Source organism: Paraburkholderia madseniana, assembly GCF_009690905.1.
Classification (GTDB): Bacteria; Pseudomonadota; Gammaproteobacteria; order Burkholderiales; family Burkholderiaceae; genus Paraburkholderia; species Paraburkholderia madseniana.
Genome location: NZ_VOSW01000011.1, coordinates 1 through 112,302 on the forward strand (window position 1 = coordinate 1; position 112,302 = coordinate 112,302).

Consider the following 112,302-nt stretch of genomic DNA (forward strand, 5'->3'; position numbering starts at 1 on the left):
CCCTGTGCGGGGCGGCACCTACTTTTCTTTGCATGCCGCAAAGAAAAGTAGGCAAAAGAAAGCGGCTCAAACCGCTAATGCTAAGTGGGCACCGTGGTCTGCTGCGGGTAGTGGTGCATCTGGAATCTGTGTTCGTGCCCCTGCATACGCCAGTGACAAGGGCGTCATACTTCCGGCGGCGCTGCGCGCGCCGAAGCGTTGTTCTTAACCCCGTTGGCGTACTCTATCGCCGCTTCGCGGCTGCGTAGTTCGCAGGGGTCATGCCCATCAATCGCACGAATGCTCGGGTCATGTGGCTCTGATCCGCAAAGCCCGCTGAGGCTGCGGCGTCTGCCAAGGTCGCGCCACGCGCGATCAGTTGTCTCGCAAGCATTACCCTGCGCTGCATCCTGTATGCGTGCGGTGGTAACCCCATCTCGTGCGCGAAACCCCGTAGCAACTGGAAGCGACTCATGCCGGCGTCAGCAGCAAGGTCAGTTAGCGTGAGCGGTGACGAAGGGTCGTCGTCAATACGCGCCCTCGCTCGTGCAATCGGATTCAAGGTCTGTGACAACCGTGGACGTGCGTGCGCCGTCGCGTGAGTTCGAAGTAGATACCCAAGCAACTCGAGCATCGTCTCCTCTCGGATCAGGTCGTCCGGCACGGATTGCGCCTCCACCGATGCTGTGAACAGGCGCTCGAATAGCACCTTCAGTAACGGGTCGTGTACCACCGGTTGTGTCAGTTCGATCTCGTGTGTGGCGATTCCACTTAATTCGATTGCGGCGTCGCTTAGCATCGATGGCTCGAAATACAGCATGCGCCATGCGCGTCCGCGCTCGTCGAGCGGGCTGCCGTCGTGTACCTCCCCCGGGTTCACCATGATCGCGTCGTTCGCTCGTGCTTCTACTACGCCGCGGCCGCTTGATGATCGATGTCCGCCCGTAACGATCACGCCTACCCCGAAGCGGTCGTGCGAATGGCGCGGAAACGAATGCGTCGTTTCGGCCACCGTCGCTTCGACGCCGGCGATCGCGCAGCGAGGCATGTGAACGCGGCCGCGTGACATGGTGCGCCTCAGAAGTTAACTAGCGTTCCGCGCGGCACAACACGCGGCGGTCTGCACGCTGAATCGCGCAGCGAGCCGTATGCAGATCGCCAGAGCACCCCGCGCGCCAGTCCACGCGGCAAAGTGCGAGATGACGCGTGAGCCAACCCGCTCATCTACCGCCCCCCTCTTCCGTTCCCGTGCGCTCACCCTCGCGGATCTTGCCTTGCGATACGCTGCTGCCCGGCGGCACGCTATGCGTCAGCCACACATTGCCGCCGATCACCGAGCCGCGCCCGATCGTCACGCGGCCGAGAATCGTCGCGCCTGCATAAATCACGACGTCGTCTTCAACGATCGGATGGCGCGCGTTGCCCTTGACCAGCGTGCCGTCAACATCCGCAGCGAAGCTCTTCGCGCCGAGCGTCACGGCCTGGTAGACACGCACGCGCTCGCCGATGATCGCGGTCTCGCCAATCACAACGCCCGTGCCGTGATCGATAAAGAAACTCGGGCCGATGGTCGCGCCCGGGTGAATGTCGATGCCGGTCGCCGAGTGCGCGATCTCGTTGATGAAGCGCGCGAGCAAGGGCACGCCGAGGCGGTGCAGCGCGTGCGCAAGACGATGGTGCGTCATTGCCCACACGCCCGGATAACACAGCAGAATTTCAGTGATGTGCTGCGCGGCCGGGTCGCCGGTGAAAGCGGCCTGAATATCGCTGACCAGCAACGCGCGAATACCGGGCAACTGCGTGCCGAACTCGCGCGCGACATTGAACGCGCGCTCCTTCAGATCCGCATCGGGCGTTTCGCCAAACTCGGGCAGAAAGCGCAAGGCGCGGCGAATCTGTTCGGCAAGCAATCGCAACGTGCTTTCGAGCGTGTGGCCGACGTAGTAGTCGACGGTTTCGTCAGTTAGATCGGGGGCGCCGTAGTGCGTGGGAAACAACGCCGCGCGCAAGCCGGTGACAATGGCGATCACCGCATCGCGCGACGGCAACTCGCGAATGCCGAGCGGATGCCGCGTGCGATGCAATTCTTCACGCGACGCGCGCAGGTCCGCGACGATCTGTTCGAGACCCCAGTTGTGGGCAGGCACATTAGGCATAAAAGGACAGCGCCGCGCGATAGGCGCGGTTCAGAGTGATTGTCCCAAGAGATTACCGCGTTTTGCGGCGGTTCGCGCAACGTCGCGCGGCTGCCCGGTATGCCGGTTCGCGCGTGGCGGACGCGCTTCAGATCGTCACGCTGCTCGCATCGATCCAGCGCACGGCCCAGTCGCGTGCGTGCGCGATGGCGGTGGCTTCGTCAGGAAAACGCAAGTCAGTGGGGAAAAAACGGTTGGCGACCAGTTCGCCGTCGCTGGAGCGGGAGATGACCACATACGGTTGCCAAGTGCCATCGCACGCGCGCGCCGGCGCGCAATTCAGCAAGTAGCCGCGATGTGTGAATGCAGCATCGAAATGCATGTGTCACCCGCCCTGACGGCCCCGTAAGATGTTTTGAGTAGCGCGCGTCTGTTCGTTGTCGGCCATGTAAAAAAAAGCCGGACGCATGTCGTCGATTTAACCGCGCTTCGCTCGTCGGAGTAAGATCATACTCTGTAGAAAATAGGCGTCCATTAAAAAAAACGAAAAGAATCGCTGACGCAATCGCCACGTGAAATGCCCGCATATGTCACTGCACATAAGCTGCACATAAGCTGCGAGGCAACCGCGGTACAACTCACACGCACAAAGAGGTTGTGCGAGGCGGAACGGGTTTTGCTGCACTTCAACCATGTCCTCTTCAGTGGAGAATGCATGATGAACAGCGACATCAACAAGCCGGCAGACGCCGGCAAACTACCGCGCACCACCGGCCCGAGCACAACGGAACTGCATAACGACCGCACGCACGACAGCACGGTCGACACCGACGGCAAGAATCTCGAGGCCGCCCGCATCGCCGGCCACAGCCCGATCTCGCCGGACGAGATCACGACGAGCAACGCGAGCCTGATCAACAGCGTGCCCGAGGCACAGGACGGCATGGCCGGCTTCGACAGCCGGGTTGGCGGCAATCATCTGCTGCTGGCGCTCGAACCGGGCTACACGGTCATCGATAAAGGCATGGTCGAGCCGCAAGGCGTCGATTCAGAAGATGAACTGTTCGACGACCCGCGCCCAATCCGCAGCCGTCGCGAACGTGGCCGCATCCATTTCGCCCTCAATCACCTGCGCCCTACCCGCGTGATTGAATTACATCGGGCGAAATAAGTATTCGCGCGGCGCATATTTGTTTGAATTGCGCCGCTCGCACCAATTAATCAGTCCATTCCAAAGTGCGCACCGTTTGAATGACGGTGCGCGTTTCGTTACGGATTAGAAACTCAGGGTTGCAGGACCTGCAAGCCGAACGGGCTTTTTCCGCCCGTCGAACGCCGACACAATCGACTGCATGTCCAATACCAAACGGAGCAGCAGATGAAAAAAATTGTCGTAATAGGCGCAACCGGCACGGTCGGCCAGGCAGTGAGCACGGCATTGAAAGCACGCCATGAAGTCATCGAAGTGGGCGCGACGCGCGGCCAGTATCGCGTGGACAGCACCGACCCGGCCAGCATCGAGCGGCTCTTTAGCGAGATTGGTAAAGTCGACGGCATCGTCACCGCCACCGGCAAGCTGCATTTCGGCCCGCTGCCGGAGATGAGCGTCGAGCAGTTCTGGGTCGGTCTGCGCGACAAGCTGATGGGTCAGATCAATGTGGTGCTGGGCGCGCAGCGGTACGTGAACGACGGCGGTTCGTTCACGCTGACGAGCGGCATTGTCGGCGACGAACCGATTCGCGAAGGCGCGAACGCAACCACGGTCAATCTGGCCCTGGAAGGTTTCGTGCGCGGCGCCGCGATCGAATTGCCGCGCGGCATCCGCATCAACGTGGTGAGCCCGACCGTACTCACCGAAGCGATGGCTGCTTATGCGCCCTACTTCCGCGGCTTCGAGCCGGTCACCGCCGAACGTGCCGCGCAGGCCTATCTGCGCAGCGTTGAAGGCGCGCAAACGGGCCGCGTGTATCGCGTGGGGTATTGAGCCTTCAGAACGCTCAGTGAATCTCCGGCTCGCCGCTTGCATCCGTCTGCGCGCCGCCGCGCTGCAGGAAATCGAAGTCGCAGCCTTTATTCGCCTGCAGCACGTGCACCTGATGCAAGGCGCCAAAGCCGCGCGTAAACCGCGGCTCGGGTCTGACCCAGGCGGCCTTGCGGCGCGCCAGTTCTTCCTCCGCTACGAGCATGTTGAGCTTGCGCCGCGGCACGTCCAGCTCGATCAGATCGCCGCTCTGCACCAGTGCAAGCGGGCCGCCGATAAACGACTCCGGCGCGACGTGCAATACGCACGCACCGTAGCTCGTCCCGCTCATCCGCGCATCCGAGATACGCACCATATCGCGCACGCCCTTTTGCAGCAGTTTCCGCGGGATCGGTAATTGCCCCCACTCGGGCATGCCTGGCGCCCCCACCGGTCCCGCGTGCTGCAGCACGATCACACAGGTCTCGTCGATGTCGAGCGCTTCGTCGTCGATGCGCGCGGCCATGTCGTTGTAGTCCTTGAACACCACGGCGCGGCCGGTGTGCACGAGCAAGCGCGGCTCGGCGGCACCGGGTTTGATCACGGCGCCGTCGGGCGCGAGATTGCCGCGCAGCACCGCGAGACCGTTATTGGGCAGGAGCGGCGCGCTGCGGCGGCGGATCACCTCGTCGTTGAAAATCGTCGCGCCTTCGAGGTTTTCGCCGAGCGTGCGGCCATTCACCGTTTTCTGCGAACGGTCGATCAGGTCGCCCAGTTCAGCAAGCATGGCCGGCAATCCGCCCGCGTAGAAAAAGTCCTCCATCAGATACGCGCCGGTCGGACGAACGTTCGCCAGCACCGGCGTGCGGCGCGAGATGTCGTCATAGCGATCAAGCGTCAGTTCGACGCCGGCGCGGCGTGCGAGCGCGATCATATGCACGATCGCGTTGGTCGAACCAGAGAGCGCGAGGCAGGTGGTCACGGCGTTATCGATTGAGCCGGCGGTGATCAGATCGGATGGTTTCAGGTCCTCCCACACCATCTCGACGATACGCATGCCGGTTTTCGCCGCCATCTGCGCGTGCCGCGAATCCACTGCGGGAATGGAGGCAAATCCGGGCAACGTGAAGCCGAGCGCTTCGGCAGCGCTCGTCATGGTCGACGCGGTGCCCATTGTCATGCAGTGACCCGGCGAGCGGGCAATGCCGCCTTCCACACCTTGCCAGTCCCCTTCCGTGATGGTCCCCGCGCGCAACTCGGCCCAGTATTTCCAGACGTCAGAACCGGAGCCAAGCGTGACACCGTTCCAGTTGCCGCGCAGCATCGGACCGGCCGGCAGAAAGATCGCCGGCAGATCCATCGAGATCGCGCCCATCAGCAAGGCGGGCGTGGTCTTGTCGCAACCACCCATCAGCACGACGCCATCGGCGGGATACGAGCGCAGCGTCTCCTCGGCTTCCATCGCGAGGAAGTTGCGATAGAGCATCGTGGTGGGCTTCTGGAACGGCTCGGCGAGCGTCTGCACGGGCAGCTCGACCGGAAAGCCGCCTGCCTGCCAGATGCCGCGTTTCACTTCCTCGACACGTTGCTTGAAATGCGTGTGGCAGGTATTGATCTCGCTCCATGTGTTGAGGATCGCGATGACCGGCTTGCCAGCGTATTCCTCGCGGCTATAGCCCATTTGCGCGGTACGCGAGCGGTGGCCGAACGAGCGCAGATCGTTTAAGCCGTACCAGCGGTGGCTGCGCAGTTCTTCGGGTTTCTTTCGCTTCGTCAACGTCTTTGCTCCTTCACGCGCGACACGATCTGCGTCGGGCTGACGAATTGCAGCGCGATCAGCACCCAGATCAACGTGATCGCCATGTAGATCATCGCCATCGCGTCGATCGATTGCGGTGCGCGCACGCCGGTTGAAAATACAGCGTAGTACAAGGCGACCACGAGCGTTTGCGTCGCGGGGCCCGCTGTAAAGAATGTCAGCTCGAACATGCCGATCGTGCGCACCAGCACGAGCAGCCCGGCGGCCAACATGCCGGGCACCAGCAGGGGCAGCAGCACGTAGCGGAAATAGCGAAACGTGTTCGCCCCGAAAATGCGCGCCGCCGCTTCGAGATTGGGATCGATCTGCTCGATGAACGGCGTCATCACCAGAATCACGAACGGCAGCGCCGGCACGAGATTCGCAAGGATCACGCCGCTCAAGGTGCCCGCAAGGCCGACTTTGTACATCACGGTTGCCATCGGAATGCCGTAGGTCACGGGCGGCACCATCAGGGGCAACAGGAAAATCAGCATCGCCATGCGCTTGCCGCGAAACTGCACGCGGGCGAGCGCATACGCCGCGGGCACGCCGAGTACAACCGACAACACCACCACGGCGCCGACCACTTCGACGGTGACCCACAACACGCTCGCGAGCTGAAAATCGCTCCACGCCTGCGCGTACCAATGCAGCGTGAAGCCTTGCGGCAACAAGGTGCCGAACCAGCGGGTCGCCAGCGAATTCACCGCGACGGTCGCAATCAGCAACACCACGTTGACGAGAAAGAACACCATCGCGCCCCACACCAGCACCTGCCAGATGCGGCCCGGCACGCTGGCGCGCTGCTTCACGCGCTTGCTGGGTTGCTGGGCGCCGTCGTTGTTTTCCTTCGACGCGGACCACGAAGGATGCGCGGCGCGGTGATCGCTAGCCATCAGCCTTTGCCTCCCGTCACCGGACCGCTGTAGAAGAAGCGGCGCGCGCCGAGCATCGCGGCGACCACCAGCAGTTGCACGAAACCCATCACCATTGCGATCGCCGAAGCAAGCGAATAATCGTAGCTTTCGAACGCGGCTTCGGCTGCGGCGATCGACATCACACGCGTCGGGCCGGCGGGCGCACCCAGCAGCACCGCCGATGGAAAGACCGAGAACGCCTGCACGAACGACAAACAGGCGGCCATCGTTAATCCAGGGACCAGCAGCGGCAAATAGATCCGGCGGAACTGCTGCCACGGGCTCGCGCCGAGCGTGGCGGCAGCGCTCGCGAGCGTCGGATCGATGCCGGTCACGTAGGACAGCGTCAGCAGAAACGCAAACGGAAAACCCGACACGATCAGCGAAATCAGCACGCCCCAGAAGTTATGCGTCAGACGCACTTCATTGGTGTAGAGATGCAATCCTTGCAATGCCTGGGGAAACCAGCCATTCGGGCCGAAATACGTGAGCATGCCGTCGGCGATCAGCACGGTGCCGAGCGTGACAGGAATCACCAGCAGCGTCGTGGCGAGTTTCTGATAGGGCGAATTGCGGCGCAGCGCAAACGCCACCGGAACCGACACGCCTACATTGATCAGCGTCGCGGGCACGGCGAGCTTGAGCGTGACGAGAATGGTCGGCCACATCGACGAGTCGGTGAAGAACGTCAGGTAGTTGGCCCACAGGCCGCCGCCGTTCATCGGCCGGAACGACAGCACCAAACCATACGCAAAGGGATAGATGAACAACGCCACGATGAAAATCAAAGCTGGCGCGACCAGCCACGCCTTGGCGTCGCGCGGTGCGAGCGGCGGCGACAGCGTGGGCGTGTTCAAGCAGCCTCTCCGTCATAGACGAGCGTACGTGAGGGCGGCACGCGCAGACTGATGCGTTCGCCCTCTTCGAATTCGCCCGCGATGCGCGCCCACAAATCGCCGAACGCGGTCTTCACCCGCAGCAGTGAATCGTGCCCGCCGTATTCCACGGTGTTCACCAACGCGTCAAAGGCGTTTTCCATGCCAGGTGCCGCGTGCTCCATATCCTCGGGGCGCAGCGCGACGCTCACGCGCTTGCTGTTGAAACCGGCCATCGGCGTGCCGATCAGACGCACACCATTCGCGCTCACCGCAACCCCATCGCCTTGCGTGCCTTCGAGCGTGAATTCGGCTACGTTTCGATAGCCCATGAAACGCGCCACGTGCAAGTTTTGCGGCCGCGTGTAGACCTCTTTCGGCGTGCCGATCTGCTGCACCACACCCTCTTTCATCACGACGATGCGATCGGCCATGGAAAGCGCTTCGTCCTGATCGTGCGTCACGTAGAGCGTCGCGCGTTCGAGCTTACTGTGGATGCGACGAATCTCAGCACGCATTTCGATGCGCAGCTTCGTATCGAGATTCGACAGCGGTTCGTCCATCAGAATCAGTGGCGGTTCGATCACGATCGCACGCGCAATCGCCACCCGCTGCTGCTGACCGCCCGACAGTTGTCCGGGCAGCTTACGCTCATGACCGACCAGTTGTACGAGCTGCAATGCTTCGCGCACCCGGCGCACTGCCTCGCTCCTGCCGACGCCACGCATCTTCAATCCGAAGCCGACGTTATCCAGCACGCTCATATGCGGAAAGAGGGCGTAGTTCTGGAACACCATGCCGAAGCCGCGCTTTTCCGGCGGCAGCACGTCGATGCGTTTATCGTCGAGCCAGATGCCGCCGCCGCTCAAGGGCTGCAAGCCGGCGATGCAATTGAGCGCCGTCGATTTTCCGCAACCCGAAGGTCCGAGCAACGCAATGAACTCGCCACGCTGGATATTCAGATCGAGCCCTTGCAGCGCCGCGACCGCCTGGCCCTCCGCATTCGTGAAACTGCGGCTCACCGAATCGAGCCGCAACTGCTCAAAGTGATGCTTCATGGCGGTTTCCTGATGCGCGTGACGCTCGAATCGCGAAGGCTCAATCGAACAGAGGCGCGTGATGCTTCGTGCCGGCTTCCTGTGTGCATGGCAGGCGAACCTCTGCGGACCGAATGAACGCGCGCACGGACTCACTCAGTGGCTACTTGGTCTTCTGCGCGCCTACGTCGCTGTCCCACTTCTTGAAAGCCGCGACCATTGCAGCCGCATTCAGCGGCAAGACATGCGGACGCTCGGCCAGCAGCTTCGCGTACTCGGGCCGACCATATTTCGTCAGCACATCCTGGCTGTGCGCGGGCGCCTGCTCGACACTCACGCCCTTGATCGCCGGCCCGGGATAGAAATAACCGTCGTCATAGGTCATGGCCTGCTGCGCCGGTTCGAGCATGAAGTTCATCAGCTTGTAGATTACGTCGAGCTTTTCCTTCGGCACACCCTTCGGAATCACCATGAAGTGCGCGTCGTTCACCCACGTCATGTTGTCGAATGCCTGCACGCGGAATTCCGCCGGCACGATGCCGAGCGCGCGCGGGTTGATGTCCCAGCCGGTCACCGTCACGGTCATGTCGCGCGTACCCTCGCCGAGTTCTTTCATCACCGCCGATGTGCCGCCGGGATAGTAAGGAATGCAATCGTTCAATTGCTTGAGGAAAGCCCACGTCTTGTCCCAGCCGTGAATCGGATCTTGCGGATCCTTGTCGCCGAGCACGTAAGGCAGGCCCATCAGGAACGTGCGGCCCGGACCGGAGTTCGCCGGCCGCGCGTAGATCAGCTTGTCCGGATGCGCCTTGCACCATTGCAGAAGTTGCTCAGGCGTTCTGGGCGGATCAGTCACTTTGGCCGGGTTGTATTCAAGCAACGGACCGGCCGGCATATAGGCGACCTCGAGACCGAAGCCTTGTGCCAGGTCCTGCATCTTGCGCGGACCGGGCGCGTATTTGTCGAGCACGCCGGGGAATGCCGCCGCATTGTCCGGCAACAGCTTCATCCAGAGATTCTGTTCGATGCCGGCGGCCAGTGCGTCAGTGCCCGTCAGGACGAGATCGATGTCGGAGCGGCCAGCGGCCTGCATCGCCTTGATCTTGCCGGGCAACTGCGGCGCGGGCGCGTTGGTGAACGTGAGATTGGCGACGAGATTCGGATACTTCGCCTTGAAGGCTTCGAAACCCTTCTGCGTGAGTTGAAGGTCGCCGGCTACGTCGACGATATTTAGCGTTACCGGATCGGCCGCATGCGCGGTGGTTCCCAATGCGGCGCTTGCCACGAGACTTACGGACACCAGCCTGAGCGCCAACCTGCCTGAAACAGTCATTGCGTCTCCTCGCTTCTTGGTATGGAAGTCCGCCGGCCAGATGCGCTGCTGGCGGTGTCTCTCTACCAATGGAACATAGCGAAGCGGAACTGCCGATGTCAAGCAAATACTCGCCACCGGGTTTTGCCCAGAAAATTGGCTTTTTTTGCGGGGAATCCTTGTGGTTCAACGGTTTGCGCGCGTTATCCAAGGGCAAACCCGGAGTCGACAAGCAAGTCGGGCAGCTAGTTGTCAAGCAACCTGCACTTGCACTGCGCACTCAGGCTGCCCGCACGCCTTGCGCGCTCACCCGCCCTGGACGCCCTGCGTATTCACATACACCGAATACAAGCCGTGGCTCGCCGCCATGAACAACCGGTTGCGATGGCGTCCGCCGAAGCACACATTCGCGCAGCGCTCCGGTAACGCGATATGGCCGATCGGCTCGCCTTGCGGCGTGAAGACGCGCACGCCGTCGAGTTCGTCGGTGCCCATGCCCCAGCCGCACCAGAGATTGCCGTGTGTGTCGACGCGAAAGCCGTCCGGCGTGCCCGGCCCGGCGTCGATCAGCACGCGGTTGTTCGACAGTACTGCCCGCTCGCCGCTGGCGTCGACATCAAACGCGCGAATCTTGCGCGGCACGCCACGCGATTCGACGATGTACAGCACAGACTCGTCCGGCGAAAACGCGAGGCCGTTCGGGCCCAGCACGTCGTCGGCGACCATGGTCACCTCGCCCGATTGGCCGTCGATGCGGTATACACACGCGGGCAGTTCCGACTCCTGCCGCTCGCCCTCATAAAAACTGTCGATGCCGAAGGTCGGATCGCTAAACCAGATCGAACCGTCCGACTTCACGATCACGTCATTCGGCGAGTTGAAACGCTTGCCAAGGTAACGGTCGGCGAGCACGGTAATCGAACCGTCGTACTCGGTCCGCGTGACGCGCCGCGTCAGGTGCTCGCAGGTCACAAGGCGGCCCTGGCGGTCGCGCGTGTGGCCGTTCGCATTGTTCGACGACTGGCGAAACGTGGTCACCGCGCCGCTAGTTTCATCCCAGCGCAGGATACGGTCATTGGGGATGTCGCTCCACAGCAGATAGCGGCCGTCGCCGAACCAGACCGGCCCTTCTGACCAGCGCGCGCCCTGATATAGACACTCGACGGAAGCAGACGCCAGGATCAGCGACCTGAAGCGTGGATCGAGAACGCGAATGGAGGGATCGGGATAGCGTCGGCTGGTGTCGATCATGCGTAGGCTTTGAACGATGGAAGTTGAGGGGGAAAGCGAGTCGAAGCGCGTTGTGTCCTGCACGCCGGCGCGCCGCGCACGCACCTGTAATCGGGGCCGCTGCGAGGTCAATGCGACGCCGGCTTCTGCGCGAACTGACGCTCCAACGCGAGCAGGACCTGCGTCGCATGATCGATCTTCGCATGATGTTCGGGCGGCGTCGAACTGAGTAGCGGCAGGATCGGCCCCATGTCGGCAATCTTCGAGAACGTGACAGCATCGTGCAGCACGCGGATCAGCGAGATTTCGTCACGCAGGGTTTCGAGTGGCAGGAACGCGTCATAGAGACGCTGCGCCTTGTCGGTATCACCGGTTCCGACGGCTTGCAGCAGGGCCATGACCATGCGCGGCGCAATGCATCCCGAACCCGTCGTCCATGCGACCAGACCGAACTCGCGCAGATGGACGAGCGCAGGCCGCTCGCCCATGCCCGACACCACCTTGACCACAGGCACGGCTTGCACAAGTCGGCGCAGATACGGATCATCCGCAGGATTGTCGCGCACGATCGCGTATTTGACGGCCAGCAGCGTGCCGCGCTCGATCAATCGCGCGAGCGTGTCGAGCTCCACGTAGTTTTCGCTCTTGATGTACAGGGTGAGCGGCATGCCCGCCGCGTCGGCGACGCGCGTGAGCCCCGCCTCCACGCCTTCGGACGTCGTAAAACCGCTCAGCGGCAACACCATTGCCGTACGGTAGCGGGTTTGCGCAAGGATACGGGCCTGATCGACCATTTTCCCGTAGTCGGGACCGATTGACGGGATCACGCGCGTGCCTGCACTCGCTGCGTCGGCCAGTAGATCCAGCAAGTCCCGATACTCGCTGACGGCCACGTGATAGAGGTTCGCATTGCCGCCGTACAGCAAGGTGCGCACGCCGCCAGCCTCGATGTGGCGGATCAGCGCGCGATTTTCGGCGGCGTCCAGCGTGTAGTCGGCGCGGCGTGCAAGCGGTGGCACAGCTATCACCGACGCGACGAACTCACTGTCGAGAATCGGGGATTCGTTCATGACGCCTCAAACGCACGGGGACTGGGCGTTCAAGTTAGCACCGGGTTCGCAATGTTGTCAAACAACCTGAGTAAGATGTCATCGCGCCATCTTGAGTCGAAGTCGATGCGAAGAAGCCAAAGCCGGCAAAGTCCGGTACGTCGCTTTCGTATGACAATAGACGGCGACAGGCGGGTGTTAGAGAATGGCAAAGGGCCAGGTGGAAATCGTCAATTGGGTAATTAGCGTGGTTTTGTCCGGAATTTCGACACGCACGGTCATTCAAAGTGGTTTGACAATAATGTTGCAAATCAAATGCATCAAAAAGGCCACTACGAGAAAATTACCCACTTTATCGACCCGTGAATGTTAATCAGGTCGAAGAAATCCGATATAAGGAGTAATTCGTTCGCCTGGTTGCAGAACTAGCGCTGGTGGCGTTTCTTTAGAAATCACCCTTGGCTTGCGAAATAATTTTTAGTGATAGATTGTGAAGATAAAAACAGCCGGACGGATCGCCGTACCGCAATTAACCGCAACGGGACGTTTGCGAGTCTGAGAGAACCAAATTGTCGCTACATTTTATCGAGGAAATGGCGCCGCTACTGAACGCCGCAGATGAAGCGGAATGGTTCGGCGCGATCGCGGGCCTGGCCGACACATGGGGCTTCGACAGGCTTTTGATTGCCATGCTGCCGCGCCCGACCATTCGCCTTGAAGACGCCTATGTGCGGAGCACCTACGCACCGGCCTGGCGGCGCACCTACGACGAGCAGGGGCTCGTCCATATCGACCCGACTGTCTCGCATTGCGCGACACGCGCCGCGCCGCTGATCTGGTCGCCGGACATTTTTACGACCGCACCGCAGCAGTCGATGTATGAGGAAGCCCGCGCGCACGGCCTGCGCTCAGGTGTGACGTTGCCGATTCATGGGCCGAACCAGGAAGCCGGCATGATGTGCTTCGTCAATGACAGCAATCCGACCGACGCGTTCTGGCGTCACATCAACGTCGCGTTGCCGAATCTGGTGTTATTGCGCGATCTGGTGATCGATACCAGTCAGCGCCATTTGAATACGCACACTCAGACTTTATTGCCCAAGCTGACGCCGCGCGAACGCGAATGTCTGAAATGGACCGCGCGCGGCAAATCCACCTGGGAAATCTCCCATATCCTGAGCTGCTCGGAAGCCGTTGTGAACTTCCACATGAAGAACATCAGGACGAAATTCGGTGTGAATTCGCGGCGCGCGGCGGCCGTGATCGCCACGCAGTTGGGGCTTATTGACCCGGGTTGAGCAAGGCGACGGCGTCGCGGCTGTACAGCACCCGCTCAGCCCGTCCCAGATCGGCGTCGGAAACGGTTTTGGTGAAGTAGAGGCCCAGCAGGATCGACACCGGCGCCGGAATTTCGGCACCCGATTCGAACCGGCTGCCACGCGACTGCGTCACGCCAAAGCGTGCCCAGAAGCGGCGCTGGCTCTCCTTCTTCTTCTTGCGGTAGGCAATGATCAGAACACGATCCACCGCCGATGACGGCTCTGCCGGGCGGGTTTGGACCGAGGGTTGCGCTTGCCAGTGGTTTTCGAGAAGTTCCATTTTTGTGTCCCGTCGGTTGAGGGCTGAGGCTTATCTCGAATTCTGCGTTATCCGATAAGCATGCACACCTATCCAGGTAGGTAGGTGGCGGAAAGATTCAAAATGCATAAGTTTTCTTGCGTATTGGGTACCCCAACACGTTCAGGAGAACGTCATGCAAACAGCAATCCGGATTGGAATGCGGCAGGAATTCGACAACGCGGACATCAACGAGATGTACCGCCTGCGGGCCCGGGTGTTTCACGGGCGGCTCGGGTGGGACATCCCGACCATCGCGGGCATGGAAATCGACGGCTACGACGCGCTCGGGCCGCACTACATGCTGATTCAGGGCGACGATCGGCACGTGCGGGGCTGCTGGCGCCTGATGCCGACGGAAGGGCCGAACATGCTGAAGGACACCTTCCCGCAATTGCTCCACGGCGCGGATGCACCGGTCGGGCGGCATATCTGGGAACTGAGCCGGTTTGCGATCGAAACCAGCGGCGAGGAACAGTCGTTCGGCTTTGCCGACCTGACGATGCAGGCGATTCACGAACTCGTGACGTTCGCCGACCGGATGGGCATCACCCGCTATGTCACGGTGACCACCACGCCGATCGAACGGCTCCTGCGCAAGACCGGGATCGACATCAGCCGGCTCGGGTCACCCCTGCAGATCGGCGTGGAACGGGCCGTGGCGCTGGATATCGCGGTCAGTCCGAAGACCCGCACCGCCCTGTTCGGGCCGATGGCTGCCGCCGCCTGACGGCAGGGCACCACTGGGGCCGCGGTTGCGGTGACCCGTTTGCGGGCAGTCCGGATGCAATGGGCTAGTTGCAGTGGACTGGTCACGGCGGGCTGGTCGCGGTTGCCCGGCTAAAGCAGACCGGCAGCCCGGTTACCTGGTTACCTGGTATTTGCGACCCGCGGCGGAGACACGCGGGATATCAGGAACCGAACATCCGCTCGAGCGCATTCTCGAGATGCGCGCGCATCGCCTTCCCCGCTGCAGGGCCGTCCTTACGGCGGATCGCCTCGAGCACGGCCATATGTTCGGCCTGCACGAGCCGCTGCCGCTCCACCGTTTTCACGAGCGAAAGATTGCGCGACAGATTCATGCTGAACAGAATCTGTTCTTCGATGAACGACATGACCGTGATGAAAAACGGGTTCTTCGAGGCGCGCGCCACCGCCAGGTGGAACATGAAATCGTCCTGCGCGCCGATGCCCCGGGTCTCGATGATGCGTTCCAGTTGGTCCCACGCATGCTGGATCGCGGCGATGTCGTCCGCATCGGCCTTGAGCGCGGCCTGTTCGGCCGCGCCCGCTTCGGTCACGATGCGAAATTCATAACAGCGGCGGATGTCGGACAGCGTTTCGAGCGGCGCGAACCGCCGCACATCCGGGTCCGGCCGCCGCGCGACCGTGGTGCCCGAACCGTGCCGCGTCATGATGATCCCGTCCGCCCGCAAGCGCGCCAAAGCCTCGCGTACAGTGGGCCGCGACGTCGCAAAGCGTTCGGCCAGCGCATGCTCGGTAGGCAGCCGCTCGCCTTCCTTGTACTCGCCTTCAAGAATGCGATTGAGGATGTCGCCGTAGATCTTGTCGGGCAAGCCCGTCGTTTTGCGCTCGTTCATCAGCGGTGCTGAAGCAGCTTGTCTGAGTAGGTCCTGATTGTAAGGCAAACCTGACCCTATCTTGATTTAACATAGGCACCCCGGCTTGACAGGCATGCCGCAAACGCCTGCTGCACGGTGATTGCCGGGTGACGCGCCGCTATCGCAAAATTTGACAAGTGTTTGATTTACATCCTGACAGGATGCACCTTTTTCAGCGATCATTTACGCTGGTATCGGAGATAAATCGTCAATGAGCCCGGCCGTGCGCAATGGCCGCGGCATCCCAATCCTTCAGACGCGGAGTCGATATGTACACACGCATCCTCGTAGCGGTCGACGGCAGCCACACCTCGCGCCGCGCATTCGAAGCAGCGCTCGCGCTGGCGAAATCCACCGGCGCTGTCATGCAGCCGCTCTACGTCGTCGAAAACACGCCGATGTATTTCGAAGCGCCCGGTTATGACCCGTCCATTCTGCGCAACCGCCTCGTCGAAGAGGGCAAGGAACTCTGCGCGGAATTCGCCCAGGCCATGGCAGCGAAAGGCGTCAAGGGGGAGCTCATCGTGGGCGAAGCCTCCTCGCTCGACGACGTGTCGGTGGTCGTGCTAAAAGCGGCCGCCGATTTCAACGCCGATCTGCTGGTAATGGGCACGCATGGCCGGCGCGGTTTTCAGCGCCTGATTCTCGGCAGCGTCGCAGAGCGCTGCGTGCGCCAGGCGACCTTGCCGGTACTGCTGATCCCCTCTGCGGCCGGCAAGGTTAGTGAAGACGCTTGAACGCGTGGCAACGCACATTGCAAAGCGTGTGCTTGCCGAATCAAGCGGCACACGCAGCGCTATATCTTCGAAATCAGTGCAGAGCATGCTCGCCACGATACATAGCAGTCCATAACCACAAGCAGCAATGCGAGCGTGACATCGCTCAAGATGCCTAACCGCGCGAACGCGTCATTTTGTCGCTAAACGGGGGGCATGGGCGGTGGGACAATCAGTTGTTACTCTGACAAATGGTTGCAGAACATGCCTACTCCTAACGCTGTGACTCGCTCCGCCGGCGCTGCCGATTCCATTCCGATCCCGTCGCCGGCGCGTGGCGGCCGTCGTGCCGCGCCGGTGAGGGCAACTGCGCGCACCGCCGCTCGTTGTTCGAGTTGTTCGATGCGGGCGCTCTGCATGCCGCAAGGCTTGTCGCCCAAAGAACTAACGAAACTCGAAGCGCTCATTTGCAGCGCGCGCTCCGTGCAGCGCGGCGAAGCGCTGTACCGCAGCGGCGACCGCTTCGACAATATTTACGCCGTGCGTTCCGGCTCCATGAAAACCGTCATGGCCCACCGTGACGGCCGCGAACAGGTCACAGGGTTGCGCCTTGCCGGCGAAGCGCTCGGCCTCGACGGTATCAGCGAAGACGTACATGCATGCAGCGCCGTCGCGCTTGAAGACAGCACCGTGTGTATCGTTCCCTACCCCGCCCTCAAATCCTTGTGCCGTGAAATCAGTTCGATGCAGGACCGCCTGCACAAACTGCTGGGCGAACAGATCGTCCGCGAAGCCGGCCAGATGATGGTGCTCGGCTCCCTTTCGGCGGACGAACGCGTGGCGGCATTTCTGCTCGACGTGTCGGAGCGCAACGCGCAACGCGGCTATTCATCGGCGGAATTCAATTTGCGCATGACACGGGAGGACATGGGCAGCTACCTCGGCATGACGCTCGAAACCGTGAGCCGCACCCTGTCAAGATTTCAAAAGCGCGGCCTGATCGACACACAAGGCAAACACATCCGGATCGTCGATCTGGAGGGCTTGCAGAAGGTGTAAGCCGTACGCGCAGGACCTGGCCCGCGCCGCCACGTCCCCGGCTATCCGTTTTTTAGCGCGCATTCGTCTTGGCATGGCTCCTGCGAGCGGGTACAGTCTTTAGTCCGTCCCCCGCAAGGAGACCTGGCGAAATGAATCGCGACCCCGCCCCGCATCACCCGCTCGTCCAGCGTCTAATCGACGCGCGTCAGATTACCGACGCATTGTTTTCTATCGTCAAACCCGAATTTCTGTACGAACGGCCGATCCGTGAGCGCCACCGGATCGTGTTTTACGTCGGCCATCTGGAAGCTTTCGATCGTAATCTTTTCGATCAGCGCCTGTGCGATCTGCCGGCATTCGATCCGCACCTCGACGAGCTCTTCGCTTTCGGCATCGATCCTGTCGACGGCGGCTTTCCGACCGATCAACCCAGCGACTGGCCCTCGCTCGACGCCGTGCGTGCCTACGGGTTGCGCGCCCGCGAGCAGATCGACCGCGAACTCGACGCGCTGAGCGACTCCGCACGCGTCGGTCGCAAGGGCGCCCATGCTGACGCGTCCGAGCAGTTGCTGAACGTCGCGATCGAGCATCGGCTGATGCATGCCGAAACGCTCGCGTACATGCTGCATCAGTTGCCGCTTGCGCAGAAGGTCACCGGGTTGCGGGAACCGGTGCTCACGCGTCCTGAGCCGCGGCCGGCGTTGTCGTCGATGGTCAGCGTGCCGGCTGGCGCAACGGTGCTCGGCATGTCGCGCGAAAGTGGCCATTTCGGCTGGGACAACGAGTTCGGCGAAAAGCGCGTCGACGTGCCCGCGTTCGAGATCGACCGTCACATGGTGACGAACGGCGCGTTTCGGGTGTTTATCGAGGCGGGCGGCTATCGCGAACGGAAGTGGTGGACGGACAAGGATTGGGCCTGGAAAGAAGCCGAACATATCGAGCATCCCGCCTGCTGGTCGCAGCAAACCGGGAGCGATCAGAACGGCGCATGGATGCTGCGCACGATGTTCGACGAAGTGCCGTTACCGCTCGACTGGCCCGCGTACGTGAGCCACGCCGAAGCCAGCGCTTACGCGCGCTGGGCCGGCAAGACGCTCCCCAGCGAAGCGCAATGGCAACGCGCCACACATGGCGCACCGCACGCCGCATCGGGAAATTTCGATTTTCGTAGCTGGGACCCGCAGCCGGTCGACGCATATCCGGACAACGTCAGCGCGTTCGGTGTGGAAGGTCAATTCGGCAATGGCTGGGAGTGGACTTCCACGGTGTTCGACGCACTGCCGGGCTTTGAAGCGTTTCCGTTTTATCCGGGCTACTCCGCCAACTTTTTCGACGGGCAGCATTACGTGATCAAAGGCGGTTCGGCACGCACCGCGCAATGCATGTTGCGGCCGGCTTTCCGGAACTGGTTTCAACCGCATTACCAATATGTGTATGCGGGCTTTCGGTGTGTGAAGGCGTGACGAACAAAGCATAAGCTGATGCCCAAAATCACCTATCACTTTAATCCGACAAAGATCATCTATCGGTTAACTTCACAACCAGAATCAGCTATCGCTTTAAATTTGGCCGCGAACGTTACGCGGTCAAACCGTCGGCCGCCGTCGTACCCAATTGGAAACACGTTGCTCGGGATTCCCCTGACGGACCATAACCCAGAGCCCTTAAGCGCTTCCCTGGTACGCCGCAAGGGCTCGCTTTCTTCAGACGGTTGCTGAGCGCCCAGGCAGCAATGCTTGGGCGGAACGCTATCTTCTGGGCATCGGCTGTGAGCAAACCGCCCAGTTCGGCGAACGCTTCCGACAAAAAAAATCTTGCCGAAGCCGCGTTAAGCGTGGGCATCGGCTGTCTACGGATACGGTAAACGGCAAGCATGCTTTCTGCTTTCGCGGGACGAAATTCGGCCGAATTCCAGGCTATTTCGGACATATTCCTTTAGAAGGTCAACTCTGTTTTTCATTAATTGAAAGGATAGTTAATTATCAGGTGTCGCATATCGGACACGATCTGTATTTCAACTTTTTACATTATTGTTTTACGCGATTAGTCTCTCTGCATGAGGATTGACGTCCAACGCAGGAGATGAGATGAAACGCACCACCTTTTCGATAATTTCGCTGGCCGCGCTCACGTCCGCCGGCGCCGCGCATGCGCAAAGCAGCGTGACCTTGTACGGCACGATCGACACGTCGCTGACCTACGTGCACAACGCACAGGGCGACAAGAATCTCTGGGCTCTCGGTAACAGTAGTGCAGGCAATCTGTCGGGTTCACGTTGGGGCCTCAAGGGAACGGAAGATCTTGGCGCCGGCCTGAAGGCCATCTTCCAGCTCGAAAACGGTTTCGATCCGAGCACCGGCAAACTGGGGCAAGGCAGCCGGCTATTCGGGCGGCAGGCCTACGTCGGTTTGACGAGCGATTCGCTGGGTTCCGTGACGCTCGGCCGCCAGTACGATCCGCTGATCGATCTCGTACAGGGCATCACCGAGGACAACTATTTCGGCAGCGCATTCGCAACCGCGGGCGACGTCGACAATTACGACAACAGCTTCCGCGTGAACAACGCGGTCAAGTACACGTCGCCGGTCTGGTCGGGTCTGCAGTTTGAAGCGATGTACTCGTTCGGCGGCATCGCGGGCAGCACCGGCTCGGAGCAATCGTATTCGGCGGCGGCCGCCTATAACAATGGCCCGATCGCCCTCGCCGCCGGTTACTTCTATGCAGCGAACAGTCCAGCGTCGGCGGGCCCACGCAGTCCGACAGCGGGTTGGAACAGCACGTCGGACGGTACGTTCGATGGCCCGATCAACAGTGGATACCAGACCGCACACTCGCTCGGGATTGCCCGCGTCGCAGGCCAATATACGCTTGGGCAGTTCACGCTCGGGGCCGCCTACAGCAACTCGCAGTACCGCCGCGACAGCGCTTCGGTGTTCGCTTCGAACGAGAAGTACAACACGGGTCAGGGATTCGTGAACTATCAAGCCACCAAGGCCCTTCTGGTCGGCCTGGGCTACAGCTATACAAAATCGAGCGGCGATACCTCCGCGACGTATCACCAGGTCTCGCTCGGCGCTGACTATTCCCTTTCGAAGCGCACCGATGTGTATGTGACCGCCGCCTATCAGCATGCGAGCGGCGAAACCGGCAATGGCACAGGCGGCACAACGGCGGCGCAAGCCTCGATCGGCTCGTACGGATACGCAGGCACCAGCAGGCAGGAAATGGTCAACCTCGGCCTGCGTCACAAGTTCTAGAAGACCTGTTGCATGTGCCGGGCATGCAACGAAACGGGCCAGTTCTGGGAATGGGGGCGCGCAGGGGTGCTGCGCGCTCAGAGGACGATGCTCGGCGACCGGATGGGGCGCCAGCGGCTCGTCCCACCTGACTGTTTAATGGGTGCCGAAGTAAATCGGCTTCGTGCCATCATGGGCTGCGGGGCGGGCGGCTGCGGGGGCACCGGATGCCGACGAACCGCTGACCACTCCACCCAGTCCACCGGTGTCAGCTACGGGGACCTGTGCGGTCGCATTTTTCGCATTTTGTGCCGCCACGCGAGCCTCTGCGGCCTGGATGTCGGCCGGATAGTCGGTATCGTCGGCATTAGCCGGGTTGTAGCCTGCCTTTTCGAGCTGGACAAGCTCGGCGCGCACTTGCGCACGCGTCACAGGCGCGTTCGATTGCTGGGCAAACGATACGACCGGCGCGGCCAAAGCCGAAGCGAGAACGACGGCGGGAATGAGTGCTTTCATCATGGCGGCTCCAATTCACAGTTTACTTAGCATTCCAAAATACAATACGGCAAGTTTCCACTTTTGGAACGTCCCGTCGCACGAGTTGCATGGATCTCCTTGATCCTTGTCAACCGTCCGGCGTGTACTGGTTAAACCACGACAAAGTCCGTTTTATTCCCGATTAGCAACTCGAGGCCGCTGAAATCGGGGGCCACTCGTTTTCAGTGCAATAAACGACGGTGCGCAAAGCCCGTAAGGACACGGAGGCCGGTAGCGACGCACGCCCTCTCGCTGGGAACCAGCACTCGCTATCACCGCGACGATCGGCGGCTACGACCCGTGCGCGGTCGCCGATTGCGGCTCGAACCAATTTGTACTTCAATCCGCTGTCATGCGAAGACGACGGAGTAGTTCCGCCCCAGCTGGCGTTACCCGAAATCTGCCATCGTCGAAAGCCGTAGGTACAATTTCGACGAGCCTCGCTTCTTGAAGAGCGATCGCATCTGGATCACCAGGTGCGACCTGGTTGGGCGCATCGAGCAGTAGAAACAGAATGGCGATCTCATGGTGACTCAGCAGCGATTTCATCATCGACCTCAGGCATACACGAGTACTGGACAGGGAGCGCATCGGCGCGACGAACAACTTGGGTTTCGAATGACTTACATGTTGCGGCGAATCCGACGTGGCGCCCGTCAGAACGCTGTTCATCGACTTTACGGAGCCCGTCTAACTACGTTTATGAAGTTTGGTTTGGCATTAGCGGGCCGCGATCGATACTGATGTGTTCAGGCACTTCGCTTTGCGGAATCATGTCACCGGTATTAAATGGCGGTGGACGTGTGTTTGGCTTGAATACGGGGTCGCCTTTGCGTATCGCTGTGCGGGTGGACCTGCTCTCGAGCATCGCGGTGCTCTCCTGTCTCGAACCTCGCGCCGGATCGGCGCATTTCGTTCATGCACCGCGAATTTGCAGGCGGACCGTCTGCTCGATCGCTGGCATGCTCTCCCAGCCTATACCGAAGTCGCTCGAAATTTATTCCAGCTTCGAACTGAAGAAAATGAATGCGAATATCGCCGCTCTGGCGATGGTCCTACGGTTAGATCTACCGCGAGTTGAAGTACCCAGTGATTCTTACCGCGATCACAGTGCCGCCAGACAAAACATCGAGGGACGCATGACGAACGACGACCGAACCTGCGGCACTGCGGCGGCAGGACCGCAAGCCGAAGCGTTTGAAGGACACGGTCCACGCCTACGCACCGCCCTCACCTGCACGGCACGGGCCGACGCGGGCATGCTCGCCACCGAACGTCGACGTACCGAGCTTGCTGATGATCGGCACCGCAGCTCCGCTACGCTGCAAGCCGACGACCCGTCAATGCCGGCCGTGCAATCGCAGGCGGAAATACACACCAGCAGCCGTCATCGTGCCGAAAGAAGAAAATCGCATGCGAACCGCTTGGGGCCAAGGCCTCGACGCGCACATAGCGTCTCCTCTCGCAACCAATACGGCCGAATTGAATTACGCGGAGCCGCGTCGTCGGTGTCGGCGTAAGCCATTTTTCTACCAAGAACCGCAGGGACTTCTCGGCGATGTTCATGTTCGCCTCCTTCCATTTCTGCCGCAGCTCACGACGATCAGCTATCGGTAGCGGAACCCTGCGACCTGCAGATCGCGCTGCGTACACTGAGCTAACCACGCCAGCGTCCGCTTTATTCCCGAGCCTCGAACGTGGCGGCATGCCGCGATTTCGGGCGCGCCTGTACAACTCGCCCGAGTTTTTGCGAGTTTTCTTGATCAGAGCCAAACCGGTCCGGATGCGGCTTCCCGTTGGACGGACAGTCGAATGGCGGGAATAAAGGTGCGTCGTTTCAAGTGCAACAGTGAGATCAAGGGGAACCGAAGTGCGATCAATTGAGCCAATGCGACCAGTTCGTTGATTGGTGTGGCTTTCGGCCACCGAGGGGGTTGCATCTTTAGTTCGATTGACAGCGGTGTTCGGCAGCCTCGACTAAACCGCGGCGCGCTGTCTGGCGCGAGGAGAGGCCCGCGGCAGACAGCGTGTTTCGCCGGATCGACTAGAACATCGTGTTGTCGTTGGCCGACTGCTCGGGCACGGGTTGAATCACATCCCAGTGCTCGGCGACCTTGCCGTGCTCGACGCGGAAGATATCCACGATGGCGTTGCCGCGGTCTTGCGGGTTGCTGGTCGAGTGAACATGCAGAAAGACGAGATCGCCGTCGGTCGCACTGCGCACGATGGCCGAACGGGCATCGGGGGCATGCTTGAAGTATTCGGTAAAGAAGCTGATGAACGACGCGGACCCGGTGGGCACATGCGGATTGTGCTGAATGTAATTCGGTGCGAGCACGGTGCTAGCAGTCCTGAGATCGTGCCTGTTGAACACCGCATCGTAGAAGTTCACGACTAGCGCGCGGTTGCGCTCTTCCTGGGCAATATCGCGAGCGGCCGGATGAACCGGCGCGACGCTATCTTCGGCGCGGGCCACATGGCTTGCGATCAGCACAAAGAAAGCAGCGGTGGCTGCCGCGCGCTGGAGCAAGGAGGTTCTGTTTGGCATGACGGTCCCATTCTTTTCGTTGAAAGCCAGCGGCTGCAAGGACTTTAGCATCCGCAGGTGGCGGCGACGAGACGGATCTTGCCGGCGCATCGGCGCTCCCGCGCCGAATCGCTTGCGGCATTGCAACCGCGTCGCCATACCATCTGCGCCGGCCGCAACCATTGAGGATAGGGAATGTGTGACAACCTCTCGTCTCCAGGCTTCTCGATGCGCACATTCTTAACTACCTTGCTACATCGTGTCGATTCGGAATCCGTTCGATACGTAGAGGGCGAGTTCCTGCATTGACGGTGTCCATCGTTCACGCCGTCAGGCCGCCCCACGCTGCTGCGCCGCGAATATCCCCTTTTTCAGACCTGTTCCTCTTTTACTGTCGCCTCGTCAGCTTTCTGCATTGGCGGCTTGTAGCCAATCGACACCCGGCTACGGTCTCCCGACACCGGGAAGCCCGCAGACATTCGCGACTTCGCAAGCCTGGCGAGCTCAGGTAGTGGGAATAAATCTCCAATCGGGCAGGTACTCCCTACTGAAGGCGCCCGTTTCTTCCCAGGCGATCCGGCCGCTCAGCTTGCTGATTCGCTTGCGAGAATCTCATGTCGTCACAGAACCCATCCGATCCTTCACGTCGCAGGGCCTTGAGGTGCATGGCCTATGGCGGACTCGGAACGCTGTTCACGCTTTCCGGCGGCGTGCTCACGCCCATCGACCTGGCCATAGCGCAGGAAAAGAACGGACAGTCCGTGGACATAGGCAAACCGTTGTTCCTGCAGATCAGCGACACACACATCGGGTTCAACAATGAAGCCAACCCTGATGTGTCGGGAGCACTCAAGCAGACCATCGATCTCGTCAAGAGCATGCCCACGAAACCTGCTCTGGCCATTCATACAGGCGATATCACCCGCCTCTCGAAAGCTCAGGAGTTCGACCTCGCATCCCAACTCCTGTTCGAATTACCGGTCCCGGAACTTCATACCGTCCCGGGCGATCACGACGCAACGGATGATTCCACCGCGGAATATTTCTGCCGCTTTGGCGAGGCCTCGGATAACAGAGGCTATTACAGCTTCGATCATGACGGTGTTCATTTCATCAATCGTCAACGTCATGCATCTCTCCATGGCAGAGGCAACATCACCTTCCATACGGCTCGCTCCACTGCCTTTCCTCAACCTACCGCCGGGAATGGCCCAGGCCCGGTACCGCTGACGGTTGCGCGCGACCAGTTGCCAAGAATGCTTGGCGTGACGACCGTCTCGTTCGCCGGCCATCCCGGTGTCGCCCCGCTTCACGATTCAGCAACTGCATAAGCTTCGAGGAGATCATTGTGAAAAATCATTCGTTACCGAAATCCGTATTTGCGGTCGTGTTCTGCCTGGTAGCGTCTGGAGCTACAGTCACGGCGTCCGCACAAAGCGCGAGCGACTCTCTCGTGACGATAAAGAATTTGATGTTTTCGCCCTCGTCCGACACGATCAAGGCCGGCACGACGATCACGTGGATGAATCTCGATGCGGAGCCGCACACGATAGTCCACGACGTAGGCGCCTTTGACGTGGGCCTCTTTCATTCGTATGACCTCGATCAAGACGACACGTTTTCGTACAAGTTCGACAAGCCCGGGATCTACAAGGTCTATTGTGGGGACCACCCCGACATGAAGGAAACGATCACGGTTCAATGACTCGAACTACTGTGGTCTGAGCCGAGTAACGCCATGCATATCTGGAGCATTGACGTACAGCGCGTCGACCGCGAAATCAATCACTACGATGCCGTCGTGCCGCTTGTTGTGCGGATAATGCAGCTTCGGCCGTGGCGCTGTCACGTTAAATTTAAAGCGATTCTTCATTCTTCATCACGCGATCTAACTCGACCATCTCAGCAACGTGACAGTGCCAGCCGGCCTCCTCGTCGCGGTGAAGCGACGGGGTTAAAGTCAGTTTGCGAAACGCTCTCTGACCCGACGGAGGTCGACATGAACTATTGTGGCGTAGACCTGCATTCGAACAACTGCGTGTCGATCGCCAGGAAGCTGCGCAGGGAGCCACGCGCGACTGCCGGCTATTGCCTGTGCTGATCGGATCCTCGCGATTTGGAGACGCTCAATGGAGCTATGGTACCGAACAGTCCATTGGTCTCTTTGTTAGGACCCGCCGAGAAGTACAGCGTGTCCGAGCTCGAGTTGCGGCCGCCACCGAGTGTCAGAGACCACAGCCCGTCGATAGCCACTGGATTGCCGAACGGATTCTCCAACTGATCGACGAACGTGCCGTCATCGTTGAAGACATTGATTCGGCCGTCGCCGAAGTTGCCAATCAGGATCTTGCCGCTGAAGCGGCCGAATGCAAACGATGCGCGCGTGATGCCCCAGGGCGAATTGAGCGCCCCCCGGCTGGCGAAGCGGTGCAGCAGGTGGCCGTCTGTATCGAATACATCGACGAATCCATGACCTCTGCCTGCAACATCGTCGTGCTTCTGATCGTTCTGCTGTGCATAGGTGACAAAAAGGTCGCCATCGATGTTCGCGATACCAAACGGCGCGTAGCCGGCCGGGATGTCCGGGTCGGTGAAGCCGCCGTCCGTCGTCACGGACGTGAACAAGCCGTTCGTACCGTTCGGCCCGAATACGTCGATCCGACCCGAGCGGAAGTTCGTGGCGAACAGGAAACCTCCTTTTGCGTTTACGCCGAAGACGAGACCCTTGTAGACGGCCCCGCTGGCGGCGGACGGAAAGGACGAGTTATCGGCCGCGATCACGGCGTTGGTCGGCGGATTCAACCCACCGGCCCAAGCGGAAATCGTGCCATCCTCGGTCGCGAAGATGAATGCGGCCTGGATCGAGGTACCTGGCACGAGAAACGCCGATGAGGGATTCCACACGATTCCGGTCGGCGCCGCAGGCGTGGGATTCGGTGGATTGTTGGGAAAGACGGGATGACAGGCGCCGGCCGGTATGACATTGCCTGGCAGCGGGATGGAGACCTGCAGCGCCACCTTTGTCCCCTCGCCGTCATACAGCGTGGAGCAGCCTGTGGCATTGTCGTTGATCCAGAATGGACTTGCTGCCGGACTAAAGGCAATACCCCAGGCGTTCTGTAGTACCCCGTCGACCTTCGGGGCAGCGCCTGCCAGGTTGGACACGAGTGGTGTGACGACGTAAGCATCATCGTCAGCGGCATGCCCGATTGTGAAACCGGCGGCGAGGACGATCACGGCCGCCGCTTTGAGCCCCCAAGAAACCTGTGACATGACTACCCTCCTCAGCCTGACTGGTAAGAAATTGCTCCGCGAGTTGGCGCCTGAGGAGGCTAAACGACCGCGGTCCTTCAAATATTCCCGCTGTACTTCAAAAATAATTCCACTTGCCACCCGGTCGTATGGCGCGACTGAGTTAACAGCGGCTGGCTCAACAAGATCACGATGGGCTGCGGAAGCACGGCGCGCCAGAAAGCGGCTTCCCACGCGACATCGGGCGGAATATTTCGAAGCCCACTTACGTTCTGCTAGCGCAGGTTCGCCTGCACCGGCGAGCACGGGTCCTTCATCCGCGAAAAAGGTACTCATGGCAAATTCGTAACGATTCAGTCGGTTTCGCGTCAACTACTACCTGATATTCTTGAGGCGGTTTCCGCAATCGCATCACGACTGGGGTACATTTGTAGACCGTCCGACGTCGTGTTCTTTCCTCGCATGAGCCTAAATTTTTTCAAGCAATGGTTAAGAGGCCCTGCAACCGTAGGCGCAGTGGCTCCCTCGTCGCGTTGTCTCGCCGATGCCATGGCTGACGGCGTTGAGGCTTTCGAGGCGATCGTCGAGGTGGGGGCCGGCACCGGAGTTGTGACGGACTCTCTCGTGCGTCGGCACCCGTCAGCGCGGCTGATCGTATTCGAACTCGGAGATCAATTGGCCACCGAACTGAGAGGGCGATTTCCACAGGCGCATGTGGTCGGCGGCGCATTCCATGCGAACGCTTCGGTCCTTCAAGACCTGCCAGCGAAAACTATTATTGTGTCCGGACTGCCGTTTCGTTCGCTTTCGTCTGATGTCGTCGAACCCACGGTTGCCGCATTCGCTGAACTCCTTTACGCGGACCGGGCTCGACGTCTTGTGCAGTTCACGTATCAACCGAGAGTCCCGTTTACGGCCCCTGTAGGGTTGTGTTGGCACCGCATCAAAACAGTCTGGCTGAATGCGCCACCAGCGAACGTCTGGCATCTGAGCAGCAAGACCAACTGGCAAGGTAGCGACGCGGCGGAGCTTGGCGCGTCGGCCTGATCTCTTCAGCGTGTCCTGGCGCCGTCCGACGTCGCCGGCCGCGCCACCCCGCCCGCAGGACGGAATGCGGGCGCTGGCATGCCGCTGACGCGTCCGGGCATGGCTGGCGCCTGCATGCCAAGGCCGCGACCGGACGGTACGAAGCCTGGCGCGACGTGTAGCATCACCACAGCGGTTGGCCGCGGCATCGGGTGCGGCATCTGCGCTGGAGGCGCCCGCTGTACTTGAGGCGCCTGTACGTGGGGCACCTGCGGTGGGTGAGGTACCTGTGCGCGGGGCGCCGTCCATACCTGAGGCGTCTGCGCATGAGGACCCTGCGGCGCTGGCACCGGAGCCGCCTGCGGATGCGCGGTCCCCGGCATCCCCGCGACGGCCGGCACGGTGCGCGATGAAGGAACGGCCAACGCTGCCGGATTTCCGCGCGAGGCCGGGCGCGCATCCGGCGACGCGGCGTTCGACGCAAACCGGCTCTGCACGACCGGGTCGCGGTACGGAACGCCGCGCCGATGCCACGGATCGTGCGTCCACTCGACTCCCGACGGCCTATGGTGGCGGTCCAGGTCGGCGAAGCGGTCGCGGTCGAGGTCGATGTGGTGCCGATGCCAGTCACAATGCTCCCAACCCCACAGCGGGACGACTATGGCTACGCTCACCCAGCCGAAGCCGAACGGACCGGGCACCGCGTCGTAGAAGTCATTTGGGAAATAGTCGGGCGGATAAGCGGGATAAGGCCAGGCGCCATAGGCAACCGTCGGGTTGTAGACCGGAACGTAGACGGTGTCCGCGCGGGCGGGCTGGATCGTGATGTCCTGCCCGACCTGGTTGACCGCCTCCTCCGGTATCGACTGCAGCGTGCCTGCCGCCTGCGCACGCTGGCGAAGGCGCTGGATCGAATCCATGACCACCGGCTGGCTGGCCAGAAAGGCGTCGCCAATGCGCTCGGTCCACTCGAGGTTGTCATCGAGCATTTTCAGCACCTGCGGAAATGGCACGAGCGACTTCACACTCGGATCCCAGGGCTGCTGCTCGAGCGCGTCAGTCAACTGCCCGCCCTGGAGCGCCGAGTTGCCCGGCTGCTGAACCCAGCGATCGGCTTCGACGACTTCCAGTGGATAGGTCGCCGCCATCAGGATCTGGGCGACCAGCGGATCAGGATAGAGCGCGATCGGCGCGAGCATTTGATCGAGCTTCTCCGCCGTCAACGGCGCGACGGCCTGCGGCGCCGGCTGGACCTCGCCCTCACCATGCACGCCCGATGACGCTCCGAGGATCAGGCTTGCCAGCGTCCCGGCGAGAATCCGGAACATGGTCGACTTCATCTTACCTCCTCGCAAGGTGCGATCCACGCAGATCGGCTGCGGATCGCCCTCGAACCAGACATCGCTGGTCTGTTGCACTTTTGACTCCGTTCGAACGTGCAAATTCGCGAACGCGGGGCTGCTGGCCGATCGAAATCGTTACCGCCGTTACAGCTCCACGGAGAGAACGATCGGGACGGGTGGCAAATTCCAGCGCCGCCTCCAGCGCTGCGCGGGCGATCGGGTTCCAACGCGGGGATTGCGCCATCGTCACGGCGATTACATTGGGATGTTGGGATGCGCGGCGCGCAACGTCGAAAGCTCGAGGTCGGACCGAATCGTGAGTGACGCCCGGCCTGCGGCGCCCTGCGCGCCGGGGGTCGAAACGAGAGATGCGCGTCCAGCTACGACCAGTTGAAGGGACCAGCCAGGGTATGCGGAGGCGGTTTGCTGGGTGGCAGGCATTAATCGCCGTCCTCCTCGTGCTGACGATGTTTCCAGCCCTTGTGCCAGCCATTGTCGTGCCATTGCCGGCGGTCCCTGTACTCGGCCTCATATCCGTGGCCGTAGGCAACGGGCACTTGCGCGTACACGATGGGAGGCTCCTGATACACGACTGGGGCGCGCTCGTATACGACGGGAGCCGCTTCAAAGACGACGGTTGGCGGCGCTTCATATACTGGAACGTACTGCGCCGAACGGAGGCGATCCTGCGTGGCGAAATCGCCCGCACGACCGGGCCGCCCCGTAGCAAACTGCGGTGCAGCGAAATCCCGGGAAGGCACAGCGCCGCGATCGACCGGAGCGGAAGGTACGTGCCGGGCGATCTCAGCACGGGAAACGGCGGTTCCGCGAGAAGAAGCCGACGATGATGGCGCGCCACGACCGGTCGAAGACGTCTGTCGCCTTGGCGGTGTCGATCGGGTGATGCCGAGCGCCTGCCGCACGCTTGCCATAAAGTGCGACGCCCAATTCCCACGATTTTGGGGCACGCCGTTGCCCGCTTTGCCAGGCCGCCCTGTAGCTGGCCGCGGTGCAGCAGAAGCCCGGGAAGGTGCCGCGCGGCGTTCGAACGAAGTGGAAGGCGTAGGCGGGGCGAGTGCGGTACGGGCGATTGCGGTTGCGCGAGCAGGAGTTGCGGTTGATGGCTTGACCGGACCGGACGAAGACACTTGTTGCGTTGCCGATGCCGGTCGGGTTATCCCGAGCACCTGCTGTGTGCTCGCCTTCGATTCGACGTGGGCGCTCTGATCGTGGTTGGGCCAGACATCATAGGTGACGGCACCCACGACGCCGACGGCCAATGCGCTTGCCGACGCAACCCAAAACCCGGTGCGTCCGAAACGCGTAGGCGGTGCGGCCGGTACTGGATCAACGGCAAGATTGGCGTACACAGCCGGGCTTCCTGCACCCAGATGCAGCAACCCCGGCCGTCCGGGCACGGCGCCGGCCTTCGATTCATTTCGTCTGATCTGTCGATAGACTTTGCTCACACTTGTGTGCAGCCGAGGGAACCTCCTGAAGAGGATGATGAGCGAAACGATCACGCACATCAGCGTGTTGGCCAGATTCATCCAGAACATTCCATTCGGAATTCCCCGGCTCATTTCGAGGAGCATAAGTGCGAACGTGCCATTGCTGAGAGCCCAGCTCGCCCAACTGAGCAGACTGTGGCTGCGCACGTCTGCTTCCCTCGCGAGGAGTTTTCCGATGGTCGGAAGGTACGTCAGGATGCGCGCCCCATTCCAGAACAGGAACATCGCGCTAAGAGCCTGGATGTAGAGTTCGTGAGACATCTCGACTCCCTTGCCATGCATGGCGGACCGGCTCCGGCCACTACGATCATCCGCATCGTCTGGTCGCCAACATTGAGGTTAGGCATGAAAAGCCTGCCGACACCGCGTCGGGTCGCCCGTCCGATGGTCCGATCTGTCGACCGCGTGGGTAGCAACGTTTTCATAGCGCACTGGCTCATGATAGAAAACTTGTCGCAACATTGCTGCTCCCCGTCTTCTATCGCCTATGGATGTGCTGAACGAGCCGGTGAATCGGTAAATCTGAGACGTCCTGGTGACTTGAAGGTCGACAAGTCGTAGCACCGAGGGTGCGCCTTCTCGTTCGGGTCACTGGAGATAGACGTTTGTCGGTTGTTTCGCGATCAGGTCGCCACGGCAAGAAAGTTCCGCGATGACAAGGAATCCTTATGTGGCGTGTCGACGAAACCTATCTGAAAGTTCGCGGCAAGTGGATTTACCTTTATCGATCGGTTGATCGGGCCGGCCACACCGTCGACTTCACGATATCTCAACAATCTGATCGAGCAGGACCATCGCTACATCAAGTTCCGGACGAGCGTCATGGTCGGCTTCAAACGTTTCAGGAGCACCGCGATCACGCTCGCAGGCACCGAGTTGATGCATCGCATTCGCAAGGGGCAATTCTCGCTAACCAGCTTGTGACTCAAAGACATTGCCGCGCCCGCTGTCTGGAATTCCGTCCTTTCTACTTGATACGGTATCCTTCCCATACCAGAAATCTCGTCAAAACTGCCTACTTGCACCAGAGCCATATATTCCACCCAGGTCAATCGGTGCAAGTTGAGACATCGGGATTTTTTTACAGAAGAGGTTACAGGTTGAATGGGCCGACGCGAGCCCATAGCCGCGATAGCAGCAATCGCGCGTCTCAGAGAACAACTCAGCCGGCCACTACTAAATCGCGCTCGACGACTATTGCAACAACCGCGATCGTGTCGCCGACTTTCACCAACCCAGGAAAGTGTCGGGCTACGACAATCCCGTCTCGCCGTGCTCTGTATTCGACCACCGGCACGCCGGTGCGACTCGTGTCGTAGATGCGTGCCAGGACATCGCCGCACGTAACCGTTTCGCCCAGGTCGCGGCACATCTCCAGCAATCCGCCGTGGGCGCTGGTGGTGTAGCAGGATCCGTCCGGCATATCGAGGAGTGTTGTCCTGCGCCGCTCGGTACCCGGTTGCCCATCACCCTCCAGGACGCCGGCGTACCGCAAGAAGCCACGCACGCCCCGGTCAGCAATAGCGACGCTTTTCGCCGTTGACGCACCGCCACCGCCGAGTTCCGTCGATACGAACACCTTGCCAGCCTCCTCGACTGCCGTGTCAAACATCCCGACGCTGTCGAGTTCGAGAAGCCGCATCGAGTACGGGGCGCCGAATGCTCGCATCGCGGCCTCGCAGCGTGCCTGCTGAGCCGTGTCATCGAGCACGTGGATCGCGGCAAACGGCACGAAATCAAGCGTGCGACCGCCAGCGTGAATGTCGAGCACGTAATCCGCAAGCGGGAGCAGGTACCGCTGGAAGTAGTCAGCGATTTTCTCCGTCACGGTGCCGTCGGGCCTGCCAGGGAAGCTGCGGTTCAGGTTGCCCGCGTCGATCGGCGAAGTGCGCGTACCGGCCTGGAACGCCGGATAGTTCATGAACGGAATGATAATGACCCGTCCACGCACGTCATGTGCGCGAAGCTCGCCTGCAAGCTTCGACAACGCAACGGGGCCTTCGTATTCGTCCCCGTGGTTGCCGCCCGTAAGCAAGACAGTTGGTCCCTCACCACGTTTCACGACCGCAACCGGAATCATGACCGCACCCCACGCAGAATCGTCCCGTGAGTACGGCAGTTTCAAGAACCCATGTTGCTCGCCATCGGCGTCGAAATCGACAGTGGGGGTTATTGGTGAAGCCAGCATCGGGGCATTCCTTGATATAACTTCGTGTGGCGCCTTACGGTAGCTCAGGACAGCTTGATTGGACATCACCGGCGCCCCGGTCGTCACCGTTTCGCACAACAACTAACTCACAGTGCTCCGGAGAAGTTGAGTAGCAATGCCCTCATCCACTTCTCCCGAAACACGTGTCAACTTAGAACAAGTCAGTTTTTGACAAAGAGCTTCCGCGGAACATCGCACAGACATGACGAACCTGTCGGTGTAATTACGATGCTCTCGGTAATCTCCAGTCCCCAGTCCTCGAACCACAGGCCAGGCATGAAGTGGAACGTCATGCCCGGCTCCAGCACTGTTTTATCCCCGACGCGCAGGCTCGTAGTACGCTCGCCCCAGTCTGGGGGATAGCTCATTCCGATCGGATATCCCACGCGACCACCTTTCTGAATGCCGTGCCGATTCATGACAGAAAAGAAGGCCGTTGCAATATCCTCGCACGTGTTTCCCGGCTTGGCAGCTTCAAGCCCAGCCTCAATTCCTTCAATAACCGCTTTTTCCGCGTCCAGGAATTTCTGCGGAGGCTGACCGATATATACCGTTCTCGACAACGGACAGTGGTATCTTCTATAAACCCCTGCAATCTCGAAGAAGGTACCCGCACCGCTCTGGAACTTCGAATCGTCCCACGTCAAATGAGGAGTAGCAGCCTCAATTCCGGTCGGAACCAGAGGCACAATCGACGGATAATCCCCACCGAAATCATCCACACCCCGAATCGCGGTTGCGAAAATTTCAGCAACCAGATCGTTCTTCCGCATACCCGGCTCGATCAAATCGAGGATTCGAGCGTACATCTTCTCCAGGATGCGCCCCCCGATCCGCATATAGCGCAGTTCGGTCTCCGACTTCACGGCGCGTTGACGGTTAACGAGCCCTGTCGCATCCACCCACGAGTTCTTCGGCAAATGCTTCTGCAGTGTCGTAAGCGACGCCGCAGAAAAGTAGAAGCTGTCCATTTCCACCCCGACAGCCAAACCTTCCCAGTGACGACCCGCAATCACTTCGCGAGCAAGGTACTCCATCGGATGCAAGTCACGCTGGACATACTCCTCCGGGTACGCGAACAATGCGGAATCGGTCATGTAAGTGGTCGCTTTGGCACCGTTGAGATCGATGCCGCGTCCGAACCAGACGGGTTCGTTATCCATCGAAACAACCACACATTGATGGTTGTAAAACGAATAGCCATCGTACCCCGACATCCAACCGATATTGGCGGGGTCCGACACGATCAGCAAATCCATGCCTCTCGCGACCATCTCGGTACGTACTTTTTCTAAGCGAACCAAATATTCCGCGCGATCGAAAAACTTTCGAAGCTTTGGAAATCCGGCGTCACCTGAGATTTCGCTCATTGACAATACCTCATAACTTGAGAGACAAACATCCGGAAGCTCGACTCAATCAGTTGCTCCCGGACGGAACCGCTTACATCGTCACTTGGTCGACGAACGTCTTCTTCCCGTTTTGATAGTCAAAGATCGAGATCACACCGTTCCGAAGATCCCCTTTCTCATCAAATCTGGTTTCACCAGTAACGCCGCGATAGTCGGTGGCCGGCGTCGCAGTCAGAATCTTTGCTGGATCTGTCGAATTCACACGACGCATCGCATCTACCACGATATACACGGCGTCGTAGGTGAACGGTGCATAGATTTCCATCGCATGCCCAAAACGCTTTTGATATTTGGCCTTGAACGCGGCGCCTCCCGGCATCTTCTCCGGGGACGCTCCGGGCTGAGAGCACACTACGCGATCAACCGCGCTTCCCGCCAGCGCCTCCAATCTGTCAGAGCATACGCCATCACCCGAAAGAATCTTCGCCTGCAAGCCGAGTTGTGCGGACTGTTTGGTGAAGGGCCCCCCGGTTGCATCCAGACCGCCATACATGATTGCGTCAGGTCTTTCACTCTTGATTTTCGTCAAAATGGCGTGAAAATCGACAGCTTTATCGTTCGTGGTGTCTCGAGACAGGACTTGGATACCCAGGTTTTTTGCCGCCTTTGCGAACTCATCCGCCAAGCCCTGGCCGTATGCCGTAGCATCGTCAACGATCGCAACGGTTTTGATCTTCAGTTTCTCGCTTGCATAGTTTGCCAGCGCAGGACCTTGTTGCGCGTCAGTGGCAACCAGGCGGAAGACGTTTTTGAAACCCTGTCGCGTGAGAGTCGGGTTGGTCGCCGATGGTGTGATCATCGTAATTCCCGCGTCGCTATAAATTTTCGATGCCGGAATCGAAGTGCCCGACTCCATGTGACCAACGACCGCCACCACTTTCTCGTCAACGAGCTTCTGTGCCACCTGGGTAGCCGTCCTCGGGTCTGCGCCGTCGTCTTCACCGTCCAATTGCAGGACGATCTTCTGACCACCAATCACGAGGCCTTTTGCGTTGATCTCTTCGACCGCGAGCCTTGCACCATTCTCGTTGTCTTTACCCAACTGTGCGACAGGGCCGGTGAGCGGAGCAACATGGCCGATCACCACTGTCTCATCTGCGACCGCCGGTGCCGAGTAGACGGCCGCGAAAGCACATGAGAGCGACGAGAGTGCCGCAATATACGAAAGGGATTCAATTTTGCGCATGATCACCACCTGTTATTGAACGTGAGATAACTCAAGATGTAGCGTTATAAGCGTATGTAAAGCAAAAGGCGCAACCACGCCGTTCGTCGTGAATCTTTCGAGATTACGGGTAACTCAAGGAACCATCCGTCACACGCTCTTCACCATAGAAGGCCGTATGCCATCCAATTAAATGCGCCTCTCCTGAAGCACCAAATCGCTGTTTCCCTTCCGTTCGAGCGTACGCGTGATTACTGAAATCGGAATGGTCAGTGGACTCCGTCGTCACGTTGCGTTGCGAAGCACTGTCGGCAGCGGGATGTCCGATCTGAACGGCTTCGCGACGTGAGCCAGGTTTCATGCCTCCTCTCCTCGAGTTCATTCGGAATGAAGAGAGTTTCCGCCGGCAATAAAAGCGCAATACGGCGTTTGGTCGCTGCATCACGCAGAGAATCTGCGTTTTTTTCTTCGTCGCGCACAATTTGTGCGGACCTTCAACTGGCAGTGAATCGTCGGTTGTTTGACTACCGGAGATGTTGTGCGCCGGGCCAAGAGTCGTAGCTCGTGCGGTCGGGCGTGTAGCGGCCAGGCGCCTCGACGGGAATACGCCCTCAATGTCACGCGGCGTTGAAAAGCTGCGTAGTGAGAGGAACATCGCCGGAATTCGACGTCACAATCAATTCAAGTGCGCTTTTTCAGCGAGGCACCGACGCTACCATGTATACGTCGTTTGACGAGCTTATAAGGACACGTCGTGAAAGAGTTAGCAAGAAATGCACTGGCTTCGCTGAGCCGCGCGGACCTGTTGGAACACCGGTCCTACGTGAACGGTTCGTGGAAAGCCGGCCAGGAGAAGATAAGTGTCATCGATCCCGCAACCAGCGAGGTGATTGCCCAAGTGGACATGCTTTCCGCGCACGCCATTGATGCCGCGGTCGATGCCGCGCGAGCTGCGTTTGAAGGCTGGCGCGAACTTGTTCCGACCGCACGTGGCGCGATTCTTCGAAGGTGGGCTGCATTGCTGCGGAGCAACTCCCAAGACCTCTCCGTAATCATGACGTCGGAGCAAGGCAAGCCTATCAAGGAATCGCGCGGGGAGATCGAGTACGCCGCGAATTTTCTCGACTGGTTTGCAGCTGAAGGCGAACGTGCCTATGGTGAGACTATTCCGAGCCACCTGGCGGGTAGCCGGCTGACTGTCACCTGGCACCCAATCGGAGTGACGGCGGCGGTTACGCCCTGGAATTTTCCAATCGCGATGATTACGCGTAAGGCCGGCGCCGCGCTCGCAGCGGGTTGCCCGATGATCATCAAGCCCGCGCCGGAAACGCCGCTATGCGCGCTGGCCATCGCAAAACTGGCTGACGAAGCAGGTATGCCGGCGGGAGTGTTTCAGGTCATCAACGGCGACGCGGCCGAGATGTCCAAACGTCTTCTTGAAGCTACGGAGGTCCGCTCCTTCAGCTTCACCGGTTCGACCTCGGTGGGCCGAATCCTGCTGCGCCAGTCGGCAGAGACGGTCAAGAAGGTCTCGATGGAACTGGGCGGTCACGCACCTTTCATCGTATTTGATGACGCGTCTCTCGAGCTCGCGGTCGAGGGCTGTATCGACGCGAAGTTTTCGACGTCCGGCCAGGATTGTCTTGCGGCAAACAGAATCTACGTCCAGCGATCCATCTACGAGCAGTTCGTCGAGAAGTTTTCGACCGCTGTCAAAGACCTGAAGGTGGGACATGGTCTGGATCCCAGCTCCGACATCGGCCCGATGACGCGTCCGTCTGTGTCTGCGAAATGTCGCGACCAGATTGGCCAGGCAATAAGCGCGGGAGCTCGCGTCGTTGCAGGTGGAGGCACCTCTGCGCTGGGGCACCAGTTCGTTCTTCCGACAGTTCTGGCTGACGTCGCAGATGACATGGATATTGCGAAGGAGGAGACGTTCGGTCCGGTCGCCGCAATCCTGCCGTTTGATACCGAAGCTGAAGTACTGCAACGCGCAAACAATTCCGAATACGGTCTCGCTGCGTATGTCTACACGAGCAACCTGAATCGTGCGATGCGTATGTCCGATCGACTGGAGTACGGGATGGTGGCCGTCAATACGCCGAAGTTCACGGGTGCATCGATTCCGTTCGGGGGATGGAAGCAGTCGGGCCTTGGGCGGGAAGGATCGCGCTACGGCATGGGTGATTACATGGAGCAGAAGTACACCTGCTTCGGCAATTTGAAGGATTGAGGAGATAGACATGGATATCAAAAAGATTTCGGAAATGGATCGCAATTCGGTCCTCCACCCGTTCACGCAGCTTCACGATTTTGCTGCCGGGAAGGCCGGAGATCCCACGATCGTTGAAGGTGGCAAGGGCATTCGCATTCGCGACGCCGAAGGCCGCGAGTACATTGACGGGTTCGCCGGCCTCTACTGCGTCAACATTGGCTACGGCCGCGACGAAGTCGCCGAGGCGATTGCGCGGCAAGCCTACAAGCTCGCCTATTACCACACGTACGCCGCACACACGACGGAAGAGCTTGCCAAACTGTCTGACCGCCTCGTCAAGATGGCGCCGGGCAAGATGAGCAAGGTGTTCTACGGCCTTTCCGGCTCCGACGCCAACGAAACGCAGGCGAAGCTCGTCTGGTACTACAACAATCTTCGCGGGCTGCCGAAGAAGAAGAAGATCATCGCGCGTGAACGCGGATACCACGGGTGCTCGGTTGTGTCCGGCTCGATGACGGGCATGAGCTTCTATCACGACTACATGGACCTGCCGGTCTCGGGCATTTTGCATACGGGCGTACCCCACTATTATTGGGGTGCAAATCCGGGAGAGACGGAGCTGGAGTTCTCGGCACGTCGTGCTCGCGAGCTGGAGGAACTCATTCTTCGTGAAGGCCCGGAAACTGTCGGTGCATTCATCGCTGAACCTGTCCTCGGCACGGGCGGCATCACGCCTCCACCGGAAGGCTACTGGGCAGCGATCCAACCGGTTCTGGCGAAATACGATGTCCTGCTGATTGCAGACGAAGTGATCACAGGCTTCGGTCGTACCGGCGCGATGTTTGGTTCGCAAAAGTACGGGATCGAGCCGGACCTCATCACCGTCGCGAAGGGGCTCACGTCGGCGTACGCGCCACTGTCGGCATGTATCGTGGGTGAAAAGGTCTATGAGGTGCTCGACGCAGGTGCACAGAAGGTCGGTGCCTTCTCGCATGGCTACACGTACTCTGGCCATCCGATTGGCGTTGCAGCTGCGAATGCAGTCCTCGACATCGTCGAGCGTGAGGACCTCCCCGGAAATGCCGCCAACGTCGGCGAATATTTCCAGACGGCACTAGAGGATGCGTTCAGCGATTCGCCGATCGTCGGTGAGGTTCGTGGTGTTGGCCTCATGGCAGCGGTTGAATTCGTTGCTGACCCGGCGACCAAGCAACGCTTTGACGCGCAACTGAAGGTCGGGGCACGAGTGTCGAAAGCCGCTCGGGACCGCGGGCTGATCGCTCGCGCGATGCCGCACGGCGACATCCTGGGTTTCGCTCCTCCGCTCACGATTACCAGGGCGGAGATCGACGAAATCGTTGGCATTGCTCGTCAGGCGGTCTCACAGGTTGCGAACGAACTGGCCAAAGAGCCGACGCATTCCTAAGTTTCTCTGACCGCTCTTAAGTCCGATAGTTAGCTCCTTTACGTCGCGCGATGTTTAGGAGTTTCTTTCTTTCCAACCCAATCTAAATTGATGTACCTAAAGGCATCGGCAGAGTAAAGCCAGCTTTAACGCGATCCATAACAACCATCGTTTTGAAAGACTTAATATCCGTATTCTCGTAGAAGAAACGCCTGGTAAACTGCTCGTAGTCTTCCATATTGTTTGCAGTAACCAGTAGAACAAAGTCTGCATCACCCGTAACGTAGAAGCCGCTCATTACCTCGGTAGTATTGCAGATCGCCTGCTTGAAGCGGTCAACGATGTCCGCCCGCTCCCGCTCCAAGGTGACCAGGACCAACATCGTCACGTTCCGGCCAATCGCCTTGGGTGAAACGATTGAAATGTCTGCTTCAATCACGCCCTCTGATCGCAACCGCTTCAGTCGACGTTGGACCCCAGTTGCGGACAATCCGACCTTTTCTCCAAGCTCGTCGCTGGTCAGGCGATTGTTACGTTGCACAAGGTCAAGAATGCGAGCGTCGATTTTGTCGAGATCCATGGTCATTACGGTCTGGCTATTAAACAACTGACAGAATAGCGGAAGTCCTCTCGAGCATCTAGCACGCGACACGGTGTGGTCAATCTCGACGTTGCGCGGCGGAGATCGTGATAGGCGCAACCGTCTGTTGACTAGATGACCAACTCCTGCCCCCCAGGGTGGGGACTCGTCGAACGCAACTGCGACATGCTCCCGTTTCCTGCTGCCACTCGCCTCGTTCACGTTGAGATGTGGGTGATCATCAACGTCGTCATGAAGTAAAAGCGCGCTTGCGTGCATACACAGGGCAATGCCAATCAGAAGCGCCTTCTTGTGGTTTCGCAGGACCATACGCAACGGTGCAACGTGGCTGACGTCACGTTGCGCTTTTCGACGCTCGAACACGGGACTCTCATCAACAGTTCGACGAATGATCAAGGCTACCCAATCCTATACGCCCAACTCCTCGCCAACGAACTCGTCAAGCGTTGCCACGCTATAGCCCGGGATGCTCATCGTCTCGTCTCCTCCATTTCACCGGTCAGATAAACAGTTCACGCAGACGCTTCTTGTTCATCTTGCCGACGCTCGTTTTTTCGAGCGCCTCGACGAGCTTGACGATCTGCGGTACCGCGTACTTCGAGATCTGTCCTTTCTCGCTGAACGCGAGGACGTGCTTTTTGACATCCTCCTCCGTAAGCGTTGTAGTTAGGCCCTTCCTGGGTACAACCAGCGCCACGGGCCGTTCGCCCCACTTTTCGTCCTTGACACCGATTACGGCAACTTCCGCAACACCTGGATGCTGCGAAATCAGGCTTTCGATTTCAAGCGACGAGACCCACTCGCCGCCTGACTTGATCACGTCCTTGATGCGATCGGTGATCTGCAGATTGCCCGTAGCGTCGATGTTGGCAATATCCTGGGTATGCAGATAGCCGCCTTCCCAGAGCTGCCCGGACGCCTCCGGATTCTTCAGATAGCCCTGGGTAAGCCACGGTGCGCGCACGACGATCTCTCCATACGCCTTGCCGTCGTGCGCGACGTCTTCCATGTTCTCATTCACAATGCGCAAGTCGACGAGCGGCACTGGATAGCCGGTCTTGCAGCGCAGGCGCACCTCCTCTTCCGTGTCGATGTCCCCGCTGTCCGGCCTCAACTGCGCGAGGCTCAGCATGGGGCACGTCTCGGACATGCCGTAGCCGGTAAAGATATCGATGCCACGGTCGAGCGCGGCGCGCGCGAGGCCGTGAGGCAATGCGCCGCCGCCAATGATGACCTTCCACTTGCCCAGATCGACATCCTTTGCCTCTGGACAGTTCAACAGCATGTGCAGAATCGTGCCGACGCAGTGCGAGAACGTGACCTCTTCGTCGCGCACCAGTTGCACGAGCCGCTCCGGCACATAGCGTCCTGGATAAACCTGCTTCACACCGAGCACCGTGGCGATGTAGGGTATGCCCCAGGCGTGAACATGGAACATCGGAGTAAGCGGCATGTACACGTCGCCGCGATGAAAACGTTGCCCCGACACCGGGCTCGCCAGCGCAGCCATGGCGGTAATCGTGTGCAACACCAGTTGCCGATGTGAGAAGTAGACGCCCTTGGGCAAGCCGGTGGTGCCTGTCGTGTAGAACGTGGTGGCCCGTGTGTTCTCGTCGAAATCCGGGAACGCATAAGTGGACGCGCTCCTGGCAAGCAGGCTTTCGTATTCGTCGGAGAACGGAATCGTGTGGGCGCATGCTTCGCTGCCTTCCTCTCCGATCCAGACGAATGTGCGCACCGTTTCGAGCTTGTCCCTGATCGCTTCCACCACAGGTAGAAAATCGGTGTGAACGAGCAGGATCTCCGCGCCGGCATGATTGATGGTGTAGGCGATTTCTGAAGGCGAGAGCCGCACGTTCACAGTCTGCAAGACGGCACCCATCATCGGTATGGCGAAGTAGCATTCGAGATAGCGATGACTGTCCCAGTCCATGACCGCGACAGTACTGCCATGCTGCGCTCCGAGTCCACTCAGACCACTGGCGAGCCGCGCAATGCGTTCGCCCAGCGTCCTGTAGGTCAACCGCTTCTGCCCTCTGTACACAATCTCCTGGTTCGGCGCGTGGGCGAGTGGCGTATGCAGCAGGTGCTTGATCAGCAATGGATAAGCATAGGCTGACGGCGTCGGATTCATCGCCTGGTCGTGCATCTACATCTCCTTGGTTCCGATAGTGGGTACCCGGTTCACGAATGCATCCACCAGCGGCGTCCGCGTAGCGGCATCTCGGCGATGTTCTCGCTCCGGGTTATGCAGGCATGCTATTGGCCGATCAGGTCGATCTCGGGCAACTCATTGGCTTTGCAGTAGTCCTGATAGCGGCTCAAAGCCGTCCGCCACGTCTCGACGAACGTGACCTTGCCGTCTTCGTCGAGGAAATGGAGCTCACCGGTCGACACCACGAGCGCCATACCATTGTCGTCGTCGGAGAGATTCGTGAACGAGTGTGACGACTCCGAGGGCTCAAACACGAAATCGCCGGCTTGCGCGATCCAGTCGTGCTGGTCGTATTTCCAGCGACCGCTCAGCGTGTAGACCATCACCGTGCCGGTATGGCGATGAATATGCGCGCCTTCGCCTTTGGCCGCCTTCATGAGCAGGACCACTTCGCCCGTGACCGGGTTGATCTTGAAGTACTTGAGTAGAATCTTGTCGTTGATCGGCGCGAAGGGAATCCACGGCGTGGCGTTTCCAGCAATATGGACCGTGTCGATTGCGGAAACATCGTTGAGGGCTAGCGTCGCTTCTGCGTTCATGGAATGAGTCTCCGATTGTGTTGAGGGCTGGGCGTGCGCAGCGTGAACCGTGCGCAATCTCCAGTGCCTATTCAATCGCAAGTCGTCCGTCGGAACTTGACCTGTGCCGCCCGATTTTGTACTTTACGCGCCACTCGCCTGTTCTTTCCGATAATGTGGGAAAGGCCAGAGAACGAGGCACAAACAACGGGAATACCACGACATGCAACAAACCGAAAAGCGCGAAAATCGTCGGATCGAGATCGCTGACCACGCGATCAGGTGCTTTGCGGAACACGGGTACGCTGAAACGTCGCTGCGCGACATCGCGGAAGCTGCAGAAATCAACTTAGGGCAGCTGCACTATTATTTTGAGAGCAAGACCGACCTCATTCTCTACACAATACGTCGCTACAAGACCCGCTTCATTGGTCGTCTTGTGGAAGCGATGGAGCAGGAAGGAACCACGAAGAACCGCGTAACCTCAGTCATCGACCTGCTAATCGCAGCCGCTACCAGCGACGCGAAGACTCATCGTCTCTGGTACGACCTACGCGCTCAAGCACTGTTTAATCCAGATTTGCGCGCAGCCACCTCGGAGATCGAGCGGGATCTGGAGAACGCCACCTCTACACTTCTTCATCTGCAGCAGCCTGAGGCATCACGCGGAACGATCCATCAGACATTTCTCCTGCTTGATGCGCACTTCTTCAATGCACTGCAAATGACACTCTCTGGAGAGGACCCCGAAGGCAAGCGATTTCGGCGCACCATACGGCGCCTGCTGGTTGCAGCGATTCCTGCCACTACAAAATAGGTCAACTGTCTAAAAAATTGACAAATTAGGACGATCGTCCCAATAATTCCGAGCCTCGGGCGCTCGAGACTCGGGTTAGGGATCGGATCGATGAAGAGTTCCACGCAAGTTGCGGACGACGCACTCACCTCCAGCCTGCACCCGGTCGACTAGAAGTGACCTCCTCGCTATACCCCCTGTCAACCTGGATTTGCCATGTCTAACCTGCCCTCCTCACTGCCGCTCGCCGGCATTCGCGTTCTCGATCTCTCCCGGATACTTGCCGGACCGTGGTGTTCCATGGTGCTGGGTGACCTCGGCGCCGAAGTCATCAAGGTCGAGCACCCAAAACGCGGCGACGACACCCGCGATTGGGGCCTGCGCGTCGGTTCGACCGAGACAGCCTATTTCAACAGCGTCAACCGCAACAAGCGCTCCGTGAGCCTCGACCTGCAAACCGCCGAGGGCCAGCAGATCGCGCGGGAGCTGGCGCAGAAGTGCGACGTCGTGATCCAGAACTTCAAGTTCGGCGGCGTGGAAAAGCTGGGCCTCGGATACGAGCAACTGAAGCAGGAACATGAGGACCTGATCTACTGCTCAATCTCCGGCTATGACCGCACGGGACCGGAAGCCGCACGTCCCGGCTACGATCTGGTGGTTCAAGGCGAGGCCGGGCTGATGGCGCTCAACGGCGAAGCCGATCAGCCGCCTCTGAAATTCGGCGTTGCGGCCGTCGACCTGTTCACCGGGATGTACTCCGCCCAGGCGGTGCTCGCAGCGCTGTTCGAGCGCCAGAAGACCGGCAAGGGACGCCACATCGAAATGGCGCTGTTCGATTGCGGCCTGATGATCACGTCGTATTACGGGCTGGAAGCGCTGATCATGGGCGAAGACCCGCCGCGTTACGGCAACGCGCATCCCTCGATCGTGCCCTACGGCGTATTCGATGCGGCCGATGGACCGCTCGTCATCACGGTCGGCAACAACAGTCAGTTCACGCGCTTCTGTCGCGATGTGATTGAACGCCCGGATCTTGCCGAAGACGAGCGCTTCCAGACGAACATCGGCCGTGCGGCGAACCGCGAGGCTCTCGTGCCCGAACTCAAGCGCGAGATTGGCCGGAGAGCACGCAGGGTGTTGCTGGAGCGCCTGGCTCAGGCCGGCATTCCATGTGGCGAAGTGCTCGGTCTTCACGAGGCACTCACCTCGAAGCGCGCGACGGACGCCGGGCTCGTGACGACGCAGCCGCATCCGGAGGCCGGCAGCACGCACGTCCTCGCTCCGCCCTACCGCTTCGACGGTGCGCGCTTGCCAGTACGAAGCGCACCGCCGCAACTCGGGGAAGGCACGAAGGATGTTCTGCAGTCGCTGCTTGGTCTGTCGGACGAACGGCTCTCACGGTTGAAGGCTGACGGCGTCGTTTGACGCCGCATTGCGCCTCGCTACAGGACCACACTTTCCTTCCGGTCCAGAGAAGAAAAACCTGGCGCGTAAAGTACAAAATGGGGCGGCACAGGTCAAGTTCCGACGGGCGACTTGCGATTGAATAGGCACTGGAGATTGCGCACGGTTCACGCTGCGCACGTCCAGCCCCCAACACAATCGGAGACTCATTCCATGAACGCAGAAGCGACGCTAGCCCTCAACGATGTTTCCGCGATCGACACGGTCCATATCGCTGGAAACGCCACGCCGTGGATTCCCTTCGCGCCGATCAACGACAAGATTCTACTCAAGTACTTCAAGATCAACCCCGTCACGGGCGAAGTGGTCCTGCTCATGAAGGCGGCCAAAGGCGAAGGCGCGCATATTCATCGCCATACCGGCACGGTGATGGTCTACACCCTCAGCGGTCGCTGGAAATACGACCAGCACGACTGGATCGCGCAAGCCGGCGATTTCGTGTTTGAGCCCTCGGAGTCGTCACACTCGTTCACGAATCTCTCCGACGACGACAATGGTATGGCGCTCGTGGTGTCGACCGGTGAGCTCCACTTCCTCGACGAAGACGGCAAGGTCACATTCGTCGAGACGTGGCGGACGGCTTTGAGCCGCTATCAGGACTACTGCAAAGCCAATGAGTTGCCCGAGATCGACCTGATCGGCTGCCAGGGCGGCCGTTAAGCGACGTCGACGCACCTGATCCACGCTTCTGCCTCACGGAGATCACACCGATGACTCACCTTGCACCCTCCGCACCGCTTCTGCCCCTGGAAGAGCTGACACTGGCCTGCGGGCCGCATACCCACAAAGCTCTGGCCGCGGGGCCGCGGAGCGGGGAGTGCGTTCTCCTGCTGCATGGGTGGCCGGAATTCGCCGACTGTTGGCGCGAGATTCTGGCCGCGCTCGGCGCAGCAGGCTACCGGGCAGTCGCTGTGGATCAGCGCGGCTACGCTGAGAACGCCCGGCCGAAAGACATTGCATCCTACGCAGCCGGGCACCTCCACTCGGACGCCCTGACATTCGCCAATCAACTGGGCGCAGGACGCTTCCATCTGATTGCCCACGATTGGGGCGGACTGGTTGCGTGGGGGCTCGCCTCGACGCATGCGCACCGCGTGAGTTCGCTGTCCGTGCTGGCCACGCCACATCCGTTAGCGCTGCAAGCGGCGCTCCATCAAGAAGACCAATACAAGCGCCTGGATTATGTTCGTGCGTTTCGTCAACCAGGGGGTGTCGCAGAGCAACGCCTGCTGGCGGACGGAGCAGCGGCGCTGCGGGCCGCATACGCCGGACGCGTTCCAGCTTCGCTGGTGGACGACAACGTGCGGCGTCTCAGCGAACCAGGCGCGCTTTCCGCGACGTTGAACTGGTATCGCGCGCTCCCCGACGACCTGTCTTATCCCGCAGGCCGCATTGCCGTCCCGACACTCTACGTTTGGGGATCCGAAGACCGCGCCCTGGGCCGCGAAGCCGCACTGCTCACGGAGGGCTTTGTCGACGGGCCCTACCGTTTCGAAATACTCGAGGGGGCAAGTCACTGGCTCCCGGAAGAAGCGCCGGACCGGATCATCCCATTGCTGCTCGACCATCTCGCCGCCTCGCCATTGGCGTGAATCCTCGCACCGGCAAAAGATCCGGCCCATCCGATCTACGATACGCACCGCACCCGTCACTCATGCCTACTCATTCCCTAAACGACAATCAGCCGATCGCACGCGTCATGGTGGCCGGCACCGGCGTGCTCGGCGCGCAGATCGCCTTTCAGTGTGCGTTTTCCGGTATCGACGTCGTAGCCTACGACGTCGATACCGCCTGCCTCGATCGCGCGAACGCCCGTTTCGATGCGCTAGGGCGCGTCTACGCTGCGGACCTCGGCGCGTCTCGCGAGCAGATCGAAGCCACGCTGGCACGCATCGAGGGCAATACCGACCTCGGTTTGGCCGTCGCCGGCACGGACCTCGTCATCGAAGCGATCCCTGAAGATCTGGCAATCAAGCAGTCTTTCTACCGTTCACTGTCGGCTGTAGCGCCGGCCGGCACCATCTTTGTGAGCAACTCGTCGACACTGGTGCCGAGCCAGTTCGCAATGTTCAGCGACCGGCCCGAGCGCGTGCTGAGCCTGCATTTCGCGAACGAGATCTGGAAGCACAATATTGCGGAAATCATGGGGCATGCGGGCACCGACCCCGCCGTATTCGCGCGCGTGGTTGAGTTTGCGCATCGCATCGGCATGGTGCCTTTGCCGCTGCGCAAGGAGCAGGCCGGCTGCCTGCTGAACACAATGCTCGTGCCCATGCTGGTCGCCGCGCTGGGTCTGCTGGTCAACGAGGTCGCAGATGTTCAGACGATCGACAAGGCGTGGATGATTGCCAAGGAGGATCGCATTGGCCCTTTCGGCGTTCTCGACAGAATCGGCATGACGACCGTCTATAACGTGACCCGCGCGCTTGCGGAACGGTCGGGTGATTCGACGCATCGGCGCATGGCGGAATACGTGAAAACTCATTTCATCGATACAGGGCATCTCGGTGAACTGGCGGGACGCGGCTTCTATCAATATCCCGATCCGGAATTCCTGAATCCAGCGTTCGTCGCCGCGTGAAACGCAGGGCACGCTATTGCTACTCAGCAGAGCGTCCGGGGTCAGCCCCGTGACGCATTGCTCGAAACTGCCGGGGCGTGACGCCCCGCAGTCGCTTGAACGCACGGCTAAATGCGCTTTGCTGCGAATAACCGAGCAGTTCCGAGATCTCGGCGAGACGCAGGTTCGACTGCTGCACATACTTCAATGCGAGATCTTCACGAACTTGTTCCCGCAGTTCATCGAACGTCGTGCGGGCCTCGGAGAGGCGACGTTGCAAGGACCGCGGGGACATGGCGAGCGCTCGCGCTATGGCGTTGAGCGAACTGTCCGTGAACGGCAAAAGTGCGCGAATCATCGTTTGCGTGCGCACCACCCATAGCGCCTCCACCTGGGCTCTTTCTCGCCGCAAATGTGCCTCAAGCACACGATGCGCGTTACGGCGAAGTTGTGTCACCGGACGCGTCACCGTACCGCGATCGAGGACAATCGCGTTTCTGTCCTGATCGAACTCGAGGGATGCTCCAAACGTACGCCTGTGCATTGTGCAGTCCGCAGGCGCCGAATGACGGAATTGCACAACGGCCGGCTGCCAGGCGGTACCGCAGACGGTACGCAAATACTGCATACCGTTAGCGAGACCCAGTTCAACTGCCTGAACCTCTCCGGGACCGGAAGCGTTTTCAAGGTCGTAAGTCAAAACCATTCCCTGATCGTCCCGCACAGCCCGTACAGAAGACATCGACGTATGTAGTACGTAGAACTCGGCAAGCGTATCCATTGCCTCCCCGATGGTACGTGCACCATGCATCATGACAAGGATCGGCCCCAGGACCGCAAGGCCCTGATATTCGGCGAGCCTCAGTCCAAAGTTCCGGCATTGCGTAACTTCGGCAGCTAGCGAAAGGAATCGAAGCACTTGCGCACCCCGGATCGGCACATCCGCGGAACGGAGCGCAAGCTCCGGCAGATCGGTTCCGGCCGCAACCAACTCGGGTTGAACGCCGAGCACCTCAAGCAGAGGAGCAGCTCCGGTCAACACAACACTGGGTAGGTAGCCTTGCATTCTAGATACAGATCGTCACTTGAGATGGTTCGCTGCGAGAGGGAATTTACCCGATGGTATCGCGTTGTCGACTGAAAGAGTACGCGCATTTGGCGCGGGGTCTCATTCGCGACCATTTTGTCTTGTAGGACTTGCCGCGTGCCGCGACGCAGGTGTTGAACGGGTCGTCGACGATGATCCGGTTAGCTGGCTACGCTGTCTGGTGAGATGTGGCGCGCAAAGTACAAATTCCGGCGGCGCGAGTCAAGTTCCCACGCGTGAATTGCGCGTAAATAGGGACCAGGGATTATGCAACGGCAAATCGGCAAGTACCTGAAGAATGATTAGGTATCCAAAATTTATAACGACATATAAAACGCTTCGGCTTGGGTCGCGTCTACGTGCAACGCTCTACTCAACGCGACAACACCGAATCACACCGCCGTTCACGCCGGTATCGCGCCATTCATTTACATACTATGAACTAAAGGAGACACCCTTCATGACGACAAAGATATCCACCATTCGTGCCATTCGAGACGCCGCCGTCGGCGGCGCCTGCACACTAGCCGTCACATTCGCCAGCGCACCCGCTGCTCATGCGCAAAGTAGCATCACCCTCTACGGAATCACCGACGCCTCGATCCTCTATACCAGCAAGACGGCCAACCTCGCCACCGGCGCCAGCGAAGGACACCAGTTTTCCTTTGAATCCGCCGGCGAAAACGCGTCTCGCTTCGGCCTGCGCGGAACCGAGGATCTCGGCGGCGGACTCGCCGCCATCTTCACTCTCGAAAGCGGCATTGACATCTCCAACGGGGGATTCGGGAACTCCAACGGCAACTTCTTTGGCCGCCAGGCTTGGGTCGGCGTCACCGGCGGCTTCGGTACCCTCACCGCCGGCCTTCAGTTTTCACCTTTCCTGTTGTCCATCTTCGCGAACGATCCCCGGGACCTCAAGCAGTTTGGCAGCGGGCTCGTCAGCTACGTCGACAACGTCATCGTCACCGGCCTCTTCAATCCCAATTCCGTTATGTACACGTCGCCCGAGATTGCCGGCATCCAGGGCCGCGCGATGTACGCATTCGGTGGGTCTCCGGGTAACTTCCAGGCCGGACAACAGTATTCAGCCGGGCTCACATATCACTACAGCGGCTTGCTGATCACCGCGGCGATGTATAACGGCAACTCCGGCGGCTCCGCGGCCACCATCCCGAACCCTAGCACCATCGCCTTCTCCGGGCGCAACATCGGCGCCACCTACTACTTCGACCGCCTGACTGTCAAAGCCACTTACACGCTCTACAAGGTCGCCGGCTCCTTCGACAACCGTGTGATCTCCGGCGGCCTCGCCTACAAGCTCACACCCGCCCTCTCCCTCGACGGCGGCGCCTGGTACACCCGCGACGGCAACAACTCGAACAACCATTCGATCCTCGGCTCGCTCGGCGTCGACTACTCACTGTCCAAGCGCACCACGCTCTATAGCCAGGTCGCCTACGTCAACAATCATGGGGGCATGAACACCGGCCTCGCGATCAACGGCGCGCTCTTTGGCGTACCTGGTTCCCAGTTCGCCGCCGACCTCGGCATTCGCCACTCGTTCTGAACGTTCCCAGACGACTGCGGTCGGGGTATACCGGCCGCGACGACACCAGGCTTAAGCCCGGAAGGAGACAAGTCATGAAATCTGGCGCGATTACTAGCGCTCCGCCATCGCAATCCTCGCTGACCAAGGCGACCGATGCAGTGTTTCTAAAGATCAGTTGGCGGATCCTGCCGATACTGGTGGTCTCGTACATGATCGCTTACCTGGATCGCGTCAACATCGGCTATGCGCAGCTACAGATGAAACAGACGCTGCCGTGGAACAACGCGGTCTATGGCCTCGGCGCCGGCATCTTCTTTCTCGGCTACTTTCTTTTCGAAGTTCCAAGCAACCTGCTACTAGCGAGAATCGGTGCGCGCAAGACGTTGCTGCGGATCATGGTGTGCTGGGGCATCGTCGCTGCGGCGACAATGTTCGTCGCAACGCCGACCGAGTTCTATATCGCCCGCTTCCTGCTTGGCGTCTTCGAGGCAGGCTTCTTCCCCGGCATCATTCTGTACTTCACATGGTGGTATCCGTCGGCGCGTCGCGGCCAGGCGATCGCAATCTTCATGTCGGCGACAACCATTGTCAGCGTGATCGCGGGGCCGCTGAACGGCGCGATCCTGAAGTACCTGCATGGTGTCAACGGCTTGTCCGGCTGGCAGTGGCTGTTTCTGCTTCAGGGACTTCCCGCGGTAGTACTCGGTATTCTTGTTTTCCAGTTTCTGGAGGACAAGCCAGCGGACGCGAAATGGCTTTTGCCTGCCGAGAAGGACCTCGTGTATTACAGTCTCGAACACGATAGGAACGATGCTCAGAGCGAGATCCACGCGAAGTTGGGGGACATCCTGCGCAACCCCAAGGTCTGGCTGCTGTCGCTGGTGTATTTTCTGCTGCTCGGGGCGACCTACACAATAGTGTTCTGGGCTCCGACCTTGATCCAGAGCTGGGGGGTCAAGGACGTGCTGGTGGTCGGCACCCTGGCGGTGTTCCCGAACGGATGCGGCGTGATTGGGATGATCCTGATTGGGCGCAGCTCTGACCGGCTGCATGAGCGCCGCTGGCATTTCGCGGCCTGTGTTGCCGTCGCGGCACTCGGCCTGTGGAGCACCACGCTGCTTCAGGGCAACCTGGTGGGCGGGCTGATGGCGCTGTCGTTCGCCGTGATCGGCATCGCTGCTGCGACGCCAGTTTTCTTCACGCTCGTTAGCGAGTCTCTGTCAGCAGGCGCTGCCGCCGCAGGCATCGCACTCATCAGCAGCCTCGGCAACCTTGGTCCAGCGGCGAGCCCGGCGATCAACGGGCTGATCACACAGCACAGCGGCAGTATGGTCTACAGCATGTATGTGGTGGTCGCGCAGTACCTGCTGGCCGGGATCATCCTGCTAGTCTCGGTGCGTTCAGCAAAGGGCGTGCGCTCAGTTTAGTCAGTCGCTTGATCGACAGTAGTAATATTCCTGAAGGGACGCTTTGAAAGATCAAGCTCCACAATAGAAGTGTCGAGGCACGTGGTCGCCCGGTTTGGCGTCGCAAGCAGGCCCGGTCCAAGCTGGCGTTTCTCAAAGAGCTCCGCTACCTTGGCGACAAGACGATGGATGCATGACTAAACACCCATTGCAACCACATCGAACCGAGCCCCGCCGGTCGATCTCCTAACGAAATGCCTTTGATCGAGAGGGTGGAGAGCAGAGCATGTTGCGCTTTCCCAGTATTCAAAGATGGCGGCCGGCGGGAGTGCGATCGGTTCGGTTGACCACCGGACTGGTGCTGTTCACCTATGTAGGGGCGCACCTCCTGAATCACTCGCTAGGGAATATCTCGCTCGCGTGGCTGGAGCGTGGTCTGCTTGTACAGAAGTTTATCTGGCAGGGATGGCTTGGAACAGGCGTGCTGTACAGCGCGCTCGTGACGCATTTCTTCCTGGGTCTGTGGGCTCTGTATGAGCGGCGCTCGGTGCATTGGAATCGGGGTGAGGCGACGCAGCTCGTCCTCGGTCTGTGCATTCCGCCGCTGCTAGCCAACCATCTCGCCAATACTCGGGTCGCATTTGCCGCGTTCGGCCTGAACAAGGGTTACGCGCAGTTGTTGTACTCGTTCTGGATCGCTTCGCCGTTTTTCGGCCGAGCACAGTTGGTGCTGTTGGTGGTCGCCTGGTCGCATGGGTGTTGCGGCGTCTGGTTCTGGTTGCGGTTGAAGCCATGGTTTGGGGCGTGGCGAAGCGTGTTGCTGAGCGTCGCCGTGCTGCTCCCGGTGCTCGCTCTGCTAGGCTTCCTGCAAGGCGGACGGGAAGTGATTGCGCTTGCGCAGGATCCCGTCTGGCGCGCCGCGGCGACTCGGTCGACGGTCGTCGGGACGGGATTGCAGAATCTCTGGCTCGCCGATCTGCGCAACGACTTTTTGCTCTTCGATGGTGGCGCGCTGCTGTTGGTACTTGGGGCGCGGCTGCTGCGCACGGTCCGGGAGCGCCGGCACGGCCGACTCTGCATCTTGTACCCAGACGGGCGCAAGGTATTCGCGCCGCTCGGATTTTCGGTGCTGGAAGCGAGCCGGATGGCCGGAGTTCCCCATGCGAGCACGTGCGGTGGCCGTGCCCGCTGCACATTGTGTAGAGTGCGCGTGCTCAGCGATGTGCCGCTGCCCACGCCAGCCGAGGCGGAGCGGCGCGTCCTGGAGCGACTGGGCGTTGACTCGCAGACAGTGCGTCTTGCTTGCCAGCTGCGGCCGATCCATGATCTCTCCGTGTGGCCATTGGTGCCGCCGGCCGCATCCACGGCCTTCCTGCAACCGCGTCAGCGGGACGTCATGCCGCAAGAGCGATTCGCGGCGTTCATGTTCGTGGACATGCGGGGTTCCACACAGCTTGCGGCGGCGCAACTACCGTTCGACAGCATATTCGTAGTCAGTCGCTTCCTGAGCGCTGTCTGTGCCGCGGTGGTAGAGGCGGGCGGTATGCCAAACCAGTTCATGGGCGACGCTGTGCTCGCGATCTTCGGCTTACACGGCGAGCCAGCCATTGCTTGTCGCCAGGCGCTTTGTGCGGTGCCGTTGGTGGCAGCCAACATTGATCAACTCAACGCTGCGCTCGAACAGCAGTTGCAAACGCCCATCCGGTTTGGCATTGGATTGCATTGCGGCCGGGCTGTAATGGGTGAGATTGGCTTTCGCGAGCATGTGACATTCACGGCAATTGGTGACCCACTGAACGTGGCCTCAAGACTTGAGGAATTGACAAAAGAAATCGCTTGCGACGCAATCGTGTCTGAACAGGTGTTCCAGCATGCCGGCGTTTCGGCGGCAGACCTGCCGCAGCTTGAGGCACACCTGAAAGGCCGCCATGACCCGGTTCCCGTCCGCGTGCTGTCCAAGGCGTCCCAGATGCCTCAGGCCTGACGCCACCTAGGAAGCGGGATGCGCTCGCAGGTCCGTAATGAAGCCGTTCAGTTCCATGTTCCCGGCATCGGTAATTGCCCAGTAATTCATTCCTGCGGCACTCCAGTGCGCGAGATGATAGCCCTGCCGCTGATAGATATGAGGCGTGGCGCCCGCGTCGTCGCCCGGCCATACATAAAGATTGATCGGGTGCAGCTTGTACCGATAGACCATCACGGCCACCGGCCGCCCGTCCAGGTAATCCAGCCGCCCACCGACCAGGGGATATCCCTGCTGCGCCAGATCGACCACCGGTGGCGCAAAGTCCAGCTTGCCGTCAAACCACGGTTTCACTGTGTGCCGGTCGGTTGAAATCACATCCGAGAGATGGTTGAACTGCAACGAGCGGATATGGTTGTCCACAAGTTCCTGACTCAGGCGCGTCTCGCTCGACGGCACCGAGAGGTACAACCCCGCGCTCCACGTCAGCGCGACCACACTCATCACCATCGCACCAACTGGTGCCCAGCCCAATGACCCACCGCCGCTGCGCCAACCGAACAGCTCAACCAGCCGTTGCCAAAGCGATGGCCGCCCCGGCAACGCCGCCTTGATGCGTTTCACCAGTTCCGCGGGCGCCTCGACGCGCAAATCCGCCCGCCTGAGCTGCGCACTCACCTGGCGGTGCTGCGAGTAGACCTGCTGACACTGCTCGCAGCCTGCCAGATGGCGCTCGCATTCGAGCGCCTCGGACAGGCTCAATTCCTGGTCGAGATAGCCGGGCAGCAATTCGAAGGCCTGTTCGTGATCCATCACGCCTCCTGATCCGTCGGGGCGAGCAGTGCCGCAAGTTGCTGGCGGCCCCGTCCGAGGCGCGACATCACGGTCCCCATCGGGATGCCCACAATGGTGGCGATTTCCTTGTACGACAATTCTTCCAGCTCCCGCAGGACGATCACCTCACGGTATTCCAGACGCAGACTCTGCAACGCCTTGTGTACCCGCCTCCGGCTCTGGCTGCATATGAGCATCGCTTCAGGATTGTCGTCGTGATCAGCGGTACTCGTCTCAAGACTATGCATATCTTCCTCAAACTCCAACGTATCCGGTGCGTGGCCCCGGTTCTGCTGATACCAGGTGTAGAAGGTATTGCGCACAATGCTTAGCAACCAGGCACGGGCATCGTCGCCGCGGAATCCGCCAAAAAAACGGAACGCGCGCAGATACGCTTCCTGCACCACGTCCTGGGCATCCTGGTCGTTATGCGTCAGCCATCGCGCTACATTGAAGGCGGAATTCATATGAGGTAACACGAGCTTCTCAAAGCGCTGCGCGCTGACTGGATCGGCCATGTGAAATTCCTGCAGTAACCGCAATCCGTGACCGACAGTAATCAAACCGCCAGCACGTCGTTTTTATTCCCCGCCGGTCAAAATCGCTCAGTAGTACTCTGGCGTAGGTCGACATCACCCCGACCAGCCATCCGATATATGTCGCCGATCGCAAGCTGACGCGGACAGTCAGGCCAATGCTTTTATCGAAGATATTGGAATATCTGATGACGAAGCGGCGTCTACTCATTGCATACCGCACGCTATTATCAGGAGTCTGAAATGAAGAAGCTCGCCATTGCCGCCATGTCGCTGTCCGTTCTCATGTCATCGGGCGCATTTGCCCAGAGCAAGACACGCGCCGAGGTCTATCAGGAACTGATCGAAGCGCAGCAGAACGGCCTGAACTATGTCACCGATACCTCGTACCCGGATGTCAATCCGATCTTCGCGGCGCAGGTCGCGCGCATGAAACAGGAGCATCTTGCGCAACAGCGCGCAGCCATGAAGAACAGCACTACCAATTGAACATGCGTTTCGTCCCGCCTGATCTTCCCTGGCGGATGACGGCACGCCTGCGTCCCGTCCTCTCACCACCGCTCGCATTATGTGCAGCCCAGGCTGATCTTCGCGGGAATCAGCATCCCAGGAAGCAAGGAGCAGCATCATGAAATCGGATTCAATGAATCAGTTTGTTGACCAGCCACTACGTGCGCTGGTTGTCGCGGGCGCGGTGCTGATGGCTACTTCAGCCAGCGTGTATGCACAATCTTCGTCTGCCCCTGCCGCACATCAGCTCACTCGCGCGGAAGTGCGACATGAACTCGAAGAGCTGGAGGCGGCCGGGTATAACCCGGCCCAGGGCGACGACGTTGACTACCCCGCCGACATTCAGGCCGCGGAAGCAAAGGTTGCCGCCAAACATCAAGCGGAAAGAAGTGCAGTGATGGGCCTGGGGCAGACCGGGCAGACGAAGCCGACACCTTAAGTCGGCGCAACGTCACAGTTCGGAACGTGATAATCCGTGCCGCGCACCCGCATTGATAGTGCGCAGCACGGAGCTCCCCCCTCTCGCCTTCTTCCGGACAATTACTCAACCTTTGGCGGCATGAGCTCAGGGAGAGAGTGCACCTAATTGACGGTAATCGTCGCTTTCATATACGGGTGAATGCCGCAGAATACCTTGTAGACACCGGGTTTATCGAACTTGAACTGGAAGGTGTCGTTCTGATCGAGCGGGCCGGAGTGGAACAGGCCGGCATCGTTGACAACCGCATGCGGTTCGCCATCGAGATTTTTCCAGGTCACGGTCGAACCAGCTTTGACCGTGAGCGACATCGGCGAGAACATGAAGTTCTTTATCATGACCGCATTGGCCTCCTGCGCCTGCGCGACGGCGAAATCGGAAGCGATTCCCCACATCAGCATCCCGATGCCGAGGGAGACGACGAAGGCGAGACGAAAGAAAGTGGTTCGCATGATTAGGATCCTTGTGGGTGAGTGGTGTCCGAAATCAGACGAGTGTCGTGTCGGCAAGTGTCGCCTTCAGCGGGTGGCGCGCGATCTTGATGCTGGTCACGCCAAGCATCCTCGGAAGCTGATCGCTCGCCACCGTCAGCGGCATGGGGCCGGGGCCATTGCCGGCCGTCGGTTGGGGATACGCCGTCGAGCGCGCTGTATGGAAGGTGATATTGCCCTCCACCTTCGACACGATCTGATGGATATGCCCGTTCAGGACGGTGACCGAACCAAAGCGCTTCAGATAGCTCATCGCCTGGCCAGAATCGCCGGTTCCCCACCCCCACGGTTCGTAAATCGTCCACATCGGCATGTGCGCAAAGACGACGATCGGTGTGCTGGACGAGCGCCCCTTCAAATCGTTTTCCAGCCAGGCGAGCTGGTCGTCGCCCAGGCCTCCCAGACCATTCAGCTTGAAATGCATGACGTTGACGAGCCCGATGAAGTGCACGCCATTGTGGTCGAAGCTGTAATAGCCTTTATTGTCCGAGGCTTGACCGAAACGGTTGAAGTATTCCGTCCCTGGCCCGTCTGTCACATCATGTTCGCCGGGCACGGTATGCAGCTCGGTGATATTCAGGCCCGACAACAATTGGGCCGCGAGGTCGAACTCTGCCGGTTTGGAAAGATGGGTAATGTCGCCTGTGTGAATCGTCAGCGCCGGCTTGACCGGCATGGCGTTGACAAAATCAATCGTCTGCTTGAGCGTACCGGCGACATCCGGATTGGCTTCCTTGTTGAAGCCTATATGAGTATCACTGATCTGAAGGAACAGGGGAACACCCGAGGCAACTGACGAATCCTTCGCCGTGGCGGCAAGGGCTAATTCCACCGGCGTGAGAACACCGCCGGCCAGGACAAACACGGTGCCTACGCCACCGAAGGCAAGACATTTCAACGCGCCGCGGCGCGACGGATCGGATGGAATATCTGACGACATAGTGCCCTCTCGACTAAGGTTCAGGAGGTAGCCCGCCAGATTATCCGACGGGCCTCCGGACTGGATTCAATACATAGACTGCCGGGTCCTCCGTTTTATTCCCGCCCGCTGCACATTTCGAATGTGGTCGTGGGGCCGGCGCAACCAGTTCGCGTCCTGGTGGCTGCGGTGGCCGCGCGCCAGGATCGCATTGCCACGCACGTAACCGCGACGCGATCAGAATCGGTGACCAATACCGATCCGCCGCCTGATGCTGACGAGCCGACTGCGGACTGATTTTTCTGTCGGCCAAATTCGTTTTATTGAAGGTGCGGGAATATCCAGCGACGAAACAGCGTCTACCTAGCTAACCAATTGCGCACGTCGATTGGACATGCTCATGGCCATGCGAGGCCGCGCCTGAAAGTGCAAAAACCCGCAGGCCCGCCCCCCGCTCCAATTGAAGACCAGGAGATGCGAAAATGAACCAGTTTGATCTTCGCGAAAGCCCGATCCCCGGCGCGTACAGCGCTGGCGCAGCCCGCGACCACAAGGCGGCGAACGGCATTCCAGGTTTGCGCAGCCGGCCCGTAGGCAGGAAAGCTTCGTCGCGCATCCGCCGCGCAGTCTGGCTCCCTGCCGCCTTCGCGGGACTGATGACTGCGGGATGCACGTCCCTGCCCCAGGCCGGCAGCAATGAATGCGTAGGTCCAGTCAGCTACTGCCAGCCGTTCTTCGGCTCCTGAATGGCAACTCTCCCCATGTCTGGTATCAAGGGCGACAAATGTGCATAGCAGATGGCTGGTGATTGCAGACAGAGGCGCATCGCAAAAAGGGTGCGCCTCCGATGCCGATCACTATCGTTGTCTACTTGCCAGATGCCTTGCGTCGTGGCGTTTTCTACCAGCAGCACGCTAGGCCCGGTTGTCACTTGCTGAGCAACGCGAGACCTGCACCTTTTTGCCTGCGCTCCTCGTCAAGCCGAAAGCGTTGTTCGTAACTATCGATGGGCGAACCTCAAACCGACCCTGCCCGGCCTCGAGAAACCGTGTGCGACCTGTACGCGCAATCCGTCGCATTCATGGTGTGTGCTTCGTCTGCGCCATCTGGCTTCCCCCCGTCAGCGCATCCTGTTGCGCTTGATGTTTGGCCTCCAACCTTTGTTCCGCCGCCTGAATGTCCTCTGGGTAGTAGAGATCATTGGGAACAGGGCGATATCCGACCGAAGCCAACTCCTTGAGTTCTTGCCGCACTTCGGCACGGGTGACCTGATGCGTGCCGGGCTCCGCCGACGTTTGCGCGTACACACAGGCTGACGTTGCCATCAGCACCGCACTCACGATGAGCGAACTACGCGCGGATTGACCAACAAGCCGATTAAGCGAATTCGATTTCATGATGCTACTCCTTGGTTTTCGAGCGCGTGATGGCCGCGATCCTCTCGACTCCAGCGCACGGCGCTCTGCATGGGTAAACCACGGAACCGTCATCCTTATTCCCTACTCTCTGGACCCGCCCTGCGCGGTATCGCTCCATCCGGCCTGAAGACATGGCCGGATGACCCGTCAACGGGACCACGGCTCGTCTACTCACACAGCAGTCGATCTCTTTTCTTAGGTATTTCGATCGTGAAAATTTCCATTTTTTTCACAGGCTGCGGGAATATCCGGCGACGAAACAGCGTCTACTCATTGCGTATCGCAAAACGGTATGAGGTCTGCAATGAAGGAATTTGACATGAAAAGCGTATTCAAGAGAGCGGGCGTGCCGCGAGCACTGATGGCATTGAGAGGACTCCTGCTAGCGGTATCGTGTATCGCCGCGGGCAGCGTCGCAGCGCAAGGTCTCAGCCCGTATGACGATATCAACTCGCCTGAAAACAGCACCCGGTTGATGCCGCAGGCTGCACGCGGGAGCGAGTATCCCACCCACGGTGATCGGCAGGCGGGAGAGCTGAATCTGAATCCGACGGATCCGCGGGCGCAACTCGCCAATGGTTTGCCGAACAATGCGCAGTCTGGTGGATACGGATCGCCACTAGCCGGCGTGAGGACCAATGTCGTGCCGCCGCCGAAGAACTGAGGGTCAAGACGAGCCGGGTTGGTGCATGATGTACTGCAGATAGCTGACTGCATTGAATCGGAAGTCTGATCGCCATCGAATCCAGGCATCTCACGTGGCTGATTCGAATGCGCGCTGGCGGGCCATCAACGGCACCCTGACTGGATCCAGTGTTGGTCGCGCCGCCTGATCATAGGCGTGCGAGAACGGCAGGGACGGGTAGCTAGTCGGGGGCGTGGCTGGACCCGGCATTGAGGAGGTTTCCGATGGCGACGACGAACAGGAAGCGGCCGATCGCGCAGAAGACGATCACACTCGCACTTCAAGGCGGCGGAATGCACGGAGCGTTCACCTGGGGCGTGCTTGACCGCCTGCTGGAGGACGGCCGGCTTTCAATTGAAGGCGTCAGCGCCACCAGTGCAGGTGCGATGAATGCCGCCGTCCTGGCCCACGGTCTACTAACGGGTGATTCCGAAAACGCGCGCCAGGCGCTGCACGACTTCTGGCGCGCCGTTGCACAATCGGCGGAGAGCTACGACCCCTTCGGCAAGATACCGTGGTTAAAAGGAGCTCACACGCTCGGACTGGACCACTCGTCCATGTACCTCATGGCGGACATCGTTCTTCGCATCCTGTCACCGTACCAGTTCAATCCCCACAACATGAATCCGCTGCGCGACATACTGAACCAACACGTCGATTTCGCCGCGTTGCGCAGACATTGCCCGATACACCTATATCTATGCGCAACTAACGTTGAGACCGGAAAAATACGAATCTTTTCCGGCGAGGAACTGTGCATAGAGGCTGTGCTTGCTTCGGCCTGTCTCCCGACACTGTTTCAGGCAGTAGAAATCGACGGAGAACACTACTGGGACGGAGGCTATGTCGGTAACCCGGCAATTTTCCCTCTGATCTATAACTGCGGAACGCACGATGTAGTGATTGTCCACATCAATCCGATAGTGCGCCCCGGTGTACCAACCACGCCGGCCGACATCCTCAACCGCATGAACGAAGTGAGCTTCAATTCGTCACTGATGCGAGAGATGCGCGCAATCGCTTTTGTAACCAAGTTGATCCAGCAACGAAGAATTGAGCCCGGCGGGATGAAGGAAATGTTGATCCACTCGATTCGGTCCGACCAGACAATGGCCGCACTCGGTGTGTCGAGCAAGTACAACGCCGACTGGAACTTCCTCTGCTCTTTGCGTGACCAGGGACGGACCGAGGCCGGGGCATGGCTCGAGGAGAACTACCACCACATCGGCCAACGATCGAGCGTCGATATCAGCAGGGAATTCCTTTAAGGCTACGTTGAACAAGCCGCGCAACGGACGTGAGCGCCGAAGATTGCAGAAAGAATCACTGAACTTCTAATGCAAACACAACGCCAGGCAAGATCGCCGCTATTTGAACGTGAAGGTGTATTCGGCTTCCGTGCGATGCCCGTCGGCAGCGACCGCAACCCATGTGACCGTATACACACCGGGCGTTAGCGGGTTCAGCAGCACCGCCATGTGTTTAGGGTTCGACGAATCGACCATCGACTTACCAAGCGAGACGGACCTCCGCTGTGCATCCGTCACCGTGATCGCGCTAAATGCCGCTTCGAGTCCGTCATCGAAATCGATCGACACCTCCCTGGGCGAAACAGACATGCTAGCCCCAGGCGGCGGCACCTGACGTTTTGGATAGGCATGGGCGTTCACCAGTTGCGCGATCGCGAGACTCAACGCGGCGACGGCGCCGCGTGCAGTGGAGCCGTTCAGGAAGGAGTTTTTCATAGACGTATCGTCAATCTTGATCAAGGCATGGATCGGGTATGGATAGCGCGACAGTTACGTCACGCGCCGACGTGTGACGATCAGAACCGCGTACGGATCCCCAACCGGCCCACCGCCTGATGCTGATTAGTCGACGGCGATACGCCGTTCACGTTTGCGACGGCGGGCGCTCCCGTCGAATCCCGGCCGTTGACCGTCTGATAGACGACCGCTGCATAAACGTCGGTGCGCGGCGACAACGTGTAATTCGCACCGATGGCGAACTGGTTGTAGTTCACGCCGCCGACCTTGCCCGTCACCTCGCTACCACGCGTGTAGTTATAAGAAATACCCGCGAGGAAAGCGGGCGTCACGTGATACTGGAAGCTAGCTTCGGCATCGTTGAACACCGCCGTGCTGCGCGCAAGCGCCGCGATATCACCGAACCGGATGTTCGAATAGGTTGCGCCGAACACAGCAGCTCCGAGCGCATAGGAACCGCCCCAGCCGATAACCTGATACGACTGCGCCGTAGCGTAGCCGCTAAACACCGGCGTGCCCGTCAGTCCATTGGATGTTGCCGTATCGGCCGGGTTGCTGCCGAACAGCGAAGCCGCCGGGTTCTTCACGTTCAGGTAAGCCACGCCCATGGCCAGCGGCCCCTGCTTGTAGCCCACCCCGAGCGAATAGACCTGGTCCGTCGTAAACGACCCCGCCACGCCTCCCAGGCTGTATATGCCGCCGAACGTCAACCCTGAGTAATCGATGCTCCTGAACTTGATCGCGTTGTTGGTTCGACGGCTGTTATTGAAGTTATCCAGATCGCCTGGGTGAGCCGAGTGCGCTGTACCAACATTCGAATCGCCGAATTCGAAGTTGCCCAGATAGTCCACCACGCTGTCGTACTGACGGCCGAGCGTGAGCGTGCCGAACCGGCTGCTGCTCAAGCCGACGAAAGCCTGGCGGCCGAACTCCGCACCGCCCTGCCCGAGCTTGCCGGTATTGAGGTCGAAACCATTCTCAAGCGTAAATATCGCGGCAAGGCCACCGCCCAGATCCTCGGTGCCTCGCAGACCCCATCGTGTGCCGTTCAGTCCGTTGATGGCATCGAGCGCGTATTTGGTACCGCCGCCGGTCTTGCCAGCCACCGGTACATTGCTGACGGCCTCGAATCCTTCATCGATCAGGCCGTACAACGTCACGCTGCTTTGCGCATGGACGACACCTGCCAGCGGGCACAAAGTTGCTAATGCCAGAAGTTGCTTCTTCATTGAGTGATCCCCAGATAGCCTGCAATTAAGCCGCAAGAAAATGGCGCATCCGCACCACGGATGTCCGTGTTTCAACCATGCGCGACCTGCTCGACGTCGCCCGACGTTCTGGTCCTTCGCGCGTGGCTCCATCCGGCTTGACGACGAGGCCGGATGAAGGCGTTTACCAGGGCCGTCGCACGTTTATTCCCATCTAGCTCGAAATTATTTGGCGTGTTGCAGGGTGCCCGCGTTCTTTTTCACAAACCCGGGAATATCCGTCGACCAACTGTGGTTAACTCAAATGCACATCTCGCAATATTCACCAGATACTAAGGAATCTGAAATGAATAGATCAATCTTGTTAGCTCGAGCCAACGCTGAGTCACTGACATTCATCTGATTCTCGGCCCGCCCTCTCTATCCTGCGAACCAGCACCTTGAAACACCAGGAGTATCGTCATGAAATCAATCTCACAAATTCGGTTATTCGACCAGTCGTTGCGCAACCTGGCGGTCGCAGGCGCGATTCTGATGTCGACTTCGGCTGGGGTGTTTGCGCAAACCATGCCTGAGCCGCCGACACATAGAGTCACGCGCGCAGAAGTCATGCAAGAACTCTACGAACTGGAGGCGGCAGGGTACAACCCGTCCCAGGGCGACGACGGTTCATATCCCGCAGATCTTCAGGCAGCGCAAGAAAAGGTTGCCGCCAAACATCGAGCGGAACGAAACGCGGTGATGAGCGCAGGCCAGAATGGGCAGGCGAAGCCGGCGCCTTGAGGTGCAGGCGGTCGCCAGTATTCCGTGTACATCGTTGATGTCGCGTACGCGACGTGATGCACGGTAGTCAGGTGTTGCCGCGGGCGATGGTTGTGCAACGTAAAACGCAGCGTTCGGGGCGAGGGCACCACCTCGCCGCGCCGCCCCGCACGACAACGAGCTTTCTGTCGTTCATATTGGTCCGCACATCACGGCGGACCACGTCATTGCGATGGAACCAGATGACATTACGCGGCGTCACGGAAACGCCGGGATCGTCGGGTCCGTTCCCTGGATGTCGGCCTCGGCGTGACGCAGCTTGATCACCTCCTCGATTTCTTCGACGCGATCTTTTGCGACGTCGACCATCATCAGCAGTTCGCCTTTTTCTATAGCCTGTTCAAAGCGCTTGAGCCGCGTATTCGGTACATCGACACCAATCATCGTCGCCGTCCATGCACCAAAGCCGGCGCCACAGAGCGTGATCGCCACGACCGCGCCGCCTGCAATCGTCAGGCCGGCCGGCGGGAACGCCAGTGCGACAAGTCCGGCCAGCGTCCCCGTGAGGCCGCCCATCGCCGCCCCTCTCGCGAGGGCGGGCAACAGATCGCTGCGTTGCGCCAGGGTTGCTTCTGGCAAATCCTCGAGCGGCACATTGTGATTGGCGATCACGTGGACATGTCGCCACTCGACCCGCGATAACAGAAGTTCGTTGATGATCATCTGTGCACTATGCACATTCGGTAATAGCAAATAGATACGTCTCATGTCCTTCTCCCGAACGGTGGCTCACCAGTCCCGAACCATCGGGAGGGTGTCTTGTCCATACCGCAACTCGAGTGAGGTTATTCCCGAAGGACTGGCCTGTTGGCAATCGACCGGGAATAGATCGCGCGTACTTTCGCCCAGCATTCCGAGGTGGCAAGCGTATTCCGCGAGCGTGTTGCACGGAACGCTGTACGTACTGCTGTTCCTGGTGCCGCTTGCCGGTTACGTGCACCGACTGGCGGGCGCACATCCGGTAAGTTTTTTTGGTTTGGTGGATATGCCGGTCTTCATCGGCCGGGACGAACCTTTGCGTTTGCTGACTGACACGCTGCACCGCGGGTTAGTGCCGACGCTTGCGCTCTTGATGATTGCGCATATCGCCGCCGCGTTGAAACACAAGTTCATCGACCGCGACGGCGTTGCTGGACGCATGGGAATTTGATCTACAGAAACTTCGCGGGAGGCGCCCTCTCCCGGCATCCTTCGAGATTTTCGTCAACGTAGGCTTGCTGGGCGACGCGGTCGCCAATGCATCATTTTTTTCCTGCACCCCTGGTAACTTTGGGAATAAACGGCGCCCGCTCCCTGTATACCGTAGTGTGAGCACGCCTGATGAAGACTGCGGCGTTCCATCCCCTCACATTGAAGCGAACAGAGAAAAGGGGAACGCGGTGTCCAACGTTCTGGATCACCGGGCTCCGGTCGGTTGCGATGCATGTGGTCCGACGGAACCCGGTTGAGTTTTCCGCGCGCTTCATGATGCAGAACCAGCAACTTCCTGTCATTTATATTGGAGTCCAAAGTGAATAAGCGAACCATTATATTCTCCCTGATCTTTGCCGCCGCGGCGGGCGTTGCGATCAACGCGCAGGCTCAAGAAAAGACCCGGGCGCAGGTACGGCAGGAGTTGATTGAAGCGGAACGAAACGGCCTGAATTTCGTGAGTGATACGTCGTACCCAGACGTTGCGCCGATCTTTGAACAGCAGGTCGCGCGGCTCAAGCAGCAAAACAGCGACAGTGGGATGGGTGTTGCAACGTCAGGCACAAGCGATGCCGGCCGCATCAAACGGGGGACGCCTCCTTCAGATCCGTCAGCCTGCGTTGGACCTGTCAGCTTCTGCGCTATTTATTCCGGCTCTTGAGCCACACGTCAACGTGCTTCACTAGTTCCCCGGCAAACCGGGGTCTTTGTTGGAAGGAGTCACAATCATGAAAAAGCTCACCCTGCTGGCACTGACGCTCAGTGCGGTCGTCATCTCCACATCGACTTTTGCGCAGTCAGCATCCGTCCCGCTCACCAGAGCGCAGGTACGCGCCGACCTCATCAGGCTCGAACAGGCCGGATACAATCCGTCGGCCAGCGATGACGCGACTTATCCCGCCGATATCCAGGCTGCGGAGGCGAAAGTAGCCGGCCAGGACGCTGAACAGCAAGCCGCCACACCCCAGCAGCAAAAAAGCGACAGCGGCATGGGCGCCGAAATGAAAGGCACGAGCGATTCCGGCCACAAAAAACAGGATATGCATCCCTCGAATCCGTCGACCTGCGTCGGACCTGTCAGCTTCTGCGATATTTTCTTCGGCTCTTGAGCCACAAGCCACCGTGCTACGCCAGAAGTGGTTTCATAAACGCCACGTGCTAACTTCTCGTGTGCCGTATTAGCTTGCCTGGCATGGCACGACGAGAAAAACTTGCAGAAGAGCAAGGGTACGAAGCTCATGGTTTTTTCAGATGCTCATGGTCTTTCACTCTTACTTCTTGAACGCCATCAGCCGATCCCAAACCAAGCCGCGACTACAAACCGAGATCCGCTTTCATTGTGCTCATGTGATTCACTACGCGTCGCGCATAACCCCTGGCGCCCCCGCTATAGCGATATAACGCGTTCTCGAGATTTCCATCCGCCGCTTTTATGTAGTTCTGAAGAATTTCTGACCCGATTTGGACATTCGTGCGCGCGTCAGTCAGATCGGACGTGCGAAGGACGCGGTCTCTGTGCTGAGATGGAAGCACTTGCATGAGTCCCGTGGCGCCAACCACACTTATCGCGAATCGGTCGAACTGGATTCGACTGCGATCACTGCAAGTAATAAGAACGGCGAGATTGTGTGGCGCCTGGCTGCGTTCAGCACCGCGTGACCGATTTCCAATGCCTCGGGCAACCCAATATGAAAGCGGGCGCTCACAACAGTTGCGATTTCCTCTGCTGTGGGCGTGCCCTCTCGGGGCGCGTCGAAAGTGTGGGTGGGCGTTTGCCAAACCTGCGAATCAGCGCCATAACACAGTCCCGCTAGCGACCCGAAGACCACAATTGCCGCGAAGACAATACCGCGGAAGCGGTGCGCAATAGCGCGTGGCCAATCAATGAATTCTTCGCTCAGGTCCGCAAACATGGTCTATGTTCCTGAAAATTACTACCGCGCACCATGAGCATTCCCCAGGTAGGCACGGGGCTGCATTGACGGACACTTTCGTCGCTGACACACTCAAATGACGGCCGTCCAGGCGTTTGGCCGGCACAGGCATCATTCAATAGAATTTCGTCACCGGATGCGGTGTAGCTGGCGGAAAAACATTCCACGTACCGTCGATGTGCCTGAAGAACAAGAAGGAAACCCGTCGCTCCTGTCGCGACACCTCGACGCGCACGAAGCGCGTGCCGCCGATTGCCATTCGACTGAAGTCGCTCACTCGGGCAGGTGCGGCCGGCGTTGGCCTAAGCCATTTCTCCACCACAGAACGAAGCGATTGCTGCGCGAATCTCACACGCTCCGGTGCGGAATTCAATGTCATTGGGCTCATTTGGCTTGCCTCCATACCGACAGATAGTCCCCTTCCCCCTGGTACGCGAAATTTGCCGGGAACACTACGCCGAGCTCACGTACAGCAGGCCAAGGTTCGAAGATCGGACTTTCGCCAACAATCGACCCTGGTCTTTTTCGATTCATCGAATTTCGATGATGGTCACTATGTTTTCCGTTTGTACAGTTTATACTAGTGCAAAACTTACCCAACGTAAAGTATTGAGGGATTAGGACTATCCCTATGTGGCGGCGCCCTGCGAACACGAGAATCATCAGAGCTTTATCGTGAGCTGTGGGGACCGCACGGCCACGGCGAGCCAATCAAGCGGCAAAGAATGGGGACCTGAACAGGGGCGTTTAACCTCGACTGCGGCATGCAAGTAACGCCTTGATTCCCGGCACAGCATGCACGCTTCGTCTCTGCTCCCTACCCGCCCTGAGCCCGCCACGCCGGTTGCCGCAATAACGTGCGAATTATCCAGGCTATGCTCGTCACTAAGCTGAGCGAAGAAGTCGCGGATCAGGTCGGCGTGCCTTGCGGAATATTGAAGTGCCGAAGTCAGTGCGCGACGCCGAAAAATGCTTCCGCACCTTCGGCCGGCGTGAGTCCCACTCTGAAATAGCCCTCAAGCCGTTCAGCCATCCCGTCGTTCAGGGTGAACGGCGGGTGGAGGAAACCGACCGAAACGGCATGGTCGTACCATGCCAACATCCATGCACGCAGACCTGCTTCGTCCGGCGAAAATTCATTCGACAGATCTTCAGCCATGCGCTGCCTCCTTCGCCATTGCCTCGCCGTTCTGCGGCAACACGGCGGCGCTCATCGAAGGACGAGCGTCTCCGGGCGGAAACACATGCCAGATCCCATCGCTGTGACGAAAGAAAAACAGCGCGAGCGAACCACCCGGCCGTTGCACTTCGAGGCACACACGACGAGTCCGGCCAGATCGTGAGCGGTGTATCGACAGCACGCGGACCGACTGGCGGCATTCCGTACCAAGCAGCTTTCCAACCAGCCCACGCAACGATTTTTCAGCCACGATGTCTGCACTCCATGATGCAAGTGAAGTCATCGTAAGGTGCCTGAAGCGGAGGTTCCGTCGGGAGCGCCGGATAGTTCATTAAGGAAAGGCTGATTCGCATGTCAGGATTCCCCTAATCCAACCGCTGCGCTGATCAATTCAGCTTCCGTTATTCGGCGGCGAGGCGGCATCCGATCGCATAGTGGGTCAGTTCAGACTACCGTTGAGCCGAATCAACAGAGAAAACACAAGCAGCGCATAAGGATTTCCTGACACGAAGTTCAGCATCGACCGGCCTATCTTTCTTGATGTCCTGACAGCGCCGCGATAACTGTCCACATAGGATGAAGACACATCAATCGTCCTGTTCCCGAGTGTGGCCATGGTTCCGTATTTGTCTGAGCGAGAAAACGCGGTTGAGCATATCAACGCGAAGTGCATCCACCTGTTCGATCTGTGGTGCGAAAGCAGAAGCGTCGTGCCGCTGACGTATCTGTTAAAAGGCTGGCCACTGACGAACAGCGATCCCGAGGCCATCCGGCGCCTCGGCAACGCGCTACGCGATCTCCGACGACACCATCTGCATGACACCAACGCCGCGTCATTTCAGGAACTCTGCGAGTTATCGGATTGCGTCGAAGACCTGCTTGTTCTGTCGGCCATGACAACGTGGGCGATGAACAGCGGGTAGCGTGAACGGGGATATCGAACCCGCGTAACGCAACTGGTATGGGGGAAACTGCGTGCAGTTCAATGAAATCAGTGACGAAGAGTGGCTTCTGCTGGCGCCCGTTCTGTCGGATGACGCCATCGTTCATGGGCAGCGCGGCCGGCCTCGCGCGCAAGTTCGTCTCGTGGCGAATGCCGTGCTGTGGGTACTGGTGACCGGCGAACCCTGGTCGAGATTACCGAACATCTATCCGTCGGTGCCGACGTGCCGGTCACGGTTCGAAAAGTGGCGTACGAACGGCGCCCTTGCGGGAATGCACAGACTTCTTTCAAGCCTCGGTCGCACCTTCCGTTGCGGTCCGGATGGCCTGCTGGAACCGCAGCATATCCAGCCGCGCTCCATCGACCGTCAATCCAGGGACGAGGGCCTTCGCAAGGTCTTCTGGACAAGTCAGGCGTCCTGGCAAACACCGCACGGCGCACGCCGGCCACCCCATGCCGTGGATACGTTCACTCAAGTCGCACAGCAGCTCCAGGATTCTTCGCATGTAGTGCCTGATCGCGTCGAATCCCGCACCCCGATGAACGCCCCTCAATCCATCCGCCGGCCTGCCTCGCCATGGATGGGCCTCGCCTCGCAAGGCAAGCGCGAATCCGACCCGCGTGGCTACGTCATATACGTTGCGGCCGATCGGGTGGCGAACGCCCGGTTCCGTGGATGGGCCGAGATCGTGCGGGACGCGCAGCGGGTCGCCCGTTCCGGGCTTATCGGTCCGAGCTTCACGAGCTTCGAGGCTGCGCAGCAGTACGCGTTCGAATGGGCCCGCCGGTGGATCGATGAGGAAAGCGACGTCGCAAGAGATGATGTCAACGCCGTGAAGTGCGATTCGTGGCAACGGAAAGTCCGGTCCGGGTGAGCAACGCATCGGCGCCGTGCCCGTGAGAGTTGCGCAGGCGCAATGGAGCAACAGTCCGCGGCGGCGTCAGCTCATCCAGTAGTCGTGCGGAATTCTGCGGTCCGCTTCTGAGAGGTAGGGATTGTCCAGCCGGAAGGTCTTCCGGAACGCGGGTTTTGTGCGCGCCAAGGCATCCTGAATGTAGGGATGCGAGTTGAACAGTTTCAAATAAGTGCCATCGCGATACGCCTGCACGAGTCCCTTCTCAATCGTCTTCGCCAAGGCTTCGTGGCCCGTCGCGACATAGAAAATAAAATCGGACCGATACTTCAGCATCAAACGATTCTCGACCACCAGATCAGGCTCACGGTGCTGGCGACCCTCGAGTTCGGCGAACGCTTCGACAACACCTCGCGGAAAATAGTCGACGCGCCCGCTCTGGACCATCTGGAACATCGTTTCGTAAGTCGACGTCTGAACATCCAGACCCGTTGCTTTCAGGATATCGACGTCGATCCACCCTAGCCCCTGACCACATGTGAATGCCTTCAGATCAGAGAAGCGCTCGACCTTGTCGAAATCCCGTTGCCGGTCTTTTCTTATGACGAACACTCGGTAGCCAATCAACCCGCGATGGATTGGAATCCGGACCACGTTCAGTCCGCGTTCGGCCGTCGCTTCCATGCTCGTCCAGTGCAGATTGATCGTATTGTGGCCGTTCGCAAGCTCGGCTAGCGCACGGCCACGTTCCATGACGATTTCGGCCTGCCGCGCCGTGTAGGCGGCATTCGCCGTTCTCATCGCCAGATCGAGGACAGCGAGCGCAAATGCGGCATGCACATCGCCGCCAGGACGAATGCGCGGATAGACGATATCGAAGGGTTCTGCCGACACGGCGCGCGCGCCGACTGTGACGCCTGCAGCACCCAGCGCAGCCAGTACAAAGCGCCTGCGATGCATAAATGGTGATTTCCTGACACGGAATGATGCGTCCGGATCGACGCATGTTCGCACAGGCTCCCACCTGAACGGCCTCCCATCGTGCCATGCCCGATGCATGCTGGCAAACCGTGTTTTCCCGCTGGTGCGGGAGATTCCTGTCGCCGTCTCTTTTGTTGCTTTTTCAATCCTGGTCGGCGCTATGTGCGCGCAGCGAGCAATGCGTTCTTTACCTCAGTGATTCACGCCAGTCACCAGTTGCAGCGGCGTTTCAATGACCCGCGACAATTCACTCTGCTTCCTATGTTCAGTGACCGCCTTCAACGCCACGTCGACGCCGAACACAGCTTGCCGATCGGCAAACTGGTTCATCGTCGCGAGCACGCGGCCGTCGGCGAGCAGCGGTTTGAGCGCGTCGCTGCCGTTATACCCAGTGACATAGACACCGCCGGTTCTCCCCGCATCGCGAACGGCATCCACCGCCCCCATCGCCATATTGTCGTTGCCGCACATCAACGCACGGATCTGAGGATAGTCACCCAACATCTTCGATGCAGCGTCCCGTCCTTTCCCATAGTCCCAGTCGCCTGCTTGTATCGCGACGATCTTCATGCCGGCCGCGTTCATTGCGTCCTTGCTGCCGGCCGTGCGTTGCTGCGCATTGCGGTCGGCGGAAATGCCTTCGATGATCCCGACCTGGTCGCCCGCCTTGAGCCGCCCCGCAAGATAATCGCCCACCTGCCTTGCGCCGTTGCGATTGTTCGGACCGACGAACGGCACGGAGATGTGGGCGGCATCCTGCGACGCATCATCGAGCGGGTTATCGATCGTGACCATGATGATGCCGGCCTTGATCCCCCGCGCCACGATCGCTGTCAGCGCCTTCGAGTCAGTCGGCGCGATGACGATCGCGTTCATCTTCGCTCTAATCAATTCGTCGACCATCCGGATCTGCGCGGCAGTGTCGTGCTCCGTTGCCGTGCCGCGAATGGTCAAGCCGAACTGCGGCGCGAAGTGCTTCTGATAATTCTGCGCAGCGTTCGCCATAGCTACCGTGAACGGATCAGTCACCGACTTCAACACGAGGGCGAGCTTCAGTTTGCCGCCCTGCATGGCATCGACACGAGCCGTACCTGTCAGGCCTGCCGCAGCAAGCGTGCCGGCAACCAGCACGCGGCGGCGCATCCTCTGCGTCATTGATTTTCTCTCCTTGGACCACACAGACGAAGGATCAAACCGCCGCCAACGCTGCCGCGTCCCGATCGTCTGCGCCCGTTAGCTGCCGCAAAACGGCAGCGATTTCGTCGAACAGCGGCCGGCTGCCGATCTCCTCGCTCAGGCAATTCTCTCTCAACGCTACCAGCCGCGCCGCAATATCCGCTTCCGTGTCGACCCAGTCGCATCGGTCGATCAACTCCTCGAGCAGACAACCATACGCCCTGACTTCCAGCCGCTGCAGCGCGGAGCGGAAGTCTCGATCATCAGTCGCATAGAACGACGCCGCGCCAAAATCGCCCAACAATGCGCGGCCCTGCCCACAGTGCAGAATATTGTGTGCGTACAGATCACCATGCATCACACCTTGCCGATGCAGATGACACGCTGCCGACGCCATGCCGTATGCAATGCGTAACACCGAGGCCAACTCGAAGCGCGTGTCGGCATCGTAGACGTCGCGCGTGCATGACTCGAGGCTCGGCGGTCCGGCAAGGTTCGTGAATTGCGGGTCGATCAATTCCATCACCAGGCCATGCGCGCCCGCCGGATGGTCCTTCACCTTGCCCACCACCGGAATCAGATTCGGATGATCGCCGGCACCAATGCAGGCCGCCATCTCGCAGTCCGGCAATCCATCGCTAGTCACGGCGCCCTTGAACAACTTGACGGCCACAGGCCTCTTCGCATGTTCATGACGAGCAAGAAGCGCGGCACGATAAATGACACCGGAGGCGCCCTCGCCTAACCGCTGTTCGAGTCTCAACTCATCCCATCGAATATCGGCAATCGGCGTATCGGTAAGCGCCGCCGTCTCCAGCGCTTCGCTGAACGGATTGCCGGCGAACGCCAGCCAGGAAAGCCGTGGCAAACGCAACAGCCACGCAGGCAGCCCGCTGAGTTGATTCGCCGCGAGACGCAGCAGTTCGAGCCGCGAGCAGGCGGCCAATTCCTCGGGCAGTGTGCGCAACCGGTTACCGGCAAGCATCAACTTCTGAAGTTGCGTGCAGGCGCCGATTTCCGCAGGCAGTGCCTCGACCTCGTTGTCGGTGAGAACCAGCCAGCGCAGCAGCGGCGGCAGCGATTGACCCGACACCTTGCGAATGCGGTTCGCCTTGAAGCCGACCATGCTCAGTTGCGAACACTGCCCGAGGACTTCCGGCAATTCGGTGAAGGGGTTGTCAGACGCAAAAATGATGCGCAGCTTGCGCAGCCGTGACAAATCATCGGGCAGCCTCGAGAGTGCATTGCCCGATAGATCGAGAATTTCCAGCGTATCGGCCAGATCGAAAATCTCGCGTGGAAATTCGCTCAGCCCGCACGCCAGTTTGAGTCGGCGAGTACCCGCCAGTTGTCCGGCTCGCAGTTGTTCGAGGGTGGTTGTCACAGTCGTAGAGAAGAGTTCCAGTTGCCAGTGAGCGATGCGCCGAGGGTATCAATTCTACTGAGTCGCGGGCCGCGCGCGGAATTGGATAGCAAGATCCGGCGTGACCTCTGCGAGGGCGAGGGTTAAGCTGTCAGGTATCGGAGCCATGGCAGAGCGCGTTCGCAGCCTCGCATGAAGCCATCTCAGTCTCCAGCCAGTCAGGAACCCAGCAAAGTGACATACGCATACAAGTTAATGAATTCGCCCGTCGGCGAGCTGAAACTCGTGGCAAACGGCAATCGGCTCGCCGCCATTCTGTGGGAAAACGACAAGCCGAACCGGGTGCGCCTGCCGGAAATGATCGAGGCGGATGAGCGCCCGATCCTGATTGAAACCGAGCGGCAATTGAACGAATATTTCGCAGGGACGAGAGACCGGTTCGACCTCGAACTCGACTTCCAGGGAACGGACTTTCAGAAGAAAGTTTGGGCGGCGCTCCTGACGATCCCGTTCGGCGAGACGCGCAGCTATTCGGACATCGCTACGCAAATCGGGAACATCAACGCGGTGCGAGCCGTGGGCGCGGCGAACGGCAGAAATCCGATCTCCATCGTGGCGCCGTGTCATCGCGTGATCGGCGCGTCCGGCGATCTGACCGGCTTTGCCGGCGGACTGGCGAACAAGATGTTTCTTCTGTCGCTCGAAGCCGGGCAGACTTCGCTGGAAGCGGCTGCGGATTCGAATGCCGCTGCGACTGCCACAGCGGCTGCTGCTTCAAGCGCGACTCCGGGAACGGTCGTCCGGGAAGCGCCGGTGAAACCAGCACGCCCGGCGCCGAGCCGTGGGACGCAGCACTCGTTGTTCGGCAACTGAGCGGATTAGATGGAACGGTCGTGACATCACGAGGCGGCGTTCAACGCCGCCTGATGCGCCACATCACCTAATGCAACCAAGCCTCGCTCGCCTATGCGCTCATCGGTCATATCATTTCAACAATACTTGAAATGTGAAAACGATCAGCGTATCGTTCGGCCGTGGACTCGAACCTTGTTGTACGCGCCCTTGGCGCGCTCGCTCATGAATCGCGGCTGGCGATCTTCCGTTTGCTGGTCGTCGCTGGGCCGGATGGCATGGCCGCCGGTGAAATCGCGCAGCAGCTCGGACTTTCCCCGTCAAGCCTCTCCTTCCACCTCAAAGACCTGTCACATGCCGGGTTGGTGACACCCCGGCAGGACGGGCGCTTCATCATCTATTCGGCGAATTTCGACGCGATGACAGGCCTGATCGGCTTCCTGACCGAAAACTGCTGCGCCGGCGCACCATGCGCCGCGAGCGATCTCCCCGGCTGCTGCGAAAAATGAGTACCACCAGCACAGTGGCGCGCGGCGCACGGCCGGCGATCGGATTCTTCGAGCGTTACCTGACCGTCTGGGTGGCGCTGTGCATCGTATGCGGCATCCTGGTCGGGCAACTGCTTCCGCAACTCTTTCAGGCGATCGGCCGCATGGAAGTTGCGCAGGTCAATCTTCCAGTTGGCGTGCTGATCTGGGCGATGATCATTCCGATGCTGGTCAAGATCGATTTTGCCGCGATGACGCAGGTGAAAAGCCAGTGGCGTGGCATCGGCGTGACCTTGTTTGTAAACTGGTTCGTCAAACCGTTTTCGATGGCGTTGCTCGGCTGGATTTTCATTCGGCATGTGTTCGCACCATGGCTTCCTGCGAATCAACTCGACAGCTATATCGCCGGTCTCATTCTGCTTGCCGCCGCGCCCTGCACGGCGATGGTGTTCGTCTGGTCGCAACTCTGCAAGGGCGACCCGTATTTCACGCTATCGCAAGTGGCGCTCAACGACGCCATCATGATCGTGGCATTCGCGCCGCTCGTTGCCCTCCTGCTAGGTTTGTCGGCGATTTCGGTGCCATGGGACACGCTGATCGTTTCGGTCGGCTTGTACATCGTCATCCCCGTCATCCTCGCCCAATTTCTACGCCGCCATCTGCTCGCCAAGGGCGACGCGTATTTCCAGCAGGCGGTCGCGCATCTCGCGCCCTATTCGATCAGCGCGTTACTGGCAACCCTCGTATTGCTGTTCGCCTTCCAGGGGCAGGCAATAGTCAAGGAACCACTGGTCATCGCGATGCTCGCGGTGCCGATTCTGATTCAGGTGTTCTTTAATTCCGGCCTCGCCTATCTGCTCAATCGCCGGCTTGGCGTCGCGCATTGTGTTGCAGGTCCGTCGAGTCTGATCGGCGCAAGCAATTTCTTCGAGCTTGCGGTGGCCACGGCGATCAGCCTGTTTGGATTTCATTCGGGCGCGGCGCTTGCCACGGTGGTCGGCGTGCTGATCGAAGTGCCGGTGATGCTGTTGGTGGTCGGCGTCGTCAATCGTTCGCAGCACTGGTACGAGGCAAAACACAGCGTTAAAGGACAATGAGGACAACGAGGACAACGTGTATGAGCGTTACGATCTATCACAACCCGGATTGCGGCACCTCGCGCAATACGCTCGCAATGATTCGCAATGCCGGCATCGAGCCGGAGGTCATCGAGTATCTGAAGAACCCGCCTGATCGGGCCACGCTGAAGGACCTGATCGAACGCGCCGGGCTCACCGTGCGCGCCATGCTGCGCGAGAAAGGCACGCCGTATGCCGAACTCGGCCTCGCGGAGGCGTCCTTGAGCGATGAGCAATTGCTCGATGCGATGCTGGCGCATCTGATCCTCATCAATCGCCCAATTGTGGTCACCCCGCTCGGCGTGCGTCTATGCAGACCGTCCGAGGTCGTTCTCGATATCCTGCCCGCAGCGCAGCAGGGGGCGTTTATCAAAGAGGACGGCGAGCAGGTGATTGACAGCGCAGGACGGAGGGTTCGTTGATGCCCGGGAATCTGCCTAACATCAGCGCCCCACATTTCCACGCGCCGGATCTGCAAAAACTCGAACCGCACGCGGTTTCGCAGCACGCCCCACGCATTCTGCTGCTGTACGGGTCGTTGCGTCCCACTTCGTTCAGCAAACTGCTCACGCTCGAAGCCGAACGCATCCTGCGCCAATTCGGCGCTGAAACACGCATCTTCGATCCGCACGGTCTGCCGGTCACGGACAGCGTAGCGGCCGATCATCCGAAGGTCGTCGAACTACGCAAACTGTCGGAATGGTCGGAGGGACAGGTGTGGTGCAGCCCGGAGCGTCACGGTACGCTCACGGCGGTGTTCAAGAATCAGATCGACTGGCTGCCGCTCGAAAGCGGTGGCGTGCGCCCCACGCAAGGACGCACGCTCGCGGTGATGCAGGTATGCGGCGGTTCGCAATCGTTCAACGCCGTCAACGCGTTACGCGTGTTGGGCAGGTGGATGCGGATGGTGACGATCCCCAATCAGTCGTCGGTGCCGAAGGCGTATCAGGAATTCGACGCCGACGGCCGGATGAAACCCTCCGCCTACTACGATCGCGTCGTTGACGTGATGGAGGAGTTGTACAAGTTCACGTTGCTGGTGCGCGACCGTTCGGACTACCTGACCGATCGCTACAGTGAACGCAAGGAAGCGCATCCGGAACTGGCGAGCGCGTTGGCGGCCAACGCGATGGTTCATGAAGCAGCGAGCGCCAATGCCGACACCGACGACAGCGAAACGGAATGACAGCAGCGGCACTCGGCAGTGCTAACCCTGGCGCTCGCAGCGCATAAAGCTCCTATCCTTAAGATGCCCTTTGGGCATCAACCAGGAGGATGACATGCGCATGCTACTCAACGTACGTATTCCGCACGAACCGTTCAACACGCTAGTGCGCGATGGCACCGCCGGCGAAGTGATAGGACGAATACTTGAAGACATAAAACCGGAAGCCGCCTACTTCACCGAGCAGAACGGAACACGTGGCGCGGTACTCATCGTGAACCTCGACGATCCATCGGGAATTCCCGCACTCGCAGAACCATTTTTTCTGAAGTTCAACGCCGACTGCGAGTTCCGCGTCGTCATGTTGCCGCAGGACCTGATGAAAGCAGGACTGGAGAATCTCGGCTCAAAATGGAAGTAGCGTATACGTTCGTATCAAACGATGGACTTGCCGTCTGCGGTTCATAAGACGCACCCCAGACGGCAACGCACGCAAAGGCGCCGACGTGCGCTCCGATCACCCGAGTTCGAATGACGTCACGCCAAATACCTGTTCGATTTGAAGAGCGGGCGGGTTCTGCGTATACATCCGCGCGGTTTCAAAGACGCTTGTCATGCCATGCCGCTCGGCCAGCGCGACGGCAGCGGCATTGGTCTCCGGCACATCGAGGACGATGACCTCGCCCGGCATGCGCGCCGCCAACGCATCGAACAGATCGCTCGCGATCTCGTCGCTATCGGCGAAGAACGGACCGATCTTGCATCCCGTTCTGCAACGACGCAGTACGCCGTAGCCTGCAACCTGACCGTCACGAACTGCGGCCAGCGCCGTGGCGTCCGGTTGGCCCAGCCATGTCGCGAGAAAACGCTCGCGCGCGGCGGGAAAGCACTGGCGATCGTAGTCAAGCAGCCGTTCGAACGGCAGCGCCGACGCATTCAAAATGTTCGAACCCGTCGGGTTCTGGACGGATGCCTGAACGACACCCTGAAAGCGAATGTTGCGATACGCAAGCCGAAAGCCGGACTTTCTGTAATTCGCCTGCTGAGCGACGACGCCGTCTAACCCAACATTGCGGTTACCCAGATAATCCATGCCGTGCTGCCAGACGCGCATGCCGAAGCCTCTGCCGCGAAACGCCGGCTTCACGATATACAGGCCGATAAAGCCGAAGTGCTCGCCGTAAGCGACCGCGGAAATGCAGGCAACCGGTTCGCCGCGCCACGCTCCGATGAAAAAACCGTTAGGGTCCCCGGCGCGAAAGCATTCGGCATCGTGCAGGCCGGGGTTCCATCCCTCCACCGCAGCCCATTCGACCGACAGCGCTACTTCGTCGGCCGACATGGTGCGTACGATAAAATCACGGTGCTGGTCCAGGTTCATCACGATCGCCTCGCTCACTGCGCCTGAAGCATAGCGGCTACCGCAGTGGCCGCCACCTGGCTTCGTTTGATGTTTGCCTATGCCGGCGGCATGTTTGCCGACATGCATCGACAGATTACACGGCCCGGCGCCGGACGATTCTGTCAATCGTTTCCGCCCGCGCCTAAGCTTCCCCTAAGCCTGGCCCGCTAAGATCGGGGGCGCGATTCATCACACGTCCCTCAAAAACCTCACCGCATGAATACACTCGAAGCGTTCAATCAGGCGCTCTTTCTGATGATCAACGCCACGCCATCGACACCCGCCTGGCAAATCGACATGGCGCGAATGATTGCCGATTACGTCATTTATCTCGTGCCGCTGTCGCTGATCGCGATATGGCTCTTCGGCGATGCGCGTCAGCGTGAAGTCGCCGTGCGCGCATTTTGTGTAGCCATGCTCGCCCTCGGGCTCAATCAGATTATCGGTCTGGTTTGGCCGCACCCTCGGCCATTCGTGATCGGAATCGGCCATACGTTCCTGGAGCACGCGCCCGACTCGTCGTTCCCCAGCGACCACGGGACCCTTTTCGCCACCATCGCGCTGACCTTGTTGCTGGGCGGCGTGAGGCGCTACGGCATGGCGATCCTGCTGTCCGGACTTGCAGTGGCTTGGGCGCGCGTGTTTGTCGGCGTCCACTTCCCGCTTGACATGGTTGGCGCCGTCGCCGTGGCGTGCGTGGCGTTCCTGCTGATCGCGCCGCTGTGGCGGCTGGGTGGCGCCACGGTGACAGGCAGCCTTGTCACGGTGTACCGCAAGCTGCTGGCGTGGCCGATCGAGCGCGGCTGGTTGTCCTCATAGGGCGTTGTGAAACCGCGTCTACCGGGTCAGCGCCCGAAAATCACTCGGCGACATCTCGTACGCACGACGAAACGCGCGATTGAAATCCGACGCGCTATTAAAGCCCACGCCATAGGCGATCTCGACGATCGCCTTCCCCGGGTAGCGATGCAGTTCATCGGCCGCCTCACGCAGCCGCCGGTTGCGAATATAGGCAGCCAATCCACCTTCGGGTTCGAAGAGACGATACAACGTGGGCCGGGAAAGTTGCGACGCGGCGAGCACGCTCTCCGGCGTGAGATCCGCCTGCCCCAGATTGGCTTCGATGTAGCGGCGCGCCGTCGCGAACATGGCGGTGCGAGCGGCCGCGCGCGCGTTGCCGGTTAGACGCGCCTCCTCGCCGAAGGCCGCCGCAATCAACAACGCGCAGGTGCGCATCGCGCGATACGCTTCGTGTCCATTCATCTTGTGCAGGTTCTGGGTAAGGTCGGCGAGATGGCCCGGAATCATGCGCGCGAGCGGCGAGTGGTATTCGATCGCGCTGCCATGAATCGACTCCGCTTCCGGCAGGACGGATTCCACCAGCGCACGCGGCAGAAAAAAAGCCTGCACACGGCACGCGCTACGCACCATATGCATCGGCTGGTTCATATCCAGCGCGAGAATGCCCGGCCTCGTTTGCAGCGCCTTGCGCTTCGGATACAGACCCGTTCCGGTCTCGATGCTGCCCTCGACGGCCACGTGAAAAACGAACTGGCGGACCGAATCGGTTGAAATCCGCGCGACGGATCGCGCCTGCGATACCGGGTCTGTACGGCAATCCATGAACGTCAGATCGGCGGCCTTGTAGCTGTCAATCGTGCCGCTGAAACCATCGGCCAGTTGCCAGCGCGAGATCGGCACGTCGAGAAAGTGGCCCAGACGGTCCCGCCACGCGGGCAGTTGCTCGCGCGGCGCTTCGCGGTGCGTATCAAAGTGGCTGTGAATGCACGCCGAGGGCGCCGCGTCCCCGGCCACGGAATCGGTCGTCAAAGCATTCCCCCGTGCAGTCTTGTTGTCTGCACATGATAGCCGCAGGCAGCAGCGCTCAAAAGTTCGTGAAGAAGGCCCGGGCGGCGACCATGCAGAACGACGCGACCAGTTCACCGTGATAGGCCTGGAGCACAGCCGAGGCGCCACCGTCAGTCGCACCGCCCGCTACGGCCTGATTCGCGAGCGTCGCCTTCGCACTCGCGAAACCCTGCTTGATGGGCGCGTACGGATCGTTGGGCCCGGAGATCGGAGAGTCCACGTCCAGCACGGACGTGAGCCCTGCCGGTACTTTGGCGTTCTGCCAGTAGGCCTGCTCGATGCGTGCGTTGAAGAAAAACACGGTGGGATCCGAGCCGCCGCCGCACAGCAGAACCGGCGCGCGCGGCAGCCAGTTGCGCAAGTCATTGCGCTTGAACGCCTGGCGCAGCGGATGCATGGGATTCGCGGCCGGCGTCAAGGCCACCGTGCTGTTGGGAAACGCGCCATCGGGATTGGCCGCAGCATCGTCCAGAAGACTCAGGCGATAGGCGTTGCGCACGAGATTGGCGTTGCCGAATCCGGCAGCAAACACCGGCGTCAGCGAGGGCGGTGCGAGGGGCGGCGAAGTTGGCGGCGTCATCGAAGCATATTGCGGCGCGGGCGGAACGCTGCTGAAGAGTTGCGTCGAGGGCAGTTTCCCTTTCGAAAACAGCGTATCGAGCGGCTGCAGGCTCGGCAGGAGATTCTCGATACCCGGGGCATAGGCCGCTTCATAGAAGTCGCCGGGCTTGCGGTAGATGTTCTCGTAGGCATGCTGGTAGCCCGTCACGACCAAAGTCGTGAACAGCGTCGACCCCAGGTTCACCTCGCCTTCGATGAGCGCGTCCGCAGTGGCGGCAAGCGCATACGGACCCGATCCTGGTGCGGATGCCGTGACCTTGACACCGGCCGCCTGCAAAGCACGATGCGTCGCGAGAGCCACGAAGCCGCCTTGCGAATAGCCGGTGACGAAAAGCTTGCCGTTCTCGCGCGTCTTTCTCTCCGGCTTCATTCCACTCAGTACGGCCCGCGCTGCCCGCAGCGAATCGACCACATCGGCGGATTGCTGGTCGGCATTCAGATAGGGGTGGTATGTGAGGTCGGAGCCGGCATAGCCCGCATAGTTAGTCGCCACCACGATATAACCCTGGGCCGCGTACATGGCGGCCACGCTGATGCCCTCCCCGGCGCCGTCGCCGTTGCCGGGATCGGTTTGGGTGATATCGGCGATGTTGTAGTTGCGGTACGCGGTCGTGCCGTGTGCGTAGAGCATCAGCGGACGCGGCCCGCTACATGCCGCCGACCGTCCGCCCGGAATCATCAATGCGCCACTGGCGGTGGTGGGCTCGCCCGCGCCGCCGATGGTGCGGTAGCGGAAGGTCACGATCTCCACCCCGCAGGCGGGTCTGCCGGCGATCTGCGCGAGTTGCTGACCGGATGCGTTCGATGCAAGCACTTTCGAAAACGCTGCGGCGCTGAGCCGAAGCGTGACGCGCTGTTCGAGTAGCTGGCCCCGGGCCTTGCATCCCTCGTCGCAACCGGAACTGGCTTGCACATAAGCACTGCCGCCCAACGTCAAACATGTCAGCAGCACGAGGGCCGCGTTCCGCATCGCTACAGGCATGTGAGGCTCCGTCTTGTTGGCTCTTCTTGGCGCTTGTTGGTATTGCGGCGATTGGGCTGCCTTACATACAGAGTGAGAGGAGTATAGGTAAACAGATTGGCACGCCGCCAGCCTCATCCTTCACTAATATTGCAATGGAATGCTTCATGAGGTGTCCGGCCGCGAAGGCCGGTCGGCATAAAGAACGCCGACCGGACTCGCTGCTGGCTGACGGGATCAGGTCGCGGCTTGCGTCCACCTTTCAATGTGGGTCCGTGCTTGCCGCTTACTTCCAGAGCGTGCGGCCGAAGAAGGTCAGCGTGCGGTCCCAGGCCTGCTGCGCCCAGACCGGATCAAACTGGGTCCTGGAGATGCGGCCCGGCCCGACTGCCGTTTCGTTCGCGAACGCGTGGTACGCAAGATAGCGATGGAACTCGACGTCGACGTTGGCCGCACTGAGCTTGGACTCCAATGCATCGACCGTTTCAGCCGGGAAGAATTCGTCTTGCGTCGCCCAGTGACCGAGAACCGGAACCTTGATTTTCGATGCGTCGATGTACTCGAGCGGGGGGCAGCCGTACCACACCACCCCGGCCGATACCTCAGGGATATTACATAGCGCAAGCAAAGTAAGCGCGCCGCCCATGCAATAGCCGGTCACGCCGACGTTCGCCGAGTGCTGCTTCAAATACTGGACGGCGCCCCGCACGTCCTGCGTCGCGGCATCGCCGAAGTCGAGTGCGCTCAGCAAATGGTTCGCCTCCGCCTCTTCAACCGTCGACTTCCCGCGAAAGAGATCGGGCACCAACGCCAGATAGCCGGCCTGCGCGAGCCGGTCCGCCACGCCGCGAATCTGATCGTTCAAGCCCCACCATTCCTGAATCACGACGATGGCAGGCGCGCCCTCCAGTTTCTGTGGCTTGGCCAGATAACCCTGGACGTCTTTGCCGTCAGGGCGGTTAAACGTGATCATTGATCCTGCTGTCCGTTGCATCAGTTGCTCCTCGAAGTAGCCGAAGCCGCTAGCATAGCGCCAGAGTGGCAGGTTCTGCTGAGCGCCCGGCAAGCAGATCAATACGACCTGTACCACCCGACTTTGCGGCGATGATCTCTTTCGTCACCTCATTGCGATCCATGGTCCAATTCTTTATTGATTTTGGCCAAAGCGGCCCCTCGAACCCATACTGCGGCTTACCCGTCGTTTCCGGTTCAGGCTACTCATGTTCGCCCTCGATCACCTTGATGGAATCCGCCCGTTCAGATCCCGCGGACGCTTCAAACTATCAGTGGTGCTCTCCCTCATTGCCTGCGCCCTATTGAGCCCGGCGTTCGGCAGCGCCGGCGCGTCCGGCCCGTCGACCGCCGCCCTGACTCATGTGCGAATTCTTCGCCTATCCGGTGACGTGGTGAGAGAGGGCCGCTGGGCCTTTCTTATCACCGCGCTGAACCACACCGTAGCGGCCTACGGCCCATACGTCATCGACGCCTATTTTTCACCGATGTCGGCCCAGCGCGAGGTCGACGAGGTGATATCCGGCCGCCTCATCAATGTCCTCGCGAGCGAGCCCGGACACCCGGAACTCGACGCCGCGGCGATTCCGGTGCCGATCCCCATCGACCGTGGCCTGCTCGGCTATCGCGTGGCGCTGATCAATCAGGGCGAGCAGGCGAAGCTCGACAGCATCCACGACCTCCAGGGTCTTCGCACACTCAGCATTGGCCAGGGTCAGGGTTGGGGCGACGTCCCCATCTACCGCGCGGCCGGCGTTCCACTCGTCACCGCAAGCCGCTACGACCTGCTTTTTCCGATGCTGGCTGACCACCGCTTCGATATGTTCCCGCGCGGCGTGGTCGAGATCACGCGTGAAATCAAGGCCTTTCAGCCGAGCTACCCGAATATGAGGATCGACTCTCACCTCCTGATCCGCTACCCGTACGCGCAGTTCTTCTATGTCAGCCAAACCGAGCCGCTGCTGGCGAAGCGGATTCGGGACGGCCTTGAAGCCATGCTGAAGGACGGGAGTTTCGAGGCGTTATTCCGCGAACACTTCGCGCAAGACATCGCCGATCTGCACCTCGAGCGCCGCGTGCTGATCGATTTGAAGAATCCCTTGCTCCCGTCATGGGTGCCTCTCGATCGCAAGGAACTCTGGCTCGATCCGTTCGACGGCAAGAAACGGAATTGATGCGCGGGACGATAGACGTTAAGGATTTCCTGACCCAAAAATCAGGAAACCACCAGTCCATAGTCCGGACTACCTGACGGCAACACTCAAGCGCGGCGTTTAAAGTGGTTCATTACATACCATCGCCGGATCCCCGTTATGACCGACTACTTTTTGCCGCGCGAGAATACAGTCGAACGCATCGACGAGCTGTGCATACGTCTATTCGAGCTTTGGTGTGAAGAAAGAAAACTGGTACCGCTCGCCTATCTTTTGCACTGCTGGCCGTTGACCGGTCACGATACGGTTGCGGTCAAGCGTCTGGCTGACGCCATGTCGGACCTGTCCCAGTTCCAGACGGCGAAACTCAGTACTCGTGAGTCGACCCTGATCCGCGAAATAATCGGCAACGCCCGCGAAATCATTGGCGAGTCATTGCCGCGTGGCGCCACTGCCGCGAACGGTGCGGGCATCATGTGGATGCGAGTGCGGCTCGCGAAGGCAGCGCTTCAAGTGCCAGCGTTCGCCGCAGCGGACTTCCTCGACGGCCCCTTATAGACCGCGATTCGGCGACGAGTGCAAAATACACAAACAAAGAAGCACAGCACTCGCGGGGAAATATGGTGGCGAATAGCGTTGGTTCACTCTTTGCCTCGCCCGGCCGATTCAGGCACAGCGTGGTTTTCCGGCTGCTGGCCACCGTGCTGCTGTTCAGTTGCGCGGTCACGTTATTGCTGACCGCACTACAGCTCTATCGCGACTATAGCCGCGGCGTCGAACTGATCGAAACACGTCTGTCAGACATCGACCGAAGCAATCGCGACAGCCTTGGCGAGGGTCTGTGGCAGCTCAACCGCACTGAACTTCAGCTTCAACTGAACGGCATCCTGCGGCTTGCCGACATGTGCGCCGCCGAGGTGCGCGAGACCGGATCGAGCGAGACGCCACTGGTCGTGACGGCTGGCGAGCGCAGGACAGGCGCCGTGATATCCCGCGAATTTCCGATCTTTTATCGCATCCACGGCGCCCAGCAGAAGATCGGCACACTCTATGTGCAAGCGACGCTTGCCAACCTCTATCAGGCGTTAGCGCAAACCGCGCTGGTCATTCTGGTCAGTCAGGCCACCTATACATTCATCGTTGCGCTGTTCACCATCTACATCTTCTCGCGCCTCGTTACGCGGCATCTCGCCACGATTGCCCGACTGGTCGGCGAATACGACTTCCGTGCGGCGCCAAAGCCGTTCGTCCTGCCGCGCCGCCAGCCGCGCTGGCCAGACGAGCTCGATCGCGTGGTAGCCGCGTTCAACAGCATGGGCGCGCGGCTGCATGACGCCTATCTCGCCGAGCGCGACGCCACTGCGCAGCGGGAAGCGCGGCACCTCGCCGAAGCCGCCAACCGGGCCAAAAGCGAATTCCTCGCGAACATGAGCCACGAACTGCGTACGCCGCTGAACGGCATCCTCGGCTATACGCAGATTTTGCTGCGCGACGGCAGCCACAGCGAGCGCCAACGCAACGCGGTCGAAGTAATCCACCGCAGCGGCGAACATCTGCTCACGCTGATCGACGATACGCTCGATTTCGCGCGCATCGAAGCCGGCAAAATGCGCATCGAAATGGCCGACGTCCCGCTGCCGGGCGTCCTCGATACGATCCGCGACATTATCAACGTGAAGGCGGAACAAAAACGCCTGCGATTCCTATGCGACCTGGCCCCCGACCTGGGCGGCGCAGTGCGGGCAGACGAGCGCCGCTTACGGCAGGTGCTGCTTAATCTGCTGGCGAATGCGGTCAGATTCACGGACACAGGCTGCGTCAGCCTGCAAGTCGGCCTTGCGCCCTCAGGCGCGGTGCGCTTCTGCATACGTGACTCGGGAATCGGCATCGCGGCCGACAAGCTCGGCGTGATTTTCGACCCTTTCGAGCAGGCCGGCGGCCCCGAACGACGCGCCGGTGGCGCCGGGCTTGGCCTTGCGATCAGCCAGCAGTTCGTGCGCGCAATGGGTAGCGAAATCCACGCGGAAAGCACGCTCGCGCATGGGAGCGTCTTCTGGTTCGATCTCGCGCCGGCCGTCGTCGATGTGTCCGCGGCGCGTACCGACGCGGCAACGCCGGCCGCGCGGGCCGTGACGGGCTACACCGGTCCGCGCCGCAAAGTGCTGGTGATCGACGACGAGCCCGTCAATCGGGCGGTCCTGGTCGAGCTTCTGGGTCAACTGGGCTTCGACACCATCGAGGCCGCCAGCGGGCACGAGGGACTCACGAAGGCGCGCAGCGAGGCGCCGTCGCTCATCATGACCGACATCCTGATGCCTGAAATGGACGGGCTCGAAACAACGCGCAGATTGCGTCGATTACCGGGACTCGGCGATATTCCGATCATCGCCGTGTCGGCGAATCCTTCCTGGAGCGACGAGAAACGAAGCACCGACGCAGGCGCGAACGCCTTCCTTTCCAAACCCGTCGACTTCGACCGGCTGCAGGCCCATCTGGCGGATTTGCTGGCGCTGAAGTGGACTGACTCGCCAGCGCCTCGCTCGCCGCAACCTGGCGCATCGCGCACGCCCTCTCCCGCGTTGCCCGATGACGAACTCAACAACCTGCATCATCTCGCCCGTCTGGGCGACATGCGTGCCATCGCCGAATGGGCCGACAGGATGGCGGCCCTCGACGAGCGCAATCTGGTATTGACAACAGAGTTGCGTGCACTCGTTAAAGGCTATCAGTCAAAGGCCATCCTGCTGCTCGCGGAGGAATATCTCGAGAGGAGGCCCAAGCCATGAACGACACAACGATCGCGGCAGAGCCGGCCACCATTCTGGTTGTGGACGACGCACCGATCAACATCGGTGTCGTGGCCGACAGTCTCGAGGATAAGGGCTTTCGCGTGTTCGTTGCGCTCGACGGCGAGGAGGCGCTCGAACGCGCGCAATTTTCGCAGCCCGACCTGATCCTGCTCGACGTGAAAATGCCGGGCATCGACGGCTTCGAAACCTGTCGCCGGCTCAAGCGCAATGAGCAGACCCGTGAGATTCCGGTGATCTTCATGACGTCGCTCGCCGATACGGACGACCTCGTCGAAGGATTCTCGGTTGGTGGCATCGACTACGTCACCAAACCATTCCAGATCGCCGAAATGTTGGCGCGCATTCGCACTCACCTCGCGCTGCGCGCCATGCACAAGGCACTCCGATCGCGCAACGAAAGTCTCTCGAGCGAGGTGGCGGTTCGGCAGCAGGCGCAAGAAGCCCTCTCCCGCGTGCGCGACGAACTCGAAGACCGCGTCGCCGAACGGACCGGCCAACTCGCGCGCGCGAATGCAAGCCTGCTGGTCGAGATCGACGAACGCATACGGACCGAAGCGAAACTCGTGTCGAGCGAAGCGCGCTTTCGCACGATCGTCGAGACGAGCCCGGTGCCGTTGTGCATTACGTCCATGGACGAAGGGCGGGTCCTTTACATGAACGGGCCGTTCCGCTGGCTGTTCGGTTTCGGCGCGGACGATCACGGCGTCACCTACATGGGCGACTTCTATGTCGACCCGACGGAGCGCGACAGAACGGTCGAACTCCTGCGCCACGAAGGCGGATTCACCAACAACGAAATCCAGTTCAAGAATTCGGCGGGTGAGCGCTTCTGGGCAGTGGCGACCGCGCGCATTGCGACGTTCGCCGACGCCCCAGCGATCTATGTCGGTCTCAACGACGTCACCGCGCGCAAACAGGCTGAAGAGAAATTGCGCGCGAGCGAAGCCAGTCTGGCGAACGCCCAGCGGCTGGCCAAACTTGGCGACTGGGAATGGACTGCGGCCGCCGGCGTGACGCACTGGTCGTATGAGATGTACCGGATTCTCGGTTTCGAGCCGAACGGCGTGCGGCCCAGCTATCGAACACTGCGCGCGGCGATTCACCCCGAGGACCGGGCCGCTGTACGACAGGCCGTGCGTGCGGTGATCGCCGACCGGCAGCCGCATTTTCTCGATTGCCGCCTGACCGGTGCGGACGGCGAGCCACGCATCGTGCAGCTTCACGTCGAAGCGGCGCATGAAGGGCCCGGCTATCCGCTCAAGCTGGTCGGTACGATTCAGGACATGACGGAACGCAAGCGAGTCGAACAGGAACTGCTCGAGTCGCGCGAGCGGTTGCGCGAGTTGTCCGCGTACATGGAGGCGGTTCGCGAAGAAGAACGAAAGTGGATCGCCATGGAAATTCACGACGAACTCGGGCAATTGCTGACCGCGCTGAAAATGGACGTGTCGCTATTGCGGATGCGGCTCGACAGCGATTCGGAAGCAGCCAGAAAAACCGAGGACATGCGTGAACTGGTCGAGAAGACCATCTGGATGGTCCGCAATGTGGCCAGCCACCTCAGACCGGCTGCGCTAAACTTTGGCATCCTGTCGGCGCTCGAGTGGCTCGTGGACGACTTCGTTCGACGTAATCGCATGCCGTGCCAGTTGTCGATCCTTGGCAGCGAACCGGTTCTGCCGGACGCGCATGCAACGGCCGTGTTCCGCATCGCGCAGGCCTCGTTGACCAATGTTGCGCGCCATGCCGGCGCTTCGCGCGTCGATGTCACGCTCGCCGCAAGCAACGGCGCATTGACACTCCATATCAGCGATAACGGATGCGGCTTCGATCTGCCCGTTGCACGCCGGCGCTATTCCTACGGACTGCTCGGCATGAGCGAACGCGCGCGGCTGATTGGCGGCACGTTGCAGATCGAGAGCGCGCCCGGCGCAGGCACAACCGTCTCTATTCACATCCCGCTCAGGACCGAGAAAAGCACATGATAAAAATCCTCATTGCAGACGACCATGCGATCGTGCGAGGTGGCCTGAAGCAGATCATCGCGACCACCACCGACATGATCGTCGCCGACGAAGCGGCCGAAGGCGCCGAAGTGCTCGAGAAACTACGCGCCCGGTGTCCCGACCTGTTGCTGCTCGACATGACCATGCCGGGCATTAGCGGCATCGACCTGATCCGGCGCATCAGGGCCGAGTACACCGCCCTGCCCGTGCTCGTGTTGAGCATTCACAACGAGGCCCAGGTCGTCTCGCGCGCGCTGCGCGCCGGCGCAACCGGCTACCTCACCAAAGACAGCGATCCGGAGATCCTGCTTGCCGCGATTCGCAAGCTGGCCGAAGGCGGCCGATTCATCGATCCGAAGCTGGTGGACTCGATGATCTTCGGCACTCACTCCGGCGATACCCCACCGCACGACATGCTGTCCGATCGAGAATTCCAGGTGTTGCAAGCTTTGGCCGCTGGAAAGAGCATCAACGATATCGCTGAAGCGTTCGCGCTCAGCGCGAAGACCATCAGCACACATAAAATGCGCCTCATGCAAAAACTGGGGATCACTAATAATTCGGAATTGATTCGCTACGCGATCAGACATCACATTAGTACGGAATAAAATTCAATTAAGGAAATCCCTAGACGAACATCAGGACTCCCCGATCTCGAATTCGGCGACGGCCGATCAACAAATTTTTTTTGATGTCCTTATGCTTCGCCAAAGCTTTTCGTTTATGATCTCTCCCCAACGAAGTCGGCACTCTAAAATAACCCTCTTCTGAGAAAGCACGCCGCCAAATTGTTAAATCCTGGTATGTGGCAATAATGCCCGCACCTTACACTGCAATCCGTAAAATTGACTGATTAACGTCTCTCAGGTTCTGGCATGCAATCCTCGGACGCCAGAGTCTTTCCGGCCGACACAATGTGTCGGCCTTTTTTTGCCGATTACTTATTGAAATATAAATCCGGCTTATTCTCCAAGTTATTAATTCAACAGAGAAATTAGTTCTTCCGCAAACCTTTGCAGGGTTAAACCCTTTGCGAATAAGTGCCGTTATACGGACTAGATAGCAGGCACTGTCATGACCGACAGACCGAGGTGTCAGAGTTAAAAGAAAAGGATCGATTAACTTTCGCGAATAAGATCTCCGAATTCTATTTGTATGAACAATAGACGGATGCCGGCGGAACGCTACGCGACGCGGCAATCTGTTGACAGGTATCTGCGTCGTCGCATGGAGAAGTTCGAAATGACGTTTGTCGCAGGGTGACGCGAATCGCGCATGGAGCTCGCATGAAGTCGACAAAGCGCGCGGACGCTCCTGGCCGCTCACATCTTGTGCGTCGATAGAAAGATGCTGGTCTCGGTACTCGCGATTCCGTCGATCAAGCGGATCGCACCGAGCACCCGATCGAAGTTCTCCAGCGAGTCCGCCCGCAACTCCGCGACGAGGTCCCACCGGCCATTGGTGCTGTGAATCGTTGCGACATTGGGATGGCCACGTAGCACCTTGAGCACGTCGGCCGCACGGTTGCCTTCTACAGCAATCGACATCAGCGCCCGAATCCGATGCGCCTCGGCCGCCGGTTTCAGCCGCACCGTATAGCCCACGATCACGCCACTTTGCTCGAGGCGGGTGAGCCGGTTCTGCACCGTTGCGCGCGCCACGCGCAGTTGCTTCGCCAGTGTCACCACCGACATGCGTGCGTTGTCACGCAACAGAGAAATGAGCTGCCTGTCGATGTCATCGAGATTGATCATGGTGGTTACCTGAGTGCCCGGCGACGGCGCTCCGCCATCCGCATGCTACCTGGCGAAGCCTTCATGCGGAAATGTACAAAATACCATTTCAGGTGCGCATTTTGCCATTTTATCTGTGAAATTTGCGAAGTCTGCTGTCTTTTTGTTGGCGAGGTCCAAAGGAATAATTCCGTCATTGCTCCCGCACCGGAGCCCACATGAATCACGGAGACATGACCATGACCCGCTTTCTCGACGTACCCGCCACGTACCGACTCGTCGCCGATATCGGCGTGCCGCGATTCCTGAGCGAACTCGCCGACACCATCCGCGCGGACTATCTTCGATGGCGCGAATTCGATAAGTCGCCACGTGTTGCATGCCACTCCCAGGCAGGCGTCATCGAATTGATGCCGGTCGCCGATTCGAACCTGTTCGCCTTCAAATACGTGAACGGCCATCCGATCAACGCCGAACGCGGCATTCACACCGTGATGGCGTTCGGTGCGCTCGCATCCGTCGATACGGGCTACCCGTTGTTCCTCTCCGAACTCACCCTGACCACCGCCTTGCGCACCGCGGCAACGTCCGCGCTCGTCGCAAGAAGCCTGGCCCGCCCCGACTCGCGACGCATGGCCTTGATCGGCAACGGCGCGCAAAGCGAATTTCAGGCGATCGCGTTTCACACACTGCTCGGCATCAATGAGATTCGCGTGTTCGATGTCGATGCGCGCGCAACCGATAAACTGGCGCTCAATCTTGCCGCGTGGCCGGCCCTGCGTATCGTCCGCGCGACATCGACAGCCGACGCGGTGCGCGGCGCCGATATCGTCACGACCGTTACCGCCGACAAAACCTATGCAACGATCGTCACGCCGGACATGATCGAGTCCGGCATGCATCTGAACGCAGTCGGCGGCGACTGCCCCGGCAAGACCGAGTTGCATGCGGATGTTCTGCGTATGAGCCGCGTGATTGTCGAATATGAGCCGCAGACGCGCATCGAAGGTGACATCCAGCAGCTCCCGGCCGATTCGCCCGTCACCGAACTGTGGCGCGTGCTTGCCGGAGAGGTTGTGGGGCGGCAAAGCGCGGAGCAGGTCACCGTGTTCGACTCTGTCGGCTTCGCACTCGAGGATTACTCGGCGCTCCGCTATCTCGACGCACTGGCGCAGCGCCACGACGTGGGCATCGATGTCGCGCTGATCCCGACAGTCAGCGATCCCAAAGACCTGTTTGGCGGCCTGATACAGACTGCAGCCACGCCAGCCGCCTTCACCCCGGCACCCGCCGACGCATTCGCCTTCGCGCGCTGATCGAGCCCGCCATACGGCCGTTTCGCCCCATCTTTCCGCAACCCGCTAACGAACCCCATGAGCCTTCTGTCGATGCAGGCGCCCGCCGCCGTTGTGATGATTCGCCCCCACCGCTTTCATCCGAATCCGGAGACAGCGGCCGACAACGCTTTCCAGCGTGCTGGCCACGCCCTTGATTTCACAGAAGCGACAGCGCTTGCCGCGGCGGCACGCGACGAAGTCAGCGCTGCGGCGGCCAGCCTGGAAGCGGCCGGCGTATGCGTTCACATGTTCGACGATGGCGGGAAGAACGAGACACCCGATTCGGTCTTTCCGAACAACTGGTTCTCGACGCACGCGGGCGGCCACGTGGCACTCTTTCCGATGCACTCGGTCAACCGCCGGCGCGAGCGCAGGCACGACGTGATCGAAATGCTCAAGACCGAGTACCGCGTGCAGGACGTGATCGACTATTCCGGGCTGGAGCACGACGATGTCTTTCTGGAAGGCACGGGCGCCATGGTGCTCGACCATGTCGCACGCGTTGCGTATACGGCACGTTCACATCGCGCCGACCCAGTGGCGCTCGAGCGCTTCTGCACGCATTTCAACTTCGAACCGATGTGCTTCGATACCGCCGATGCGGAAGGCCGGGCGGTCTACCACACCAACGTCATGATGAGCGTGGCGACCGAATTTGCGCTAATCGGGCTGGACCTTATTCGTGACGACACACGCCGCAGCGAGGTACACGCGCGCCTGCTGGAGAGCGGCCGGACTGTTATCGCGCTCACGCACGCGCAGATCGGCAATTTTGCCGGGAATGCACTGGAATTGTCGGGGAAGGATGGCCGCGTTCTAGCGTTGTCAGAACGGGCGATGTCGTGCCTGACGGCACAACAGAAAACGCTCATCGAGCGGTCTGCACAATTGCTACCGTTGCGCGTGCCGACCATCGAGCTAGCTGGCGGCTCGGTGCGCTGCATGCTCGCAGGGATCCACCTGGCTCGACGTTAAGGCACTCGTTTCCGTAAAGCCGGTGCCAAGCTGGTGCTTGCTGATCGTTGCGTTTGCAACGGGTTAAGCGTTCGGCTCCTGACCGGAGAACGGCCAGAACGGGCCGATCGACGCGCCGCCGCTCCCACCAGCGGCGCGTCGATACGACTCAGCCCTTATTGGCCCGTATACCCGACCGGAACAGTCGCATTGGCCTTGGCGACCGTCGCGTTGTTCGAGACGATGTACTGCGGCACCTCGGTGAGGGTCAGCGTGACTTTGCCGTTGGTATAGGCCAGCGTGCTGGTATTGCCGTAACCATCGATCTTCGTCACATTGCCCGACGTACCGGCCCCGTCGACCTGAAGCGAATAGCTCGTCGAGTAGGTCTGGCTATAAAGTCCACTGCTCGCAGGCCACTGCGCGTTGCTGTGCGCCCATGCAGCGGTCACCACCTTGCCGTTGCCAAGCTGCTGGAACGCATATGCAAAGGTTCCGGACGGCGCGCCCGTAACCCGACCCAATGTGTTCGTGCCGTCCAGCACACGTGTCATCGTCGCGAAGGCCATCGCTTCGGGTTTCGGCGAGAGGTTCGCTGCACCATAAGCGCCTTGCGCGTCATTCAGGTCGAAGAACGAGCCGTATCCCACTTCGCCCGGAAAGTCAGGACCATAGAAAAGCGTCGTCAACTGTGCGCCGCCACCAAGCACAATGATGTGCGACCGCACGCCAACCGCAGCGTGAGCGAACAACTGGTTCTGCGACGGCACCGTGGGGCCGTAGTTGAGACCCGGATCGTAGCTCGTGCCTGCTTCGGTGAAGAAGAGCTTCATGTTCGGCTTGCCCGCCTGCATCACCGAACGCAACTGCGTCATCTGGTTGTCGAGCGCGTTCGCCTGGTTCGCCGGATCCGGATCGGAGTCCTGCAATTCAGGCGGATGTGCCGGATAGGTGCCCGCATTCCAGTAGCCATGCGTTGAGACTGCGTCGATGTAATTCCACAGGCCGAGCGCACCGAACTTCTGCAGATAGCCGGTGGTGCAGGTGTCGCAATTCGCAGGGAACGGGTTGCCGGTACCCATCACGACGGCATTCGGATCGGTCGAGTGAATGCCCTGATACGCGGCCTTGTACATCGCGACGAAGTTCGCGTCGCTATCCGCCCAGCCGAGGCTCGGCTCCCACGTCACCTGGTAATAGTTGCTTTTCTGGTTCGGGTAGTTAGCAGCGCGAATCAGACTCGTATCGGTACCCACCTTGGCCATGAAGCTCTGGAACTCGGGCATGTTCGACGGCGCATAGTAGCTGTCGTTGAATTGGCCCGTCTTCGAATCCCATGCAGGCAGTCCATCGAGACGCACGATGCGCATCTGATCAGGATTCGCCTTATAGAACGGATCGAGGTCGTTCACGCTCGGCGTGTACGTGTTGGGGCCATTGGGTTCCATGGCCGATACCTGACGGTCGTCGATGGTCCACGAGATGCCCAGATCATGCAGCGCGGCGATGTTGCCGTTGAAGCCCTGCATGCCGAAGCGGTGCTGATCCTGATGGGCGTACGTTACGGTGCCCAGTACCGACGTCAGGTTCGGCAACACGCCGAACGTTGCAATACCCACCGGACGCGTTCCGGTGTTGGGCAATGTGCCGCCGTTCGAGCGCAGCGTCGCTGTCAGCGCGCCATAGCCTGACCACGTCGACGTGCATGGAATCGAGTTGGTTTGCACGCCGGAGCTAACCGCAAAACTGCCCTGCGCCTTGATCGCGCCGGTCGAGTCCGCCACGGACCAGACGACCGTATCCGCGCTCGGCGCGTTCGTCGTAATCGCGAGCTTGAACGCTGCGTTGTTCTGGAAAATGCGCATGCCGTCCGTGGTGGGCGTGTCGGCGCTGATCACGCCATTGGCGGTTCCGCCGGCAGTGTGCGTGGGCGTGCCGCACGAGAGGGTCGAGCTGCCCGGGGTTGGCGTCGGAGCTGGTGTCGGAGTCGGAGTCGGCGTTGGCGTTGGCGTTGGCGTCGGCGTCGGCGTCGGCGTCGGCGTCGGCGTCGGCGTCGGCGTTGGCGTTGGCGTTGGCGTTGGCGTTGGCGTTGGCGTTGGCGCCGGTGTCGGAGTCGCGGCAACCGCTCTCACCCAGCATGATTTGTCGTACCCGTATGCGGGATCTGTCTGCGAGACCGCGCCGACATAGCATCCGACGCCGTTGCTAAAGGTAGCGGGGGCCGACAGCATGACCGACGGCGAGGTGGGCGGAACTGCACCGAACACCACCGAGCCTGTTCCGAGGAATTTGCAGGTGCCGTTCTCTTGTGCGCACAAGTTGTATTGCAGTCCTGCGACGGTGATGGTGCTCGTAGCAGCCTGCGCGTTCTCCGCACCAAACCATGCAAACACTGTTGCTGCCGCAACTCCCAAAAGTTTGAAGTTTCTCGTCATTGTCTGTATGTATCGCTAAAAAGCAGGTTGTCCCCGAGGAGTGAGCAAGATCGATCTAAGCCGTCCCGCTTTGGCGTTCTTTGAGTACTGAGAGATTTGAAGCGGCGAACGCGATGATCGCGTTCATTGCTGATGAAGCTGGCGCTTTCGATGTGCCGGTATCCACTGGCAGATACCGTTACGCATTCGAACGCGCACTGAGCGCCGCCTGGCGGCAGTGCGCTCAGCATTTTGATCTGTCACCCTTCAACAGATAATAATTACGTCATCCTTACTATTAACCAAGAATGTTTGCGTGGTGAAGTTCTATCAGTGACTGACGGCGAACCCGGCGTCCTCGATGTCAGTCGAGTCAAATCCAGGGCGTGACAAGGCCCGTTCGGAACCTAAAACTAATTAGGTTTCGAGCCTAATTCCCGAAAAGGAAAAGCTGTGAAAACCGCTGACAGGTAGCGTTAAAGTCGCTCGACTCATTCGCAACCCATTCGTATGAGAGACGCTGGTCCAGCGCCGCAAAAACGCCTACCCACGCAACCTTTACTTGACCGATGCCGTTCCCGGCGCGTGCCCGGCATTACTTACAGCCAGTGTATTGGCAGACGAATTATAAACGTTTCATCTGTGTAACGTGGGCACGATCAGGGACGATAAGTAGTAGTTCAAAGAATCTTATGGGAAACGCTCCAGACGATTTTCAAAAGCAGAGGAAACGGAAAATCTCTGCCTCACCGGGGGCGGAAAACGCAGGTCTTTGACTTTCCTTCGAAGAAAAATAAATCGACCTGAGCAAAGAATAACGCGGCTCGTTTTTATATTATTAATATCAATACGTCCACGTTCCAAATGCATAGGCAGAGAGAACTGAACGAGGCGAATTCAACGAAGCGTGGAACGCGCACCGCATCTTTTTTCGTCTGATCATAGCCTCGAAGCAAACCGATCATGGCGTCCAGCGATAAACAACAATGCTGGAGCCGTTGTAGTTGTCTTTCGTGATCACGTACTCGCCGGCCGATCTAAGGTATGCCCTCAGGCCATACATCGAATCCACGTCGTTGCCCACATCCACCGTGCCCGCACTCGAGTTGATCAAGGTCGTATCGAGGTTACCCGTGGTGAGATTGAAGGCGTCGATGTTGGGCACCGTATGCACGTAGCCGACGAAAAGATAATTTCCGACGGCCGTGATCGACTTCGGGTTGGCACTGGTGAGGTTGATCACCGGATTGGGCTTCGTGGTGTTGCCCGCGCTCCAGCCGTGATACACCTCGATCCTCGATTGAATCGCGGTCCAGTCCCAGCTCCCGGCGATGCCTTGCGCGAGAATCATGGTGTCGCTCTCCGGCAGATAGATGATGCGTGTCAACGGCCGGATGCTCTGCGGAATGGAGATGGCGATGCCGGGTCCCCATGTCGGTTTGCCGGTGCCATCGAAGCTGACCAGCGGGTAGTGATAGATGTGATTCGTTCTGTCCAGACCGGCCCATACGTCCCCCCTGCTATCGATGCAGAATCCGCCCGTGATCTGTCGCGTTGTATTGAACGCAGGACCTGGAATCGACGCATCCGGAATCGCGATATAGCCGCTCGCCGCATTGAAATGGTAGAAGTAAAAGATGCCAGGGTTCTGACCGGACGCGACGAGGATCCGATTTCCACCAACGCTAACGAGCTGACCGAAATGCTCGTCGCGCTGCGTATCGTTCATGTTGAGACGTGGATCGGACGGATAGCTGAACGGGTCGACGGTATTCGCGACGAAGGCACCACCCGCGGTGCCGGTGTAAATGTTGGTGCCGCCATAGAAGTAGGCGCCGTCCGTAACCGGATCTGGTGCTGCGACCGCCTCGAAGTTGAGGGACTGAAGTTTCCATTGCAGGTTGCCGGCACTGTCATACGCGTGAATGTCGGTGCTGCCGTTGCGGCCGAGGTCCCAGCCGCCGCCCCACGGGTTGTTGAGCACATACAGGTTGCCGGCTGCGTCTTTTCCGATGCCGACAACACGGGTGAAGCGCTTGTCGCCAACCTGGCCTTTGATGCCTGCGGTGCTATCGAGATAGCCGCCCTGAATGCCGAACGTGCCGACCAGAGTCGGCGTGCCCGAGATGTTGTAGAGCTTGATATTCATGTCGGGACCCTGGTCGCCAACCATGAGCTGTCCTGACGATGCGTCGAAATACAGCGCTGACGGTCGCGAAGTCGCGGGCATCTGGATAGTGCTCAGCGGAGCACCGGCCGGACTGAATTCAACGATCGCGGCCGCGCTTTGCTGCGCTACCCAGAGATTTCCCGCGCCATCCAAAGCGAGTGCGCCGGGACCGGAGATGTTGATGTCCTGCTGCCACACGCCGTCGGTGGTGTAGACCCGGACGCGATTGCCCGGGAAATCGCTCGCATAAAGGAGAGTGCCGGTCGTGGCGAGCCCGGTGATGACATCGGCGTGCTTGACCGCATTCCAGGCGCTCACGGGGATGAGGACATCGCGTTTTTGAGTCGCTCGGTTGTATCGCCCTACTGCACCACTGCCGTACACGGTGCTGTACTGCAAGGCCGCGAAAATCGATGTGGCATTCCCCGTAATCGCCCCACCCTGAAACTCGCTGTTGATTCCAATAGAGCCGATGCTCTTGCCGTTCTGATAGATCGCGACGCCACCCTCGTTTTCATCCCATAGGGAAGCCGTATAGATCACGCCTTCAGGCGCGACCCACATCGAACGTGCAGCGTTGCCCACGTGCGCGGCTTGCGTTCCGAACGTGTTCGCCAGCCAGTCGGTGGTGTATTGCGCCTGACATGCCGGCGCAATCACGGTGATCAGTGCGCCAAGCAGTGCAGCACGAATTCGTTTCTTAAGCATGAGCGATGCTCTCCTGACAGTTGTCCTCGATAACGTAAATCACCGCAAATCACCGAATGAAATGTGAAAAATTCAGCAAGCATATTTGTTGCCGGCCATTCGCAAGTTCGCGAGTATCGCTCAAGTTTTTGACATTCCGTAAATGTTCGACTTCACCGTTTTCGGATTCTTCACGGTAGCGATTGCCGCCCCGTTCTTCGCGGCGAAAGATCCGATAACGTCAGCCCGTCAGAACCTGACTGAGTCGGGTTTCAGCATGTCCATAAACGCCCGCACCTTGGCACTCAGCAAACGTCGCGAACTATAGAGCGCCCAGATTTCCACGGGCGGGCCCGCCTCCACGCCCCAACAAACCAGCCGTCCTGTCGACACGTCCTGTTCAACCAGCAAGCGCGGCAGGAGCGCTGCGCCCACGCCTTGCAGCGCGGCCTCGCGCACCATCAGCAGCGATGACATTCGCAGCACCGGCATCGGCTTGATGACCCTCACGCCGCCTTCCGTGCGCATGTTCCAGAGCAAGTCGGAATGCGCCGCTATCGACACGACCGCCGGCACCTGCAGCTCGTCGGCTTCGCCTGCGAGCATCGACGGTATCGACAAAGTCGGCGAAGCGACCACGAGGCGCTCGTCACCGAGAATGCGCCGCCCAACGAGCTGCTCGTCACGCGGTGGATTGATACGGATGACCAGGTCGTAACCGTCCTCTACCGGATCCGCGACGCGGTCTTCCGCGATGACTTCGAGCTCGACCTGCGGATAGGCCAGCGCAAAGCGTGCAGCGATCTGGCACAGCAAGACATGCGCGAACACGACCGGCGCGCTGATGCGCAAGCGCCCGCGCGGCACCGGCGCACGCGACGCGACCGCCTCACCCGCCTCCTGAATCTCCGTCATGAGCCCCCGCGTGCGCTCGTGGAGGGCGAGACCTTCCTCGGTCAGACGCAGCCTGCGTGCGCCCCGCTCGATCAGCCGCACGCCGAGATCTTCTTCCAGCTCGGCCACGCGCCGCGACAGCGTCGCCTTGGGACGGTCGAGCGCGCGACTGGCCGGCCCGAAGCCGCCATGCAGTGCAACGGCGTTGAAATCCGCCAGCGAAGTCAAATCCATGATCGTTCCATTTACGAGACGAGATGTCTTGATTCTGGCACTTTCGATCGTCCAATGGAACGACTATTGTTCGTCTCACGGACTAACCCAGTCCATTCAACCCCAGGAGAAAGTCATGGCAATCCTCGTAACAGGCAGCACAGGCGTGGTCGGCAAGCAGGTTCTCGACCATCTGAACGGCAGCGGCGCCGAAGTGCGGGCACTGACCCGCTCGCCGGAAAAGGCCCAATTCCCCGCTGGCGTCACCGCGGTCAAGGGCGACCTGTCCGACATCGACGCAGTGCGGCGCGCACTGAACGGTGTCAGCACGGTGTTCGTGCTGGCCCCCAACGCCGCGGACGAACTGACACAGGCACTGCAGACGCTGAGCGTCGCGCGGGAGGCCGGTGTGAAAGGCATTGTTTATCTGTCGGTTTTCAAGGGCGCGGAGTATGTCGATGTGCCGCACTTCACCGGCAAGCACACGGTCGAGCGCATGATCGAACACTGCGACCTGCCGGCGACGGTGCTGCGCCCCGCCTATTTCATCCAGAACGACGTCCGTCAGAAAGACCCGTTACTGACGCACGGTGTCTACGGCATGCCGATTGGCAGCAAAGGAATTTCCATGGTCGATGTCCGCGATATCGGCGAAGCCGCGGCACGCGAACTCCTGCGCCGCGAGCGCGCCGCCAATCCGCTACCGCGTGAAACGTACGAACTCGTCGGTCCTGACGCGCTGACTTCGGAGAATATCGCTGCGATCTGGGCCGAAGCGCTGGGACGCCCGGTCCGCTACGGCGGCGACGATCTCGATACCCTCGAACAGCGTCTCAAGGCGGTCGCGCCGGGTTGGCTTGCCTACGATATGCGCCTGATGATGCGCCGGTATCAAGAGGACGGCGCAGTCGCTTCGAAGGCGGAAGTCGATCGTCTGGCTGCGCTGCTCGGGCGGCAGCCGCGATCCTACCGGGACTTCGCAGTTGCCACCGCCGCCGCGTGGGCGAAGGGCTGATTGATCAGGAGGGGCGAAAAGGAGAGACGTGCGTTCAACGAATGTGGCTTCCGAAAAGCCCCAGCAGTCCAATCACGATCAGATAGATCGCGACGATGTAGTTCAAGAGGCGCGGCACGACAAGAATCAGAATACCGGCGATCAATGAAACCAGCGGACCCGCATTGGTGAGCATATGCATGATTGTCTCCTCGCTCCTCGTGCGCGCACTGCACAGACATCAATGCCCGTTGCAGAAAACGGCGGTGAGAAAAAGTGGAACGACGTCGCGAATGACCGCATCGCTGCCGGCGCGTCGTACGCTCGCCTCAACCGACGCGGCAGAGCCGGTCACCACCACGCCGTATGTCGGGGGCGTAACCGGCTGGCCGCTGCCTTGTTTGAAGATGGGATCGTTTTGCTCATACCCGAAGACGGCATAGACATGAAAGCCGAATGCCGTCAGGTTGCTGCCGCGCGCGGGACGAAATGCGTTGACCGAGTTCGCTTCAATGCGCATTGGCTTTGCATCGATCGACTGCTCGTCCAGAAGCGGAGCAATGAAATCATGCGGGCTCGACTGGCAGTCCAGTTTTGCATCGAGCGCATAGGCATTGCACACGGGTGCAGAGAATCCCACGCCCAGCGACGGAATGGCGATCAGCATGCGGAGAACGGACGGTTTCATCGTAACAGCGCGATCGTTCTGCTGGATTGTTCGAAAAGCTCGAAGACATGAGGCAGCAGATCGTTGAGACCCCAGAATCGTACGGATGACCCGGCAAGTCTGTACGGTGACGCTCAGATCCGTCAAGGCCGGCGAACGGCAGCGGCGTGTGGCGAAAGAGGATGTCGCCGTGAGGCAAGCCTACTATGATGCGTGGGCCGCTTCACTTTCCGTCGACTTCCAGCGCGCTAAACGCCACACACCCATGACCAGCTCCTCACATTACGACCTGCAATCGCTGCGCCTTTTCATCGTCGTAGCAGAACTCGGCAGCCTGACAAAGGCGGCTGAGCGCACCTGCATGACGTTGTCAGCGGTCAGCAAGCGCATGGCCGACCTGGAGCGCAGCATCGATTGCACGCTCATGTTGCGGCAGCCGCGCGGCATCGAGCTGACTGCCGCCGGCAAGGGTCTGCTCGCGCATGCCCGGCAAGTCGCCGACCGCGTGAACCGCATGGCCAACGAGATGAGCGACTACGCCGCCGGCGTGCGTGGCCACGTGCGAGTCTGGGCCAACACGTCAGCGATCATCCAGTTCCTGCCGCACGACGTGCAGGCTTTTCTGTCCGACAACCCCAGCGTAAAGATATCGCTCGAGGAGCGCTTGAGCGACGAAATCGTCGCGGCGATCCGCAGCGGCACCGCCGACATCGGCATCTTTGCGGACAACGTGCTGGCGCCAGGTATCGAGAAGGTCGCTTATCGTCAGGACAAGCTCGTGCTGCTGGTGCCGAACGGCCATCCCCTCGCGTCCCTCGAAGAAGTCGCCTTCGCCGATACGCTCGACTTCGAGTACGTCGGCCTGAACGAAGGCAGTTCACTGCTCGCGCGGCTGCTCGATGCCGCATTCAGCGCGGACCGGGCTCTCAAGCTACGCATCCAGGTGCACAGCTTCGACGGCATCTGCCGGATGATCGAGCACGGGCTCGGCATCGGCGTATTGCCCGAGGGCGCCGTACGCACCGAAATTCTCGCGACGGGCCTGCGCGCCGTGAAACTCACCGACGCGTGGGCGCATCGCACCTTGTGGATCGGCACGCTGTCGCGCGAAACACTGTCGCCCGAAGCATTGCGTCTCGTCGACTTCATGTCCGGCCGAACGGACGGCACAGACAGTTAATCCCACGACCCTTTCCAGATGGGAAAGGGTCGTGGAGAATCCATTGATTTTCAGCACGCGCGGGTTGTCGCAAAGTGAGCGTCAAGAGAACGACGTTTGCAAGGAGACAACATGACGAAGCCGCTAGAAGGCGTTCGCGTGCTTGAAATGGGCCAGCTCATCGCCGGTCCCTTCGCTGGAAAAATGCTCGCCGAGTTCGGCGCGCACGTCATCAAGATCGAACCACCCGGCTCGGGCGACCCGCTGCGCAAATGGCGCCTGCTGCATGAAGGCACGTCTGTCTGGTGGGCGGCGCAATCGCGCAACAAGGAATCCGTCACGCTCGATCTTCGCTCGCCCGAAGGCCGGGACGTGGTTCGCCAACTGGTCGCGCAAAGCGACGTGTTGATCGAAAACTTTCGTCCCGGCACGCTCGAAAAATGGGGCCTCGGCTGGGAAGAACTGCATGCCTTAAATCCTGGTCTCGTGATGCTGCGCGTGTCCGGCTACGGGCAGACCGGTCCCTACCGCGACCGTCCGGGTTTCGGCGTCATCGGTGAAGCGATGGGCGGCTTGCGGCATCTGAGCGGCGAAACCGACCGCACACCCGTGCGCGTGGGCATCTCCATCGGCGATTCCCTGTCCGCCTTGCACGGCGTGATCGGCATCCTGCTCGCGCTGCGCCATCGCGACCAGAACGGCGGTACGGGCCAGATGATCGACGTCGCGCTCTACGAGTCGGTCTTCAACATGATGGAAAGCCTGCTGCCCGAGTACTCGGCGTTCGGCGCCGTGCGCCAACCGGCGGGCAGCAGCTTGCCCGGGATCGCGCCGTCGAATGCGTATCGCTGCAGCGACGGCAAATATGCGCTGATTGCAGGCAATGGCGACAGCATCTTCCGGCGTCTGATGGAACTGATCGGCCGCCAGGATCTGGCCGACGATCCCGCACTCGCTCAAAACGATGGCCGCGTAAAGAACGTCGAGCGGCTGGACGCCGCGATCGCCGACTGGACCCTACACCGCACGCTCAACGACGTGCTGGCTGCGCTCAATGAAGCCCGCATTCCCGCCGGAAAAATCTACGACGTCGCCGACATTGCGAGCGACCCGCATTACCACGCACGCGACATGATTCTCGACGCCCAGCTCCCCGATGGCACGCCCGTGCAACTGCCAGGCATCGTCCCGAAGCTGAGCGCGACGCCGGGCACGGTGAACACTCCCGCGCCCACGCTCGGCCAGCACACCGACGAGGTGCTGGAAAACCTCGGCATCGACAGCACGACCCGCGACGCCTGGCGCGCACGCGGCATCATCTGAACAGGAGCACCGAATGAGCAGCAAGCGTCTGTATATCCAGGAGGTCGCCACCCGTGATGGCTTCCAGAACGAGGCCCGCTTCGTCGACACCGACGCCAAGATCGAACTGATCGATCGTCTGAGCGCGTGTGGTTACGCCAAGATCGAAGTGACCTCGTTCACCTCGCCAAAAGCGATCCCCGCCTTGCGTGACGCCGAAGCTGTGATGCAACGGATCGCGCGACGTGAAGGCGTCGTCTATACCGTGCTCGTTCCGAATCTGCGCGGCGCAGAGCGCGCGCTGTCGTGCGGTGTCGATGAAGTCAATCTCGTGATGTCGGTCAGCGAGAGTCACAACCGCGCGAACTTGCGCATGAGCCGCGAGCAATCGTTCGCCCAGTTGCGCGACGTGATCGGCGTGGTCAGGCAAACGAAGGTGGCGATCAACGTGTCGCTGTCCACGGCGATGGGCTGCCCCATGGAAGGCGATATCGACCCAGCAGAAGTGCTGGAGTGGATGCAGCGCTTCGCCGACCTCGGTGTGCATGGCGTGACGTTGTGCGACACCACCGGCATGGCTTACCCGTCGCAGGTTGGCGAACTGTGCGCCGCCGCGCGCGAGCGCTTCGCCGCGCTCGAACTCACGCTGCATTTTCATAACACGCGCGGCATGGCGCTCGCCAATACGCTCGCCGCGCTGGATGCCGGCATCGATCGCTTCGACGCGTCGCTCGGCGGACTCGGCGGATGCCCCTACGCGCCAGGTGCGACGGGCAACGTCTGCACTGAGGAACTCGTGCACATGCTCGAGCTCGACGGCTACGACACCGGCGTGGATCTCGCCGCCGTGCTGTCCGCCTCCGCCCTGCTTCCCGGATTGATCGGCCACGACGTGCCGAGCCAGTTGCTCAAGGCCGGACGGCGCCTGGACCTGCACTCGATGCCTTGCATCGCGGCTGACGGCCTGCCGGAACAACGCGCATTTTCATAAGGAACAGGACATGGCACTCATCGACCACCTCGATCACCTCGTACTCACCTGCGTCGACTTCGCTGTAACGAAGCGGTTCTACACCGAGGTCATGCAGATGCAACTCGAGACGTTTGGCGAAGGACGGATTGCATTTCGCTTCGGCAATCAGAAGATCAACGTCCACGTGCGTGGTGCCGAATTCGAACCGAAGGCCCATGTTCCCGTACCGGGCGCGCTCGACCTGTGCTTCATCGCCACCGTGCCGCTCGACGATGTGATTGCGCATCTGGCCCGCTGCAAATGGCCGATAGTCGAAGGTCCGGTTGCGCGCACCGGCGCTACGCAGAAGATTCGCTCGGTGTATGTGCGAGATCCCGATCTGAATCTGATCGAGATCTCCGAACTGATGGCGTGATGGAATGACACCCTGCTATCCACGATCCGCCGACTTTCACTTGCCGTTCAGCGAACTGAACAGCGTGGCTTTGCGGCCCATGCTGCCCAAGGCGGGGGTTCAATGAACATCGTCCTGCTCGACAGCGGCACGTTGCCCACGCCGCTCACCGCGCCGGCCTGGGCGAGCGAATGGTCCGTTCGTCCGGCCACGCGCGCCGCCGACGTGGTCCATGCGCTCGAAGATGCCGCCATTGCTATCACGAACAAAGTGCCCATCCGCGCGGCCGATCTGCAACGTCTGCCGAAACTGCGCTTTATCTGCGTCGCCGCGACGGGCTTCGATTGCATCGATATCGACGCCTGCCGCGAGTCCGGCGTGATCGTGTCCAATGTGCCGGGCTATTCGGCACAGAGCGTCTCCGAGTGGGCGCTCGCGTCGATCTTCGCATTGCGGCGCAACCTGTTCGCTTATCGTGAAGCCGCTCGCATCGCCTGGCCGGCGTCGCCGCATTTCTGCGTGCACGATGCGCCGATTCTCGATATCGCCGGTTCGACGCTCGGCATTGTCGGGCGCGGCGCGATCGGGAATGCGCTCGCACGGCTGGCCCGCGCGGTTGGCATGAACGTGATGTTCGCGGAGCATCGCGGACGACAAACCGTTCGCGAAGGCTTCACACCATTCGACGACGTGGTCCGGTCCGCCGACGTTTTCTCGCTCCACTGCCCGCTTACGGAGACAACACGCAACCTCATCGACGCGCCCACGCTTCGCGCCATGAAACGCGGCGCGCTGCTCGTGAACAGCGCCCGCGGAGGTCTTGTCGATTCGACGGCGCTGGTCGAAGCCCTCATGAGCGGCCACCTCGGCGGCGCCGCGCTCGACGTACTCCCGCAGGAACCGCCCGATCCGCATGAGCCCCTGCTCACCTGTGCGCATCCCAACCTTATCGTCACCCCGCACATCAGTTGGGCGGCGACGCATGCCGCGAACCGGCTCAATGCCGGCATCGAAGCAAACCTCGCTGCGTTCCATGCGGGCGCGCCGATCAACGTGGTGAACGGCGCATAAGCCGACCCGAAAGCAAAGAAACGGAGACAAACATGAACACCAGGAATCTGGACGTGGGCGGCAGTGCGGCCGCCCATTCGCGCATTGCTTCATCCGAACCGGACAAAGCCGACGATACACCCGCCCTTCATGCCAAAGCCACCACCCTGGGTGGCTGGATGGATAACATGCCTGCGGGCTCGCTGCATCGATTTGTGGTGTGGGTGATCGGCATAGGCTTGTTCTTCGACATGTTCGAAATTTTCCTTGTCAGCTCGATCGGCGCGGCGTTGCAGGGGGAATACGGTATCGACAGACACAGCACGGACTTCAAGCTGCTGCTCGCTTCGGCGTTTATCGGCATGTTCTTCGGTGCATTTTTTCTAGGCAGCATGGCCGACCGAATCGGCCGGCGCAAGGCCTTCCTATTCAACCTGATCTGGTACAGCGGCTTTTCGCTGATCGGGGCATTGTCGGTCAACGCCGAGATGCTGGTGATCTGCCGCTTCCTCACCGGCATTGGCGTAGGTGCGATCTATCCCGTTGCCGATAGTTTTTTGTCCGAGATTCTGCCCAAGGAACGTCGTGGGCGAATGGCTGCATGGGCGTACACCACCTCATATATCGCCGTGCCATTGGTTGGATTTCTGGCGCTTTGGCTCAATCCTCTTCACTTTGGCGCCGTGGCCGGCTGGCGCGTTATTCTGGTTATTGGCAGCCTGGGCGCTGTGCTGGTTCTGCTTGTGCAGCATAAGTTGCCCGAAAGCCCGCGTTGGCTACTCGCGCAGGGCCGCGTCGAGGAGGCCCATGCCATGCTTCGGCGCTTTGCCGCCAGTGCCGGCGTGACAGTGTCGGTCATCTCACCTGAAACGACCGTCAAGCGGAATCCAATGACCTTGGGCGAGCGCATTGCCTTGCTGCGCCGCCCTCCCTATAACAAGCGCTACCTGATGTTGACCATCTTCCATCTGCTTCAGGGATTTGGTTACTACGGTTTCGGCACACTCGCCAGCACCGTGGTGAAAAGCCGTGGCTTTGACGTGACGGACGGAACGCTCTTTATCGCCTTGTCGTTTCTCGGCTACCCAGTCGGATCGTTGCTTTCGATTCCGCTGCTCAACTGGATTGAACGCCGTACCCTGGTTATTGGCGCCATTTTGTCCATTGCAGTTTTTGGCCTGGGTTTTGCCTATTCCAACACCTCGGCGCTGATTGTTCTCTTTGGTGTGTTGACAACATGTGCGTCGAACGTGTTCAGCAATGCGTACCACGTCTACCAATCTGAGATCTTTCCAGCCAGCGTGCGCTCAACCGCCATCGGCAGTACTTACTCGTTGTCCCGCATCGTGAGCGGCATGCTGCCTTTCATCTTGCTCCCTGTATTGAACCAGCAAGGAGCAGGCGCCATGTTCGGCATCATCGCGGCGGCGCTGCTAGTCGTGGCTGCCACGCTGCGGATCTTCGGCCCTCGCACTACACGACGCAGCCAGGACGAAATCAATCCAGGTTGAGCCGCTTGTCGTGTTTCGCACGTGCCCGGCCCGTACTGCTTCATCTCTGAAGGCGACGCGCTGATCAACGTCAGTGGCAACCGTATTGCGTCGATGCGCGTCGCTCCCCCATCCGGCCGTCTTAACACTGGGCCGTAAGGAGCGCGCGCATCAACGACACACCAACGTCAGGAAAGGTGATGCACTTCCTGCAGGCCATAAACCGGCGTCGCAATTCCCTCCATGCGCGCCTTCAATTGCAGAGATAAATACTGCGAGTAGTGGCGCGACTGATGCAGGTTGCCGCCATGAAACCACAAGGCAGGCTGCTGCGTGGGCTTCCACATGTTGCGTTGCTCGCCTTCCCACGGCCCCGGATCTTTCGTCGTATTCGAACCCAGCCCCCACACCTTGCCCACTTTATCCGCCACTTCACGCGAGATGAGATCGGCGGCCCAGCCGTTCATCGATCCGTAACCGGTTGCATAGACGACGAGATCCGCCTCCAGCTCAGTGCCGTCGCTTAGCAAAACAGAGTGCTCTTTAAGTTCGACCACATCTACACCACTCTTCAACTTGATCTTGCCATCCGCTACAAGGTCGGCGGCGCCAACATCAATGTAGTAACCCGACCCGCGCCGAAGATACTTCATGAAGAGCCCCGAGTCGTCATCCCCGAAGTCGAGCATGAAACCGCGCTTTTCCAGTCGCGCGTAGAACTCGGCATCGCGCTCCCTGATCGCATCGCACACGGGTTTTTGAAACGTGTGCAGGATCTTGTACGGGATCGACGCAAACGTCAGATCGGCTTTCGACGTCGTCATGCCAGACGCCACCGCGCGCTCGGAATAGAGATCACCAAGAGCAAGTTCCATCAGCGAATCTGACTTCACGATATGCGTGGACGACCGCTGAACCATCGTGACGTCGACGCCCGCTTCCCACAACGCCGCGCAAATATCATGCGCCGAATTATTGGCGCCGATCACGACCACTTTCTTGCCCTTGTACGCATCGGGTCCCGGGTGTTTCGACGAATGATGCTGCTCGCCCTTGAACACATCCATGCCTTTGAACGAGGGAATATTCGGCTTACCCGACATGCCCGTGGCAAGCACAAGCTGCTTCGGCCGCAAGGTCAGCGTCTCGCCGTCGTGCTCGACCTCGACCACCCATTCCGCCTTCGCTTCGTCATAGCGCGCGGACTTGCAAATAGTCGATCCCCAATAGTTCAATTCCATGACCTTGGTGTACATCTCGAGCCAGTCGCCGATCTTGTCCTTGGGTGTGAAAACCGGCCAGTTATCCGGGAACGGCAAATAAGGCATATGGTCGTACCACACCGGATCATGCAGACACAGTGACTTGTAGCGGTTACGCCACTGGTCGCCAGGACGGGGATTCTTATCGACGATGATCGTCGGCACACCCAGTTGCCGCAGACGCGCGCCCAGTCCAATTCCACCCTGCCCGCCACCCACGATCAAACAGTAGGGCTGCTCCGCTCGACCCAGCGCCTGCGCTTCGGCTTCCCGACGCTCCTTCCAGCTCGTTCGGTCCATGCGTGCGCCGTGTTCCGCACCCATCGGACGACGGTTGCCTTTGGGTTCCTCATGGCCTTTCAGCTCGCCCATGGTGGTCAGCAAAGTCCAGATCAGGCCATCCTTCACGCGGATAAAACCGCTGCCGCGGGCAACTTCCGTTTCGAAGGTGATCCAGGCCTGGGCTACACCGCCGGCTTCGGTCGGCACTTCATTTTCGGCGATCCGCAGCCTGGTCGGCTTGATGGCGCCGAGTTGCGCATCGAGCATGGCGCCGATCTGGTCGCGGCCCTCCATGGTTTTGATATTCCAGGTGAACGCAACCAGATCGCGCCAATAGCACTCAGGCTGAAACAACGCGACGGCCGCAGCGGTATCACCGCGTTTAAGCGCTGACTCCAGGGATTCCAGAACATTTCCGATAATCTTGCTTGCATTATTTTCAGGCATGGTTGCTCCTCCATTCGATACGGATTGGTGAAACGTCGAAGTAATACGCGGGTTCTTTGCCCGCTGGATAAGCGTGGACCGCTAGCGCCGGTGAGGCGGGACAATGCCGAACTTCGCGATCCGTCTGTAAAGCGTCGCGCGCGACATGCCCAAGGCTTTGGCTGTCTCGTCCGGATGCCATTTCGCATCCGTCAGGGCGGCGACGATGCGATTACGCTCAAGGGCGTCGATATCGGTGAGTGTGGGTTGCGCCTGAGGCGCGGGATTGCGGGGCTTCGGCGCAGCTTGCCGTTGTGCGCGAATGACGGGCGGACGAACGCGGGCATAGAGCGGCGAGCCGTTGCCCGCGAATTTGATCGTGACCATGTCGCGGCCTGGTCTGACATCCAGAAGACGCTCGGCGCGGACATCGAAGAGCTCGGAAACAGGTCGCGGCAGCCGATCGAGGCCCGGCACGCACTCTTTTGCCCGGCGATTTGCCGCAATTGCGTTTCCGTGCGCATCGAATGCGATCAGAATTTCCGGCTGGGCCTCCACGTAGTGACGATTGCGGTGCGCCAGCAAAACCCAGTAATGCGTGGTCGCGTTGAGAAAGAAGCTGTCCTCGATCAACACTGCGCTATGACGCACGATGTGGTTGATCAGACGCTGGCTTTCGCGTTCGTCGGGCGAGCGAATCGCCGATGCATCCAGCACGCCGATCAGTTCGCCTTCCAGCCCGAAGATGGGCGAGGCACTGCAGGTCAACGTGGTAAAGGCGGCCCGAAAGTGATCGGTCTTATGAACCGTGATCGGTTGGGAATCGAGCAGCACCGTCGCGACGCCGCAAGTTCCCTCTTCCTGCTCGGACCAGCAGGAGCCCAAATACAATCCCGCTCGTTTGAAATCGTGGCGACGATCCCGGTCAACGCGATAATCGATCGTCACGCCCTGCGCATCGGTGAGCATCACGCAGTAGTCCGCTTCGCGAACCGTCTCATGCAGACGCGAAAGGCATTCTCCCGACGCCCGTAAAACCGATTCTTCCCGATGCTGTACGTCGCGCAGTTCGGGCACGGTCAGAATCCGCGGCCCCTTTGTCAGGTCAGGATCGAGATGATATTGCTCGAGCGAGCGCCAATACGACGAAGTCAGCCGCGTAGCATCGCCGCCGCGATCAGGCATTCGGCCTTCGATCAACCTGCGGATCCGATCGATGTGTCTCACTTGCGGAACATAGGGCATGAATGTCTCCGGTCGGCTCGGCGCGCATCGTCATTCAGTGGCACGCTTAGGATGACTTTTAACATGCGGGTTCCGGAACAGCACATTGCAGTGCACCATCATTCCGGATGAGACTTTTGTCTCAGTCTGTTTGTCGTTGTGGGGACTGAGCGTAACCCGATTTCCAGAGTGAGGAAAACGGGGATGCGTTACGCCCACTGCTAGAATACTTGCCCTTTTCCTTGGAGACGCACATGTCCTGGTTCATCTATGAAGTGCCCGAATACAACGAAGACGGGGCGCGCATCGAACCGTTCAGCGACCTGCGTAGCCGTGTCCTGAAAGTAAGTGGTCAGGCAATGGTCGACGAACTGGAAAGCGTCCGCGAGAACGCCGCGACGACGGCGAACACGCCCGCCCACCCGCTGCGCACCGCGGAAAATCCTCACGTATTCCCGATCCCGTATGCCGACTCCATGATCCTGGTCGGGTTCATCTTCGAACTGAAACGGGAGTCCCGGCATCTGGTGGTGTCACCGGTGGAAATGCCCTGGCTGAAAGACGCGTAAGACGGGCTGTCGAGTTGGACCGTGCGCCAACCGTTTGCTGGCGCGCGAAGTCCGGCAGGTCACGCGCCAGTTTGTCGAGCCGGCCAGTGATCAGGTGCGTTTAGCCAGATAGGCGTCGACCAACTCAATCAGCCGTTCTCGCCCGAAGCTCCCGTCGTGCCCGGCGTGAACCACTTGCACGGGCAATTCGCGCAGCCGCTTCATAGTGCGCACATAGGTCGGAATATCCGCGCCACCTATCTCATCCAGCAGCGGGCCGTCGTAAATCGCATCGCCCGAGAACAGCGTGCCGGATGCCGCTTCCCATAGGCCAATGCTGCCCGGTGAGTGGCCGGGCAGATGCAGGACCTCAAAATGCCGGTTGCCGAGATCGACGATGTTCCCTTCCTTGACGATCTCCGTGACCGTTGCGGCCCGCACGCAATAGTCGGACATCGAGTAATCGGCGCTGGGAAGGGCCGTGATCAGATCGCCGTCGAACGGATAGCCTGCTTCGCGATACCGGCGAATGGCTGCGTCGCCCAATACCGATGCCAGAAGGGTGCCGCGCTCGCGCGGCGCACGCAGGTTGTCTGCCTCCAGCTCGTGAACCAGCGTGTGTTCAAACTCATGATGTCCGCCGATATGATCCGAGTGCGTATGCGTCGCAACGGCGGTGACGTCCTTCTGCAGCAGGTGCTTCGCGGCATCCTGCAGACTGGCGATACCCATCCCCGTGTCGATCATCAGATCCCGGTCACGGCCACGCACATGCCAGATATTGCAACGCATCAGCGGGACGACATGAGGTTCCCAAAGCAGCGTGATGTCGTCGCTGATGCGTTTGAGTTCGAACCATCGGTCGGCAATTGGTAATCGAGTCATGCGAAGTCGCTCCACGAGTGAGAGTCGTTACTCTGACACACTCTGCATCAACGGGCGGCAGTGGGCGGCATAAATGCCTCCGTCCCACGTCGCTCTGCCCGTCCTTTTCAATGAGTCCGGCCATGTAGAATTCGCAGCAACGGCGCAGCTGGCGTAACCGGCAACAGGTAAATTCATGACCACAATAAAATTCGATACCGTCGTGCTCGGCGCAGGCATTGTCGGCGTGAGCGTTGCCGTGCATCTCCAGAAACGCGGCCGCAGCGTCGCCCTGGTCGACCGCAAGCAGCCCGGCAACGAAACGTCGTTCGGCAACGCCGGGCTGATCCAGCGCGAAGGCGTGTATCCCTATGCCTTTCCACGCGACCTCGGCACCCTGCTTCGGTACGCGCGCAACCAGTCGCCGGACGTTCGCTACCATGCCGACGCCATACTCAAGACCGCACCATTTCTTTGGCAATACTGGCGCAATTCTCACCCGGCCAAACACGCCGCTATCGCGAAGTCGTACGCGACGCTGATCGAGCATTGCGTGGACGAGCATCGCGCGCTGGCGGCCGAGGCCGGCGCGAGCGCGTTATTACGCCCCACCGGCTGGATCAAGGTGTTTCGCACCGAAAAAGCATGGGACGCGGAAACCCGGGTCGCTGAACGCTGGCATCGGGAATATGGCGTCGAGTTCGAATCGCTGGATGCGGGCCGCCTGCAACAGAAGGAGCCCGATCTCAACAAAGCGCTGACGGGCGGCTTGCGCTACTCGGCATCCGATTCCGTGAGCGATCCCAACGCGCTCGTCACCGCCTACGCGAAATATTTCGAAGCGCTCGGCGGACGGTTTTTCATCGGCGATGCGGACTCGTTTCGCGAGGGTTGGGCGGTCGATACGCAAGCGGGAACGATCACGGCTTCATCAGCGGTCGTCGCATTGGGGCCGTGGTCGGATCGCATCAGTTCACGGCTCGGTTATCGCTTGCCGCTCGCCGTCAAACGCGGGTACCACATGCACTACGCGCCCGAGGCAGGGGCCCGTCTGAATCATCCGGTTCTGGACGTCGAGAAGGGTTACGTGCTGGCCCCCATGGCAAAAGGCATCCGCTTGACCACGGGGGCGGAGATCGCGCACTGCGATGCGCCCAAAACGCCCACGCAGCTCGCCGCGGTCGAGCCGATTGCGCGTACGCTGTTTCCATTGGGCAAGCGTCTCGACGAT

General features: G+C 60.0%; 111 protein-coding genes and 1 pseudogene (1 of these 112 only partly in view). 57 read left to right on the forward strand and 55 right to left on the reverse strand.

From position 1 onward, the window contains the following. Positions 1-223: 223 nt before the first annotated feature. From FSO04_RS07755 to FSO04_RS07765, 3 genes are all read right to left on the reverse strand, one after another. The gene (locus FSO04_RS07755; RefSeq protein WP_154559116.1) at positions 224-1,048 is read right to left on the reverse strand and encodes an AraC family transcriptional regulator; all 825 of its coding nucleotides are present in this window, start codon (positions 1,046-1,048) and stop codon (positions 224-226) included. 151 nt (positions 1,049-1,199) lie between these two features. After that, positions 1,200-2,135, reverse strand: a complete 936-nt coding sequence (gene epsC / locus FSO04_RS07760) for a serine O-acetyltransferase EpsC (RefSeq protein ID WP_154559117.1) — start codon at positions 2,133-2,135, stop codon at positions 1,200-1,202. Positions 2,136-2,262: 127 nt separating this feature from the next. Continuing rightward, on the reverse strand, positions 2,263-2,496 hold the full coding sequence (locus tag FSO04_RS07765; RefSeq protein WP_154559118.1) for a hypothetical protein: 234 nt from the start codon (positions 2,494-2,496) through the stop codon (positions 2,263-2,265). Positions 2,497-2,832: 336 nt separating this feature from the next. On the opposite strand from FSO04_RS07765, the gene FSO04_RS07770 reads away from it, so the two are divergent. Both FSO04_RS07770 and FSO04_RS07775 read left to right on the forward strand, forming a co-directional pair. Then, positions 2,833-3,285 carry a DUF3005 domain-containing protein gene (locus FSO04_RS07770; protein ID WP_154559219.1) on the forward strand — a complete coding sequence of 151 codons (453 nt, stop codon included), beginning with the start codon at positions 2,833-2,835 and terminating at the stop codon, positions 3,283-3,285. A gap of 207 nt (positions 3,286-3,492) precedes the next feature. Continuing rightward, complete coding sequence (locus FSO04_RS07775) at positions 3,493-4,098, forward strand: short chain dehydrogenase (RefSeq protein WP_154559119.1); 606 nt, start codon at positions 3,493-3,495, stop codon at positions 4,096-4,098. A gap of 13 nt (positions 4,099-4,111) precedes the next feature. On the opposite strand, the gene araD is transcribed toward FSO04_RS07775, so the two are convergent. From araD to FSO04_RS07810, 7 genes are all read right to left on the reverse strand, one after another. After that, positions 4,112-5,851: an L-arabinonate dehydratase gene (gene araD / locus FSO04_RS07780; protein WP_154559120.1), complete on the reverse strand. Its 1,740-nt coding sequence runs from the start codon at positions 5,849-5,851 to the stop codon at positions 4,112-4,114. Further along, positions 5,848-6,771, reverse strand: coding sequence for an ABC transporter permease (locus FSO04_RS07785; protein WP_154559121.1), 924 nt, complete (start codon positions 6,769-6,771; stop codon positions 5,848-5,850). The genes araD and FSO04_RS07785 overlap by 4 nt, the downstream gene beginning before the upstream one ends. Continuing rightward, positions 6,771-7,649, reverse strand: a complete 879-nt coding sequence (locus tag FSO04_RS07790) for an ABC transporter permease (RefSeq protein ID WP_154559122.1) — start codon at positions 7,647-7,649, stop codon at positions 6,771-6,773. Before FSO04_RS07790 ends, FSO04_RS07785 begins: the two co-directional genes overlap by 1 nt. Continuing rightward, the gene (locus tag FSO04_RS07795; protein WP_154559123.1) at positions 7,646-8,725 is read right to left on the reverse strand and encodes an ABC transporter ATP-binding protein; all 1,080 of its coding nucleotides are present in this window, start codon (positions 8,723-8,725) and stop codon (positions 7,646-7,648) included. The genes FSO04_RS07790 and FSO04_RS07795 overlap by 4 nt, the downstream gene beginning before the upstream one ends. Positions 8,726-8,867: 142 nt before the next feature. After that, the gene (locus FSO04_RS07800; protein ID WP_154559124.1) at positions 8,868-10,037 is read right to left on the reverse strand and encodes an extracellular solute-binding protein; all 1,170 of its coding nucleotides are present in this window, start codon (positions 10,035-10,037) and stop codon (positions 8,868-8,870) included. A gap of 285 nt (positions 10,038-10,322) precedes the next feature. Further along, positions 10,323-11,267, reverse strand: a complete 945-nt coding sequence (locus tag FSO04_RS07805) for an SMP-30/gluconolactonase/LRE family protein (protein ID WP_154559125.1) — start codon at positions 11,265-11,267, stop codon at positions 10,323-10,325. Between the two features lie 107 nt (positions 11,268-11,374). Continuing rightward, a complete protein-coding gene (locus tag FSO04_RS07810; protein WP_154559126.1) occupies positions 11,375-12,316 on the reverse strand; it encodes a dihydrodipicolinate synthase family protein in 942 nt (313 codons plus the stop codon). Positions 12,317-12,888: 572 nt separating this feature from the next. Here FSO04_RS07810 and FSO04_RS07815 point away from each other — a divergent pair. Next, on the forward strand, positions 12,889-13,593 hold the full coding sequence (locus tag FSO04_RS07815) for a helix-turn-helix transcriptional regulator (RefSeq protein ID WP_154559220.1): 705 nt from the start codon (positions 12,889-12,891) through the stop codon (positions 13,591-13,593). On the opposite strand, the gene FSO04_RS07820 is transcribed toward FSO04_RS07815, so the two are convergent. Next, a complete protein-coding gene (locus FSO04_RS07820) occupies positions 13,577-13,894 on the reverse strand; it encodes a helix-turn-helix domain-containing protein (protein ID WP_154559127.1) in 318 nt (105 codons plus the stop codon). The two genes, FSO04_RS07815 and FSO04_RS07820, sit on opposite strands and share 17 nt — an antisense overlap. A gap of 154 nt (positions 13,895-14,048) precedes the next feature. On the opposite strand from FSO04_RS07820, the gene FSO04_RS07825 reads away from it, so the two are divergent. Further along, complete coding sequence (locus FSO04_RS07825) at positions 14,049-14,642, forward strand: acyl-homoserine-lactone synthase (RefSeq protein ID WP_093637295.1); 594 nt, start codon at positions 14,049-14,051, stop codon at positions 14,640-14,642. A gap of 181 nt (positions 14,643-14,823) precedes the next feature. Here FSO04_RS07825 and FSO04_RS07830 read toward each other — a convergent pair whose 3' ends face one another. After that, entirely contained in the window at positions 14,824-15,513 is a 690-nt protein-coding gene (locus FSO04_RS07830) for a FadR/GntR family transcriptional regulator (RefSeq protein ID WP_054040669.1), read from the reverse strand. 290 nt (positions 15,514-15,803) lie between these two features. Between FSO04_RS07830 and FSO04_RS07835 the strand changes: the two genes are divergently transcribed. From FSO04_RS07835 to FSO04_RS07850, 4 genes are all read left to right on the forward strand, one after another. Continuing rightward, positions 15,804-16,271 carry a universal stress protein gene (locus tag FSO04_RS07835; protein ID WP_154559128.1) on the forward strand — a complete coding sequence of 156 codons (468 nt, stop codon included), beginning with the start codon at positions 15,804-15,806 and terminating at the stop codon, positions 16,269-16,271. A 381-nt stretch (positions 16,272-16,652) separates the two neighbouring features. Further along, entirely contained in the window at positions 16,653-17,309 is a 657-nt protein-coding gene (locus FSO04_RS07840) for a helix-turn-helix domain-containing protein (protein WP_154559129.1), read from the forward strand. Between the two features lie 131 nt (positions 17,310-17,440). Next, positions 17,441-18,754, forward strand: a complete 1,314-nt coding sequence (locus tag FSO04_RS07845) for an SUMF1/EgtB/PvdO family nonheme iron enzyme (RefSeq protein ID WP_154559130.1) — start codon at positions 17,441-17,443, stop codon at positions 18,752-18,754. A 624-nt stretch (positions 18,755-19,378) separates the two neighbouring features. After that, positions 19,379-20,548 (forward strand): porin, encoded by a 1,170-nt coding sequence (locus tag FSO04_RS07850; RefSeq protein WP_154559131.1) that lies wholly within the window; start codon positions 19,379-19,381, stop codon positions 20,546-20,548. A gap of 135 nt (positions 20,549-20,683) precedes the next feature. Here the strand turns inward: FSO04_RS07850 and FSO04_RS07855 are convergent, their stop codons facing one another. The 4 genes from FSO04_RS07855 to FSO04_RS07865 form a co-directional block, all read right to left on the reverse strand. Continuing rightward, positions 20,684-21,043, reverse strand: a complete 360-nt coding sequence (locus FSO04_RS07855; RefSeq protein WP_154559221.1) for a DUF4148 domain-containing protein — start codon at positions 21,041-21,043, stop codon at positions 20,684-20,686. A gap of 360 nt (positions 21,044-21,403) precedes the next feature. After that, a complete protein-coding gene (locus tag FSO04_RS47050) occupies positions 21,404-21,616 on the reverse strand; it encodes a hypothetical protein (protein WP_199203015.1) in 213 nt (70 codons plus the stop codon). 765 nt (positions 21,617-22,381) lie between these two features. Further along, complete coding sequence (locus tag FSO04_RS47055; protein ID WP_199203016.1) at positions 22,382-22,630, reverse strand: hypothetical protein; 249 nt, start codon at positions 22,628-22,630, stop codon at positions 22,382-22,384. 478 nt (positions 22,631-23,108) lie between these two features. Then, complete coding sequence (locus FSO04_RS07865; RefSeq protein ID WP_414693395.1) at positions 23,109-23,774, reverse strand: nuclear transport factor 2 family protein; 666 nt, start codon at positions 23,772-23,774, stop codon at positions 23,109-23,111. Positions 23,775-24,205: 431 nt separating this feature from the next. Here FSO04_RS07865 and FSO04_RS07870 point away from each other — a divergent pair, with 431 nt between their 5' ends. Beyond that, positions 24,206-24,922, forward strand: a complete 717-nt coding sequence (locus tag FSO04_RS07870; protein ID WP_154559133.1) for a metallophosphoesterase family protein — start codon at positions 24,206-24,208, stop codon at positions 24,920-24,922. Positions 24,923-24,978: 56 nt separating this feature from the next. Beyond that, positions 24,979-25,296, forward strand: a complete 318-nt coding sequence (locus FSO04_RS07875; protein ID WP_372342359.1) for a plastocyanin/azurin family copper-binding protein — start codon at positions 24,979-24,981, stop codon at positions 25,294-25,296. Between the two features lie 380 nt (positions 25,297-25,676). Here FSO04_RS07875 and FSO04_RS07880 read toward each other — a convergent pair whose 3' ends face one another. Next, complete coding sequence (locus FSO04_RS07880) at positions 25,677-26,864, reverse strand: TIGR03118 family protein (RefSeq protein WP_154559224.1); 1,188 nt, start codon at positions 26,862-26,864, stop codon at positions 25,677-25,679. A 528-nt stretch (positions 26,865-27,392) separates the two neighbouring features. Here FSO04_RS07880 and FSO04_RS07885 point away from each other — a divergent pair. Then, positions 27,393-27,890: a class I SAM-dependent methyltransferase gene (locus FSO04_RS07885; RefSeq protein WP_166618157.1), complete on the forward strand. Its 498-nt coding sequence runs from the start codon at positions 27,393-27,395 to the stop codon at positions 27,888-27,890. A gap of 5 nt (positions 27,891-27,895) precedes the next feature. Here FSO04_RS07885 and FSO04_RS07890 read toward each other — a convergent pair whose 3' ends face one another. Together FSO04_RS07890 and FSO04_RS07895 are read right to left on the reverse strand one after the other, a co-directional pair. Next, positions 27,896-29,287: a DUF3300 domain-containing protein gene (locus FSO04_RS07890; RefSeq protein ID WP_154559135.1), complete on the reverse strand. Its 1,392-nt coding sequence runs from the start codon at positions 29,285-29,287 to the stop codon at positions 27,896-27,898. A 365-nt stretch (positions 29,288-29,652) separates the two neighbouring features. After that, positions 29,653-30,984: a hypothetical protein gene (locus tag FSO04_RS07895; RefSeq protein ID WP_154559136.1), complete on the reverse strand. Its 1,332-nt coding sequence runs from the start codon at positions 30,982-30,984 to the stop codon at positions 29,653-29,655. A gap of 410 nt (positions 30,985-31,394) precedes the next feature. Between FSO04_RS07895 and FSO04_RS07900 the strand changes: the two are divergent. Next, positions 31,395-31,647 (forward strand): annotated as a pseudogene (locus tag FSO04_RS07900) (DDE-type integrase/transposase/recombinase); the annotation flags it as partial. A 238-nt stretch (positions 31,648-31,885) separates the two neighbouring features. Here the strand turns inward: FSO04_RS07900 and doeB are convergent. From doeB to FSO04_RS07915, 3 genes are all read right to left on the reverse strand, one after another. Continuing rightward, positions 31,886-32,911: a N(2)-acetyl-L-2,4-diaminobutanoate deacetylase DoeB gene (gene doeB / locus FSO04_RS07905; protein ID WP_154559225.1), complete on the reverse strand. Its 1,026-nt coding sequence runs from the start codon at positions 32,909-32,911 to the stop codon at positions 31,886-31,888. A 182-nt stretch (positions 32,912-33,093) separates the two neighbouring features. Continuing rightward, on the reverse strand, positions 33,094-34,302 hold the full coding sequence (doeA, locus tag FSO04_RS07910; RefSeq protein WP_154559137.1) for an ectoine hydrolase DoeA: 1,209 nt from the start codon (positions 34,300-34,302) through the stop codon (positions 33,094-33,096). A gap of 73 nt (positions 34,303-34,375) precedes the next feature. Beyond that, the gene (locus tag FSO04_RS07915) at positions 34,376-35,530 is read right to left on the reverse strand and encodes a branched-chain amino acid ABC transporter substrate-binding protein (protein WP_154559138.1); all 1,155 of its coding nucleotides are present in this window, start codon (positions 35,528-35,530) and stop codon (positions 34,376-34,378) included. A 733-nt stretch (positions 35,531-36,263) separates the two neighbouring features. On the opposite strand from FSO04_RS07915, the gene FSO04_RS07925 reads away from it, so the two are divergent. Then, entirely contained in the window at positions 36,264-37,742 is a 1,479-nt protein-coding gene (locus FSO04_RS07925) for an NAD-dependent succinate-semialdehyde dehydrogenase (protein WP_168435601.1), read from the forward strand. A 10-nt stretch (positions 37,743-37,752) separates the two neighbouring features. After that, on the forward strand, positions 37,753-39,150 hold the full coding sequence (locus FSO04_RS07930) for an aspartate aminotransferase family protein (RefSeq protein WP_154559140.1): 1,398 nt from the start codon (positions 37,753-37,755) through the stop codon (positions 39,148-39,150). A gap of 82 nt (positions 39,151-39,232) precedes the next feature. On the opposite strand, the gene FSO04_RS07935 is transcribed toward FSO04_RS07930, so the two are convergent. The 3 genes from FSO04_RS07935 to FSO04_RS07945 all read right to left on the reverse strand — a co-directional run bounded on the left by FSO04_RS07935 (position 39,233) and on the right by FSO04_RS07945 (position 42,484). Beyond that, positions 39,233-39,709 carry an Lrp/AsnC family transcriptional regulator gene (locus tag FSO04_RS07935; RefSeq protein WP_154559141.1) on the reverse strand — a complete coding sequence of 159 codons (477 nt, stop codon included), beginning with the start codon at positions 39,707-39,709 and terminating at the stop codon, positions 39,233-39,235. 520 nt (positions 39,710-40,229) lie between these two features. Beyond that, positions 40,230-41,879, reverse strand: coding sequence for a fatty acid--CoA ligase (locus tag FSO04_RS07940; RefSeq protein WP_154559142.1), 1,650 nt, complete (start codon positions 41,877-41,879; stop codon positions 40,230-40,232). A gap of 110 nt (positions 41,880-41,989) precedes the next feature. Further along, positions 41,990-42,484 carry a 2,4'-dihydroxyacetophenone dioxygenase family protein gene (locus tag FSO04_RS07945; RefSeq protein WP_154559143.1) on the reverse strand — a complete coding sequence of 165 codons (495 nt, stop codon included), beginning with the start codon at positions 42,482-42,484 and terminating at the stop codon, positions 41,990-41,992. Between the two features lie 202 nt (positions 42,485-42,686). Here FSO04_RS07945 and FSO04_RS07950 point away from each other — a divergent pair, with 202 nt between their 5' ends. The 5 genes from FSO04_RS07950 to FSO04_RS07970 all read left to right on the forward strand — a co-directional run bounded on the left by FSO04_RS07950 (position 42,687) and on the right by FSO04_RS07970 (position 47,304). Further along, the gene (locus FSO04_RS07950; protein ID WP_154559144.1) at positions 42,687-43,280 is read left to right on the forward strand and encodes a TetR/AcrR family transcriptional regulator; all 594 of its coding nucleotides are present in this window, start codon (positions 42,687-42,689) and stop codon (positions 43,278-43,280) included. Between the two features lie 195 nt (positions 43,281-43,475). Beyond that, positions 43,476-44,684 (forward strand): CaiB/BaiF CoA transferase family protein, encoded by a 1,209-nt coding sequence (locus tag FSO04_RS07955; RefSeq protein ID WP_154559145.1) that lies wholly within the window; start codon positions 43,476-43,478, stop codon positions 44,682-44,684. A gap of 192 nt (positions 44,685-44,876) precedes the next feature. Continuing rightward, positions 44,877-45,383, forward strand: a complete 507-nt coding sequence (locus tag FSO04_RS07960) for a 2,4'-dihydroxyacetophenone dioxygenase family protein (RefSeq protein WP_154559146.1) — start codon at positions 44,877-44,879, stop codon at positions 45,381-45,383. Positions 45,384-45,433: 50 nt separating this feature from the next. Beyond that, a complete protein-coding gene (locus tag FSO04_RS07965) occupies positions 45,434-46,315 on the forward strand; it encodes an alpha/beta fold hydrolase (protein ID WP_154559147.1) in 882 nt (293 codons plus the stop codon). Between the two features lie 62 nt (positions 46,316-46,377). Then, complete coding sequence (locus FSO04_RS07970) at positions 46,378-47,304, forward strand: 3-hydroxyacyl-CoA dehydrogenase (protein WP_154559148.1); 927 nt, start codon at positions 46,378-46,380, stop codon at positions 47,302-47,304. A gap of 19 nt (positions 47,305-47,323) precedes the next feature. Here FSO04_RS07970 and FSO04_RS07975 read toward each other — a convergent pair whose 3' ends face one another. Next, complete coding sequence (locus FSO04_RS07975; protein ID WP_154559149.1) at positions 47,324-48,349, reverse strand: AraC family transcriptional regulator; 1,026 nt, start codon at positions 48,347-48,349, stop codon at positions 47,324-47,326. 481 nt (positions 48,350-48,830) lie between these two features. Between FSO04_RS07975 and FSO04_RS07980 the strand changes: the two genes are divergently transcribed. From FSO04_RS07980 to FSO04_RS07990, 3 genes are all read left to right on the forward strand, one after another. Continuing rightward, entirely contained in the window at positions 48,831-49,937 is a 1,107-nt protein-coding gene (locus FSO04_RS07980; RefSeq protein ID WP_154559150.1) for a porin, read from the forward strand. Positions 49,938-50,011: 74 nt separating this feature from the next. Next, the gene (locus FSO04_RS07985; protein WP_154559151.1) at positions 50,012-51,346 is read left to right on the forward strand and encodes an MFS transporter; all 1,335 of its coding nucleotides are present in this window, start codon (positions 50,012-50,014) and stop codon (positions 51,344-51,346) included. Positions 51,347-51,611: 265 nt separating this feature from the next. After that, positions 51,612-53,309, forward strand: coding sequence for an adenylate/guanylate cyclase domain-containing protein (locus FSO04_RS07990; protein ID WP_154559152.1), 1,698 nt, complete (start codon positions 51,612-51,614; stop codon positions 53,307-53,309). A 6-nt stretch (positions 53,310-53,315) separates the two neighbouring features. Here the strand turns inward: FSO04_RS07990 and FSO04_RS07995 are convergent, their stop codons facing one another. Both FSO04_RS07995 and FSO04_RS08000 read right to left on the reverse strand, forming a co-directional pair. Continuing rightward, the gene (locus tag FSO04_RS07995) at positions 53,316-54,101 is read right to left on the reverse strand and encodes an anti-sigma factor family protein (protein WP_154559153.1); all 786 of its coding nucleotides are present in this window, start codon (positions 54,099-54,101) and stop codon (positions 53,316-53,318) included. Further along, positions 54,101-54,640: a sigma-70 family RNA polymerase sigma factor gene (locus tag FSO04_RS08000; RefSeq protein ID WP_154559154.1), complete on the reverse strand. Its 540-nt coding sequence runs from the start codon at positions 54,638-54,640 to the stop codon at positions 54,101-54,103. Before FSO04_RS08000 ends, FSO04_RS07995 begins: the two co-directional genes overlap by 1 nt. Positions 54,641-54,901: 261 nt before the next feature. On the opposite strand from FSO04_RS08000, the gene FSO04_RS08005 reads away from it, so the two are divergent. Then, positions 54,902-55,147 (forward strand): DUF4148 domain-containing protein, encoded by a 246-nt coding sequence (locus FSO04_RS08005; RefSeq protein WP_154559155.1) that lies wholly within the window; start codon positions 54,902-54,904, stop codon positions 55,145-55,147. Between the two features lie 139 nt (positions 55,148-55,286). Continuing rightward, the gene (locus FSO04_RS08010; protein ID WP_154559156.1) at positions 55,287-55,607 is read left to right on the forward strand and encodes a DUF4148 domain-containing protein; all 321 of its coding nucleotides are present in this window, start codon (positions 55,287-55,289) and stop codon (positions 55,605-55,607) included. 143 nt (positions 55,608-55,750) lie between these two features. On the opposite strand, the gene FSO04_RS08015 is transcribed toward FSO04_RS08010, so the two are convergent. Beyond that, positions 55,751-56,047, reverse strand: coding sequence for a cupredoxin domain-containing protein (locus FSO04_RS08015; protein ID WP_233464776.1), 297 nt, complete (start codon positions 56,045-56,047; stop codon positions 55,751-55,753). Between the two features lie 85 nt (positions 56,048-56,132). Further along, positions 56,133-57,077, reverse strand: a complete 945-nt coding sequence (locus FSO04_RS08020) for a metallophosphoesterase family protein (RefSeq protein ID WP_154559158.1) — start codon at positions 57,075-57,077, stop codon at positions 56,133-56,135. Between the two features lie 461 nt (positions 57,078-57,538). Here FSO04_RS08020 and FSO04_RS08025 point away from each other — a divergent pair, with 461 nt between their 5' ends. Further along, complete coding sequence (locus tag FSO04_RS08025; RefSeq protein WP_154559159.1) at positions 57,539-57,802, forward strand: hypothetical protein; 264 nt, start codon at positions 57,539-57,541, stop codon at positions 57,800-57,802. A gap of 333 nt (positions 57,803-58,135) precedes the next feature. On the opposite strand, the gene FSO04_RS08030 is transcribed toward FSO04_RS08025, so the two are convergent. Then, positions 58,136-58,453 (reverse strand): DUF4148 domain-containing protein, encoded by a 318-nt coding sequence (locus FSO04_RS08030; RefSeq protein ID WP_154559160.1) that lies wholly within the window; start codon positions 58,451-58,453, stop codon positions 58,136-58,138. Between the two features lie 382 nt (positions 58,454-58,835). Here FSO04_RS08030 and FSO04_RS08035 point away from each other — a divergent pair, with 382 nt between their 5' ends. Continuing rightward, positions 58,836-59,138, forward strand: a complete 303-nt coding sequence (locus FSO04_RS08035; RefSeq protein WP_233464777.1) for a hypothetical protein — start codon at positions 58,836-58,838, stop codon at positions 59,136-59,138. 245 nt (positions 59,139-59,383) lie between these two features. Then, positions 59,384-60,427 carry a patatin-like phospholipase family protein gene (locus tag FSO04_RS08040; protein WP_154559162.1) on the forward strand — a complete coding sequence of 348 codons (1,044 nt, stop codon included), beginning with the start codon at positions 59,384-59,386 and terminating at the stop codon, positions 60,425-60,427. A 99-nt stretch (positions 60,428-60,526) separates the two neighbouring features. Here the strand turns inward: FSO04_RS08040 and FSO04_RS08045 are convergent, their stop codons facing one another. Beyond that, positions 60,527-60,904 carry a copper resistance CopC family protein gene (locus FSO04_RS08045; protein ID WP_154559163.1) on the reverse strand — a complete coding sequence of 126 codons (378 nt, stop codon included), beginning with the start codon at positions 60,902-60,904 and terminating at the stop codon, positions 60,527-60,529. 80 nt (positions 60,905-60,984) lie between these two features. After that, positions 60,985-62,154: a porin gene (locus FSO04_RS08050; RefSeq protein ID WP_154559164.1), complete on the reverse strand. Its 1,170-nt coding sequence runs from the start codon at positions 62,152-62,154 to the stop codon at positions 60,985-60,987. A gap of 441 nt (positions 62,155-62,595) precedes the next feature. On the opposite strand from FSO04_RS08050, the gene FSO04_RS08055 reads away from it, so the two are divergent. After that, positions 62,596-62,916: a DUF4148 domain-containing protein gene (locus FSO04_RS08055; RefSeq protein WP_154559165.1), complete on the forward strand. Its 321-nt coding sequence runs from the start codon at positions 62,596-62,598 to the stop codon at positions 62,914-62,916. Between the two features lie 237 nt (positions 62,917-63,153). Here FSO04_RS08055 and FSO04_RS08060 read toward each other — a convergent pair whose 3' ends face one another. After that, on the reverse strand, positions 63,154-63,663 hold the full coding sequence (locus FSO04_RS08060) for a DUF1269 domain-containing protein (protein ID WP_154559166.1): 510 nt from the start codon (positions 63,661-63,663) through the stop codon (positions 63,154-63,156). Between FSO04_RS08060 and FSO04_RS48260 the strand changes: the two genes are divergently transcribed. From FSO04_RS48260 to FSO04_RS08075, 3 genes are all read left to right on the forward strand, one after another. Continuing rightward, positions 63,662-64,105: a cytochrome b gene (locus tag FSO04_RS48260; protein ID WP_154559167.1), complete on the forward strand. Its 444-nt coding sequence runs from the start codon at positions 63,662-63,664 to the stop codon at positions 64,103-64,105. The two genes, FSO04_RS08060 and FSO04_RS48260, sit on opposite strands and share 2 nt — an antisense overlap. A 360-nt stretch (positions 64,106-64,465) precedes the next feature. After that, positions 64,466-64,807, forward strand: coding sequence for a DUF4148 domain-containing protein (locus tag FSO04_RS08070; RefSeq protein WP_168435602.1), 342 nt, complete (start codon positions 64,466-64,468; stop codon positions 64,805-64,807). A gap of 67 nt (positions 64,808-64,874) precedes the next feature. Beyond that, complete coding sequence (locus FSO04_RS08075; RefSeq protein ID WP_154559169.1) at positions 64,875-65,255, forward strand: DUF4148 domain-containing protein; 381 nt, start codon at positions 64,875-64,877, stop codon at positions 65,253-65,255. Positions 65,256-65,460: 205 nt separating this feature from the next. On the opposite strand, the gene FSO04_RS48710 is transcribed toward FSO04_RS08075, so the two are convergent. The 5 genes from FSO04_RS48710 to FSO04_RS08100 form a co-directional block, all read right to left on the reverse strand. After that, positions 65,461-65,685, reverse strand: a complete 225-nt coding sequence (locus tag FSO04_RS48710; RefSeq protein ID WP_154559170.1) for a transglycosylase SLT domain-containing protein — start codon at positions 65,683-65,685, stop codon at positions 65,461-65,463. A 23-nt stretch (positions 65,686-65,708) separates the two neighbouring features. Further along, positions 65,709-66,059 (reverse strand): lysozyme family protein, encoded by a 351-nt coding sequence (locus tag FSO04_RS08085; RefSeq protein WP_154559171.1) that lies wholly within the window; start codon positions 66,057-66,059, stop codon positions 65,709-65,711. Positions 66,060-66,195: 136 nt separating this feature from the next. After that, positions 66,196-66,468, reverse strand: a complete 273-nt coding sequence (locus tag FSO04_RS08090; protein WP_414693397.1) for a hypothetical protein — start codon at positions 66,466-66,468, stop codon at positions 66,196-66,198. A gap of 561 nt (positions 66,469-67,029) precedes the next feature. Beyond that, positions 67,030-67,239 carry a hypothetical protein gene (locus FSO04_RS08095; RefSeq protein ID WP_154559172.1) on the reverse strand — a complete coding sequence of 70 codons (210 nt, stop codon included), beginning with the start codon at positions 67,237-67,239 and terminating at the stop codon, positions 67,030-67,032. Then, positions 67,232-67,543: a hypothetical protein gene (locus tag FSO04_RS08100; RefSeq protein ID WP_154559173.1), complete on the reverse strand. Its 312-nt coding sequence runs from the start codon at positions 67,541-67,543 to the stop codon at positions 67,232-67,234. Before FSO04_RS08100 ends, FSO04_RS08095 begins: the two co-directional genes overlap by 8 nt. Positions 67,544-67,874: 331 nt before the next feature. Between FSO04_RS08100 and FSO04_RS08105 the strand changes: the two genes are divergently transcribed. Then, the gene (locus FSO04_RS08105; RefSeq protein ID WP_154559174.1) at positions 67,875-68,183 is read left to right on the forward strand and encodes a hypothetical protein; all 309 of its coding nucleotides are present in this window, start codon (positions 67,875-67,877) and stop codon (positions 68,181-68,183) included. A 52-nt stretch (positions 68,184-68,235) separates the two neighbouring features. After that, on the forward strand, positions 68,236-69,078 hold the full coding sequence (locus FSO04_RS08110; RefSeq protein WP_233464770.1) for a transposase: 843 nt from the start codon (positions 68,236-68,238) through the stop codon (positions 69,076-69,078). Between the two features lie 66 nt (positions 69,079-69,144). Here the strand turns inward: FSO04_RS08110 and FSO04_RS08115 are convergent, their stop codons facing one another. The 3 genes from FSO04_RS08115 to FSO04_RS08125 all read right to left on the reverse strand — a co-directional run bounded on the left by FSO04_RS08115 (position 69,145) and on the right by FSO04_RS08125 (position 72,598). Then, positions 69,145-70,017, reverse strand: coding sequence for a substrate-binding periplasmic protein (locus tag FSO04_RS08115; RefSeq protein ID WP_154559175.1), 873 nt, complete (start codon positions 70,015-70,017; stop codon positions 69,145-69,147). Between the two features lie 213 nt (positions 70,018-70,230). Continuing rightward, on the reverse strand, positions 70,231-71,193 hold the full coding sequence (locus FSO04_RS08120; protein ID WP_154559176.1) for a substrate-binding domain-containing protein: 963 nt from the start codon (positions 71,191-71,193) through the stop codon (positions 70,231-70,233). Between the two features lie 34 nt (positions 71,194-71,227). Beyond that, positions 71,228-72,598: a leucine-rich repeat-containing protein kinase family protein gene (locus FSO04_RS08125; RefSeq protein ID WP_168435603.1), complete on the reverse strand. Its 1,371-nt coding sequence runs from the start codon at positions 72,596-72,598 to the stop codon at positions 71,228-71,230. 213 nt (positions 72,599-72,811) lie between these two features. Here FSO04_RS08125 and FSO04_RS08130 point away from each other — a divergent pair, with 213 nt between their 5' ends. The 6 genes from FSO04_RS08130 to FSO04_RS08155 all read left to right on the forward strand — a co-directional run bounded on the left by FSO04_RS08130 (position 72,812) and on the right by FSO04_RS08155 (position 76,621). Then, positions 72,812-73,450 carry a methylated-DNA--[protein]-cysteine S-methyltransferase gene (locus FSO04_RS08130; protein ID WP_168435604.1) on the forward strand — a complete coding sequence of 213 codons (639 nt, stop codon included), beginning with the start codon at positions 72,812-72,814 and terminating at the stop codon, positions 73,448-73,450. Positions 73,451-73,611: 161 nt separating this feature from the next. Continuing rightward, positions 73,612-73,938 carry an ArsR/SmtB family transcription factor gene (locus FSO04_RS08135; RefSeq protein WP_168435605.1) on the forward strand — a complete coding sequence of 109 codons (327 nt, stop codon included), beginning with the start codon at positions 73,612-73,614 and terminating at the stop codon, positions 73,936-73,938. Continuing rightward, complete coding sequence (gene arsB / locus FSO04_RS08140) at positions 73,935-75,014, forward strand: ACR3 family arsenite efflux transporter (RefSeq protein ID WP_154559179.1); 1,080 nt, start codon at positions 73,935-73,937, stop codon at positions 75,012-75,014. The genes FSO04_RS08135 and arsB overlap by 4 nt, the downstream gene beginning before the upstream one ends. Positions 75,015-75,034: 20 nt before the next feature. After that, complete coding sequence (arsC, locus tag FSO04_RS08145) at positions 75,035-75,457, forward strand: arsenate reductase (glutaredoxin) (protein ID WP_154559180.1); 423 nt, start codon at positions 75,035-75,037, stop codon at positions 75,455-75,457. Continuing rightward, positions 75,457-76,221: an arsenical resistance protein ArsH gene (arsH, locus tag FSO04_RS08150; protein ID WP_154559181.1), complete on the forward strand. Its 765-nt coding sequence runs from the start codon at positions 75,457-75,459 to the stop codon at positions 76,219-76,221. The genes arsC and arsH overlap by 1 nt, the downstream gene beginning before the upstream one ends. Positions 76,222-76,315: 94 nt before the next feature. Next, on the forward strand, positions 76,316-76,621 hold the full coding sequence (locus FSO04_RS08155; protein WP_154559182.1) for a panthothenate synthetase: 306 nt from the start codon (positions 76,316-76,318) through the stop codon (positions 76,619-76,621). A 96-nt stretch (positions 76,622-76,717) separates the two neighbouring features. Here FSO04_RS08155 and FSO04_RS08160 read toward each other — a convergent pair whose 3' ends face one another. Next, the gene (locus FSO04_RS08160) at positions 76,718-77,581 is read right to left on the reverse strand and encodes a GNAT family N-acetyltransferase (protein ID WP_414693403.1); all 864 of its coding nucleotides are present in this window, start codon (positions 77,579-77,581) and stop codon (positions 76,718-76,720) included. Between the two features lie 237 nt (positions 77,582-77,818). On the opposite strand from FSO04_RS08160, the gene FSO04_RS08165 reads away from it, so the two are divergent. After that, positions 77,819-78,421: a phosphatase PAP2 family protein gene (locus tag FSO04_RS08165; RefSeq protein ID WP_154559183.1), complete on the forward strand. Its 603-nt coding sequence runs from the start codon at positions 77,819-77,821 to the stop codon at positions 78,419-78,421. An 18-nt stretch (positions 78,422-78,439) separates the two neighbouring features. Here the strand turns inward: FSO04_RS08165 and FSO04_RS08170 are convergent, their stop codons facing one another. The 3 genes from FSO04_RS08170 to FSO04_RS08180 all read right to left on the reverse strand — a co-directional run bounded on the left by FSO04_RS08170 (position 78,440) and on the right by FSO04_RS08180 (position 82,047). After that, positions 78,440-79,432, reverse strand: a complete 993-nt coding sequence (locus FSO04_RS08170; RefSeq protein ID WP_154559184.1) for a helix-turn-helix domain-containing protein — start codon at positions 79,430-79,432, stop codon at positions 78,440-78,442. 55 nt (positions 79,433-79,487) lie between these two features. Continuing rightward, the gene (locus FSO04_RS08175) at positions 79,488-81,074 is read right to left on the reverse strand and encodes an alpha/beta hydrolase family protein (protein ID WP_154559185.1); all 1,587 of its coding nucleotides are present in this window, start codon (positions 81,072-81,074) and stop codon (positions 79,488-79,490) included. Positions 81,075-81,339: 265 nt separating this feature from the next. Continuing rightward, positions 81,340-82,047 carry a dienelactone hydrolase family protein gene (locus FSO04_RS08180; protein WP_154559186.1) on the reverse strand — a complete coding sequence of 236 codons (708 nt, stop codon included), beginning with the start codon at positions 82,045-82,047 and terminating at the stop codon, positions 81,340-81,342. Between the two features lie 226 nt (positions 82,048-82,273). Between FSO04_RS08180 and FSO04_RS08185 the strand changes: the two genes are divergently transcribed. The 5 genes from FSO04_RS08185 to FSO04_RS08205 all read left to right on the forward strand — a co-directional run bounded on the left by FSO04_RS08185 (position 82,274) and on the right by FSO04_RS08205 (position 88,642). Next, entirely contained in the window at positions 82,274-83,239 is a 966-nt protein-coding gene (locus FSO04_RS08185; protein ID WP_154559187.1) for an amino acid ABC transporter substrate-binding protein, read from the forward strand. Positions 83,240-83,377: 138 nt separating this feature from the next. Further along, positions 83,378-83,776, forward strand: coding sequence for a hypothetical protein (locus FSO04_RS08190; RefSeq protein WP_154559188.1), 399 nt, complete (start codon positions 83,378-83,380; stop codon positions 83,774-83,776). Between the two features lie 119 nt (positions 83,777-83,895). Next, complete coding sequence (locus FSO04_RS08195) at positions 83,896-86,004, forward strand: response regulator (protein ID WP_325063516.1); 2,109 nt, start codon at positions 83,896-83,898, stop codon at positions 86,002-86,004. Further along, a complete protein-coding gene (locus FSO04_RS08200; protein WP_154559190.1) occupies positions 86,001-88,013 on the forward strand; it encodes a hybrid sensor histidine kinase/response regulator in 2,013 nt (670 codons plus the stop codon). The genes FSO04_RS08195 and FSO04_RS08200 overlap by 4 nt, the downstream gene beginning before the upstream one ends. Continuing rightward, entirely contained in the window at positions 88,010-88,642 is a 633-nt protein-coding gene (locus FSO04_RS08205; RefSeq protein ID WP_054040705.1) for a response regulator, read from the forward strand. The genes FSO04_RS08200 and FSO04_RS08205 overlap by 4 nt, the downstream gene beginning before the upstream one ends. Before the next feature lie 714 nt (positions 88,643-89,356). On the opposite strand, the gene FSO04_RS08210 is transcribed toward FSO04_RS08205, so the two are convergent. Next, positions 89,357-89,788, reverse strand: coding sequence for an Lrp/AsnC family transcriptional regulator (locus FSO04_RS08210; protein WP_154559191.1), 432 nt, complete (start codon positions 89,786-89,788; stop codon positions 89,357-89,359). 218 nt (positions 89,789-90,006) lie between these two features. On the opposite strand from FSO04_RS08210, the gene FSO04_RS08215 reads away from it, so the two are divergent. Next, positions 90,007-91,083 (forward strand): ornithine cyclodeaminase, encoded by a 1,077-nt coding sequence (locus FSO04_RS08215; RefSeq protein WP_154559230.1) that lies wholly within the window; start codon positions 90,007-90,009, stop codon positions 91,081-91,083. A 57-nt stretch (positions 91,084-91,140) separates the two neighbouring features. Further along, a complete protein-coding gene (ctlX, locus tag FSO04_RS08220) occupies positions 91,141-92,079 on the forward strand; it encodes a citrulline utilization hydrolase CtlX (RefSeq protein ID WP_154559192.1) in 939 nt (312 codons plus the stop codon). A gap of 155 nt (positions 92,080-92,234) precedes the next feature. On the opposite strand, the gene FSO04_RS08225 is transcribed toward ctlX, so the two are convergent. Then, positions 92,235-93,956 carry a hypothetical protein gene (locus FSO04_RS08225; protein WP_233464771.1) on the reverse strand — a complete coding sequence of 574 codons (1,722 nt, stop codon included), beginning with the start codon at positions 93,954-93,956 and terminating at the stop codon, positions 92,235-92,237. On the opposite strand from FSO04_RS08225, the gene FSO04_RS47425 reads away from it, so the two are divergent. Further along, the gene (locus tag FSO04_RS47425) at positions 93,922-94,248 is read left to right on the forward strand and encodes a hypothetical protein (RefSeq protein WP_233464772.1); all 327 of its coding nucleotides are present in this window, start codon (positions 93,922-93,924) and stop codon (positions 94,246-94,248) included. The two genes, FSO04_RS08225 and FSO04_RS47425, sit on opposite strands and share 35 nt — an antisense overlap. Before the next feature lie 1,185 nt (positions 94,249-95,433). Here the strand turns inward: FSO04_RS47425 and FSO04_RS08230 are convergent. Together FSO04_RS08230 and FSO04_RS08235 are read right to left on the reverse strand one after the other, a co-directional pair. Continuing rightward, positions 95,434-97,350: an SMP-30/gluconolactonase/LRE family protein gene (locus tag FSO04_RS08230; protein ID WP_154559194.1), complete on the reverse strand. Its 1,917-nt coding sequence runs from the start codon at positions 97,348-97,350 to the stop codon at positions 95,434-95,436. Between the two features lie 228 nt (positions 97,351-97,578). Next, positions 97,579-98,457, reverse strand: a complete 879-nt coding sequence (locus FSO04_RS08235; RefSeq protein WP_154559195.1) for a LysR family transcriptional regulator — start codon at positions 98,455-98,457, stop codon at positions 97,579-97,581. 115 nt (positions 98,458-98,572) lie between these two features. Between FSO04_RS08235 and FSO04_RS08240 the strand changes: the two genes are divergently transcribed. Then, entirely contained in the window at positions 98,573-99,451 is an 879-nt protein-coding gene (locus FSO04_RS08240) for an NmrA/HSCARG family protein (protein ID WP_154559196.1), read from the forward strand. 34 nt (positions 99,452-99,485) lie between these two features. Here the strand turns inward: FSO04_RS08240 and FSO04_RS08245 are convergent, their stop codons facing one another. Both FSO04_RS08245 and FSO04_RS08250 read right to left on the reverse strand, forming a co-directional pair. Further along, on the reverse strand, positions 99,486-99,632 hold the full coding sequence (locus FSO04_RS08245; RefSeq protein ID WP_093637406.1) for a DUF3096 domain-containing protein: 147 nt from the start codon (positions 99,630-99,632) through the stop codon (positions 99,486-99,488). A gap of 39 nt (positions 99,633-99,671) precedes the next feature. Then, positions 99,672-100,097 carry a hypothetical protein gene (locus tag FSO04_RS08250; RefSeq protein WP_233464773.1) on the reverse strand — a complete coding sequence of 142 codons (426 nt, stop codon included), beginning with the start codon at positions 100,095-100,097 and terminating at the stop codon, positions 99,672-99,674. Between the two features lie 265 nt (positions 100,098-100,362). Between FSO04_RS08250 and FSO04_RS08255 the strand changes: the two genes are divergently transcribed. The 6 genes from FSO04_RS08255 (at position 100,363) to FSO04_RS08280 (ending at position 106,486) form a co-directional block, all read left to right on the forward strand. Beyond that, positions 100,363-101,277, forward strand: a complete 915-nt coding sequence (locus tag FSO04_RS08255; protein ID WP_154559197.1) for a LysR family transcriptional regulator — start codon at positions 100,363-100,365, stop codon at positions 101,275-101,277. Between the two features lie 111 nt (positions 101,278-101,388). Further along, on the forward strand, positions 101,389-102,579 hold the full coding sequence (locus FSO04_RS08260) for a CaiB/BaiF CoA transferase family protein (protein WP_154559198.1): 1,191 nt from the start codon (positions 101,389-101,391) through the stop codon (positions 102,577-102,579). Between the two features lie 13 nt (positions 102,580-102,592). Beyond that, positions 102,593-103,549 (forward strand): hydroxymethylglutaryl-CoA lyase, encoded by a 957-nt coding sequence (locus tag FSO04_RS08265; protein WP_154559199.1) that lies wholly within the window; start codon positions 102,593-102,595, stop codon positions 103,547-103,549. 10 nt (positions 103,550-103,559) lie between these two features. Next, positions 103,560-103,946 carry a VOC family protein gene (locus FSO04_RS08270; protein WP_154559200.1) on the forward strand — a complete coding sequence of 129 codons (387 nt, stop codon included), beginning with the start codon at positions 103,560-103,562 and terminating at the stop codon, positions 103,944-103,946. A 102-nt stretch (positions 103,947-104,048) separates the two neighbouring features. Beyond that, complete coding sequence (locus FSO04_RS08275; RefSeq protein ID WP_154559201.1) at positions 104,049-104,996, forward strand: D-2-hydroxyacid dehydrogenase; 948 nt, start codon at positions 104,049-104,051, stop codon at positions 104,994-104,996. 32 nt (positions 104,997-105,028) lie between these two features. Then, positions 105,029-106,486 (forward strand): MFS transporter, encoded by a 1,458-nt coding sequence (locus FSO04_RS08280; protein ID WP_154559202.1) that lies wholly within the window; start codon positions 105,029-105,031, stop codon positions 106,484-106,486. 167 nt (positions 106,487-106,653) lie between these two features. Here the strand turns inward: FSO04_RS08280 and FSO04_RS08285 are convergent, their stop codons facing one another. Together FSO04_RS08285 and FSO04_RS08290 are read right to left on the reverse strand one after the other, a co-directional pair. Beyond that, the gene (locus FSO04_RS08285) at positions 106,654-108,456 is read right to left on the reverse strand and encodes an NAD(P)/FAD-dependent oxidoreductase (RefSeq protein WP_154559203.1); all 1,803 of its coding nucleotides are present in this window, start codon (positions 108,454-108,456) and stop codon (positions 106,654-106,656) included. An 81-nt stretch (positions 108,457-108,537) separates the two neighbouring features. Next, positions 108,538-109,680 (reverse strand): sigma-54-dependent Fis family transcriptional regulator, encoded by a 1,143-nt coding sequence (locus tag FSO04_RS08290; protein ID WP_154559204.1) that lies wholly within the window; start codon positions 109,678-109,680, stop codon positions 108,538-108,540. Between the two features lie 233 nt (positions 109,681-109,913). On the opposite strand from FSO04_RS08290, the gene FSO04_RS08295 reads away from it, so the two are divergent. Next, the gene (locus FSO04_RS08295) at positions 109,914-110,228 is read left to right on the forward strand and encodes a helicase (protein WP_154559205.1); all 315 of its coding nucleotides are present in this window, start codon (positions 109,914-109,916) and stop codon (positions 110,226-110,228) included. 90 nt (positions 110,229-110,318) lie between these two features. Here the strand turns inward: FSO04_RS08295 and FSO04_RS08300 are convergent, their stop codons facing one another. After that, a complete protein-coding gene (locus FSO04_RS08300; protein ID WP_154559206.1) occupies positions 110,319-111,092 on the reverse strand; it encodes an MBL fold metallo-hydrolase in 774 nt (257 codons plus the stop codon). Between the two features lie 184 nt (positions 111,093-111,276). Between FSO04_RS08300 and FSO04_RS08305 the strand changes: the two genes are divergently transcribed. Next, positions 111,277-112,302, forward strand: the 5' portion of a protein-coding gene (locus FSO04_RS08305) for an NAD(P)/FAD-dependent oxidoreductase (RefSeq protein ID WP_168435612.1). The gene runs 207 nt beyond the window's last position; the window shows 1,026 of its 1,233 coding nt (coding positions 1-1,026); it begins with the start codon at positions 111,277-111,279; the stop codon falls past the right edge of the window.

Bases quoted from the DNA above. Each gene is read 5' to 3' on its own strand.
- FSO04_RS08100 (WP_154559173.1), bottom strand. From the start codon at position 67,543: ATGACTTCACTTGCATCATGGAGTGCAGACATCGTGGCTGAAAAATCG.
- FSO04_RS47425 (WP_233464772.1), top strand. From the start codon at position 93,922: ATGCCGTCCGTGGTGGGCGTGTCGGCGCTGATCACGCCATTGGCGGTT.
- FSO04_RS07795 (WP_154559123.1), bottom strand. From the start codon at position 8,725: ATGAAGCATCACTTTGAGCAGTTGCGGCTCGATTCGGTGAGCCGCAGT.
- FSO04_RS07815 (WP_154559220.1), top strand. From the start codon at position 12,889: ATGGCGCCGCTACTGAACGCCGCAGATGAAGCGGAATGGTTCGGCGCG.
- FSO04_RS07985 (WP_154559151.1), top strand. From the start codon at position 50,012: ATGAAATCTGGCGCGATTACTAGCGCTCCGCCATCGCAATCCTCGCTG.
- FSO04_RS08300 (WP_154559206.1), bottom strand. From the start codon at position 111,092: ATGACTCGATTACCAATTGCCGACCGATGGTTCGAACTCAAACGCATC.
- FSO04_RS47055 (WP_199203016.1), bottom strand. From the start codon at position 22,630: ATGAACATCGCCGAGAAGTCCCTGCGGTTCTTGGTAGAAAAATGGCTT.
- FSO04_RS08270 (WP_154559200.1), top strand. From the start codon at position 103,560: ATGGCACTCATCGACCACCTCGATCACCTCGTACTCACCTGCGTCGAC.
- FSO04_RS08160 (WP_414693403.1), bottom strand. From the start codon at position 77,581: ATGAACCTGGACCAGCACCGTGATTTTATCGTACGCACCATGTCGGCC.
- FSO04_RS07960 (WP_154559146.1), top strand. From the start codon at position 44,877: ATGAACGCAGAAGCGACGCTAGCCCTCAACGATGTTTCCGCGATCGAC.
- FSO04_RS08265 (WP_154559199.1), top strand. From the start codon at position 102,593: ATGAGCAGCAAGCGTCTGTATATCCAGGAGGTCGCCACCCGTGATGGC.
- FSO04_RS08050 (WP_154559164.1), bottom strand. From the start codon at position 62,154: ATGAAGAAGCAACTTCTGGCATTAGCAACTTTGTGCCCGCTGGCAGGT.
- FSO04_RS07975 (WP_154559149.1), bottom strand. From the start codon at position 48,349: ATGCAAGGCTACCTACCCAGTGTTGTGTTGACCGGAGCTGCTCCTCTG.
- FSO04_RS08235 (WP_154559195.1), bottom strand. From the start codon at position 98,457: ATGGATTTGACTTCGCTGGCGGATTTCAACGCCGTTGCACTGCATGGC.
- FSO04_RS48260 (WP_154559167.1), top strand. From the start codon at position 63,662: ATGTCCTTCTCCCGAACGGTGGCTCACCAGTCCCGAACCATCGGGAGG.
- FSO04_RS08275 (WP_154559201.1), top strand. From the start codon at position 104,049: ATGAACATCGTCCTGCTCGACAGCGGCACGTTGCCCACGCCGCTCACC.
- FSO04_RS08175 (WP_154559185.1), bottom strand. From the start codon at position 81,074: ATGCCTGTAGCGATGCGGAACGCGGCCCTCGTGCTGCTGACATGTTTG.
- FSO04_RS08095 (WP_154559172.1), bottom strand. From the start codon at position 67,239: ATGGCTGAAGATCTGTCGAATGAATTTTCGCCGGACGAAGCAGGTCTG.
- FSO04_RS07880 (WP_154559224.1), bottom strand. From the start codon at position 26,864: ATGTCACAGGTTTCTTGGGGGCTCAAAGCGGCGGCCGTGATCGTCCTC.
- FSO04_RS08210 (WP_154559191.1), bottom strand. From the start codon at position 89,788: ATGATCAATCTCGATGACATCGACAGGCAGCTCATTTCTCTGTTGCGT.
- FSO04_RS07970 (WP_154559148.1), top strand. From the start codon at position 46,378: ATGCCTACTCATTCCCTAAACGACAATCAGCCGATCGCACGCGTCATG.
- FSO04_RS47050 (WP_199203015.1), bottom strand. From the start codon at position 21,616: ATGATGAAATCGCTGCTGAGTCACCATGAGATCGCCATTCTGTTTCTA.
- FSO04_RS08005 (WP_154559155.1), top strand. From the start codon at position 54,902: ATGAAGAAGCTCGCCATTGCCGCCATGTCGCTGTCCGTTCTCATGTCA.
- FSO04_RS07850 (WP_154559131.1), top strand. From the start codon at position 19,379: ATGAAACGCACCACCTTTTCGATAATTTCGCTGGCCGCGCTCACGTCC.
- FSO04_RS07885 (WP_166618157.1), top strand. From the start codon at position 27,393: ATGGCTGACGGCGTTGAGGCTTTCGAGGCGATCGTCGAGGTGGGGGCC.
- FSO04_RS08010 (WP_154559156.1), top strand. From the start codon at position 55,287: ATGAAATCGGATTCAATGAATCAGTTTGTTGACCAGCCACTACGTGCG.
- FSO04_RS08120 (WP_154559176.1), bottom strand. From the start codon at position 71,193: ATGACGCAGAGGATGCGCCGCCGCGTGCTGGTTGCCGGCACGCTTGCT.
- FSO04_RS07940 (WP_154559142.1), bottom strand. From the start codon at position 41,879: ATGCACGACCAGGCGATGAATCCGACGCCGTCAGCCTATGCTTATCCA.
- FSO04_RS07825 (WP_093637295.1), top strand. From the start codon at position 14,049: ATGCAAACAGCAATCCGGATTGGAATGCGGCAGGAATTCGACAACGCG.
- FSO04_RS07820 (WP_154559127.1), bottom strand. From the start codon at position 13,894: ATGGAACTTCTCGAAAACCACTGGCAAGCGCAACCCTCGGTCCAAACC.
- FSO04_RS07915 (WP_154559138.1), bottom strand. From the start codon at position 35,530: ATGCGCAAAATTGAATCCCTTTCGTATATTGCGGCACTCTCGTCGCTC.
- FSO04_RS08165 (WP_154559183.1), top strand. From the start codon at position 77,819: ATGAATACACTCGAAGCGTTCAATCAGGCGCTCTTTCTGATGATCAAC.
- FSO04_RS08035 (WP_233464777.1), top strand. From the start codon at position 58,836: ATGGCATTGAGAGGACTCCTGCTAGCGGTATCGTGTATCGCCGCGGGC.
- FSO04_RS07865 (WP_414693395.1), bottom strand. From the start codon at position 23,774: ATGGTTGCGGCCGGCGCAGATGGTATGGCGACGCGGTTGCAATGCCGC.
- FSO04_RS08115 (WP_154559175.1), bottom strand. From the start codon at position 70,017: ATGCATCGCAGGCGCTTTGTACTGGCTGCGCTGGGTGCTGCAGGCGTC.
- epsC (WP_154559117.1), bottom strand. From the start codon at position 2,135: ATGCCTAATGTGCCTGCCCACAACTGGGGTCTCGAACAGATCGTCGCG.
- FSO04_RS08020 (WP_154559158.1), bottom strand. From the start codon at position 57,077: ATGTCGTCAGATATTCCATCCGATCCGTCGCGCCGCGGCGCGTTGAAA.
- FSO04_RS07930 (WP_154559140.1), top strand. From the start codon at position 37,753: ATGGATATCAAAAAGATTTCGGAAATGGATCGCAATTCGGTCCTCCAC.
- FSO04_RS08040 (WP_154559162.1), top strand. From the start codon at position 59,384: ATGGCGACGACGAACAGGAAGCGGCCGATCGCGCAGAAGACGATCACA.
- FSO04_RS07935 (WP_154559141.1), bottom strand. From the start codon at position 39,709: ATGGATCTCGACAAAATCGACGCTCGCATTCTTGACCTTGTGCAACGT.
- FSO04_RS07810 (WP_154559126.1), bottom strand. From the start codon at position 12,316: ATGAACGAATCCCCGATTCTCGACAGTGAGTTCGTCGCGTCGGTGATA.
- FSO04_RS08045 (WP_154559163.1), bottom strand. From the start codon at position 60,904: ATGAAAAACTCCTTCCTGAACGGCTCCACTGCACGCGGCGCCGTCGCC.
- FSO04_RS07840 (WP_154559129.1), top strand. From the start codon at position 16,653: ATGCGGGCGCTCTGCATGCCGCAAGGCTTGTCGCCCAAAGAACTAACG.
- FSO04_RS07945 (WP_154559143.1), bottom strand. From the start codon at position 42,484: ATGAACGCAGAAGCGACGCTAGCCCTCAACGATGTTTCCGCAATCGAC.
- FSO04_RS07775 (WP_154559119.1), top strand. From the start codon at position 3,493: ATGAAAAAAATTGTCGTAATAGGCGCAACCGGCACGGTCGGCCAGGCA.
- FSO04_RS07895 (WP_154559136.1), bottom strand. From the start codon at position 30,984: ATGTCTCACGAACTCTACATCCAGGCTCTTAGCGCGATGTTCCTGTTC.
- FSO04_RS07835 (WP_154559128.1), top strand. From the start codon at position 15,804: ATGTACACACGCATCCTCGTAGCGGTCGACGGCAGCCACACCTCGCGC.
- FSO04_RS07805 (WP_154559125.1), bottom strand. From the start codon at position 11,267: ATGATCGACACCAGCCGACGCTATCCCGATCCCTCCATTCGCGTTCTC.
- FSO04_RS07955 (WP_154559145.1), top strand. From the start codon at position 43,476: ATGTCTAACCTGCCCTCCTCACTGCCGCTCGCCGGCATTCGCGTTCTC.
- FSO04_RS08030 (WP_154559160.1), bottom strand. From the start codon at position 58,453: ATGAAATCGAATTCGCTTAATCGGCTTGTTGGTCAATCCGCGCGTAGT.
- FSO04_RS07845 (WP_154559130.1), top strand. From the start codon at position 17,441: ATGAATCGCGACCCCGCCCCGCATCACCCGCTCGTCCAGCGTCTAATC.
- FSO04_RS08085 (WP_154559171.1), bottom strand. From the start codon at position 66,059: ATGTTTGCGGACCTGAGCGAAGAATTCATTGATTGGCCACGCGCTATT.
- FSO04_RS07800 (WP_154559124.1), bottom strand. From the start codon at position 10,037: ATGACTGTTTCAGGCAGGTTGGCGCTCAGGCTGGTGTCCGTAAGTCTC.
- doeB (WP_154559225.1), bottom strand. From the start codon at position 32,911: ATGCTGGCTTCACCAATAACCCCCACTGTCGATTTCGACGCCGATGGC.
- FSO04_RS08245 (WP_093637406.1), bottom strand. From the start codon at position 99,632: ATGCATATGCTCACCAATGCGGGTCCGCTGGTTTCATTGATCGCCGGT.
- FSO04_RS08105 (WP_154559174.1), top strand. From the start codon at position 67,875: ATGGTTCCGTATTTGTCTGAGCGAGAAAACGCGGTTGAGCATATCAAC.
- FSO04_RS08260 (WP_154559198.1), top strand. From the start codon at position 101,389: ATGACGAAGCCGCTAGAAGGCGTTCGCGTGCTTGAAATGGGCCAGCTC.
- FSO04_RS08025 (WP_154559159.1), top strand. From the start codon at position 57,539: ATGAACCAGTTTGATCTTCGCGAAAGCCCGATCCCCGGCGCGTACAGC.
- FSO04_RS08230 (WP_154559194.1), bottom strand. From the start codon at position 97,350: ATGCTTAAGAAACGAATTCGTGCTGCACTGCTTGGCGCACTGATCACC.
- FSO04_RS08155 (WP_154559182.1), top strand. From the start codon at position 76,316: ATGCGCATGCTACTCAACGTACGTATTCCGCACGAACCGTTCAACACG.
- FSO04_RS48710 (WP_154559170.1), bottom strand. From the start codon at position 65,685: ATGCAAGTGCTTCCATCTCAGCACAGAGACCGCGTCCTTCGCACGTCC.
- FSO04_RS08295 (WP_154559205.1), top strand. From the start codon at position 109,914: ATGTCCTGGTTCATCTATGAAGTGCCCGAATACAACGAAGACGGGGCG.
- arsB (WP_154559179.1), top strand. From the start codon at position 73,935: ATGAGTACCACCAGCACAGTGGCGCGCGGCGCACGGCCGGCGATCGGA.
- FSO04_RS08055 (WP_154559165.1), top strand. From the start codon at position 62,596: ATGAAATCAATCTCACAAATTCGGTTATTCGACCAGTCGTTGCGCAAC.
- arsC (WP_154559180.1), top strand. From the start codon at position 75,035: ATGAGCGTTACGATCTATCACAACCCGGATTGCGGCACCTCGCGCAAT.
- FSO04_RS08215 (WP_154559230.1), top strand. From the start codon at position 90,007: ATGACCCGCTTTCTCGACGTACCCGCCACGTACCGACTCGTCGCCGAT.
- FSO04_RS08180 (WP_154559186.1), bottom strand. From the start codon at position 82,047: ATGCAACGGACAGCAGGATCAATGATCACGTTTAACCGCCCTGACGGC.
- FSO04_RS08185 (WP_154559187.1), top strand. From the start codon at position 82,274: ATGTTCGCCCTCGATCACCTTGATGGAATCCGCCCGTTCAGATCCCGC.
- FSO04_RS08200 (WP_154559190.1), top strand. From the start codon at position 86,001: ATGAACGACACAACGATCGCGGCAGAGCCGGCCACCATTCTGGTTGTG.
- FSO04_RS08090 (WP_414693397.1), bottom strand. From the start codon at position 66,468: ATGAGCCCAATGACATTGAATTCCGCACCGGAGCGTGTGAGATTCGCG.
- FSO04_RS07765 (WP_154559118.1), bottom strand. From the start codon at position 2,496: ATGCATTTCGATGCTGCATTCACACATCGCGGCTACTTGCTGAATTGC.
- FSO04_RS07990 (WP_154559152.1), top strand. From the start codon at position 51,612: ATGTTGCGCTTTCCCAGTATTCAAAGATGGCGGCCGGCGGGAGTGCGA.
- FSO04_RS07770 (WP_154559219.1), top strand. From the start codon at position 2,833: ATGAACAGCGACATCAACAAGCCGGCAGACGCCGGCAAACTACCGCGC.
- FSO04_RS07785 (WP_154559121.1), bottom strand. From the start codon at position 6,771: ATGGCTAGCGATCACCGCGCCGCGCATCCTTCGTGGTCCGCGTCGAAG.
- FSO04_RS08060 (WP_154559166.1), bottom strand. From the start codon at position 63,663: ATGAGACGTATCTATTTGCTATTACCGAATGTGCATAGTGCACAGATG.
- FSO04_RS08205 (WP_054040705.1), top strand. From the start codon at position 88,010: ATGATAAAAATCCTCATTGCAGACGACCATGCGATCGTGCGAGGTGGC.
- FSO04_RS07995 (WP_154559153.1), bottom strand. From the start codon at position 54,101: ATGGATCACGAACAGGCCTTCGAATTGCTGCCCGGCTATCTCGACCAG.
- FSO04_RS08015 (WP_233464776.1), bottom strand. From the start codon at position 56,047: ATGCTGATGTGGGGAATCGCTTCCGATTTCGCCGTCGCGCAGGCGCAG.
- FSO04_RS07950 (WP_154559144.1), top strand. From the start codon at position 42,687: ATGCAACAAACCGAAAAGCGCGAAAATCGTCGGATCGAGATCGCTGAC.
- FSO04_RS08000 (WP_154559154.1), bottom strand. From the start codon at position 54,640: ATGGCCGATCCAGTCAGCGCGCAGCGCTTTGAGAAGCTCGTGTTACCT.
- FSO04_RS08255 (WP_154559197.1), top strand. From the start codon at position 100,363: ATGACCAGCTCCTCACATTACGACCTGCAATCGCTGCGCCTTTTCATC.
- FSO04_RS08280 (WP_154559202.1), top strand. From the start codon at position 105,029: ATGAACACCAGGAATCTGGACGTGGGCGGCAGTGCGGCCGCCCATTCG.
- FSO04_RS08190 (WP_154559188.1), top strand. From the start codon at position 83,378: ATGACCGACTACTTTTTGCCGCGCGAGAATACAGTCGAACGCATCGAC.
- doeA (WP_154559137.1), bottom strand. From the start codon at position 34,302: ATGAGCGAAATCTCAGGTGACGCCGGATTTCCAAAGCTTCGAAAGTTT.
- FSO04_RS08250 (WP_233464773.1), bottom strand. From the start codon at position 100,097: ATGCTGATCGCCATTCCGTCGCTGGGCGTGGGATTCTCTGCACCCGTG.
- FSO04_RS08290 (WP_154559204.1), bottom strand. From the start codon at position 109,680: ATGCCCTATGTTCCGCAAGTGAGACACATCGATCGGATCCGCAGGTTG.
- FSO04_RS07830 (WP_054040669.1), bottom strand. From the start codon at position 15,513: ATGAACGAGCGCAAAACGACGGGCTTGCCCGACAAGATCTACGGCGAC.
- FSO04_RS08075 (WP_154559169.1), top strand. From the start codon at position 64,875: ATGAAAAAGCTCACCCTGCTGGCACTGACGCTCAGTGCGGTCGTCATC.
- FSO04_RS08240 (WP_154559196.1), top strand. From the start codon at position 98,573: ATGGCAATCCTCGTAACAGGCAGCACAGGCGTGGTCGGCAAGCAGGTT.
- arsH (WP_154559181.1), top strand. From the start codon at position 75,457: ATGCCCGGGAATCTGCCTAACATCAGCGCCCCACATTTCCACGCGCCG.
- ctlX (WP_154559192.1), top strand. From the start codon at position 91,141: ATGAGCCTTCTGTCGATGCAGGCGCCCGCCGCCGTTGTGATGATTCGC.
- FSO04_RS07755 (WP_154559116.1), bottom strand. From the start codon at position 1,048: ATGTCACGCGGCCGCGTTCACATGCCTCGCTGCGCGATCGCCGGCGTC.
- FSO04_RS07965 (WP_154559147.1), top strand. From the start codon at position 45,434: ATGACTCACCTTGCACCCTCCGCACCGCTTCTGCCCCTGGAAGAGCTG.
- FSO04_RS07870 (WP_154559133.1), top strand. From the start codon at position 24,206: ATGTCGTCACAGAACCCATCCGATCCTTCACGTCGCAGGGCCTTGAGG.
- FSO04_RS07855 (WP_154559221.1), bottom strand. From the start codon at position 21,043: ATGAAAGCACTCATTCCCGCCGTCGTTCTCGCTTCGGCTTTGGCCGCG.
- FSO04_RS07980 (WP_154559150.1), top strand. From the start codon at position 48,831: ATGACGACAAAGATATCCACCATTCGTGCCATTCGAGACGCCGCCGTC.
- FSO04_RS08285 (WP_154559203.1), bottom strand. From the start codon at position 108,456: ATGCCTGAAAATAATGCAAGCAAGATTATCGGAAATGTTCTGGAATCC.